This window comes from Corynebacterium curieae (genome assembly GCF_027570035.1).
Taxonomy (GTDB): domain Bacteria; phylum Actinomycetota; class Actinomycetes; order Mycobacteriales; family Mycobacteriaceae; genus Corynebacterium; species Corynebacterium curieae.
Map to the genome: position 1 here is coordinate 1 of NZ_JAKMUU010000007.1, position 85,592 is coordinate 85,592.

An 85,592-nucleotide genomic window follows, 5' to 3' on the forward strand; every position below is an offset into this window, starting at 1 on the left:
GGGTGGCGGATAAAGTTCGCTCACCGCACCTTTAAATGGGACTCTGAGGCACCAGGTAAAGCATCTGTGCACTGTGTCATTGTTGGGTTCACTCGTGATCGCGGCGCGAAACAGCGCCTGTGGGACTATCCTGATGTAAAAGGGGAGGCTGTAGAGCAGCAGATTGAGCAGGGTATTAACGCTTACCTAATTGATGGACCTCATCTTCTCGTTAGACGGAGAAGCACCCCAATCTCTCCGGAGTTGCCGACTGCACACTTCGGTACGATGTCGTTAGGAAAATTCTTGCTCGTCGAGGTCGACGAGTATGACGAGGTTGCCGCTGATCCGATCGCCGCAAAGTATCTGCGCCCTTTTCGTATGGGCAAAGAGTTGGTTCGTGGTCTTGATCGCTGGTGTCTTTGGATGGCAGACGAAGATTTTGATGTAACAGATATTGCTAAGTCACCGGTGCTGAAGCAACGCATTATGGCTTGCAAAGAATTTCGTGAGAACTCATCAATGGGCGGTGACGCATACAAGTACCGGGATACTCCTCATTTGATGAGACCGAATTCGCATCGTCCTCTGGTGCCATATGTAGGTATTCCTCGTGTCGTTTCTGAAAACAGGAAGTACTATACGGTTGCACATTTAGATCCGAAAGTAATTGCTGGTGACAAAGTTTATACAGCTGTCGACCCAGATGGATTATTGTTCGCTCTTATTTCTTCTTCAATGTTCATTACATGGCAACGCGCCGTCGGCGGAAGGCTTAAATCTGATCTTAATTTCGCTAACACCTTGACGTGGAATACTTTCCCCGTCCCAGAATTGGATGAAAAGACGCGGCAGCGAATTATTAAGGCGGGCAAGAAGGTGCTCGACGCCCGTGCACTCCACCCAGAGCGCTCACTAGCCGAGCACTACAATCCGCTTGCCATGGCACCTGAACTCATCAAGGCCCACGACGCACTAGACCGAGAAGTCGACAAAGCGTTTGGCGCGCCTCGCAAGCTCACTACGGAGCGTCAGCGCCAAGAGCTGTTGTTTGCCAACTACGAAAAGCTCATCTCACACCAGCCCTAAACCACCGGATATGGCTTGCCATATGGAAAGCCATATATTTCGCCCTGTGCTCTAACATAGGGCCGCCTGCTTGGACTAACGAGTTAGTGTTTGTGCTGGTGGGTATCTATCTTCTCTAACAGAACAAAACCTGGGCCCTTCAGTTCAGCTTCTTTGGCGTCCATAAACTTAATTACTGAAGGCAGCGGTCGAGTGCTTTTAAGTACGCACTAGTCTTAATGGCCGAAGCCCGAATACATCTTCACAATCCCAAGGAGAACTCATGACGCACCGCGCGGAGGAAGGCCTCGAAACGGCTACGGCATCGGCATCGTCGGGTGCTGCTCCCGTGCCGCAGGCGGGCAACCAGGAGGCCCGTCGTGCGGACCTGAGGCGGTGGAAGGCGATTGCGCTGTCGTTCCTGATTGGTGCGGCGGTGATCTTTTTGGGGTGTTCGTGGTGGCAGGCGTCGGAAAGCGGGGCTCCCGTCTGGGTGGGCTACGTGCGTGCAGCGGCGGAGGCCGGCATGGTGGGTGGCTTGGCGGACTGGTTTGCGGTGACCGCGCTATTTCGTCGGCCGATGGGGCTGCCCATCCCGCATACGGCGCTGATTCCGAATAATAAGGACCGCGTGGGCGATGCCTTAAGTGACTTCGTGGAGGAGAACTTCCTGACCGCGGATGCGCTTAGCGCCAAGGTGCGGGAGGCGGAACTTCCGCTGTGGCTGGCGCGCCAGGGCGTGGAGCCCGGCAAGGCGGAGGAGGTCTCCGCGTGGATTGGCGAGCGTGCCGCCAGCGTGGTGTCGGATTTGGACCCCGAAGAAGCAGAGCAATTCATCCGCACCCAAGTCATGGACCGCCTGGCCGAGCCAGAATGGGGCCCGCCGCTGGGCAGGCTCTTGGAGGGCTATATTGCAGACGGCAAGGCTCGTCCGCTGGAAGACGACCTCATCGAGTGGGCACACGGCAAGATTCTGAGCATGGAGTCCACCGTGGTCACCGCCATCGACGAGCGCATGCCGGGGTGGGCGCCGCGCTTTGCCCGCGAGATGGTGGGGGAGAAGGTCTATACCGAGCTCGTGGAATTTGCTGATGAGGTGCGCCGCAATGGCAACCATGAGGCTCGCCTGGCCATTCGCCGCAACCTGTCCAAGCTGGCTTCGGACCTGCAGTGGGACGAGGATATGCGCGGGCGCATCGAGGGCATTAAGCAAGAGATGCTCGCCTCCGATCAAGCGCAGCAGGCGCCGGCAGCCATGTGGCGTACGGTGTCCACCACGCTCATTGACCAGCTCAATGATCCGGAGTCCTTCCTGCGCCAGAAGATTACGGCCAAGGTAAAGGAGCTGGCGCACCGCCTGCTCGAGGACTCCGAATTCCTGGCCCAAGCCAATGCGCTGGTGGACAAGGCCGCGCGCTACGCGGTGGAGAAATTCGCCCCAGAAATCATCGCTATTATCCCGGAGACCATCAAGCGCTGGGATGCGGAGGAAGCCTCCCAAAATATCGAGCTCATGGTGGGCAAGGACCTGCAGTTTATTCGTCTGAACGGCACCGTCGTCGGTTCCCTGGCAGGATTGGTGATATTCGCGATCAATCACCTGATCTTTGGTGCTTAGGCAAAAGGAGTAATGAGCAATGAGTGATAATAAGAAGATTTTTGATTCTTTGAAGGACGCCGGCAGCGCTGCTTTCGACGTAGCCAAGGACTTTGGCGGCCGCCTGCAAGAAGAGCGTGCCCAGCACGCTCATGGCGCGCAGGCAGAAAGCCCCTATGGAGGCACTGGCAAGGACGGCCTAGTAGATAAGGCCACCAACACCGCAAAGGAGATTGGCGCTTCCTTGAAGAAGGCCGCGGACGGCACCCGCGAGTCCGCATCTTTCGCTGACGCCAAGGGCAAGTTCTCCACCGCCTATAACGAGACCCGCGAGGGCGTGATGGACGCCTACAATTCCGCCCAGGCCCGCCGTGCGGAAAAGAAGAACGCGCCGCGTCCTAGCCAGGATTCGGCTCCTTCACAGGGCGATAATATTATCGATGGCGAAGTTATCGAGACCGACGACCCGAAGAATTAAACTACATGAATTTTCTTTATTTTCTTGCTTTGAATTTAGACAGGTACGTCTTCCAGATCCTCACCCTGACAGCCATCGTCGGTGCGGTGCTTGCCGCCGCCACGCGCGAGGATGCCTTCCGCGCCGGCGACCGCCAAGGTAAGTGGGTGTGGGTAGGCCTGCTGGCTGGTTCGGCAGTAGCGATGGCCACCGGCATGCAGTTTCTTTCCTGGATCGGCGCGGTCATTACCGGCGTGTACTGGTTTGATGTGCGCCCGCAGCTCAAGGCCATCATCAACGGTGATTACAGCTACTAATGCTTAATCTGCTTGCTGCTTCGGCCGCGACGGTCAAGGACCGCGCCGCCGATAACACGGTCTTGGTCTCCCCGCACCATGCTTCCCTCGCCGCGGAGGCCGGCGCGGCCGAGGTCATTTCCGTCGCCGGTTATCCGACCGGCCGCCACCACACGCTCATCAAGGCCTCTGAGGCGCGCTTGGCCATCCAATCGGGCGCCAGCGAGGTGTGGGTCAGCCTCGATGAGACCGTAGCGGATGCCAATGCCGTGCTCTCCGAGCTCATTGCCATCCGCGAGGCTTGCCCCGATCCGGCTCGCTTGGGCCTCATCGTGCCGGGGGCTGTGGGCGCAGATGTGGCCGATGATGCCGATACCGCCGATGCTGCGGTTACAGCTGCACAGCAGGCCGGTTATCAGCGCCTCATTGTGCGCAGCTCTGCGGCCGTGGACAACGAAGAATCCGGTGCCGGGGAAGAGGACATGAAAAAAGGACCGGCGTTGGCCGCTGCCAAGCTTCCGGTCCTTAAGTTTCCCGCCGCTGCTGTTTAGGCTGCTTTCTTCTGCGCGTCCTGTTGCGGCGCGCCATTATTAGTGCCGCCGCCGTTGTTGTCGTTGGCGCCACCGCCGCCAGCCAGCTTGTCCATATCGTTCATCGGGACGTCGGTGCCGGTGATGGTGAGCTTGAGTTCGCCATCGAGCACCTCCACGGAATCGACGTTCATGTCAGAGCCCACGAACTGATCCGACATGCCGTTTTGCAGGGCGGAGGAGATGGCTTCGGTGGCCTGGTCCGGCAGCTCGAGGCCGAAAATAGAGGCCTCGGTGGCGCGGATATCGAGCTTTCCATCGTGGGCGGTGGGCTCCAGCGAAAGGTTGGCTAGGCCGCCGGCGAACTTCACGTCTAGCACGTGGTCCTGCTCGTTGGCGGTGATCTCCGTGACCACCATATTGCCCACTTTGTCGCTGCCGGCCTGCTCGGAAATGCCCTTCTGGAAGGACGCCAGCAGGTAGTCATCCGGCACTGTGGTAGAAGCGCGCAGCTTGCCGGCCACCGGATTCTCCTGGTCGGTGCTCATGTCTTCCACGTGGATCTCGGAGGCGGGCTGGCCCTTGATCTCGGTGCCATCGATTTGCAGGGTGGACGGCGTGGTCATGTCCATTTGAGAAATGGAGCCGCTAAATAGGCCCAACAGCAGTGGGCTGCCGCCGAAGCTGACGGAGGGGTCTTCTTTGACCTGGATACCTTCTTCTTCGGCGGCCTGGTTAAATTGCGAGGTCATCTGGTGACCAATGAACCAGCGCAGGCCGAACTCGGCCAACAGGATGAGCACGAGCAGTGCTACGAGGATGCCAATGATGATTTTCCAGGCGAGTGAACCCGCCGATTTCTTCGAAGCCATGCGTACCAGTGTGGCGCATGAGACGGCGTGGGGCAAAGTCTGCGGGAGTTCTCAGCCACATTGCTAGACACTTCACAGCTGCGCCGCGCCGTTGGGGCGGTTTGGCTGATTTAGCTCCGCGGCGCGATGGACTCCCAGTCCACGGTCAGTACATTATCGCGCAGGCGCCGGCGGGCGGGGTGGATGTCAAAGGGGGCGTCGGCAAGCAAGGCCCTTGCCATGCGCCAGCGCACGCGCGGGCCGTAGGGCGCCCACCCGGCGGCGTGATCCCAGGCCTCGTCGGCAGCCTTGAGGAGCTCGTGGATGGGTTCGCCGGGCACGTTGCGGTGAATGAGGATTTTGGGCAGGCGCTCGGCAATATCAGAGGGGCGCGCCACATCGAAGGGATCCCACGCCAGGGTTAGCGTCCGCGGACCGTGGGCATCCAGGAGCAACCAGGCCGCGCGCCGGCCGAGCTCATCGCAAGTGCCCTCCACAAAGAAGCCGCCCGGGGCAAGCCGGGAGCACACCGTTCGCCAGGCTTCTTCCACTTGGTCCACATCGTATTGGCGCAGCACATTAAACGCGCGCACCAGCTGCGGCCGGTAGCCGGCCAGCTCAAAGCCGCCGAGCTCGAAGTGCACGCCATCGCGCGGCGGCAGCACCCGGTCCGGGTGGATTTCCAGGCCGCGCACGTCTACCTGCGGATTCGCTCGGCGCAGCCACCCCGCCCACTCCACGGTGGTAGCGTGCGAAGCCCCGTAGCCCACGTCAAGCGCCAGCGGCTTGTCCACGTGCCGCAGCAGCGCGGAAATCTCTGGGTGCGCGAGCATCCACCTATCGCAGCGGCGCAGCCGGTTATGGTTGGTGGTGCCGCGGGTAATAACGCCAAAAGGCCGACCCGCAGCTGCGCTGGCGCGCAGATTATGTGCGTGGTCGGCCATAGATTTGGGTTCTGTAGAACTTAGGCGTTCTCAGAAATCCACTGCTCGGTGAGCTTGCCTTCGTTATCGAAGAGCTCAGCCAGAGACTCGCCCACCTTCGGCTCGATGGCGGCGCCCATCATCGGGATATTGACGGAAATCTCGTTGACGTAGGACAGCTTGGTCATCTCGCCCTCGCCAGCCAGGGAGATATCGCCCTTGAAGTCCACCGGGGTGCCCTTAACATCCGCGGTGTAGTTAACATCAGCGGCTTCGCCGTTGAGCTCACCAACGGTGACCACGCGCTTGACCTTCAGGTCCTGGGAAACCATGGCGCGCACTGCCTCCGGCAGCAGGGTGGTAGGAAGAACCTCGAAGAGGGTAGCTACGTTATCGCTGAAGTCGTGCACCTGGCCCGGCTCGGGGGAGAGGTTGGCCACGATGAACTCCCAGTATTCCTTGGTGAGCAGCGCCTGGTGGACCTTTTCGATGGGCTGATTAATCGTTACGGTGTTTTCACTACGGGTTGACATGCCTAACAGACTACCTTGGTAGGCGTGCTTGATAAATCATTGATGCAACAGCTCACAGCGATCGACGGCGTGGAACTGGACCCCGCCGCCACCTTTGCGGATCTGACTACGCTGCGTGTGGGCGGAAAACCGCAAGCCGCGCTGCGCTGCTCGCAGCCCGAAGCCGCCGTGGACGTCATCCGTGCACTAGATCGGGCCGGGGTGAAGTTCATAGTCGTCGGCGGCGGCTCCAACCTCTTGGTGGCCGATGGTGCCGTGGACCTCGTCGCTGTCATCCTTGACTTTGATGAGGTCTCCATGGATACCGAAACCGGCGTGGTGCGCGCGCAGGCCGGCGCTGTGTGGGATGACGTGGTGGCTCGCTCTGTGCAGCTTGGTCTAGGGGGCATCGAGTGCCTGTCCGGCATCCCCGGCACCGTGGGTGCGGTCCCCGTGCAGAATGTGGGCGCCTATGGCGCGGAAATCTCCGAGGTCCTCATCCGCGTGCGCCTTTACAACCGCCGCACCGATAGCGATGAGTGGGTCCCCGCCTCCGATCTGGAGCTGGCGTATCGCTATTCCAACCTGAAGTTCACCGGCCGCGCCGTGGTCCTTGAGGTGGAGCTCCAGCTCGATACCGAGGGCCTTTCCCGCCCGCTGCGCTTTGGCCAGCTCACCCAGAATCCGGGCGAGCGCCGCCCCGTGGCCGAGGTCCGCGAGCAGGTCCTCAGCCTGCGCCGCGGCAAGGGCATGGTGCTCGACCCCACCGATCATGACACCTGGTCCGCCGGTTCCTTCTTTACCAACCCGGTGGTGGACTCCGCACTTGCCGACGCCGTCCAAGCCAAAGTCCGTGCCTCGCTTGGCGACGCCACCGCGGACTCCATGCCCCGCCACCCCGCCTCCCCATCCGATACCGATCGGGAGAAGCTCTCCGCCGCCTGGCTCATTGACCGCGCCGGGTTTGCCAAGGGCTACCCGGGCTCCGGCCGGGCCACGCTCTCGACGAAGCACACGCTGGCGCTGACCAACCGCGGCGAGGCCACGGCCGCCGATATCGTGGACCTTGCCCGCACCATCCGCGACGGCGTTCGTGAGGCCTTCGGCGTCGAGCTCGTGCCCGAGCCCGTGTGGATCGGCCTCGCCCTCGACGAGTAGCGCGCGACCGCGCCTTCGCCTAGGCCTAAAACCCACAAAGCAGCCACGATAACGCCCCAAACCGCATGGTTTTCGGGGCTATCGTGGCTGCTTTTCAGTTCGGTGCCTCTCGCGCCGGCGACTGCGTTCGCTTAGGCCGCCATGACCTGGAGCCACTCATCCTTAGCGCCGAGGAACTCGCGGGCCGCTTCCTGCGCGCCCTCCAAGCTGTGGTGCGCACCCCAGCCGCACTGTTCTTCGTTGGCCGCAGGTACCTCGGTAGCGGTGAGAATATCGTTGAGCGCGCCTTCCACCGCGCGCAGCAGCTCGTCTTGCTCCATGCCGTTAGTAATGGCATAGAAGCCGGTGCGGCAGCCCATCGGGGCGAAACCGATGAGCTTATCGGTGTAATTGCGCATGAAGTTTGCCATCATGTGCTCCACCGAGTGCAGCGCCTTGGTATCCAGGTGATCCTGGTTGGGCTGGCAGAAGCGCAGATCGTATTTAATGATTTCGACGCCGCCGCCCAAGTCCGTGCGGTCGGCCACGCGGATATACGGGGCGCTAACTAGGCGGTGGTCGAGTTCAAAGGACTTAACGTTGAGCTTCTTTTCATTCTGGTCAGTCATGCCTCTCCAGTGTAATCACAGCTGAGTGTCACTTCCTGAAATAGATTCTTTACCGCATACGCTGGGATAATATGAGCACACTGGACGATTCCGCCGAGGTTTCTGGCGCCGCGAACACCGCGGACGCCGCGGGCGCCGAGCTTGCCGGCGTCCAGCCTGCGGGCAATCTACCTTCCGGCCAGCAGCCAACCGGCGAGCAGCCCAGCGGTAAGCAGCCGAGCGCCGCGGCGACTCCGGTGGGAGCGTTCGTCTATGAGGGCGCGGATAAAATCGTGCCGAGCTCTGCGCCCACCGTGGTCAGGATTGAAGGCCACACCGATAATGTGGATCCCCTGGCCCGCGGCAATCGACTGCGCAAGGAAAGTTGGGGGCTGGTTATCCGCCGCGTGTGGGCGGACTTCTTCCACGATGCCCTGTTGGATCGCGCCGCCACGATGACGTATTTCACGCTCATGGCCTTTGCCCCAACGGTGCTCGCGGCCTATTCGATTGCTACGCTCATCTTCTCCTCCCGGCAGGCCGAGGTACATAAGCTAACCTCGCAGTTTATTGCAGATTATGTGCCGGGCTCCATGACGGAGCAGGCCGAAAAATTGGTCGGCTCCATTATCGGTTCCACGGCCCAAGGCACCTTTGCGCTGGTGGTATCCGTGCTGGTTTCGCTCTTTGCGGCCTCGGCCTACGTGCGGGCCTTCTCGCGCACCGCTAATATCGTTTACGGGCGAGTAGAAGGTCGCGGGATTATCCGTACCTGGGCGCTGATGTGGGGGCTGACCATCGTCTTAGTTATCGGCGCGGTCATTGTGCTTTTTGCCAACTTGCTGCGCGATACCATCGTGAGCGGCGTCGTCGAACCGCTGGCCGGCAAGCTGGAGATGCAAGGTACCGCGGACTTTTTGGGTGGAATCTTCATGCCGGTGTGGAATTGGCTGCGCTTCCCGCTCACGGTGGTGGTAGTGCTGACGTTGATCGCCGTCTTGTACCACTTTTCGCCGAATGTGCGGCCGGCGCGCTTTCGGTGGATAACCCTAGGCTCCGTGGTGGCGCTCGGCACCAACGTCGTGGTGTGGGGAGCATTCGCGTTGTATACCCAGCGCTTTGCCGGTGCCAGCGTGTACGGCGCCTTCAGCCTCATCATGGCCGTATTCATGGCCGTGTGGCTATCTAATACGATGCTCATTTTAGGCATCAAGCTCGATGCGGAAATCCTGCGCGCCAAAGAGCTGCAACTAGGCCTGCACGCCGCGCGGCATATCCAGGCCCCGCCGCGTTCCGACGCCGCCGCCAAAGCCCAAGCCCGTGCCCAGCGCGATTTAGAGGAGCGCTCCGAGCGCATCTATGAAATGGCGGTGCGCCGGCAAGAGCGCGCTGAGGGCTAGTCCTGGCCGAGCAGGGCGAGGAGATCGCGCTGGACATCGCGGCGGCGCAGCTTGCCTAGTTGATCACCGGCGAGCTCATCCATAGCAAAGAAGCGCTGCGGGACCTTATAGCGCGCCAGCAGGCCGCGGCAGTGTGCGCGCAAGGCGGGCTCGTCGAGCTGCGCACCAGGTGCAAGGACCATGCAAGCAGCGACGTCCTCAGAACCATCGGAGCGAGGAACGCCCACGACCGCGGCCTGGGCGATATCGGGATGGGAGGTTAAAGCCTCCTCAACCTCGCCGGGATAGACATTGAAGCCGCCGGTGATGATGATTTCCTTGATGCGGCCCACCAGCCGGATATGGCCATCGGGCTCGCGCACGCCCATGTCCCCGGTGCGGAACCAGCCGTCGTGGAAGGCGGCGGCGTTGGCGGGGGCGTCGGCAAGATAGCCGCTAAAGACCTGCGGTCCGCGGGCGAGGATCTCGCCGGCCTCGCCATCCGGCTGGGTGCGGCCGAGGTCCTGAGGATTGCCGATGCGCAGCTGCGTATCCGGCAACGGCAGGCCGATGGTGCCGGCGCGCCGGGTGTCATCGAGGGGATTGATGGTCAGCACGGGAGAGGTTTCCGTAAGTCCATAGCCTTCCACCAGCATGCCGCCGGTGCGCGCTTCCCAGGGATCGATGATGCGCGAGGGCAGCGACGCCGCGCCCGAGATGGAATAGCGCACCCCGCCAAGATCCGTGGGGGCGGATGAGCCAGCGGCGGCGGGCGCGGCCGCCATGGCCCGCTCGTAGATGGTCGGCACGCCCGGCATCCAGGTGGGGCGGCGCGCGACAAGGGCCGCGGTCACCGTGTCGGTATGTGGGGCGGCAAGCAGGATGATCTCGGCCGCGCAGCGCACCGCGAGCAGTACGCTCATCGTCAGGCCATAGGAATGGAACATAGGCAGCGCGGCCAGGAAGCGCTCGTGGCCGGCGCGCAGCGGGGCTTGGGTTTCTAGCTGCAGGCAGTTCGCCGCGAGGTTGCCGTGGGTTAGGACCACGCCCTTGGGGCGGGCGGTGGTGCCGGAGGTGTAGAGGATAAGGGCGGCGTCGGCAAGCGCGGCGGGGTGCGCCTCCACCGGGGTGCTGTTAAGGGGAAGCGGTGCGCTAAGGGAGACGGAGATGGTGGTCTCTACGTGCGCGGAGATGGTGGGGGCAATGTCCTCCCAGGCAATCGCCACGCGGGCGCCATGGTGGGCGAGCAGCGGGGTGAGCTCGTGCGCGGTATAGCGCGGATTGTGCTCCACCACCACCGCGCCCAGGCGCAGGATGGCAAAGAACGCCACCACATGCTGCGGGCAATTAGGCAGCAGAATCGCCACGCGGTCGCCGGGGCGCACGCCCATCTCGCGCAGGGCCCCAGCCGCGGCCGCCACTTGGGCATCGAGCTCGCCATAGGTCAGCGTCTGGCCGGCGAAGTAGGTGGCGGGGCGCTGCGGAAACCTCGCGACGGCGGCCGTGAGGAAATCCGTCAAGGTAGCGTCGTAGTGAATATCTGCCATAGCCGCTAAGTTTAGGCCTTTGCCTCCAGCAGCTCGAGCAGGTCCTTGCGCACCTGGTGGCGGCGGATCTTGCCCAGGTGATCGCGCGCCAGATCCTCAAAGTGGTAGAAGGTGCGCGGAACCTTATAGCGGGTGAGGCGCTCGCGGCAGAATTCCTTCAAGCCCTCGGGATCGAGCACGGCACCATCGCGCAGGGTGACGCAGCCGACGACGTCTTCCGAGCCGTCCTGGCGCAGGCGGCCCACGGCGGCGACGTCCACCACGTCGGGGTGCTGGGCAATCGCCTCTTCCACCTCGGCGGGGTAGACGTTGAAGCCGCCGGTGATGATGATTTCTTTGATGCGGCTGACTAGGCGGACCCAGCCGTCTTCTTCCATGACTGCCATGTCTCCGGTGCGGAACCAGCCGTTATGGAAGGACTCCTCTGTTGCTTCTTGGTTGCCAAAATAGCCCTGGAAAATTTGCGGACCGCGCGCGAGCATCTCGCCCGGTTCGCCGTCAGGCTGGGTTTCATCCAGATTCTTCGGGTTGGCAATGCGTACCTCGGCATCTGGGAATGGGAGCCCCACATAGCCAGGGCGATTCTTTCCGTTCATGGGGTTGCCAATTAACACGGGGGAGCACTCGGTCATACCAAAGCCTTCTACGAGTCGTCCGCCGGTCATGGACTCCCACCGTTCCACGATTTCTACGGGCAGTGTAGCGGCACCGGAAAAAGCGTTGCGGATGCCGCTTAAGTCGACGTCCTTGTCTTCGGCTGCGTCCATGATCTTCTGATAGAGGGTGGGAACGCCCGGTAGCCACGTAGGCGTGTGCTTTTTTACGATGTCCAGGATGAGCGGCATTTGTGGGGAAGGAAGCAAGATAAGCTCGGCGCCCATGTACACGCTAAAAATGCACAGTGTGGTCATGCCGTAGGCGTGAAACATCGGTAATGCGGCGAGGAAGCGCTCTTTGTGCTTCCCCATTTCTGGAACCCAAGCTTGGCCTTGGATGCAATTAGCAATGAGATTGCCGTGCGAGAGCATTCCGCCTTTGGGTTTTCCGGTGGTGCCGGAGGTGTAAAGGATGAGCGCGACGTCATCCTGGCTGATGCGTGGCATTTCTAGGGCGTTGCCGTCGCCGCCAATAGCTGAGCCGATCAGGGTAGACCACGCTACTGTGTTTGGTGCATGCTCGGTGAGCTGCTCTCGTTTAGCAGCCAGCGGTGGGATAGGCAGGCGGAGCGCGAGGCGCTTGAGTGGTGGCATGGCATCGACCATGTTGACGGATACGATGGTTTCTAGCGGGGTGGTCGAGCGCAGCTTTTCCAGCGTGGACGCGGTTTTATCCCAAGAGATTGCTACGCGGGCACCATGATCTCGGAAAAGGCCTTCCAATTCGTGGGCGGTATAAAGCGGGTTGTGCTCGACCACGGTGGCACCAAGTAGCTGCACCGCATAGAAGGCCGCGACGTGTTGGGGGCAGTTGGGCAGGACGATGGCCACCTTGTCGCCCGGGCGAATACCAAAAGCCTTGAGCCCGGCCGCGGCGGCGCGCACTTGGGCGTCGAGCTCCGTGTAGGTCTGCGTGCGGCCGAAGAAATAGGTGGCGGGTTTATTGGCGTTGACCCGCAGGTTATCGCGGTAGTAGTCGACGATGGTTTTATTACCGTAGTCCAGCGTGTGTGGGGTCCATTCGCTGTAGTGATCGAGCCAAGCTCGGGAGGTAGAAGCGGACACGGAGAAACCTTTCGTTTGGGTAAATAATTAGTTTTAAAAAATCAGTATAGAGAAAACGTGAAGAAGCCCTCTAGTTTTCTTCCAGTGTCAGCAAAAAACGTTTGGCAGCTAGCCCACCCGCGTAGCCGCCGAGCCCGCCATCGCTGCGCAGCACACGATGGCACGGTCGCACGATAAGCAGGGGATTGGCGCCGCACGCACTGCCTACGGCCCGCGTCGCGCCGGGCCGGCCGAGCTTCTTGGCGACGTCGCGGTAGGTGATGGTCTCCCCATAGCCAATCTCCGCTAGCTGTGCGTGCACCGCGGCGCGGAATGCCGTCGTCTCAGGTGGGTCTAGGGGTAGCTCAAAGGCGCGGCGCCGGCCGGCGAAATACTCCGCGAGCTGCGCCTGGGCGGCATCGAGCACGTCCGCGCTGTGCTTTCCGGCGTCCCCTTCTTCCACACTGCTCACCGCCTCCTCCGGGATCCCAGCTGCAGCGATTTCGATGCGGGAAAGCCCCCGCGGGCTCGCCTGCAGGCGCAGGGGTCCGAGGGGGCTATCTATCAGGCGGAACATGCTAGTTCTTTTCGGCCTCGAGGCGACGGATGAGGTCTGCCTGGACCTCGCGGCGGCGGATCTTGCCCATCTGATCCTTGGCCAGCTCCTCAAAGTGATAGAAGGTGCGCGGGACCTTGTAGCGGGTTAGGCGCTCGCGGCAGTAGTCCTTGAGGCCCTCCGGGTCGAGGGCTGCGCCATCGGCGAGGTCCAAGCACGCTACGACGTCCTCGGAACCATCCTCGCGCGGGCGGCCCACCACGGCGACGTCATCGATGCTTGGGTGCTCGCGCAGGATTTCTTCCACCTCGCCCGGGTACACGTTGAAGCCGCCGGTAATGATGATCTCCTTGATGCGGCTGACCAGGCGGATGAAGCCATCTTCTTCCATGATGCCCATATCGCCGGTGCGGAACCATTCGCCGTGGAAGGCGGCCTCGGTGGCCTCCTCGTTGTTGAGGTAGCCCTTGAAGATCTGCGGGCCGCGGGCCAGCACCTCGCCCTCGGTGCCGTCCGGCTGGGTCTCATCCAGGTTATCCGGGTTGGCGATGCGCACCTGGGTGTCCGGGAAGGGAATGCCCACGTAGCCGGGGCGGCGGTCGGTGCTCATGGGGTTGCCCACGATAATCGGCGAGCACTCGGTGAGGCCGTAGCCTTCCACCAAGAGGCCGCCGGTGTAATTTTCCCACTTCTGCACGGTGTCCGAAGGCAGGGTGGAAGCACCGGAGAATGCCGCGCGCACGCCCTTGATGGGGATTTGCTGCTCGTCGGCGGCTTTGACGATGCGCTCGTAGAGCGTCGGCACGCCCGGAACCCAGGTCGGGGTGTGCTTCTTCATCAACTGCATGATGAGCGATATTTCCGGCTTCGGCAGGATAACCAGCTCGCCGCCGATGAACTGCGCCAAGGTCACATTCATGGTCAGGCCATAAGCGTGGAAGAAGGGGAGGGCTGCCAGCATGCGCTCCGGCTTATCGCCTAGGCCAGGAACCCACGCCTTGCCCTGCATCAGGTTGGAAAAGAGGTTGCCGTGCGAGAGCATGGCGCCCTTTGGCGCGCCGGTGGTGCCAGAGGTGTACATGATAAGCGCGATGGTGTCCTTGTCCACGTCCTCTGGCGTGGTGATATCGCTGCCATCGCCGCCGATGGCGTTGCCCACCAGGGTCTCCCACGGCACGGTATTAGGCGCCGGAGCAGAAAGCTGCTCGCGCTTGGACTTCAGCGGCGGGATGGGCAGGCGAAGGGCCGCGCGCTGCAGGGTCGGCATGGCGTTGATCATGTTGATGGACACGACCGTTTCCAGGTTGGTGGTCGCGCGCAGCTTCTCCAGGGTAGGCGCGGCCTTGTCCCAGGCGATGGCGATGCGCGCGCCGTGGTCCTGGAAAAGACCTTCCAGCTCGTGGGCGGTATACAGCGGGTTGTGCAGTACCACCTGGGCGCCCAGCTTCAAGATGGCATAAAACGCCGCGATGTACTGCGGCGAGTTGGGCGCGACGATGGCTACGCGGTCACCCGGGCGCACACCGAAGGCTTTCAGGCCGGCGGCCGCAGCGCGAACCTGCCGGTCCAGTTCCGCATACGTTTGGGTGCGTCCGAAAAAGTAGGTGGCCGGCTTATCGCCGTTGACCTCAAGATTATTGTCGTAAATGTCCAGCAGCGTGGTCTCGCCATACTCGAGGTGGTGCGGTGTCCATTCCGGGTAATACTGGAGCCAAGCCTGTGATTCGTATGCGGACAAAACTATACCTTTCGGTAGCGTAGGTTTCTGGCAGGGGCCAGTATAGCGCCGCTAGAATAGCGCCGCTAGAATAGAGCGCCATGCGCATCGCCATGATCTCTATGCATACGTCCCCTATCGAGCAGCCTGGCTCGGGGGATGCGGGCGGAATGAACGTCTACGTCCTCAATATCGCCCGCCAACTGGCCCGCCGGGGAATCGAGGTAGACGTCTATACGCGCGCCACCCGGCCGAGCCAGGGCGAAATCATTGCGGTTGAGCCCGGCCTGCGCGTTATCAACATCGTTGCTGGACCTTACGAGGGCCTGGACAAGGAGGACCTGCCCACCCAGCTGGCCGCCTTCGCCGGCGGCATGGTGCAATTTGCCAAATGGCAGGGGAAAAAATATGACCTCATCCACTCCCATTACTGGCTCTCCGGACAGGTGGGATGGCTACTGCGGGATCTCTGGGGCATCCCGCTCATCCACACGGCCCATACCCTGGCCGCGGTGAAAAACGCCTCTCGGACGGCGGATGACACCCTGGAGTCCGAGGCCCGCCGCATCTGCGAACAGCAGCTGGTAGATAATGCGGACCTGTTCGTGGTCAATACCGAGCAAGAAGCCCGCGACTTAGCCGAGCACTACGACGCCGAGTGTGACAACATTCGCGTGGTCTCGCCCGGCGCCGACGTCGAGCTTTTTACCCCCGGCACAGACCGCAATACCGAGCGTTCCCGCCGCGAGCTGGGCATTCCACTGCACACCAAGGTCGTGGCCTTTGTGGGGCGCCTGCAAAAATTCAAGGGGCCAGAGGTCCTCATCCGCGCTACGGCCGAGCTCTTCCGCCGCGAACCGGCCCGCAACCTGCGCGTGGTCATCTGCGGTGGCCCGTCGGGGGCCAATACGGCGCCGGAGGCCTATAGGGAGTTGGCGCGCGAGTTGGGCGTCGATAAGCGCGTGCGCTTTTTGGGTGCCCGCCCGCCAGAGGAACTGGTAGGGGTCTACCGCGCGGCCGATATCGTGGCGGTGCCCAGCTATAACGAGTCCTTCGGCCTAGTGTCGCTAGAGGCCCAAGCCTCTGGCACGCCGGTGGTAGCCGCGGCCGTCGGCGGGCTGCCCATCGCCGTGGCCGACGGGAAGACCGGCCTGCTGGTGCACTCGCACGACCCGGCCGATTGGGCCGATGCCTTGGCCCGCCTGCTTGACGACGACCCCATGCGCATCGCCATGGGCGAAGCCGCCGTGGCCCACGCCGCCCGCTTTAGCTGGGCCAGCTCCGCCGCCGCGCTCGCAGAAATCTATGACGAAGCCAGCAGCATTGAGGTCCCGGACTGCCACCAACGGCGGGCGATTGGGGATTAAACCCTTACGTCCGTGGCCATTTCGTGGCATGCTGGAGGCATGACTAACGGAAAATTGATTCTCCTTCGCCATGGCCAATCAAAGTGGAACGAGTCCAACCAGTTCACTGGCTGGGTCGATGTAGATCTGACCGAAAAGGGTGAGGCAGAAGCCAAGCGCGGCGGTGAGCTGCTCGCGCAGGAAGGCGTTCTGCCAGACGTCCTGTATACCTCTCTTTTGCGTCGCGCTATCCGCACCGCAAATATCGCTCTCAACGCCGCCGACCGCCACTGGATCCCAGTGGTACGCAACTGGCGCCTCAACGAGCGCCACTACGGCGCCCTGCAGGGCCTGAACAAGGCCGAAACCAAGGAAGAATACGGTGAGGAAAAGTTCATGGCATGGCGCCGCTCCTATGACACGCGCCCGCCAGAGCTGGCCGATGACTCCGAGTACTCCCAGGCCAATGACCCGCGCTACGCGGACCTGGACAAGGTTCCGCAGACCGAGTGCCTGAAGGACGTTGTCGCTCGCTTCGTGCCTTACTTCGAGGAGGAAATCCTCCCGCGCGCCAAGAAGGGCGAGACCGTGCTCATCGCCGCTCACGGCAACTCCCTGCGCGCACTGGTCAAGCACCTGGACAATATCTCCGATGATGATATTGCTGGCCTGAATATCCCGACCGGTATCCCGCTGGTATACGAGATCACGGAGGATGGCTCCGTGGTCAATCCGGGCGGCACCTACCTGGATCCGGAAGCCGCTGCGGCCGGTGCTGCCGCCGTTGCTGCGCAGGGCGGCAAGTAACTTTCTGCGCCACAGTCCCCGGGGAGTATTCCCTGGGGACTTTGTGATGGATAGGGTAGACACGTGGAATTGATTCTTTCCTTTGCCGCCGGCGTGGTGGCCTGCGGGCTGGCGCTGCCGGCCATCTCTTGGCTGCGGGGCCGCATTGCCAGCTACCGCCAATCCACCGATGCCGAGGCCAACCAGGTCACGACGGTCAGCCAGGTGCTGCACTTGGCCGTGCAAGGCTCGCCGACGGCCCTGACGGTGCTAGACCGCAACCAAGAAATCGTCATGTCTAACCCGGCCGCGCACGAGATGTCCTTGGTGCATGACCGCGCCGTTAACCCGGAGGTATGGGAGACCGCGCAGCATGTCTTTGACGACAAGGAGACGCGCACCGTCGATATTGCTATCCCTAAGCGCCGCACGGGCCACCGCGTCACGCAGGTCAAGGCGGTAATTAAGCCGCTGACGCTTAATGACGGCCGCTTTGTCATCATTTACGGCACCGATGAGAGCGAAAACGTCCGCATGGAGTCCGCCCGCCGTGACTTTGTGGCCAACGTCTCCCATGAGCTCAAGACCCCCGTAGGCGGCATCGCTTTGCTGGCCGAGGCCCTGCTGCAAGACGCCGGTGACCAAGAAACCGTGGAGTACTTTGGCAATAAGGTCTACAAGGAAGCCAATCGCTTGGCCGATATGGTCAGCGAGCTAATCTCCCTGTCCAAATTGCAGGGTGCCGAGGCCCTGCCGGAAATGGAACCGCTGGCCGTAGACGATCTCGTCGATGAAGCCCTCTCGCGCAACCACCTTGCCGCCGAGGCCCGTTCCATCGAGCTTAACCGCGGCGCCTCCGTCGGCGTGCAGGTCAAAGGCGATAGGTCTCTGCTCGTTACCGCCCTGTCCAACCTGGTATCCAATGCGATTAACTACTCGCCGGAGAAAATGCCGGTATCGGTCTCCCAAAAGGTGGTAGACGGCGGGGTCGTGCTCATCCGCGTCACGGACCGCGGCATCGGCATCGCGCCGGATGACCAGAAGCGCGTTTTTGAACGCTTCTTCCGCGTAGACCAAGCCCGGTCGCGGCAGACCGGAGGCACTGGCCTAGGATTAGCAATTGTTAAACACGTGGTGGCCAACCATGGCGGCAACATCAAACTGTGGTCCCGGCCGGGCACGGGTTCTACATTCACCATTGAGTTGCCCATCTACAGGGAAGAAAAGCCGGCGCAGGAAGCTGGCATGAAGGATAATGAGAATCAGGAAGCCGTCGATGCGGCGGCGCCTGGGCTCCCGCGTGCGGTGGCACGCGTTGCAGCACGTCGAAAGGATAAAGCACAATGACCACCATCCTCATCGTTGAAGATGAAGAGTCGCTGGCAGATCCGCTGGCATTCCTCCTCCGCAAGGAGGGCTTCGAGCCGATTATTGCGCACGATGGCCCTACCGCGTTGGAAAAGTTTGCTGCAAACGACATCGATATTGTCCTTCTTGACCTCATGCTTCCCGGCATGTCCGGCACCGAGGTGTGCAAGCAGCTGCGCTCCACTTCTTCCGTGCCCGTGATCATGGTCACCGCGCGCGATTCCGAGATTGATAAGGTCGTCGGCCTCGAGCTAGGCGCCGATGATTACGTGACCAAGCCTTATTCCTCCCGCGAGCTCATTGCCCGCATCCGTGCGGTGCTACGCCGCGGCCACGATTCCGGCGCCGGGGCCGATGCCGATGCGTCCGAGGAGGTGGCCGAGCAGATTCTGGAGGGCGGCCGCGTCAAGATGGATGTGGAGCGCCATACCGTAACCGTTGCGGATGAGCCGGTATCCATGCCGCTCAAAGAGTTCGACCTCTTGGAGTATCTGCTGCGCAACGCCGGGCGCGTGCTCACCCGCGGCCAGCTCATTGACCGCATTTGGGGCGCCGATTATGTTGGCGATACCAAGACGCTCGACGTCCACGTCAAGCGCCTGCGCTCCAAGATTGAGGAGCAGCCTTCCCGCCCGAAGCACCTCGTTACGGTGCGCGGGCTGGGCTATAAATTCGAGCTTTAGCTTTCCGCCTGCTGGGTTTCTGCCCGCAGGCTGCCGGCCTTTACGCTGGCTGGGTGGCGCGTGAGCTGGACGCCATGTTCGGCCGCCGCCGCGCGGGCCCTGCAGTGCGCGGCCAAAATCTCATAGGACTCGCGGCCCATGAGCGCAACCAGCTCATCTTCATGCGATTGCCACATCGGTAGCGGGTTGGCATGGCAGGCAGAATCGGCCGAGCAATACCAATCAAAATCCTCGCCGCCATTTCCCCAACCGCGGCGGTCATACTCGCCGATCTGGGTGCGCAAAATCTCCTGCCCATCCGGGCGTTCCTCATAATCTTCGTACCGGCGCAGCGGCAGCTGCCAGCACACCTCCGGCTTGACCACCGTGAGCTCCTCGCCGGCGTCAACCGCCCACTGGTGCAACGCGCAGCCCGTGCCCGTAGCCCAGCCGGCGCGGTTGGCAAAAATGCACGCGCCATCCACGATCGGCGTTTTCAACGCCGGTTCCGGTTCGCCGTCCTCGCCATCGAGTTCGTCCCACTCCAGCCAGGGCTCCAACTCGTCCGTAGCGTCCTGCGCGAGGAACTCATCTACCCCCGCTGGGCGCAGCTGCCAATATTTGGCGGGCATGCGCGAGACGGCGTCGTAAAGCTGGTCGCGGTCTTCCTCATCGGCTATATAGGCGCCATGCACGCAGCAACCCACCTCGGGCTGGCGCTTATCGATGCCCCGGCACGCCGACGTCCCAAATTGGCAGCTGTAGTGCGATTCCACCCAAGTCAGGTCGATGGAGAAGACGTGGTGCGGATCGTTTGGGTTGGTAAATTCAAACCACTCCCGCGGGAAATCAGGGGCTTCTTCGCAGCCCGCTCTTATCGACGCCGCCGCGGGCGAGCTCGCGGGAAAACCTAGATATACCGTGTCAGATTCTGGGCGATTCACACCTAACCACGGTAGACCTACTACGCTATTAGTGTGCGATTAGGTGTATTAGACGTCGGAAGCAATACCGTCCACCTCGTTGCGGTCGATGCCGCGACGGGCGGGCGGCCCACTCCGATGAGCGATTGGAAGACCCCGCTCCGGCTGGTTGAGCAGCTGGATAAGAGGGGGAACATCCATGAAAAGGGTGTAAAGAAGCTGGTCAGCGCCGTAAAGGAAGCTAGCGAGCTGGGGGAGAAGCTCGGCTGCGCGGAATTTATCGCCTTCGCTACCTCGGCGGTGCGCTCTGCTCCCAATTCGGAAGCCGTGCTCGATGAAGTAGAAAAGAAAACCGGCGTACGCCTGCAAATCCTTTCCGGTGTGGAAGAAGCCCGGTTGACCTTCCTCTCCGCCCGCCGCTGGTATGGCTGGTCCGCCGGCCGCATCACCAACCTAGACATCGGCGGCGGCTCGCTGGAGCTATCCACCGGTACCGACGAGCACCCTGATCTCGCTTTCTCCCTCGACCTAGGCGCCGGGCGGTTGACTCATAATTGGTTCGACACCGACCCGCCAGAGAAAAAGAAGGTCAGCGCGCTGCGCGATTATATCGATGCGGAGCTAGAAGACGTTGCCCAACAGATGAAGGCGATGGGCCCGGCTGGCCTTGCCGTGGGTACCTCCAAAACCTTCCGCACACTGGCGCGTCTGACGGGTGCCGCACCCTCGTCTGCCGGCCCATATGTCAAGCGCACGCTGACCGCGCCGGGTCTGCGGCAGTTAATTTCATTCATCTCTCGCATGACTGCAGCAGACAGAGCGGACCTAGAGGGTGTAAGTTCTAACCGATCGCACCAAATCGTTGCCGGCGCTCTGGTGGCCGAGGCTTCCATGCGAGCCTTGGAAATCGAGAAGCTGGAAATCTGCCCGTGGGCGCTGCGTGAGGGCGTCATTTTGCGCCGGACCGACAAGGGATTGGAATAGGAAGAGATCATGGCTGACAAAAACCAGTTGACCGTGGCGGAGCTGCTGGCTCGCAATAAGAAGGCCCGCGGCGAAAAGGACGGCAAGGACGAGAAGCGTTCGCGCCGCCATCGCCGCAGTCTGGAGGAGGGCGGTATCTCCGTTGCGGAGCTGACCGGCAACCTCAAGAAGGTCAAGGCGGCTCCTGTAGAGGCCAAGCACACCTCCGTCTCCATCGACGAGGATGCCCCCGTCATCCGCGCTCCCAAGCCCGAGGAGAAGGCCGACTCCGCCTCGGCGAAGAAACCCGCTGCCAAGCCAGCCGAGAAGGCCGCAGGAAAGGCGGCAGAAAAGCCAGCGGCAAAACCTGCCGACAGACCAGCGCAACCGGCTGCGGCCAAGGCTGCAGAAAAGCCCGCAGCTAAGGCGGCACAGCCAGCTGCGAAGGACGTTGCGAAGAAGAACCAGCCTTCCGCCGATGACACCGCGGTAATCCAGCGTGTGGATAAGAAAAAGGCGGACGACGCCAAGGCCACCGCCTCGCGACCAGCCACCGCCAAGGCCGCGGCTGACAAGTCCGCGACCGACAAGCCAGCGGCCGAAAAGCCAGTGACCGAAAAACCTGCCGCTGACAAGGCTGCGGCTGAGAAGCCCGCTGCGGAAAAGGAGCGCGCCGAGAAGGGTACCAAGGCCAAGGGTGCGGCGGCGGCAGGCGCTGGAGCCGCCGCGGCAGGTGGAGTTGCGGCGGTGCCGGCGTCGAAGAAGGCGGGCGTCGCTAAGAATGCCGAGGAAACCGGCAACCTGCCCAAGGTGGAAGACGACGAAGACTGGGTCGAAGAAGAGCACGAGAAGCTCAACCCGGTATCCATCCTACTGATGATTGTTGCGGGCATCCTGCTGGCGATTGTCATCTTCAAGGGCTTTGAGATTCTGTGGGATAGTTTCCCACGCCTCGTCGTTGCCGTCCTGGCGGTGTGCGTGACCGCGATTATGGTCGGCGTGACCCACGCGCTGCGCACCGCTCGCGACGGGTTCTCCATGTTCCTGGCCGGCTTTACCGGCCTCATCCTGACTTTTGGTCCGCTGCTTTTGGTCATGCTTTAAGCCCCGCTTGCCGATGCCCCGGTTACCCCATGTGGTAGCCGGGGTTACGCATTTTTGGCATGGTGGAGGCTATGACAAAGATTGCAATTTTAGGCGGCGGACAGATCGGTGAGGCTTTGACCTCGGGACTTGTGGCATCGGGCTTTGCGGGCTCGGATATCACGGTCACCAATCGCACCGAATCGCGCAGCCAGGAACTCAAAGAAACTTATGGCGTCAACGTCACCAGCGATAATGCGGCGGCGGTGGACGGCGCGGACTATATCTTCGCCTGCGTGAAGCCCTATGCCATCCTCGACCTGCTCGAGGGCCTTAAACCGGCGAAGGACGCCGTGGTAGTTTCCATGGCCGCAGGCCTGACGCTGGAGCAGCTGGAGGGCGCTGCGGGCGAAGGCGTGCCGGTGGTGCGCGTTATGCCTAATACCCCCATGTTGGTGCGCCGCGGCATGTGCACCTGCGCGGCCGGCGAGCATGTGAGCGATGCCCAGATGGACGGCGTGCGCGAGCTGCTCGAGGCCGTAGGCGAGGTCGCGGTCATTCCGGAGAAGAATATCGACGCCGCCACCGCGCTGGCGGGTTCCTCCCCGGCTTATTTCTTCCTTGTGGCAGAGGCGCTTGTCGACGCCGGCGTACAGCTCGGCCTTCCCCGCGACGTCGCCGAGAAGCTCGCCGCCCAGGCGGCGGCCGGCTCCGGTGAGATGCTGGCTAGCTCCGGGCGTTCGGCCACCCAGCTGCGCGCCGGGGTGACCTCGCCGGGTGGTACCACTGCTGCCGCCGTCCGCGAGCTGGAGGAGTCCGGCCTGCGCGGTGCGTTCTACCGTGCCGCAGAAGCGTGCGCTGACAAGGCCAAGGAGCTCGGCTAGCGGCGTTGGTTGTGACCTCCCCGCGGTGGGGGTGTACCCACCCGGGAGCGCTGGGGCGGGTGTTAAGCCGCGCTTTTAGAGGTAACCCTAATGAATGCTGTGAAAAAATTTGGCACTTGGGTCGCATTAGTCACATGTTTCACGATAGGCTAGGGCAAGCACGTGCGTGAAGTCCTGTGGGAGGGGAAGCCTACAGCGCGTAACGAGCTGAAGGGTTAGATATATATGGCAAATGAAGAAAAGGGAACCTTTCTGACGATCGCGGAGGTCGCCGAGATTATGCGCGTCTCCAAGATGACCGTCTACCGTTTGGTTCACGCAGGCGAAATGCCGGCTGTTCGCGTCGGACGCTCCTTCCGCGTTCACGAGTCCGCCGTCAACGAGTACCTGGAGGCATCCGTCTACGGAGCCTAGGCAACTCGCGCCGCATAGACAGCGCCCACCTCTGTTGGCCCTCGTGGTCAGCGGTGGTGGGCGCTGTCGTTTCTTAGAGGCGCTTTTTGGTCACGGGCTGGGTGCTGGGTAAGATGGTGTGCATTCGTGTCGGCTCGCTGATGTGGCCCGCGGTCCGTGAGGCCACGGCGGCAAGAGTGCACCTTCGCCGTTTTAGCGCTGACAAGTTTGACAGTACGTACTAAACGAAAGTGAGGACTCCATGGGTTCCGTCATTAAGAAGCGCCGCAAGCGCATGTCCAAGAAGAAGCACCGCAAGATGCTGCGCCGCACCCGCGTGCAGCGTCGTAAGCTGGGCAAGTAAATCCAGCCCGCTTCTTGCCCTCCGCCTTAGCGCGGAGGGTTTTTGCATGCTTGGCGGCGGTGCCCCACGCGCCCGCTACTTCCGGTAGTAGCGCCAGCCGCCATAGGAAAAGGCGGCGGTGGCCAGCGCCGGCAGGCCATAGGTGCGGATGGCGCGGCGCACGGAGCGGTAGTCACGCACCAGCCAGCCGCGGTCGCCGGCGATATCGCGCAGCTTGCGGTCCGGGTTGATGGCCACGGCGGTGCCGACCATGGACAGCATGGGCACGTCATTGGCGGAATCCGAATACGCGGTGCAGCGCGAAAGATCCAAGCCCTCGATGGTCGCGAGCGCGGCCACGGCGTGCTTTTTGCCGGGGCCGTGCAGGATATCGCCGACCAGCCGGCCGGTGAACTTGCCGTCTTTAACTTCCGCGACGGTGCCGAGCGCGCCCGTGAACCCGAAGCGCTGCGCGAGCACCTGCGCTAGCTGGACCGGGGTGGCCGTTACCAACCACACCTGCTGGCCGGCGGCCAGGTGCATCTCCGCCAGCTGTGTAGTGCCGGGGTAGGCGCGGCGGGCGAGCGAGGCATCCACGATCTCCTCGCATAGCTCCACCAGCTCGTCGACGCTGCGGCCCTTGACAAACTCCAGCGCCTGCGCACGGCCGGCGGCCACGTCCTTGGCGTTCTCGCTGCCAGAGACGCGGAATTTGAGCTGTTTCCACGCAATCGGCAGGATTTCGGAAAGGCGGAAGTAGCGCTTGCGCGCTAACCCGAAGGCGAACTCCACGAGGGAAGAACCTTGGATGAGTGTGTTGTCGACGTCGAAAAACGCCGCCGCGCCCACATCGACCGGCACGTCCGGATCCTGGGCCGTGATGCGCTGCGCGCCGGCCGCGTCATAGGAGCCGGTTACCGAATCCACGCCAGAGGCAAAATCCTCCAGCTCCAGCCCGAATTCCTCCAACGCCGCGGCGGCCGCGGCTTCGCCCGCGGTGCGCTGGGATTCCTCATCCAGCGGGGCGAGCGCCTGGTTTTCTAAAAAATTACGCAGATTGCCGCGCGAGGCGGTCCAATTGGCCAAAAACTCACGGGGAGATTCGGGGAAGCCTGGGGGAGTGGTAGCGGACACGAGTGAGACAAACAGCTTTCGCAAACGCGGGGTGGACTAACGTGTCCATAGTAATGGTTTCGACCGCCGTCGTCCTTGTGAGGAGAATATGTCTCAGCATCTCGTCGAGCTCATGGTGCGCACCACCTGCGGTTCTTGTGCGCGCGTGAGGGAGCAGATCACCCCCGTCGTCAAGCAGGCAGGCGCGGAGCTTGCCGTGCGCAACGTGGATGAGGATGCGGAGCTAGCCATGGAGTTCGGCGATCGCGTTCCCGTCGTGGTCATCGACGGCGAGGAGTTCGCCTGCTGGGAAGTAGATAACGAGGAGCTGGCGGCCGAACTAGCCGGATGATTCGGGATCCATGACACCGACGGGTAGTCTTTTGGAGGATTAAAATCAATCAAAGGGTTGAGGAGTGTTGTGCATGAGCGTGCTCGTCGTGGGCATGTCCCACCAGTCGGCGCCGGTGGCGCTGCTGGAGAAGCTGAGCATGGATAGTGCGGTCCAGGGTTCCGCCTGCGGGCAATTAGTAGCTGCCGAGTCGCTATCAGAGGCGATGATCATCTCCACCTGCAACCGCATGGAGGTCTACACCGTTACCAACTCCTTCCACACCGGCGTGCAGGAAGTCGTGCGCGTGCTCACCCAGGTATCGGGCGTGAGCGAGCAGGAGCTGCGCAACTACCTCTACGTGCGCTATGCCGACGCCGCGGCCGAGCACCTCATGTCGGTGACCGCCGGCCTGGACTCCATGGTGGTGGGCGAGCAGCAGATCATCGGCCAGGTGCGCAGCGCATACCAGTCCGCCTCCGAGCAGGGCACGGTCGGCCCGCGCATCCACGCGCTGGCCCAGTCGGCGCTGCGGGCGGGCAAGCGCGTGCACTCCGAGACCGACATCGATGAGGCCGGCGCCTCCATGGTGTCCTTCGCCTTCGACCAGGCCTTGCAGCGCCTCGACGCCGAGGACCTGACCGGCAAGACCGCGCTGGTCCTTGGCGCGGGCGCCATGGCGTCACTCGCCGCTACCCACGCCGGCCGGCTGGGCGTCAAGGAGCTAGTGCTGGCCAACCGCACCCGCGAGCGCGCCGAGCGCCTGGCCAGCCACGCCGAGGAGGCGGGCGTTGCCACCCGCGTCGTGGACTTTTCCGAGCGCGCCGCCGCGCTTTCCGACGTCGACCTTGCCATCTCTGCCACCGGTGCCGATAACTTCACCATCGCGGCCGCCGATATCCCCGCCGGCCGCGAACTCATGCTCATCGATCTCTCCCTGCCGCGGGATATCGACGATGCCGCCGCCGCGGCCGAAGGCGTGGATCTGGTCAATATCGAGCGCCTGAGCAAGTCGCTCTCGGCCGCCGATACCGATATCGCGGCCGGCACCAGCCCGCACGCGCAGGCCCGCCGCATCGTCGACGAAGAGCTGGCGGCCTATACCTCGGCCCAGCGCGTGCGCGACGTCGCCCCGGCCGTAAGCGCCCTGCACCGCCGCGCGGCCGACCTCGTCGACTGCGAGGCCGCGCGCCTGCAACACAAGCACCCCGAGCTCGCGGGCAAGCAGCTCGAGGACGTCCAGCGCGCGCTCAAGCGCGTAGCCGATAAGCTGCTGCATGAGCCGACGGTGCGGGCGAAGAAGCTGGCGGCGTCGGAAAGCAGTGTCAGCAGCGAGAACGCCCTGCAGGAACTCTTTGGCCTGCAGCTGGAAGGCTCCGGTGTGTCCGTGGCCGTCAATGAACTGCCCACCATGACTAAGGAGGCCTAAATGTTTCAGATTGGTACCCGCGGCTCCAAGCTCGCCACCACCCAGGCGGGCCATGTGCGCGATTGGCTTATCGACGCCGGCTTTGACTCCCAACTCCACATCGTCACCACCGCCGGCGACGTCAACATGGCGCCGGTCGAGCGCATCGGCATCGGCGTATTTACCCAGGCGCTGCGCGAGGCGCTCTATGCCGGCGAGTGCGATATTGCCGTGCACTCCTTCAAGGACCTGCCCACCGCACCCGATGAACGCTTCCGCCTCGTGGTGCCGCAGCGCCAGGATTCCCGCGAAGCGCTCGTCGCCCGCGATGGTTTGAGCCTAGAGCAGCTGCCGCAGGGCGCGCGCGTGGGCACCTCCGCCCCGCGCCGCATCTCCCAGCTGGCCGCCCTCCGCCCGGACCTGGAGATTCGCCCGCTGCGCGGCAATATCGATACCCGGATGTCCAAGGTCACCGACGGCGAGCTCGACGCCGTCCTGCTCGCCTACGCCGGCCTGCTGCGCGGCGGCTACGCGGACCGCGCCACCGAAATCTTTGAGCCTACCGTCTTCATGCCGGCGCCGGCCCAAGGCGCACTCGCCATCGAGGCCGTCGCCGGAACCGAGGCTGCTGCGGCCCTCGATGCCATCGTGGACGAGCGCGCCTCGGCCGCCGCTGCCGGTGAGCGCGCCGTACTGGCCCGCCTCGAGGCCGGCTGCACCGCGCCGGTCGCCGCGACCTCGCGCTGGGACGGCGACCAGCTCACCGTGCGCGGCGGCGTCTTTGCGCTCGACGGATCCCGCCAGCTCACCGCCACCGCTTCCGGCCCTGCGGCCGAGGCTGCCGAGCTCGGCGTGCGCATTTCGGACGAGCTTTTCGCCGGTGGCGCGGCCGAGCTGCTGGGGAAGTAATTTCGCCTTTAGGCGCTAATAATTTAAGGTGTAGATACCACAGATCATTGTCCCGCAATGATCCGGCCCCCTTTAAGGGAATCCCAGGACGCAAGGCCTGGGATTTTGGCCGTTATGACCGTGTCATCCACCGCCGGCGCGGGGACCCACACCGCATGCGATCATGTCCGTGCGCGGTGCCGCGCGCCCGATTTTAGAAAAGAACTTTATGAGCAATGCCGCGCCAGACACCCAATTGGGCAAGATCGTCTTTGTGGGCGCTGGTCCAGGTAATCCCGACCTGCTGACCGTCCGCGCCCGCGAGGTTCTGGCAAATAGTGCCATCGCCGTGACCGATCCGCAGGTCATGCAAGGCGTGCGCGATGCCGTCGCCGCCGCGCTGCCCGTTCCGCAAGAGCTTCTCGACGCCGCCGAGGCCGAATACGCCCAAATGTGCGCCGATGCCAAGGCCAAGGGCGCGCGCCGCAAGCCGCCTCGCCCCGCGCCGCCGACGGCCGCGGTGCTGTATGAGCCGGGGGAGGACATCGTCGGCCAGCTGCGCGAGTGCATGGTTGAGGCCGATGGTGAGGATGTCATTCGCCTCGTCACCGGCAACCCGCTGCACCGCGAGTCCATCAAGGCCGAAATCAACGCCGTGGCGTCTGCCGGCCTGGAGTTCCAGGTGGTGCCGGGCATGTCCCTGCCGTCTACCGTGCCGTCCTTTGCCGGCATTGCGCTCGGCTCGACCTATACCGAGGCCGACGTCACCGATGGCGCCGATTGGGACGCGCTGGCCAATGCCACCCAGCCCATCGTCTTGCAGGCCACGAAGGAAGACCTGCCGGTCATTTCTGACGAGCTGCAAAAGCGCGGCATGCCGGCCGAGACCGAAGCATTCGTCACCGTGCACGGCACCACCCGCCTGCAGCGCACCTACGAGACCACGCTGGGTACCATGGGCAAGCTCGACGCGGACCTTGCCGGCCCGCTCGTCGTTACCCTCGGCCGCAGCATCGACGACCGAACCAAGTATTCCTGGTGGGAAAACCGCCCGCTCTACGGCTGGCGCGTGCTTGTCCCGCGCACCAAGGAACAGGCAGGCCCGATGTCCGCACGCCTGGCCGGCTACGGCGCCATCCCGCAAAACGTGCCCACCATCTCCATCGAGCCGCCGCGCAATCCGGCGCAGATGGACCGTGCCATCAAGGGCATCGTCGAGGGCCGCTATAAGTGGATCGTCTTCACCTCCGTCAACGCCGTGACCGCAGTGTGGGATAAGATCGCCCAGCTCGGCCTCGACGCCCGCGATTTCGCCGGCGTCCACCTCGCGGCCGTGGGCGCGAAGACTGCGGCCGCGATCCGCGCCAAGGGCATGGTCCCGGAGCTCTTGCCGCACAAGAAAAAGCAGAACGCCGAGGGCCTGCTCGATGTCTTCCCCAACTTCGTGGAAGATATCGACGCCGTCGGCCGTGTCCTGCTCCCGCGCGCCGATATCGCGGCCGATACCCTGGTTGACGGCCTTAAGGCCTTGGACTGGGAGGTCGACGACGTCGTGGCCTACCGCACCGTTCGCGCCGCCCCGCCCTCGGCCGAGATCCGCGACATGATCAAGACCGGCGGCTTCGACGCCGTCGCCTTCACCTCTGGGTCCACCGTGCGCAATCTGGTGGGCATTGCGGGCAAACCGCACCAGCGGACGATCATTGCGTGTATCGGGCCGTCGGCAAGAGCGGCCGCGGAAGAGATGGGCCTGCGCGTCGATGTCGTGCCCGAGGTCGCAGACGTGCCCTCGCTTGTCGACGCCCTCGCAGACCACGTCGCCGCCCTCCGCGCCGCTGGAAACCTGCCCGCGCCGCGCAAGAAACGCCGCTCGCGCAAGAAGGCTACTAAGGTCGACAAGGCATAAGTTTTAGTCTCGCTCTAAGGAGTACCCAATGAGCACCTTCCCAGCCCGCCGCCCACGCCGCCTGCGCACCACCCCGCAGATGCGCAACCTCGTGGCCGAGACCCAGGTTCGCCCCTCGGACCTGATTTTGCCCATGTTCATCGTGGACGGGCTCGACGCCCCGCGCGAGATTCCTTCCATGCCGGGCGTTTACCAGCACACCTTCGACTCGCTGCGCCGCGCGGCCGAGGAGGCGCTGGAGGCCGGCGTGACCTGCGTCGACCTCTTCGGCGTGCCGTTGGAGGAAGAAAAGGATGACACCGGCTCCGTCGCCTGGGACCCGCAAGGCATTTTGAACCGCGGCATTTCCTGCCTGCGCGAGGAATTCGGCGATGACCTCCTCATTATGGCCGATACCTGCCTCGACGAGTTCACCTCCCACGGCCACTGCGGCGTGCTGGATGACAAGGGCCGCGTGCTTAACGACGAAACCGTCAAGCTCTACCAAGACATGGCCCGCTCCCAAGCCCGCGCTGGCGCCCACATCGTTTCTCCGTCCGGCATGATGGACGGCCAGGTCGCCGCTATCCGCGCCGACCTCGACGAGGCCGGCCACGAGGATGTGGCCATCATGGCTTATTCCGCCAAGTACGCCTCCGCCTTCTTCGGCCCGTTCCGCGATGCCGTCGGCTCCTCCCTCGAGGGCGACCGCCGTACCTACCAGCAGGATCCGCGCAACTTCCGCGAATCCCTGCTCGAGGCCGAGCTCGACATCGAAGAGGGCGCAGACTTCGTCATGGTCAAGCCCGGCCTGCCCTACTTGGATGTGCTTTCGGCCGTAGCGGAGACTTCCCCCGTGCCAGTTGCGGTCTACCAGGTCTCCGGCGAGTACGCGATGGTCAAGGCCGCGGCCGCCAACGGGTGGATCGACGGCGAAGCCATCATGCTCGAGTCGCTTACCGCGTTCAAGCGTGCCGGCGCCGATCAGATTCTCACCTACTTCGCTACCGAAGCCGCTCGCCTGCTCAAGTAAAGGATCCCTGTGACTGCTACGCCCCCGTCGCCCGCCCCTGCCCCTCGCACGCAACGCCCGCCGCGGCAGCAGCAGCGGCCGGAGTCCGTGACGTATATGCTGTGGCTGTGGCTCGGCGCGCTGTGCGGCGAGGCCGTGCACCAGGTGCTCAACGTGGTGCTGACGCTGCTCAACCACGACGTACTCATGTCGCAGGCCAAGGAGATGGCCAAGTCCGCTCCGGCCGGCGTCGATGAAGCCCAGCTTTCCGACGCCTTCCTCCGCACCGCCGCCTACGGCTCCGTCGCCCTTTCGGCGGCCATTTCCCTGGCGATTATCGTGCTGCTGGCCTACCTGCTGCGGTCCCTGGCTGGCCGGAGCAAGCGGGCTGGCACCTCGCGGCGCGTGTGGTTCGCCTTCTCGCTCTACTTCGGATTCCGCATACTGCTGACCTTTATGGTCACCCCAGCCGGCGCAGACGTGCCCGATTGGCTCTTTGCCGCCGATGGCATGGTGCAAATTCTCGTTGGCGTCGCGGCGGTGCTCGGCCTGATTTTCTCCGTGCGGGCCGATACCCTGGATTACACCGGCGAGCTCGAGCAGATGCGCGAGCTGGAAAAAGAACTCGAGCAAGCGCAGCGCGAGAAGAAGCGCGCCGAGGAAGAGCGCAAGCGTTCCAAGGGCGACCAGCGCAGCAAGAGCGGCAGCAGCAAGAGCGATCGCACCAACCGCACTGACCGCGCTGACCGGACCGACCGCGAGGATGAGCGATGAGCAATACCGATCGGCCCGGGCCCCGGGACTATAACCGGGCGGCCCGAAACTCCTCCGCCAACCAGAACCTCGACGCATGGCCGCGGCCCCTGCGTTGGGCATATTGGGTACTCGTCGTCAGCGCCGTGCTCATGCTGGTCAGCGGCATGGTTGGCATCTTCGGCTCGGGCGGGCCGCAGGTGGAGCCCACGAACGCGCAAGTCGCGGAGTATCTCCACTCCAATCGCCTATTCGTCGCGGTGACCAATATCATCGGCGCCATCCTGCTTGCGCTTTTTGCCGCGCAACTGGCCGGCGGGTCCAAGTGGGCACGCCGCATCATCACCGCCGTCATCGCGTTCGCGCTTTTTACCAATATTGCCGCTCTCGCGCTCGGCATCGGCGGGCTCGGCCTGCTGATTATCCCCATCGCCTTGATCATCGCCCTCGCGCTGCTTTTCCAGCCGCAGTCCAACCGCTTCATCAAGGACCGCAGCTTGCGTGGCTAATTAGCCCCTACTCCAACTTTTGATTCATAATTGGGGCATGTCTCGAACACATCGTGCCCCGCTTATCGACGCCGCCCTCGGCCGCACCCCCTCCCGACCCCCAGTCTGGTTCATGCGCCAGGCGGGCCGCTCGCTGCCGGAGTACCGCGCCGCCCGCGAGGGGATTAGCATGCTCGATTCTTGCTTCATGCCGGAGCTGCTGGCCGAGATAACACTGCAGCCGGTGCGCCGCCACGACGTCGACGCCGCCATTTTATTCTCCGATATCGTCGTCCCGCTTAAGTCCGCGGGTGTCAAGGTCGATATCGTGCCGGGCCGCGGGCCGGTGATGGAGCAGGCGGTGAGGAGCAGGGGGGACGTCGGCAAGCTGCCGGTGCTAGAGACCGACGTCCCCGAGGTCACCGAAGGCATCGCCCGCATCCTGGCCGAGCTCACCGATACCCAAGCGCTCATCGGTTTTGTCGGCGCGCCGTTCACGCTGGCTAGCTACCTCATTGAAGGCGGGCCGTCCAAGAATCACGAGCGCACCAAGGCGCTCATGCACGCCGAGCCAGAGACCTGGCACATGCTCATGCGCCGCCTAGTGCCCACCATCACCCACTTCCTGCAGGTGCAGGTCGACGCCGGCATCGATGCCATGCAGCTCTTTGATTCCTGGGCCGGCTACCTCAACGAGCGCGACTATCGCGAGTTCGTACTGCCGTACTCGCGGCAAATCCTGGCCGGCGTGGAGATTCCACGCATCCACTTCGGCGTCGGCACCGGCGAGCTGCTGCCGGCCATGTCGGAGGCGGGGTCGGAAGTAATGGGCGTCGATTATCGCGTGCCTATGGACGCCGCGGCCGAGCGCGTGAGTGCCCGCGTGCTGCAGGGCAACCTCGACCCGGCCATGCTTTTTGCCGGCGACGATGCTGTGCGCCAGGCCGTGCGCACCATCCGCGGCGAGGTCGATAGGGCCCGCGAGCGCGGCGATATCGACGGCCATATCTGGAACCTCGGCCACGGGGTTCTGCCAACTACCGACGCGGAGGCCATCACCCGCGCCGTATCCATCATCCACGAGGAGGGCTAAATGCGTATTGCCATTATTGGCGCCGGCCTGGCGGGCTTGACGGCCGCCTACGAGCTGCGCGATCACGACGTAGAGGTTTTCGAGGCCGCCGGCCGCATCGGCGGCAAGCTGTACTCCGTGCCGTTTAACGACGGCCCGACCGACATGGGGGCCGAGGCCTTCCTCGCCCGCCGCCGCGACGCCGTCGAATTTATCGAATCCCTCGGCCTAGGCGGCAGCTTGGTCGAGCCCTCCGGCCTGCATTCGCTGGTGTACTCCGGCGAGCTTAAGCCGCTGCCGCGCGGCGGAATGATGGGCATTCCTTCGCACTCGGAGCCTGTCGCTCATTTGGTTTCGGCCGAAACCGCTCGCCGCATCGATAACGAGGAACCCTTTGAGTGGACGGCCGGCAGCGACGTCTCCGTGGGTCGCCTGGTGCGCCGGCAGTTTGGCGACGACCTCGTAGACCACGTCATCTCCGCCCTCCTCGGCGGCGTGTACTCTTGCTCGGCCGATGACCTGGGTTTGCGCGCGACCATCCCGGCGCTGGCCGAGACCCTCGACGCATTATCCGAGCGCGGCCCAGTCACCCTCTCGGCCGCGGTTCGCTCGTTGGAAGAGGCCCGCGCGGCCAAGCCGAGCAGCGGCGGACCCGTCTTCCAGACCTTCCGCGGTGGATACGCGGAGCTCTACGAGGCACTGGCCGAGCAATCCCGCGCCAAAATCTACCTCGATACCTTCATCTCCGGCATCACTCGCGAGGGCGAAAAATTCCGCCTAGCCGGCGCACCCGGCGACACCGCTCCCTTTGACCGCGTACTGGTGGCCACCCCGGCACCGACCGCAGCGCGGTTGCTACCCAAGGTCGCCCCGCAGGCGGCGGAGCGGCTGAAAGGGGTGAAGCTGGCGGCGTCGGCAGTTGTGGGCCTGAAATTCGAGTCTGACACGGACCCGACCGGCAACGCGTTGCCGCAGAACTCCGGCATCCTCGTCGCCACCGACCAAGACGACGTTCACGCCAAGGCCTTCACCTTGTCCTCGCGAAAGTGGCCGCACTTGGCAGAGCGCGGCGGGGCTCTTGTGCGCGCCTCCTTCGGCCGCTTTGGCGATGACGCCATCGTCCGCGCCGAGGAAGATGACCTCGTCGACTACGCTCTCGATGACCTCCAGCGACTCACCGGCTTCGACGGCCGTGCCGCGGGCGTCGCCGAGATTTTTACCCAACGTTGGTTCGGCGGTTTGCCGCGCTACGACGCCGGTCACCTCGAAACCGTGGCCGGCGCGCGTGGCGCGCTCGCAGCGACGCCGGGTATCGATGCCACCGGTGCCTGGGCCGGCGGGGTTGGCGTCCCTAACGTCATTGCGGACGCCCGCGCGGCCGCCGCGCGTATCGTCCGCTAGCCGTGCCTGCTAGCCGTATCCACTAGCAATCGCAGCCCGGTCGTCACGGCATCGTACGCCGCGCGCCGTCCGATTCGCGCTGCGGCTTGGTGCGGGCACGCCAAAGGGGCAGCAGGGCTTCCTGCTGCCTTGCGGCGAGGCTGGGGATTAGAGCTGTGGAGCCGCCGGGGCCGGCGGGACGGGCGCGTCCGGGCTGGGAGCTGGTGCGGGATCGGCCCATGGTGGCTGCCACACCACGCGGCCTCGGCGTCGCACGAGGCGCCCGCGGATCGGTGGGGCATTTGGATCGTCGTCGTTGACGCCGTTGTGGTACGGGCAGCAGGTGGCGAGGTTTGCCATATTGGTATCGCCGCCGTGCCGCCACGCCTGCAAGTGGTGCACTTGGCATTTATCCGCTGGGTAATTGCACTCCAGCCACGGGCACACCGGATTTTCGGCAGCAGCCATGAGCCGCTGCTTTTCGCTGGCCATGCGCTCCGTGCGATAGAGGTTGACCGCGCCCTCGAAGGGGTGAACGAGGGTGATAAGGCCGCGCTCTGCCAGCGTGCGCGAGACGAGTTCCGTGCCGGTGATGCGGGCGCCGTTGGTGAGCTGGATGGTGATTTCCTCGCCGTCGCCGTCGATGATGCGGTCGAGCTCGTCGAGCGTGATGATCGCATTCGTCGTAATGGTCGGACGGGCGGCTGGGGCGGCGTCGGAAGGGGAAAAGAGCTCCGCAACGGAATCGAGAGGCGCGTCCTCGTCCAGGCTGGATTCCAAGTCAGCGATGAGCGAGGAAGGCCCGGTAATCGCGAGGGTCCACGGCGCGTCCTTGCGGCGGCGGATGCGCACGCCGGGGCGCGGCGGGGCTGGGGGATTGAGCTCGCGCAGCTTCTTGCGCGCCAGCTTTTCCATCTCATCGGTATCGGCGGCGGTGCGGCACAGCTCCACGCGCAGGCGCCAGGCATCGCGCTTGGTCTTGGCGCGGGAAGCGTAGCGCTCGATAACCTCCAGCGTGGGCAGTGGGTGGGCGCGGTCGCGGGCGGCGGTAACCGCCTGGCGTTGGAGGCGGGTAAAGGAGGTGGGGGCAAAGAGGGCGTCGGCAAGCGTGAGCAAGGTGCGGGCCGTCTTATTGGGCGCCCCGGCGGCGCGCAGTTGGTCTTCAGACATGCCGGCGCACCCGGCAACGATGTCGATGCCGGGCGCCAAGGCCGTGAGATAAGTCTGAAGAGCTGTCATGCCCCGCAGCCTAAGCCACGGCGCGCAACCCACGCGAGGGCGAGCGCGCAAACCTGTGGATAACTAGGGCCGAAAGGGCGAAAATCGGCCCGCACGCCCGGCGGGCCTGTGGATAACTAGCCCTTATTGCGGAAGACGAAGATGGAGGAGAAGTCCTGATTGCCGTGGCCCATGGCTTGCATCTCCTCGAAACGGCCGATGGCGGCGGTAAGGGCGGGCAGCGGCTTGGTGGAGGTCATCTCCATGAGCTTGGCGTCCTTGGCCAGGGCGTCGACGGTGAAATCGCCCGGGTCGGTATTGCGCTCGCCGGTGATAAACGGCGCCTTCATATTGGCGATGAAGGACAGGCCGGTGATATCGAGCATCTGCAGCACGACCTCGGAGTCTAGGCCCTCGGACTCGCCGAGCTGCAGGGCTTCGAGCAGGCCCTCGGCGGTGACGGCGAGCGCGAGGTTCGCCAGCAGCTTTCCGATGGCCGCCGTGGCCGCCGCCTCCACTCCGATGAGCTTGTCTTCGCCCGCCCAGGACTCGGCGAGGGACATGGCTTGCTCACGGCGGGCGTCGTCAGGCGTGCCGACATAGACGCCGAGCTTGCCCTCGCGGGCCGGGCCAAGCGTGCCGACGACAGGGGCGTGGACGTAGGTCTCCACGGCGGCGGCGAACTCGCGGGCATCGTTGGGCGAGACGGTGGTGGTATCGATCCACGTCACGCCCGCGGGGATGAGTTGCGGCTCGATGACGACCTCGCGGACATCGTCGGGCCCGAAGAGCGAGGTGATGATGACCTCGGCGTTCGCTACGGCGTCGGTGGGCGTTGCGGCGAGCTCGGCGCCTTCCTCCACGAGCGGCTGGGCGCGCTCGGCGGTGCGGTTCCAGACGGTCATCTCGATGCCGTCCTGCTCATTGAGCAGGCGGCGGGCTAGTTCGGTTCCCATGCGGCCAGTTCCAAGAAATGCAATCCTCATGCTTTCCCAGTGTGCCATCATTGGGTGCAGGCTCGCCGCCTTTCGCGTGGGCCCCGGACGAGGGAGCCGTACCCGGCGACGCGAAAAGACGGCCAGGAAGCAGCTATGGCGTGGTTCATCTTGATTTTCTCCGGCACATTCGAGGCCGTGTGGGCGGCGGCGCTGGATAAGTCCGCAGGTTTTACTCGCCTGTGGCCCTCGCTCATTTTCCTCGTGGCTTGCGCGATTTCCATGGGCGGGCTGGCGTGGGCGATGCGCAGCATCCCGGTGGGCACGGCCTATGCGGTGTGGGCGGGAGTTGGCGCATCGGTGGCGGTTATTTATTCCTTCGCCGCCGGTCACGAGGCCGCCACGGCGTGGAAGGTGTTATTCCTCGCCATGATCATCGGCGGCATTGTGGGGCTGAAAGCGGTGAGCTAGAGGCTCGGAATGCGCGGCGCGGGCGGCAGCGGCAACTCCGGCGGGGCGGGCGCAGGCACGGCCGGCACATCAGGCACCGCGTCCTCGATGCGACCGCGCACCTCGTGCGGCGGGATATTTAGGTTTGGCAGGCCGCTTTTATCCCGCGCGGGCGGGCGCGGAGCCGGCGCCGCAGGTTGCGGGCGAGGTGCAGGTGCGGGTCGCTGCTGGGGTGCGGGCGTCGGGCCAGGACGCGAACTAGGCGCAGGAGCAGGCGCCCCGTCCGCTGGCGAAGGCTCCGCGGCCGACGGCGGAGGAGGGGTCGGGTCCTCACTCGACAGGTCGCGCGGGGTGAGCGGGCGGGGAGGAGGCTGCCAGGAGGGGGCGTCGGCAAGCGGGGTAGCACCCACCGAGGTAGGCAGCGGCCGCTCGGGCTCGGGCTGGGCGCAGCCGGCGAGGCAGAAAGCGGCCAGGATGGCGAAAATGAGAGTGCGCTGCATTGAAAATCCCCCCGAATTGAAAAGTGCAACGCCCCGAAGTTTAGCGGCTCACTGTGAATCGCGCAGTCCAACTTTTGTATAGCGCGCGAATCGCTAGAATGTCAGACATGCCTAATACTTCCCAGTCGCAACAGTGGTTTGAGCGTTCTTCCAAGGTGATTCCGGGCGGGGTGAACTCGCCGGTGCGCGCGTTTGGCTCCGTGGGCGGCCAGGCTCGCGTGATTGAGCGCGGCGCGGGCTCGCGCCTGTGGGACGTCGACGGCAATGAGTACGTTGACCTGGTCAGTTCCTATGGCCCGATGATTCACGGCAACGCCCACCCGGAGATTGTGGAGGCCGTGCAAAAGGCGGCTGCGGACGGTTTGAGCTTCGGCTCGCCCACGGAGGGTGAGGCCTTGCTTGCGGAGGCCATCGTGTCGCGCACCGCGGCCGATAAGGTGCGCATGGTCAACTCCGGCACCGAGGCCACCATGTCTGCGGTGCGCCTGGCCCGCGGCTACACCGGCCGCGCCAAGGTGCTGAAGTTCGAGGGTTGCTACCACGGCCATGTGGATGCGCTTTTGGCCTCGGCCGGCTCCGGTGTGGCGACTTTTGCGCTGCCGGATTCTCCGGGCGTGACGGGTGCGACGGCGGCCGATACCATCGTTGTTCCTTATAACGATATCGATGCCGTGCGCGAGGCATTTGCGCAGCACCCGGGCGAGATTGCCTGCATTATTGCGGAGGCCTCGGCCGGCAACATGGGCACCGTGGCACCGGAGGGGGGCTTCAATGCCGCGCTTGCCGACGTCGCCCATAGCGACGGCGCCCTCCTCATCCTCGACGAGGTCATGACCGGCTTCCGCACCTCTTATAAGGGCTGGTACGGCGTCGACGGTGTGGCGGCGGACCTGGTGACCTTTGGCAAGGTCGTCTCCGGTGGCCTGCCGGCCGCTGCCTTCGGTGGCCGCGCCGAAGTCATGGACTACCTCGCGCCGGAAGGGCCGGTCTACCAGGCAGGTACGCTATCCGGAAACCCAGTGGCCATGGCCTCCGGCCTGAAGTCTTTGGAGCTGGCCGATGAATCGCTCTACGAGCGCCTGCAGGCCAACGCGGATCGCTTGACCGGCATGATTTCCTCCGCGCTGTCGGCCGAGGGTGTAGCGCACCATATTCAGCGCGCGTCCTCGATGTTCTCCATCCGCTTTGCCGAGGGCGAGGGCCGCAACTTTGCCGATATGCAGGCGGCCGAGACCTTCCGCTTCACCCCGTTCTTCCACGCCCTGCTGGATAACGGCATCTACGTCGCGCCAAGCCCATTCGAGACCTGGTTTGTCTCGGATGCGCTTAACGACGCCGACTTTGAACTCATCGAAGCCGCCCTCAAGCCCGCCGCCCAGGCCGCGGCCGCCGCGCGTCCCGCACACTAAGGAGAGACATGACACGCACCATCGTTCACCTCGTGCGCCACGGCGAGGTCCACAACCCAGAGAAGATCCTCTACGGGCGCATCCCGGGCTATCACCTGTCCTCGCGCGGGCATTCCATGGCGGCGCGCACCGCGGAGTCCTTCCGCGATCATGACGTGACCTACCTGGCGGCCTCGCCGCTGCAGCGCGCCCAAGAAACCGCGCGGCCGATTGCGAAGGTAACGGGGCTGGACGTGGACGTCGATAAGACGCTCATCGAGTCCGGCAACCGCTTCGAGGGCCTGCGCACCAAGGGCCTGCGCTCCGCGCTGTGGAACCCGCGCCGCTGGCCGCTGCTGGTCAACCCGCTGGAGCCATCGTGGGGTGAGCCCTATGAGCAGATTGCCGAGCGCATGCTCGGCTCCATAGAGCGCGCCCGCACCGCCGCGGCCGGCCACGAGGCGATCTTGGTGAGCCACCAGCTGCCCATCGTGATGGTGCAGCGCACCGTGCTGGGCCAGCGCCTGCCGCACGCGCCGTGGAACCGCGAATGCGATCTGGCCTCGGTCACCTCGCTGCTTTTCGAGGACAACCAGGTCACCGATATCTTCTACTCCTCGCCGGCGCAGGAGATTTAATGGCACTACAACGCAGACGCGCAGTCGGCGCAGTGCTAGCAGCAGCGGCCGTCGCCCTGCCGCTAGCTGGTTGCTCCCAGGATTCCGATAACGCGCAAAACGCGGTGGCTACCGGCGGAAACTTCGAGTTCATTACGCCCGGCGGCGAAAAGGTCATCAACTACGAGGAATCCGAGCGCAAGCCGCTGCGCACGTTCTCCGGCGAGGATGTGCGCGATACGGATAAGACCATCTCCTTGGAGGACTATGACGGGGAAATCGTCGTGCTCAACTCCTGGGGCCAGTGGTGCGCGCCCTGCCGTTCCGAGGCCGATGATCTCCAAGAGATTCACTCCGAGCTACAAAAGCGGAAGATCGGCACCGTCTTGGGCATCAATGTGCGCGACTATAACCCGCAGGTTTCCAATGACTTCCTCGAAGACAACGGGTTGGAGTATCCCTCCATCTATGATCCACCGTTTAAGACCGCTGCCGCCCTGGGTGGTGTGCCCACCTCTGTGGTTCCGACCACCATCGTCTTGGATAAACAGCACCGCCCGGCTACGGTCTTTTTGCGGTCCATCACCGCTAAAGATGTGATGGACGTAGTGGACAAGTTAGAAAAGGAATAAATGGACAACGCAGCGAGCGTCGGCAACTCCTTTGCCGAGGCCGCGACCTCCGGCCCACTTATTTTGGGCTTGCTCGCGGCCGCCGTGGCGGGGCTGGTGAGCTTCGCCAGCCCGTGTGTGATCCCGCTGGTGCCCGGCTATATTTCCTACCTGGCCGGCGTGGTGGGCGGCGAGGTTACGTTTGATGGTGAGTTGGGGGTGGGCGTCGGCAAGCGCAGGCAATGGGCCGTGGTGGTGGCCGCCGCCTTGTTCATCCTGGGCTTTACCGTGGTTTTCCTGCTGGCGACGGTCTCGGTATTCGGCGCGATTTCCGCGCTCCGGCTCAATGAGGAAATGCTCATGCGCATCGGCGGCGGCGTGACCATCCTGATGGGCGTGGTCTTCCTGGGCGCGATTCCGGCGCTGCAGAAGGATACCCGCATGGCACCGAAGCGCTGGACCACCTGGCTGGGCGCGCCGCTGCTCGGCGGGATATTCGCGCTGGGCTGGACGCCGTGCCTGGGGCCAACGCTGGCCGCCATTATTTCTGTATCGGCCGGCACCGAGGGCATGACGGCCGCGCGCGGCGTGCTGCTCATCATCTTTTATTGCCTGGGCTTGGGCCTGCCGTTCCTTCTGGTGGCGCTGGGTTCTGCGCGGGCAATGCGCACGATTTCGTGGGCCCGCAAGCACTCGCATACCATCCAGATAATCGGCGGCGTGGCCATGATCCTCGTCGGCCTGGCCCTGGTAACCGGCCTGTGGGGCGAGTTCATTAGCCTCATCCGCCAGTGGACAGGCAACTTTGGCGCAACCCTGATTTAGGAGAGACGTGAAATACTTCCGCAAAGCCTGGCATTGGTTGACCAGCATGCGCACGGCGCTGGCGCTGCTTTTCTTGCTGGCGCTGGCCGCGATTCCCGGTTCCTTGCTGCCGCAGCGCGACCTCAACGAGCAGAACGTGCAGGACTTCATCGAGTCCAACGGCAACGTAGCGAAGATCTACGACAAGCTGCAGCTTTTCGACGTCTTTTCGTCCGTCTGGTTCCAGGCCATCTTCGTCCTCTTGGCCATTTCCCTGGTGGGCTGCATCCTGCCGCGCTCGTGGGATCACTACAAGGCGTGGAAGACCCCGCCGACGCGCGCGCCGAAGTACCTCCACAAGCTGCCGCTGGCGGCCGAGGGGCACTCGGAAAAGAGTGAGGAGGAGCTGTCCGCGGAAATCCAGAAGCGCCTGAAGAAGTGGCGCGTGGCCGAGTACTCCCCGGAGAAGGACCGCGCCGGTGTGCACACCTTCTCTGCGGAGCGCGGCTATGGCCGCGAGCTGGCTAACCTCATCTTCCACGTGGCGCTGGTGGCCATTTTGGTTACCGTCGCGGCCGGCAAGCTAGTCAACTACGAGGGCCAGGTCATCGTGGTTACCGAGTCCGGCTCCCAGGGCGGTGGCCAGACCCTGGACCAGTCCACGGAGTTCTGCAATACTTCCACGTCAAACTTTGACTCCTTCCGCGCCGGCCCGCTTTTCGACGGCACCGGGCTCCACCCCTTCTGCCTCATCGCCCACGACTTCGCGGCCGAGTACCTGCCAAACGGCCAGGCGGAGATGTTTACCTCCAACGTCTCCTACGCGGAGGGCGAGGATATCTACAAGGATGACTCCGAGTGGAAGGATTATGAGCTCAAGGTCAACCACCCGCTGCGCTTGGCGCAAAACCGCGTCTATTTGCAGGGCCACGGTTATGCGCCGACGGTCACGGTGGAATGGCCCAATGGCGAAAAACGCACCCAGACCATTCAGTTCCAGCCGAATGACACGACCTTCTTCCTGTCGTCCGGCGCGATGCGCTTTGACCCGCCGGCCGGCATGCACCCGGATCTCTATGACCGCCGCCAGAACCAGATCGCCATCCAGGGCCTCTTCGCGCCCACGGCCGAGTGGTCCGGCGAGAACGGCAAGCTGCTGCAGTCCTCGTATCCAGGCCTGAATGATCCGGCAATGGCCATCGATATCTACCGCGGCGATGCCGGCCTGGATACGGGCACCCCGCAGTCCTTCTTCTCCCTAGATCCGAACCTGGTGCAGTCTGGCCAGTTGCAAAAGATTGACCGCGTGAACCTCAACCAGGGCGAGGACGTCACCCTAGACGATGGCACGAAGATCACCTTCGACGGTGCCAGCGAGTTCGCCAACTACCAGGTCTCTTATGATCCCTTCCAGAAGTGGGTTCTGGTCTCCGCGCTGGTCATGCTCCTTTCCTTGGTAGGTTCGCTGGTGATTAAGCGCCGTCGCGTCTACATCCGCCTGCGGCCGAACGCGGCCGGCGGCACCGACGTGGAGATGGGCGGTCTCGCCCGTACGGACCGCGCCGGCTGGTCCGAGGAGTTCCACGAGCTGCACTGCGCGCTGTTGGAGCTGCCGGACCCAGACGAGGTCGAAGAAGATGAACTTTATACCGATGATTAGTGCGTGAGCTTGATCCAACAAAAGTTGGATTGGGCCGTTCCGCTGAGTAAGGTAATCAGCACTTACCCCGCACGTGTGAAGGCTAGGAGCATGCATGCAGATCGATCAGAATCTGTCTAATTTCTCGGATATCGCGGTGCAGACCGCCTTTGTGGTGTACTGCGTCGCGCTCTTTATGTCCCTGTTTTATTACGGACGCATGCAGGGCATTATCGAGGGCCGCCGCGCCGTGAAGTCCCAAGCCGCGAAGGTCTTGGTGGGTGCGGGCGCTGGGGGCGTCGATAAGCAAAGCTATGAGGGCGAGGTTGCCCAGTCCTCTTCCGGAATCACGGCCGATGAGCTGAAGGAAAAGGAGCGCAAGGCCGATAAGCTCGGCGGCATGACCAGCGCGCTGATGTGGGTAGGCATCGCGCTGCACGCCGCGGCGATTGTGCTGCGCGGCCTGGCTACCGGCCGCTTCCCCTTTGGCAACCTGTACGAGTACGTGTTGATGGTGAGCTTCGGTGTGCTGCTGGTAGGCAATATAGCTATGCAGCGCAAGGAGTGGCGCACCGTGTGGCCATGGCTGCTTACCCCGGTGCTGGCGCTGATGTTTTATGGATCCACCAAGCTCTATGCCGAGTCTGCCCCGGTGGTGCCGGCGCTGCAGTCGCACTGGCTGCCCATCCACGTCACCGTGGTTTCCCTGGGCGCGTCCATAGGTATTATCTCCGGCATTGTCTCGCTGCTGACTCTTTTCCGTATGGCGCAACCGAAGCATGCTGAGCATGGCTTCTTCGGTGCGGTGGCCCGCCCGCTTCCTTCGGCCGCGAAGATCGATCAGTTGGCCTACCGCCTAGCCGTTATCACCCTGCCGACCTTGGGCTTGGGCATCATCCTGGGTGCTATCTGGGCCGAGTCCGCTTGGGGCCGCTTCTGGGGCTGGGACCCAAAGGAGACCGTGTCCTTCGCTACCTGGATCCTTTATGCCGCCTACCTGCACGCGCGTGCAACGCCGGCCTTCCGCAAGGCGGCACCGTGGATCAACGTCATGGCGATGGCGCTGATGGTATTCAACCTCTTCTTCATCAATATGGTCGTCTCCGGCCTGCACTCCTATGCGGGGCTGAACTAGATGGCGGAGCATAATAGCCCACGCCATAAGCTAGGCAAGCCGGCCGGCGATAATGCCGTGATTTTGGGATTGGGCGCTCAATTTGCCGAGCGCCGCCGCGAGCTGGGTATTTTGCAGCAGCAGCTTGCCGACGCTGCCGGTATCTCCCGCTCCACCCTCCACACCATCGAGCATGGTGGCGCGGGTGTGCGGTGGGAAAAGATTACCGCCGTGGCCGAGGCCTTAGGCCTGGAGATGCGCTTCGTGCCGAAGGATTCCTAGTCCTTGTCGCCGTCGGTGCCGCGATTGCGGCGCTGGCGGCGTTTTTCTTCCTCTGCCTCCTGCGCGCGGCGCTGCTTGAAGCGCTCCTTTTCCAGTTTCCAGAGGAATTCCTCGTCATCATCGGGGCCCTTGATGGCGCGGGGTTGTTCCACCTCGCGCTTTTTCCATGTGGAGGGCCCGAAGGCCTTCCACACCAAGTAGGCGGCGAGGACAAAGAGTAAGAGGAGGATGATTCGGCCCATGCGTGCGATCCTACCTGCACCGCGTACAATCAACCCCCATGACGCATAACCCTGAGCCACCCAAGCCGGATCCGGAACTGCGCCGTCGTTCGCGCGCGGCGCTGTGGAAATACGGGCTCGCCCGCGTAGTGCTTTTTATCGCTTTGACCGCGGTGATCGAGCTATTGGCCATCGCCATCGGCTTTCCCATCCCAGTGCTCGTCGCGGCGCTGTTGGCGCTTTTTGTGGCGCTGCCGCTATCGATGCTGATCTTTAAAAAATGGCGCATCGAGGCCACCCAAACGCTGGCGGAGTACTCTGCCCAGCGCAAGGCCCACAAGCGCTGGGTCCAGGCGGAGCTGGAAGGCCGCGCCGCGCAGGATTAGACGATGATAAGCGCTGCGGCCTCGATAACGGCCCACAGGAGCATCGCGCGGCCGGTCAGGCCGAGCACGGGGATGAGCTCGGGTCCTTGGGCGCCGCGGTTGACGGTGCGGATGGCGCGCAGCGCGAAGGGGAAGTAGACCAATCCGGCGAGCGCGAGCCAGCTGCTAAAGGCGATGCCGATGGTCAGCAAGAAGGGCAGCAGCAGTAGCGCCGTGAAGAGCAGGCGAGCCTTGTCGTTGCCAAGCCGCACGGCGAGGGTAATCTTGCCGGTCTCGGCGTCGGAAGGAATATCGCGGATATTATTGACCAAGTTGACGCCGGAGCTCATCGCGCCGATGCCCACGGCCAGCGCGAGGCCCGACCAGGACAGGCGCCCGGCCTGGGTGAATTCGGTGCCGAGCACGGCGACGAGCCCGAAGAAGATAAAGACGGCGACCTCGCCGAGCCCGCGGTAGCCATACGGATTCTTGCCGCCGGTATAAAACCACGCGCCGGCGATGCACAGCGCGCCGACGAGGATGAGCCACCACGCGTGCGCCGCAAAGGAGAGCGCGATGCCGGCGATTCCGGCCACGGCGAAGGCGGCAAAGGCCGCGAGCTTTACGTGCTGCGGGCGGGCCAGGCCGCCGCCGGTTAGGCGCTGTGGGCCGGTGCGGTCGTCGTCGGTGCCGCGGATGCCGTCGGAGTAGTCATTGGCATAGTTCACGCCGATGATAAGCGCCCATGCCACGATGAGGGCGAGGAGCGCGCGGCCCACGTGGCCGCCGCCGATGCCGAAGGCCGCGCCGGTGCCCGCAACGACGGGCGCAAAAGCATTGGCCCAGGTATGCGGGCGTGCGCCCTCGAGCCAATCCTTTGCGGTGGCGGGGTAATGACCGGCGGAACGGGCCCCAGAATTCGGGGCGGACTTCGAGGCAGACATAGCCACCATTGTGCCACTGGCGTGGTGGCGGGCGGCAATCAGCGTAGGTAGGCGCGGCGGTGCACCCGATACGCGGCCAGCGCCGCGAAAAAGAGCGCGGCATTGGTGACCGTCATAGCGGCCGAGGTGGCCGCATTCAGGTAGTACGCCAGCCAGAATCCTGCTACTGCGCTTAGCGCAGCGATGCCGCAGGCGGCCAGCACTAGGGCGGGCACGCGGCGGGTGATAAGCCGCGCGGTCATGGTGGGAAAGACCATCAAGGCGATAACCAGCATGGCGCCGGCGGCGTGGAAGGCGGCGGTAGCGGTGCAGGCGACGACCGCCATAAACGTTGTCTGTACGGCGCGGGAGCGGACCCCGCGCACGGTGCAGAACGGGGCGTCAAAAGACGTGGCGGCAAGCCGCGGCAAGGTAAGGGCGAGGAAGATCGCATTAGCGGCAAGCACGGCGGCCATGACATAGCAATAGTGGGGATTGGAAAAGGCGGCGAGGTTAACATCGCCGACCAAGACGGCGTGGACGTCGATATGCACGTGGCTCATCCGGGTGGAGATGAGGATGACGCCGGCGGCAAAGAGGGCGGGAAAGATGAGGCCCAGGGCGGCGTCGGCAGTAACCAGCGCGCTGCGCTGCAGCCACCGTGTGCCAAGCGCAACAGCCAGGGCGCCGGCCGCGGCGGTAAGGAGCAGCAGCGGGGACTTGATGTCGGAGGTTATCAGGTAGCCCACGGCGATGCCGGGAAGGATGGCGTGGCCGATGCCGTCGATAAGCATGGCCTGGCCCTGGAGAACCACGAAGGTGCCGGGCAGCGCGCACGCCACGGCGGTAAGAACGGCGAGGAGGCAAGCGGTAGCGGCAAGGGTCATGGGCGGAGCTTTCTGGTGACAAGGCTGAGGGCTACGGCGGCGGCTTGCGCCAGCACGATGATGGGGCCGGTAGGCAGCGGGCCGAAGGCGATGGAAAGGTAGCAGCCCGCGGCGGCAGTGAGCGCGCCCAGGCAGCCGGCCAGGGCGATGAAGGGCCGCAGGCGGTGGACCCAGGGGCGGGCGGCTGCGGCCGGGCTGATGACCACAGCCACCATGAGGACCACGCCGACTACCTTGACTCCGATAACCGTGATGGCGGTTAAGGCGAGGAAGCTGAGGGCGTTTAGGGCCGTGGTACGGATGCCGGCTACGCGGGCAAAGGGGGCGTCAAAGGCGACGGCGGCTTGCCGAGTGTGTACCGAAGAAAGAATTAGCAAGACGCCGCCGCCAATGACGAGCGCAGAACTCACATCGGCGCGCGTGAGCGTGGACGCGTTTCCCAGGAGATAGACCTGGATGCCGGCCTTGCCGGGCAAGGGCTGGCGGGAAATATACTGCATGAGCAGCATGCCGACGGAGAAGAATGTGGTAAGCGTAGCGGCCATGGCGGTGGTCGATCCCAGCGGGGCCAGCCGCGGAATCAGGTGAATGCAGCCGACGGCCAGTGCGCCAGTGAGGATGGCGCCGGCAGAAAGCAGCCAGATATTGCGGCCGTCCCACCCTAGGGCCGTGGCCGCGATAAAGGCGGCCAACAGGCCGGGCAGGGAGGAATGCGAGATGGCATCGGCCAGCAAGCTGGTGCGGCGCACATAGACTAACGGTCCGAGCGCACCGGCACAGGCTCCGATGAGTACCGTCCCCAAAAGCGCCTGCGTATAGGTGAAATCCTGGAAAAGTGCGAGTGGGTTCATGACGGCAGGCAAAACATTTCGGCGATGGCGGATTCGGTGAGTACCTGCTTAGTAGGCCCGGCCGCGATGAGGCGGCCTTGGCCCACCATGAGGACCTCATCACAGAAATCGGCGACTTCTGCCAGATTGTGGTGGACCAGCAGGATGGTGGCGCCATCGGCGCGCAGCTTGTGCAGCACATCCATAATCGCGCGCTGGCTGGCGGCGTCGACCCCGGCAAAGGGCTCATCCAAGATAATGAGCTCGGGATCGCTCACGAGCGTGCGAGCGAGTAAGACGCGCTGGCGCTGGCCGCCGGATAAGGCCGAAATGGGCAGGTGTAAGTGCTCTTGCATTCCGGTGCGGGCGAGCGCGTCGCGGGCGGCGCGCTTATCGGTGCGGCTCGGCCACTGCCACCAGCGCAGGCCGGCGGTGCGCCCCATAAGCGCGACATCGAAGGCCGTGGCCGGAAATTCCCAGTCGATATCCGCGTGCTGCGGCATATAGCCGAGCCGGTGGCGGAAGTGAGCAAGATCCGTGCCATCAAAGCTCAGCGATTCGCAGGAAAGCGGTGGAAGCAGGCCCACCAAGGTGCGCACGAGGGTGGACTTGCCGGAGCCGTTGGCGCCCACGAGGCCGGTGATGGTGTCGGGGGTGAGGGCAAAGGTGGCGTCGGTAAGCAAAGGCGTGCGCGGATACCCCGCGGTCAGGTGTGTGGCGCGCAGCATTAGCTTAGGGCCTCTGCCACGGCGTGGGCGTTGTGCTCGAAGGCCCCGAGGTAGGTATTGGTGGGCGCATCGGGACCGAGGGTATCGGCGAAGAGCTCCTCGTCCGAGACGGTGACCTTCCAGCCGCGGGATTCCACGGCCTGCTTCAGCGAGGTGATGGCCTGCGGGTTGGCCTGGTTATCTTTAAAGATGACGGGGACCTTTTTATCGGCGATAGTATCGGCCAGCTCGGAGATCTCGGTGGCGGATTTTGTTGCTTCGGTGGTGACGAAATCGGTGGCGTGAATTTCAAAGCCGAAGGTTGTGCCGAAGTAATTGAAGGCATCGTGGCCGGTAACCAACACGCGGGGCTTGGCGGCGGCGAGTTCCTTTTCGGCCTTGTCATGGGCGGCGGCGATCTGGCTTTCATAGTTATCGGCGGCCGTGGAGTAGTCCGCGGCGTGCTCGGAGTCGATATCGCCAAGCTTCTCGCCGATGCTCTCGACGGCTTGGCTCCACAGCTTGGGGCTATTCCAGATATGCGGATCGAAGAGCTGCTCGCCGCCCTTTCCTTGATCTGGCCAGGGTAAGAGGTCCTGCTCAGCGAGCTGGTCGCCCACCGCGAGCTGTTTTTCTCCCAGCGACTCAAGCTGGTCCACCATCTGTGCCTCGAGGTGAAGGCCGTTCCAGAGCACAAGGTCGGCGTTTTTCATGGCCTCGATGTCGTGCGTGGTGGGTTGGTAGGTGTGTGGGTCGCCGCCGGGGCCGACCATGGTGGTGATATCGGCATCGGGGGCGAGGTTGGCGGCGGCGTCGGCCAAGTAGCCGGTGGTGGCGAAGAGCTTCAAGCCATTTTCATGGTTGTCATCGCCGCTGGAGCACGCCGTTAGCACGGTGGCGGCGAGCAGCACGGCGAGGGGAAGTGCGGTGGATTTCTGCAACGAAAGGTCCTTAAATTAGAAATGAATACCAAAGTTCAATAGTGTGAACTTTTAAAAACATACATACTGAACCTTATGAAAGCAATAGGATGAACTACGATGGGGGAATGCACGTAAGCGACCTGCCCGAACGCACCCAGGACTACCTCAAGATTTTGTGGAACCACGAGGAAAAGGCGGGTTCCGATACCGCCATGCCGCTCGGCGATCTGGCCAAGGCTGCCGGCCAAAAGCTGCCCACCACCTCTGAGGCCGTCAAGCGCCTCGCGGCCAAGGGCCTAGTGGAACACGAGCGTTACTTTGGCGTCCGGCTTGTGGAGGAAGGCCGCGAGTTGGCCGTGGCTATGGTGCGCCGCCACCGGCTGCTCGAGACCTTCTTGGTGCGCACCCTGGGCTATACCTGGGACGAGGTGCACGAGGAAGCGGAGATTTTGGAGCATGCGACCACCGATAGGTTTGTCGAGCGCATCGATGCTTTCCTCGGCGCCCCCGTGCGCGATCCCCATGGCGATCCCATTCCGGCGGCCGATGGTACGGCCGAGCCGCTCTCGCGCATTACGCTTGCCGACGTCCCACCCAACTCCCCCGTCACCATGGAACAGGTCAATGACGCCGATGGCGAATTCCTGCGCTACTTGGACAAACACGGGGTTCGTCCCGGCGTGCGGCTGACCGTCGTTGCCCCGCCGGTAGCCGGCCTCCTAGAGGTCGCCGTGGATGATGGGGCCAGCTTTTCGCTCGGGGAATCCGCGGCGCGCGAGATTGCGGTGCGCGACGTGGAAGGTGGCTAAGCGCCGAAGATGCGCGCCACCGCCCGGCGGTCTATCTTGCCCGGCCCGGCCGTGGGAAATTCCGCGAGGCGCTTGATGTCTTTCGGTATCTGCCAGCGGGGAAGTTCGGCGTCCTCGAGGGCTTCGAGGATATCGCCGATATCGGCCCAGCCGGTATACGCCGCCATGATGGCCTGGCCGAGCCGCGGGTGCGGCACGCCGACGACGCAGGCATGGTCCACGCCCTTGACCTTGAGGATTTCGGTTTCCAGCGCCTCTGGGTGCAGCTTGAGGCCGCCGGAGTCGATGACATTATCCAGTCGGCCGGTGACGGTGAGGGTGCCGGCGTCGATGAAGCCGCCGTCGGACGTGGCGAACCAGCCTGGCTCGCGGAAGGCCTTGTGCTCGGGCGCGTTGCGGTAGCCATGGGCGATGGTGGGCCCGCCCAAGAGAATGCGCCCGTCCTGGACGCGGACCTGCGCGCCGGGGATCGGCCGGCCATCGTAGACGCAGCCGCCCGCGGTTTCGGACGACCCGTACGTCGCCACCACCGCAATGCCCAGATCTGCAGCCGCCGCGCGCAGGCGCGGGTTGATGGCCGCACCGCCGACCAAGATGGCATCGAAAGTGCGCAGCGCGTCGATCCCTTCGACCGAATCCATGGCCTTGGCTAGCTGCAGCGGGGTGAGCGCGGTATAGGTGCGGTCCCCGGTGTGGTCGAGCTCTGCGGCCGCGCGGGCGAAGGTGGGGATATCGAAGCCCTCGCTGAGATCTATGCACAGCGGGTCCACACCCGCCACCAGCGAGCGCACCAGCACTTGGATGCCGGCGATGTGGTGGGCCGGCATGGCCAGCAGCCACTGGCCGGTGCCGCCGAGCACCTTGTGGGTGGCATCCGCGCTGGCCACCAGGTTTGCCGGGGTGAGCTGCGCGCCCTTCGGGGTGCCGGTGGAACCAGAAGTGGACATCACGAGCGCGATATCGGGGTCGATGGGCTCGCCGGCGCGTTGGGTATTGCGCAGGAGGGTGGCGCGGGTGGCGTCGGCAAGCGGGAGTGGTAAAAAGCAGGCCTGCCCGGCAATGGCTGCCTCCAGGTCCGGGAGGATAGCGGCCGGGGCATGGGGGTCAACCGGGAGCGGGGAGAGGATAGTCACGGTGGCGATTTTAAGAGGAAAACGCAGAAATCCCCGGCTGGTGCCGGGGTGAGTCGATGGTTGTTTAGGATTTCTTGGCAAAGAGCAACCGGTCCAGGGAAATGGCGCCTGCACCAACGCTGGTGAGCAGGAGGGCCGCCGCGGCGATGACGCCGACGAGCTCCCAGCCGCCTTCGTTAACAAAGATGCCGGTGGTGAAGTGATCGGCAAAAATGCCCGCGCCGATCATGTTAAGCGCTACTAGCGCGCCCACCATGCGGGTGAATAGGCTGGCGATGAGGAGGATGCCACCGCCGAATTCGATGACGGCGGCGACGACGGCAGCCAGGCTGGCGGCCGGAACGCCCATGGCCGCAAAGCTATCGGCGGTGCCGCTGATGCCCCACTCGTGGATTTTTTGCCAACCGTGGGCGATTAGGACTGCGCCGAGGACAATGCGCGCGACAAGGATGGTGAAGGAAGAACTCAATTTCATGAGCGTTTACTTTACGCATAAAGTAAATCTGCGTGCAACACCCGCCGCTTGGGTGCGGGATAAGGCGCTGGAAATGCCAGGCAGGAAGCCTAATCGAAGGGTCGCTCTTCCTTCTTCTGGGCGTCTTTAATCTTGCGCAGTAGCCACACCCTAGCGCCTATGACCCCGCCGAGGGCCGCGCCGGCGAGGATGATGCAAAAAGCGATAAGCATTAGTAGTAGTACGGGAAGCTATCCCAGTTGGGCTCGCGCTTTTCTAAGAAGGACTCCTTGCCCTCGACGGCCTCGTCGGTCATATACGCCAAGCGAGTGGCCTCGCCGGCGAAGACCTGCTGGCCCATAAGCCCGTCATCGGTGAGGTTGAAGGCGAACTTCAGCATGCGCTGGGCGGTGGGGGACTTCATGTTGATCTCCTGGCCCATACGGATGGCGGCGTCTTCGAGCTCGCCGTGGTCCGCGACCTCATTGACCGCGCCCATCTCGTACATCCGCTGGGCATCGTAGGTGCGGCCCAAGAAGAAGATCTCGCGGGCGAATTTCTGGCCCACCATCTTGGCCAGATACGCCGAGCCATAGCCGGCATCGAAGGATCCCACGTCCGCATCCGTCTGCTTGAAGCGCGCCTCTTGACGGGAGGCGACCGTCATATCGCAGACCACGTGTAGCGAGTGCCCGCCGCCGGCCGCCCAACCATTGACCACGGCGATGACCACCTTCGGCATGGTGCGGATAAGGCGCTGGACCTCGAGGATGTGTAGGCGGCCGCCCTCCACCTTTTCGCGGGCGGTGTCCACGGCGGATTCATCTGCGGTGGCGTCATCGTGGGCGTGCTCGGTGGCGTAGCGGTAACCGGAGCGGCCGCGAATGCGCTGGTCGCCGCCGGAACAAAACGCCCAGCCGCCGTCCTTTTTGGACGGGCCATTGCCGGTGAGCAAAATCGTGCCCACATCCGGCGTGCGCCGGGCGTGATCCATGGCGCGGTAGAGCTCGTCTACGGTATGCGGGCGAAAGGCATTGCGCACCTCAGGGCGGTCGAAGGCGATGCGCACGATGCCGTTCTTGCGGCCCTCGCCGTTGAGCCGGTGATAGGTGATATCCGTCAGGTCCTCAAAACCTTCTACGGAATGCCATAATTCCGGCCGGAACGGATTATCGGTGCTGTATTTTCTCTGCTCGCTCATGACGGCCAGCTTAGTGGCAAAAGAAGAATAGTCCCCATTCCCAACCCTCACCCACACACACTGCCCAGCAGGCCGGTAATAATCAATGTGCGATACTGCGAGGTTGTTGCCCCGCACAATACCCGTGTACGCCATACCAGCGCGGTACTCCATGCCATGGGGAGAGTCGAACTCCCCGCCCCTTTGAAAAGCGCTAAAGGGGGCCTGTGTCCCAGGATTTTCCCCTCCAGGGTGGGGGCCTGCTCGCTGCAGGGTGTGTGGGCTACCATCGCGCGCCTTTAGGTAGCGCGCGATATGACTATCCGTTTTTCAGTTCGGTATTCCAGTTCAGCTGCTGGATGCGGGTATCCAGCTCGCGGTACTGCTTGGAGAGATCGTCTACGCGCTTGCGCAGCTCCGCCACCGGGATGGTGGAGACAAACTTAATCTCGTTGCGGGAATAGCGATCCGAGCGCGTGCCCGCCCGCTGCGCCAGGTCGTGGTAAATGCGGCGTTTGCGCAAGAGACCGTCGCGAAGCGCGAGGGCCTCCATCAAGTTCATCTTTTCATCAAAGGCGGTGGCGATATTCGTCGCGTTAATGGCCTGCACCAGCTCATCGATGCGCCCTGCCACGCCGTCGAGCTCGCGCAGCAGCTCCTGCGGATCCTCATCCGGGGTATCGCCCTCCTGCACGCGGACCACGGTGAGCAGCCGCTCGTGCAGGCTATTGAGGCGCTCCTGCGCCTGCGCGCGCTCCGCCAATGCCTCAGCTAGCAGCATAATTCCTCCTTTATTGGTATGGGTTCCCAAAATAGCGCAGAGCGGGGGAGGGGTCAATGAAAACTAGCTGATAAACATAAACGCAAAAAGCGTGTTAAGTACTGTCGCTACTATCATTGGTACGGCGGTACGCTTTACCAGACGAATCGGATTGACATCGATAGCTCCAGCTACGATAAGGATGGCGGCATTGACCGGCGAGACTTGTCGCATGAGGTTGGACGTGCCCCAGATAGCGGTGAGCATCTGCGGTGCATGGATGGAGGTCTGGGAAGCCAGATTAGGAACGACCTCTGAAAGGCGAAATAGGGAGCGGTGCCGGAGCCGGTGAGCGCAGCCATGGCGGCGGTAGCGGCAACGAAGATGAGAACAATAAACACGGCCGCGCCAGAGGAGTTTTCGGCGGTCGATATGAGCATATCGATTACACCCATTTGAGTGATGCCTTCTACTAGGACCGCGGCGGCAACAAGGAGTGCAACCACACCGGCGGCGCCTTCGCCCATACCCTTGAAGAAGCCAGCGGCGGAGTCGATGGCACCGGTGATGGTGCGATGACGGATAGATTCGATGCTCATCGCGATAAAGAGAGAGACTACCGTGACAGGCAGAATTCCAGCCTCGAAAGAGAGTACGCCGACTCGCTCGAGGACAGCAGAGACCACGATTAGGAGCAATGGCAACAATGGCAATACGGCGTAGTAGCCAGGAAGGGTGGCGGCGCGGGCAATGGATTGTTCCGTGGCGGCATCGGTCAGCCCAGCATCCGTGGAGCCGGATGATTCCTCCTGTTTGTCACAATGGCGCTGCCACCACATGTGTACGAAAGCCGTGACGAGGAGGGTAGGAACGGTAGCATAGGCAACTGAACCGTAAACAAATTCGGTTACGGTCATATCTGTTAGATCCGCGCCTTGGATGAGCCCAGCTTCCAGCGGGGTGGGCATGATGGTGGATGAAGTGACCACGATGGCAGCCACAGTCAGGGGTGTGAGGCCTGCAGCGATAAGTGCGGGCAGGAGGGTAGCTACTAAAAGTAGTGATAACGCAGCGGCTGAGGGGATCACGAGTGAGAGCAAACTGCCCAAAATGAAGCCGACTGGTACCAACCAGTACGAGCCTTTAAATCGTTTGAGTGGTGACGATAAGACAACGACGGTCTTTGCGTCTGCACCGATGTGGCGCATGTACGAGACAAATCCAAATAGCACCATGATGGCCATGCCGATGCCTGAGAAACGCTCTTTAAACAGGGCATCAATGACAAGGAGTTGATCATAGAAGGAATTACCGGTCGCTTCGATTTCCGTGGTGCGAAACTCCGCACGACCGGTGAGTGCTGCGAGCATTAGAAGTATTACGCCTGCGGCGAAGATGGCAGTGGCCGCGTGAACTTTTTTATAGATGAGATAAACCACCGCAGCTATCGCTAACAGGGAAATTAGGAGGTAGAGCATAGTAGGAACGTAGCACCACCAAGACCTTTCTTCTAGATGAAAGCTACCATGAAGGCCATGCATATCGATGACGTCCTCGACCGCGCCCACGTAGTTTCCCTCCCCCTCGCCGTGCGTTTCCGCGGCATCACCACCAGGGAGGCCCTGCTCATCGATGGCCCAGCCGGCTGGGGCGAATTCGCGCCCTTCCTGGAGTACGGACCGGCCGAGTCCGCTGCTTGGCTGCGCGCCGGGCTCGAGGCCGCATACGAGGGTTTTCCGGAGCCGGTGCGCGATTCTATCGAGGTCAACGCCACCATTCCGGCCGTGCCCGCCAGCGAGGTTCCGGCCGTGGTGGAGCGCTACCCCGGCTGCCGCACCTTCAAAATCAAGGTGGCGGAAAAGGGCCACACGCTTGCCGACGACGCCGCTCGCGTCCGCGCCGTCCGCGACGCCGTCACCCAACGCGGCGAAATCCCTATCCTGCGCGTGGACGCCAACGGCGGCTGGAGCGTCGATGAGGCGGTCGAGGCCGCGCAGATGATGATGCCGCTGGATTATATGGAACAGCCGTGCGCCACCACTGAGGAGCTCGCCCAAGTCCGTGGCCGCCTTATGCGCGCCGGCCTCTTTGTACGCGTTGCCGCTGATGAATCCATTCGCAAGGTTGCCGACCCTTATCGCGTCGCCGAGTTGCAGGCAGCGGACGTCGCCGTGGTCAAGCCCGCCCCGCTCGGCGGCGTGCGCCGCGTCCTCGAGGTGGCCCAACACCTGCGCCAGCGCCACATGGATATCACGGTGGCCTCCGCGCTCGATACCTCCATTGGCATCAATATGGGCCTTGCGGCCGTCGCCGCTCTCCCGCGCATCTACGACGACGAGGACATCGACGTCACCCCGGCCGCCGCCGGTCTCGCCACCGGTTCCCTTTTCGAAGAAGACGTCACCGCCCCGCGCCCGCTTGTCGATGGCTACCTTCCCGCCGATATCCTCGCCCCCGACCCAGACCGCCTTGCTGCGCTCGCCGCCCCCGCCGACCGCCGCGACTGGTGGTTCGATCGCCTCCGCGACTGCTGGCAGCACCTTGCTAAATAGGGTTTAGAGCAAGCTTTGGTGAAACCTCCATGCTGGGGTCACCAGCGCCCGCCGCACCTTCTGCGGCTTAGTCTTTAACCCGCGCACGCTACGTCGATGCGTCACTGTTTTCTGCACCGTTTCCAGCACCAGCTTGAGGTGGTAGTCGGTGCACTCATCCGTAAACTTCAGCGGTGCCCACCCGTGTTGCACCGCATGATTGGTCTTCCACGTCCCGATGAGGAATTCCCGGTGATTATTCTCCGGCGCGTGATAAAACAGCGAGTCCAAGTCCACCACCGTCGTTCCCGCCCTGAAACCTAGATCCCAGGTGTACGGTCCCAGCCGGAAATTCGGCACAGGCTTAAGGCCCACCCGCCGCATCTCGTGGTATATCCGCTGCTCCCACTTCGACGCCGTACCTACCGGCGCCTCCTCCGCCAGTGTGCGAAGTGCATCCTTTTCCTTGCTGGTCACCATCTCTAAATCGGCCGCAAACCTACCCCTCCCGTTGAGCCCGCGATACGCCTGCGCCAGCGCTTCCTTCAGCAGCCACTCGCCGCAGCGCTCAAAGCTGAGGGCATCTGCCACCGCTTGCGCCGGCAATGCCATCCGCACGCCTTTTACCCGATTTGCTGGCACCGGCCGCGACCTCACCGTGCGCACTAGCTCATTGGCATGTGTCCGGCGACTATTGTCTATCCGAATCGTCGCCGGCAGCCGCACTTCGCATAAGCCGTATGCTGCGAGCGCCGCCGTTCCCGTAAACACCGCATCTGGATAAAGCTGCGCCACTGCGGCTACCTTATCCTTCGCGCTCGCCTGCGCTGGGACGTAACAGTTGCGCCTAAGCCGAAGGAGCCTGCCCTCTGCCACCTCCTTTTCAATTCGATATTGAGTCAATCCTTCTTCGAATAGGTCTTTTCGTGTGTACATAGCCTTTTAGACTGCTGCGCTGAGGATTCGGTTCCGCGGAAATGCCGGGATCACGACTTTCGTCCATACAAACCACCCAAACCGTCGACGAAATCCCTGATTTAGATGGACAAAGATCGCGATCGGCGGCGGAAAGCCAGGACCGAGCTCGCTGCCCAGCCCGCCACCTGTGCGTACGCTAGAGGACATGTCTACTATCAAGGTCCGCGATGCCCACCTGCACAACCTGCGCAACGTCGACGTCGATATGCCCCGTGGCAAGCTCGTCGCGGTCACGGGAGTGTCTGGTTCGGGCAAGTCTTCGCTGGCATTCGGCACGATTCACGGCGAAGGCCAGCGTCGCTACCTCGAATCAGTAGCACCCTTCGCCCGCCGCCTCATTAGCTCGGCCGTCGACCCACAGGTCAGCCAGGTAGAGGGCCTGCCGCCGACGGTCGCGCTGCAGCAATCGACCTCCGGCGGCGGTGCGCGCTCCACGGTCGGCACGGTCTCCGCGCTTTCGAATAGCGTGCGCCTGCTCTATTCGCGCGCCGGTGATAACCCGGAGGGCCTGTACTCGGATTCCTTTTCGCCCAATACCCCGGAGGGCATGTGCCCGCAGTGCCACGGCACGGGCGTGGTTCATGAGCCCACCGAGGAGTCCATGGTCCCGGATCCCACCCTCTCCATCGAGGAAGGCGCCATCCAAGCATGGCCCGGTGCTTGGGCCGGCAAGAATTTCCACGACATCTTGATGAACTTAGGCTATGACCTGGACTCGCCGTGGCAGGACCTGCCGCAAGAGGACCGCGACTGGATTCTCTTTACCGAAGAGCGCCCCGTCGTCACGGTCAAGCCCCTGCGCGGCAAGGACCAGATTCAGCGCAATTACGAGGGCACGTGGCGCTCGGTGGCCAGCTACCTGAATAAGACGCTGGCGGAGACCCAATCGGATACGCTGCGCAAGCGGACCCTTTCTTATATGGAATCGCGTGAGTGTGAAACCTGTGGCGGCCGCCGCCTCAACCCGGCCGCGCTGCAGGTGACTTATGCGGGCATGCCCATCGATGAGCTGGGCGCGCTGCCGCTGGATAGGGTGCATGCGGTGCTCAGCAAGCAGAATCCGGAAGAGAACTCGGCCGAGGATTTGCTGCTTAAACAGATTCTTCCCGCGTTGACCTCGGCGCTTGAGCTCGGCTTGGCCCACCTGAGTTTGGATCGGCCGACGCAGAGCCTGTCCGGCGGCGAGATGCAGCGCATCCGTTTGGCCGCGCAGCTGCGCTCCGGCCTCTTTGGCGTGGCGTATGTGCTCGACGAGCCCTCGGCCGGCCTGCACCCAGATGAGCGCGATGCGGTCATGGAGATGTGCCGCCGCTTCATCGCGGCCGGCAACTCCGTGCTTTTGGTGGAGCATGACATGGATTTGGTCGCGCAGGCGGATTGGCTCGTGGACGTCGGACCGCTGGCCGGCGAGCGCGGCGGCAACGTGGTTTATTCGGGCCCGGTCGCAGACTACGACGCGGATACCCCCACCGCCCGCGCCTTGGCCAACCGCACGCTCGCGCTTGCCGAGGACTCCCGTACCCCCTCCTCCCACCTCACCCTCCGCGGCATTAATGCGCGCAGCATCGACAATCTGGATGTGGACTTTGGTTTAGGCCAATTCACGGCAGTTGCCGGTGTCTCCGGCTCGGGCAAGTCCACTCTGGTCAGTACAGTGCTCGCCGGCCTACTGCGCCAATCCGCCACGGCCGTTTCCGACGAGGAGGAAGCCGAAGAACAAGGCTGGTCCGTCAAGCGTGCGGAGGGCTTTGACCAGGTCAAGCGCGTCGTGCAGATTACCCAAAAGCCCATCGGCCGCACCCCACGCTCCACGCTGGCGACCTATACCGGGCTCTTCGATAACGTTCGCAAGCTCTTCGCCTCCACCGATGAGGCCAAGCAGCGCAAGTGGACGGTCTCGCGCTTTTCTTACAACGTAAAGCAAGGCCAGTGCCCCATCTGCGGTGGCGCGGGCAAGATCGAGGTGGAGCTGGTCTTCCTACCGGGCTCGTACACCACCTGCCCAGAGTGCGGCGGCGCCCGCTTCAACGACGAGACCCTCGAGGTGACCTGGCAGGGCCGCACCATTGCGGACATCTTGGAGCTTACCGTAGACGAGGCCGCAGAGGTCTTCGCCGAGGAAGAAAAGATTTACCGCGCTATCGCCACGCTGCAGGCCGTCGGCCTGGGCTATCTCCGCCTCGGCCAAGGTGCGCCTGAGCTCTCCGGCGGCGAGGCCCAGCGCATTAAGCTGGCTACGGAGCTGCAGCGCTCCCGAAACTCCCGCCGCGGCCATACGGTTTACCTGTTAGACGAGCCCACCACGGGCCTGCATCCGGCCGATATCGACTTACTCAATACCGAGCTGCACAAGCTGGCGGATGCTGGGCATACGGTGGTCGTCGTCGAGCATGATCTTTCGGTGATGGCGAATGCGGACCGCATCATTGAGATGGGCCCAGGCGCCGGTGAAGACGGTGGCCAGATCATCGCGGATGCCACCCCAGCGCAGGTAGCCAAGGAGGATACCGCCACCGGCCGCGCCTTGCGCGCGCGGCAGGAGAACTAAGCGGCCAGCATTATCTGCCCGTAAGCTATCGGAGAACTCTCTGGGATCTCACAGCCAAATGGGGTAGAGGTAGAAAGTATGACTACTAAAGGCCCTCAAGGCGGAAACCATGGCGATAATAATGAAACCCGCAGCTGGTCCAGCCCGGCGGATGATGCCACGCGCCAGATAGGCCGCGTACCCGATAATGCCGCTGGTCCCAACCGTGACCAGCAGCGCCGCGAGCACCCCAAGCAGTACTTTCCGGGCGAGCAGCAGCCACAGAATGAGACTCGTCAATTCGATGCGGCCGGTGGCTACCAGCAAGGCTACGGCCAGAGCTACCAGCCGCAGGGTGGTCAGGGGCAAGGGCAGGCCTACGGTCAGCAATATAACCAGCAGTACGCGCAGCAGCCGGAATACGAGCCGGTTCCGTCGGACTATGACCCGGACCAGCCGGAAAAGCGCAAGAAGAAGGGCGGCGGCGCCATTGCTGGCGTCTTCGCGGCCATCGCTGTGCTAGCCGTACTGGCTGCAGCCGTGCTGTTTTTCCTGTGGCGCAACGCCGCGGGCGAGGCGGATAAGCCGGATCCAGAGCCGGTGACGGAGACGCTGACCACGCAAGTTCCCACCACCGTGACGCAGACCGATGAGCCGGATACGCAGGATGAGAATTCCAATAAGCTGCCAAAGCTGCCGGACTTCCAGAATGACCTGCCTTCTGATATCCCGACCGAGCTGCCGCCAGAGGTGCAAGACCAGCTGGATAACGGCAGCGACGTGAACATAGAGGACCTCCTCAACGATCTCTTGGGCGGCGGCGAGCAGCCGGCCGACCAGCAGGGCGCTTAGAACTGGGCGCCCAGCACCTGCCCGGTAAGGGAAATGGTGCGCGGGCAGGTAAAATCGGGCGGCATGAATGAATCGATGCAGTTGGCTGAGAAGGTAGCCGCCCAGCTGGCCCGGCACCTTACGGATGTGGTCCTGTGCCCTGGCTCGCGCAATGCGCCGCTTTCGCTGGCCCTGTTGGCCCGCGATGATATCCGCGTACACACCCGCTTGGATGAGCGCGGGGGAGCGTTTACCGCCTTGGGCATGGCGCGGGTGCAGCGCCGCCACGTTGGCGTGGTGATGACCTCGGGAACTGCGGTAGCCAATACCTTGCCTGCCGTCGTGGAGGCGCATTATTCGCATACGCCGCTGGCCATTATCAGCGCGGATCGGCCGGAGCGCTTGGTGGGCACGGGGGCTTCGCAGACCATCGAGCAGCAAGGCATCTTTGGCGTCTATGCGCAGACCACTCAGGTCACCGGAGCGGACGATATTGCCGCGATGGCGCAGCGCTTCCGCGAGGACCTGCAGGTACACGTTAACGTGGCTTTTGACGCCCCGCTTGTCGACGCCACCCTGCCGGACCACACCTCCGGTGACGGCGCGCGCGAGTCAGCACCGATATTTGTCGACCACGGCGAGGTGGCCGTGGACTTGAGTAAGAACACACTGGTCATCGCTGGCGATGAGGCCTGGGAGGTAGAGGGTCTGCAGGATGTGCCGACCATCGCGGAGCCGAGCGCGCCGGGCCCGTATCATCCGGTGCACCCAGCGGCGGCGCATATCTTCCGCAAGGCGCAGGTCTCCGCGAATGACTATGTGGTCAATACCAAGGTCGAGCAGGTCATCGTTGTGGGGCACCCAACACTGCACCGCAGCGTGCTGGCGCTGATGAATGACCCGGATATCGAGCTGGTGGTGCTTTCGCGCACCAAGGACTTCACCAATCAGCGCGGCGAAGACGCCCGGCTCGGCACCACCGTCAAGGTCACCGGCGAGCCGAGCCGCGAGTGGATGAAGATCTGCGAAGGCGCAACCGATATGGCCGGGCAAGCTGTGCGCGAGACCCTCGAGGATGAGGAACTGGGCTTTACCGGGCTGCACGTCGCGGCCGCGGTGGGAGATACGCTCTCCGTCAACGACACCCTGGTGCTGGGCGCCTCGAATCCAGTGCGCGATGCAGCCTTGGTAGGCCTGCCTTTCGACGGCGTCGATACGTATTCGCCGCGCGGGGCAGCCGGCATCGACGGAACCATCGCGCAGACCATCGGCATCTCCCTGGCCACGCAATCGCTGGATCCCACCAACTGGCGCGCCCCACGAGTTATGGCGCTCATGGGAGATGTCACCTTCTTGCATGACGCTAATAGCCTGCTCCTCCCGGAAGACCAACCGCGGCCGGAAAACCTCACCATCGTGGTGGCCAATGACAACGGCGGCGGTATCTTCGAGACCCTTGAGCAGGGTGCTGATGCGCTGCGCGAGTCCTTTGAGCCGGCGTTTGGAACGCCGCATGGGGTGGACGTCGGCAAGCTGGCAGAAGCCTATGAGGCAGATTACCGTGAGGTCACCACCCCGCAGGAGCTGCTGGATACGCTGGCGGAGCTCAAGGAATACTCCACCGGTATCACCGTCGTGGAGGCAAAAACCACCCGTGCCACCCGCCGGGCGCTCAATGAGAAGCTCACCGCAAAGGTGGGCCAGTAAGTGACCCCGCCGCAGCATAAGCCGCACGCCGCGGTGGTGCCGCGCTATACGCCCGCGGTCTATCGCCGGCGCCTGCACCAGCTCACGCTGGCGCTGTACCTGGCCGCGCTGGTGGGCGTGGTGGGCATGGTCATCGGGCCGGCGCTCAATGACCACGCCATTGCCAGCCACCCCGCGCGCGCTTTGGCCACGGTCAAGGACGTGGGAATGCTGCGCACCACGGTGGATTTCCAGGACGGCGAAGGCATTTACCACACCCCGCAACATGGGCTGCTCTATCCCAGTGGTCTGGGTGAGGGGCAGCAAGTGTGGGTGCAATACGCCCTAGACAACCCCGACCTAGTAAAAGTGGAGGGCCGCGAATGGACGCTGGCCATCATCCCAGCGATCTCCGTGGGAGTAGTTGCCACGCTCATTGCGGCCGTGATGTGGAAGCTAATCAGCTTCTTTACCCGCCGCGCGGAGAAATAGTTAACCAAGATTTTCCGCTGGCTTCACCATAAACTTAAGAAAATAGGCCATTATGGTGGCATGCGTGTTGCGATCGTGGCTGAATCCTTCCTCCCCAATGTCAATGGTGTGACCAACTCTGTACTGCGCGTTTTAGAGCACCTGCACGAGACCGGCCAGGAGGCCATCGTCATCGCGCCGGGTGCCCGTGAGGGGCAGGAGGAAATCCCGGATTACCTCGGTTTCCCCATCTACCGCGTGCCTACCGTGCGCGTGCCGCTGGTGGATTCGCTGCCGGTGGGCGTTCCCACCACGGCGGTGGATGAGGCGCTGCGCGATTTCAAGCCGGATATCATCCACCTGGCCAGCCCCTTCGTACTCGGCGCGGCAGGCGCCTTCTCCGCCCGCCAGCAGCGCGTGCCGGCCGTGGCGCTGTACCAGACCGACGTCGCCGGATTTGCCACCAAGTACCATGCTTCCGCGCTGGCCTATGGCGTGTGGGAGTGGTTGCGCACGATCCACAACTCTTGCCAGATGACGTTGGCGCCGTCCTCGCTGACCATCCGAGATCTAGAAAAGCACCACATTAAGAATGTGCGCCATTGGGGCCGCGGCGTGAATGCAGAGCTTTTCCATCCGTCCAAGCGCTCTGCTGAGCTGCGCCGTAGCTGGGATCCGAGCGGCACCAAGAATGTGGTTGGATTCGTCGGCCGCCTCGCCGCGGAAAAGGGCGTGCACCGGCTATCGGCGCTCAACGGCCGCGAGGATATCCAGTTGGTCATCGTGGGTGATGGGCCGGAGCGGCCGCTACTGGAGGCCCAGCTTCCCAGCGCCGTCTTTACCGGTGCGCTTTCCGGCGAGGAACTCGCAGCGGCCTATGCCTCTTTGGATGTCTTCGTCCACGCCGGTGAGTTCGAGACCTTCTGCCAGTCCATTCAAGAGGCGCAGGCCTCCGGCGTGCCAACTATTGGGCCGCGTGCCGGTGGCCCAGTAGACCTCATCGAGGAAGGCTACAACGGGCTGCTTTTGGACGTGAAGACCTTCGTGGAAGACCTCCCCAACGCGGTGGATGCTCTGCTTAATCCGGAAATTCACCAAGAGATGCGGGACAATGCCCGCGAGTCCATCTCCTCCAAGACATGGAAGGCGCTGTGTGAGCAGCTCGTGGGCTACTACGAAGAGGTGCTGGAGGATACTCGCCGGGTGCCGCTGACCATTCTGGGCCAGCGCCCCGAGCTGCCGCGGTGGGCGGCTCGTGCCCTTGGCGCCCGCGTGGCCTAGACTGATCATTTGTGTCTAAGGCAGATCTGGATAAAAAGCCCTTCGATGTGGCGCGCATGTTTGACGCCGTGGGCGAGAAGTACGACATCACTAATACCGTGCTGTCCTTTGGGCAGGATGCGCATTGGCGCAAGCGCACCCGCGAGCGGCTAAACCTACAGCCGGGGGAGAAGGTTCTCGACCTCGCTGCTGGTACCGCCGTGTCCACGGTGGAGCTTTCCAAGTCCGGTGCGTGGTGCGTGGCGTGTGATTTCTCACGTGGCATGCTGGCTGCCGGCAGTGAGCGCGATGTGCCGAAGGTGGCCGGCGATGGCATGAAGCTGCCTTTTGCGGATAATACTTTTGATGCGGTAACCATCTCTTATGGCCTGCGCAATATCCACGATTATGAGCTCGGCCTGCGCGAGATGGCGCGCGTGACCAAGCCGGGTGGGCGCCTTGCGGTAGCGGAATTTTCCACCCCGGTGGTACCCATTTTTGGCACCGTGTACAAGGAATACTTGATGCGCCTGCTCCCGCCGGTAGCGCGCGTGGTCTCGTCTAATCCAGATGCTTATATCTACCTCGCGGAGTCCATCCGCGCGTGGCCGGGCCAGGAAGAGCTCGCGGCGGTGATCAATCGCAATGGCTGGGCCGAGGCCGGCTGGCAGAACCTCACCTTTGGCATTGTGGCGCTGCATTCAGCGGTGAAACCGGCCTAAGCTGCGGTCGAATCCCAGAGAGGCGTATCGCGGCGGAGGGACGAGACCGTGCGGCCGGCGGCGCGCCAGGTGCGCGCGATGAGGTCGCGGTCATCATCAGTAATGAGGTTGCCCATCAGCCGCGCGGCGGCGGGCATTAGCATGCGGCCGATGGGCCCGCGCAGGGCGAGCGGGCCGGCCAGCGGTAGGAACTGGGGGTAGGTCAAAAGGCGTGCGGCCGTGCGGGCCAGGAGGAAGGATTCGCCGTAGTGCTCGCGCAGGACGGCCGGCCAGGCTAGGGTGAAATCCTTCGGGCCGAGCAGATCTACGGCCAGTGCGGCCGTTTCCAAGCCATAATCGATGCCCTCGCCGTTGAGGGGGTTGATGCAGGCGGCGGCATCGCCAATGATCATCCAATTGGCACCGGCCACGTTGGACACCGCGCCACCCATAGGCAGCAGGGCAGAGGTAACGTGCTCGATGTCCCCGAGGCCCCACTCGGGGCGCTGTTGGGCGGCGTAGAACTCGAGCAGCTTCTTGGTATTGATCTTGGCGGGGCGTTGCGCGGTCGAAAGCGCACCGAGGCCGATGTTGACCTGGCCTAGCTCGGGTCCGAGTGGGAAGATCCAACCGTAGCCGGGCTGCACCTCGCCTTCTTCGTCCTTGAGCTCAACGTGGGAGTGCATCCAGGGCTCATCGGCGTGCGTGGAGGAAGCATAGGAGCGTGCGGCGATGCCATAGACCTCCTCGCGGTGCCAGGTGCGGCCGAGTTTCTTGCCGAAGGTAGAGCGCACACCATCGGCCACGATGATCCACTTGGCGCGCACGGTGGTCTCGCCGACGCGGAAAGACGTTACGCAGTTTCCCTCCATCACCGGATCGGTGGCGGGGGTGCCGGTGAGGAGGGTGGCGCCGGCGGTGCGGGCGGCGTCGGCAAGCAGGGCGTCGAAGCGAAAGCGCGGGAGGGCAGTGCCGACCTGGGAAGGATAGGTCTCCGGCCAGGGCGCGGTAACAGAGCCGCCGTAGCCGTGCAGCTTTAAGCCGCGATTGCGGTAGGAGGCGTTGACCGCAAGGCCCAGCTCATCGAGCTGGTGCATCGCGCGCGGGGTGAGCCCGTCGCCGCAGGTTTTATCGCGGGGAAACGTCGCGGAATCAATAAGGAGGGTGTTATAACCGGCGCGTGCGGCATGAATCGCGGCGGCGGCTCCGGCCGGCCCAGCGCCAATGATGGCGACCTCGACATAGGTTTGGGAATCGATCTGCTCCGACATGAGGACTATCATTGCACGAGTTCGACCCCTCGAGTGTGTTTAGGGGCGCAGTTTGGACTACGGTAGGTAATCGATTATCTCTGGCTTTTAGTTGCAAGGAACACTATTTAATGACTCACGGTCAATCGCATGCCACGCACGTGGATCTTGGTGATCCGCAGCTCAATGAGCGCATTGGTGCGGGCATGAAAGCAGTAGAAGACAAGCTGCGCAGTGAAATCGACCGCGGCCAGGACTTCTTAAAGGATAAGGTCAGCCACCTGTCTAAGGCCGGTGGCAAGCGCTTTCGCCCGATGATGGCACTGCTGGCCTCCGAGTATGGTCCGCGGCCGGGCTGCGAAGAGGTTATTAAGGCCGCCACCGTTGTAGAAATGGTGCACGTGGCCACCCTTTATCATGACGATGTCATGGATGAGGCAGACCGCCGCCGCGGCGTGGAGTCTGCCAATTCTCGGTGGAATAACTCCGTGGCCATCCTCGCCGGCGATGCGCTCTTGGCGCACGCGTCCCGCCTGATGAGCGAGCTGGATACCCACACTGTGGGCCACTTTGCCGATACCTTTGAAGAGCTCGTCACCGGCCAGATGCGCGAGACCATTGGTGCCGGTGAAGCCAATGCGGTGGAGCATTACACGGCAGTCATCCGTGAAAAGACCGCCGTGCTCATCGCTTCTGCAGGCTACCTGGGCGCCTACCACTCCGGTGCCTCGGCCGAACACGCCGCGGCCATGTACCGCATCGGTGGCGCCATCGGCATGATTTTCCAGATCGTTGATGATGTCATTGACATCTTCTCCGACCCGAAGGACTCCGGCAAGACCCCAGGCACGGACCTGCGCGAAGGCGTATTTACCCTCCCCGTGCTCTACGCCTTGGAGGAAGAGGGTGAAGTGGGCGATAAGCTGCGTGAGCTCCTTACCGGTCCGCTGCATTCTGACGCCGAAGTGGAGCGTGCCATCGAGCTTCTGCGCCAGTCTGGCGGCCGCGACAAGGCGTTGAAAGACATCAATGCCTACCTGCGCACGGTAGAAGAACAGCTTGCTGTGCTCCCAGAGAATTCGGCCAGCCAGGCTTTGCGCCAACTGGCGGATTACACGGTGCGCCGCGTGGGCTAGCTGCTTGGCGACGCCCCCTCCTTTCCCGCCCATTCTTCCCCATGCGCTGGCGATTTGTAGGTGGGAGGGTGGTTCGTAGTAAAGTATTTACTCGCACCACACAGTGCATGCCAGGTTGCCCGAGCGGCCAAAGGGAGCGGACTGTAAATCCGCCGGCATTGCCTTCAGAAGTTCGAATCTTCTACCTGGCACAGAATGAACCCCCGCAAGCAAAAGCTTGCGGGGGTTCAAGCGTACCTGCAGCTGTGAGGCGGGATCTACTGGCTGGGTTCCTGGGTGCGGGAGCTTTTAGCCTTGTGCCACACCGCAAAGACACTTGCGAGGAAAACAACTAAGAAAACCCCAGCGATCTTGAAGTAGAAAAAGCCATTTCCTAGCCTGCGAGAAATATCTGGCAATGAGGTGGAATCCGATTCAGCTAGGGCCTTGGCAACGTACATCGCATTCAAACTGCCGATGAAGTAGCCGAGGCAGAGCAATAATGAAATAACGGCCGTAATCCTTAGCAAAACTGCTAAGGATGAATGGCGGGACATTGTTCTCATCTAACTCCTCTCACCGCGGCCTAAAGGACCAGCAAAGTACACCTTTCTAAGGCGCTTTGTACTAACAGGTTGCTCTGCAGTCTTATCATCCCTCATGGGCTGCCACCAGAGGTCTTCACAAAGGCTGCCTGGGCGGCTGTGGCGGCTTACTAGCGAGGATATTGGGGTCGCCGGAAAGAGCGGCGGGCTCGATGATGATCTTGACACCTTACCGGGGGTAGCGTCGCGTGGGCTGGGAAACGCACGCGGGGTAGAGGTCTTTGGTGGAACGCTCTGTATGTGAGGGGCCGTCCTTTGTGCTGCACGATCTCTGCGCCTTTGGGGGTCGCCGCCGCAGGTGGGAGGAGCCGGCGCTGCCAAGATCCGCCAGGGTGGAACCTAGGAGCGGGGTGGCGGTCACGCGAGCGTCGGCAAGCGCAAAGCACTTACGCAGCTGGCTTATCCCTTTATCGGACTGCTCGCGCGGATCAGTAATGCTGATGGTGGCGAAGCCGGAGTTGTAATACAGCTTTGTAGCATCGCTGGATTGGCGATTCTCGTCATCCAACACGCCCTTCATTCAAGCACGTTTACATCGCGTAAAAAGAAGCTACTTGAGCTGTATATTTATGGGCTCTGACGTGGCGATTTGTGTAATACGTTTAAAGCAGGTTAGATTATTGGAGTCCGCAACGGAGAGCACAACGAAATAGCGATGTGTTCAACGCTAGGATGTGCCCCCTTAGCTCAGTCGGCAGAGCGTTTCCATGGTAAGGAAAAGGTCGACAGTTCGATTCTGTCAGGGGGCTCCATTCATGTTTGGAGGAAAATATTCCCCAAGGTGAATATGGCGGTGTAGCTCAGTGGTAGAGCAAGCGACTCATAATCGCTGTGTCGCGAGTTCAATTCTCGCCATCGCTACCGGGAAAGAAAGGCGCCCGCAGGGCGCTTTTTTATTACCGCGCTGAGGGCTTTGCTTGCCCCGCCTAGTTTCGGTTTGGAACTACGGCTCTGGTAAGGTCTTCAACGCTTGATGCTTAAGCATCGAGGAATAAAAGAATAGGGGCGTGGCGCAATTGGTAGCGCAACGGTCTCCAAAACCGTAGGTTGCAGGTTCGAGTCCTGTCGCCCCTGCATAGTGGACCCCGTCACTTGAGCTTTCAGGTGGCGGGGTTTCTGTATGTCATAAATTTCTTTGGATGAAGCGCGCCTGAGTGTAGCCAAAGCCACGCTACGCAAATGCCGTGGTCAGCTTTTCATGCTGTGCAAGCTTTGCTAGGGTTGACAAAGTTATGGAGGTGCGCGTTAAGCGCCCTATTAGTTTTAGTTCCCAAGGAGGGTTAGCTGTGAGCGATGAGCAGCAGCCGAAGAATTCGGGTGCACCGCGCCCGACCGGTAAGCGTCAGCTCTCTGGTGCGGCTACCACGTCCTCCGCTGACTACGCCGATAAGCACGTCGTCCGCGTAGAGGATAAGAACCACAATGACTCCCCAGGCGGCGGCGTAGCTGCCTTCCCTGGCGAGGTTGCAACCGAGATGAAGAAGGTGGTCTGGCCTACCGCTAAAGAGATGGTGCAGTACACCCTCATCACCTTCGCGTTCCTCATCGTCTTGACCGCTTTGGTCTGGGGCGTGGACACGCTGGCTGGCCTCGGAGTTGAGCAGGTTCTCTCTGATAAGTAAGATAGCTGCATAACCTTTTATCCCGCTGTTTCCGCTTCAAGGAACGGCGGGATACTTTTTGCCCATACGCGGGCGGGTAGGCTGGTCCTACACAACGCGCCGATGAATTTTTTGGAGTAAGAATCATGAGCGACGAGAACAACGTCGAAACCGTAGGCACCTCCCTCGAAGAGGCTATGCAGTCCAATGTGCAGGAGCAGGCGGCAGAGCACGCAAACTCCGTAGAGGAAGCGCAGCAGGAGGACGCTGCCCCGGCCGCTCCAGCAGCAGAGGAAGAAGCCGCAGGCTCCACCAACGCTGACGCTGAGTCTGAGTCCGCAGATGCGGCCGAGGCTCCGGCGGCGGGCGATGCAGCTGAAACCGAGAGCGCAGTCGCAGAGGCCGGCGAGGAAGAGGAGTCTGAAGACGCCGCTTACCGCAAGCGCCTGCGCGCCTTTACCCGCGAGCTGAAGAAGCAGCCGGGCCAGTGGTACATCATCCAGTGCTACTCCGGCTACGAGAACAAGGTGAAGACCAACCTAGACATGCGCGCCCAGACCCTCGAGGTGGAGGATTCCATCTTCGAGGTCGTGGTTCCCATCGAGCAGGTGCTGGAGAATAAGGACGGCAAGAAGAAGATTGTAAAGCGCAAGCTGCTGCCGGGCTACGTCCTAGTCCGTGCCGAGCTTAACGACGCCGCATGGTCCGTCATCCGCGAGACCCCTGGTGTGACCTCCTTCGTGGGCAATGAGGGCAACGCCACTCCGGTCAAGACCCGCGACGTGGCCAAGTTCCTGATGCCGAACGAGGCGCCATCCACCAAGGGCGATGCCGCCCCGAACCAGGCAGAAGGCGAGCAGGTTGTGGATATGCCGGAGAAGGAGGTGGCCAAGAAGTACGCGCACGACTTCGAGGTGGGCGAGGCCGTAACCATCCTTTCTGGTCCGCTGGCCGCCGTATCCGCCACCATTTCCGAGATCGACCCGGAGACCGGCAAGATGCAGGGCTTGGTATCCATCTTCGGCCGCGAGACCCCAGTGGAGCTGTCGCCGACCGAGATCGAGCGCATCTCCTAAAAGTGATTTTGTGCAGGGCGCACGGTGTTCTAAACTGGAACGCCGTGCGCCTTTGGCGTGCGTAAAAGAAAACGTTTCATCCTCCGGTGGCCCACTGAAGGTGAGCATCCGGACGGGAACCCGTTATTCATCGTGGCGGATATCCCGGTAACACAGGAAAGAGGTAATTCGATGGCTCCTAAGAAGAAGGTAACCGGCTTCATCAAGCTGCAGATCGAGGCAGGCGCCGCTAACCCGGCACCGCCAGTTGGCCCGGCACTGGGTGCCCATGGCGTCAACATCATGGAGTTCTGCAAGGCTTATAACGCCGCTACCGAGAACCAGCGTGGCAACGTGGTTCCGGTTGAGATCACCGTCTACGAGGACCGTTCCTTCGACTTCAAGCTGAAGACCCCGCCGGCAGCTAAGCTGCTGCTCAAGGCCGCTGGCATCAACAAGGGCTCCGGCGTCCCACACACCGACAAGGTCGGCTCTGTGTCCTGGGATCAGTGCAAGGAAATCGCAGAAACCAAGTTTGCGGACCTGAACGCACGTGACATCGAGAACGGCGCCCGCATCATCGCCGGTACCGCCCGCTCCATGGGCATCACCGTTGATGGCGCACCGGAGAAGTAAAAACTTTATGTGGTAGGGCCAGCTACGGCCCGCCAAACACCACACCAATCCAGAAAAGGAATTGTTAAATGAGCACCAAGTCTAAGGCTTATAAGGCCGCTGCGGAACTGGTAGATAAGTCCCACCTGTACCGTCCGATCGAGGCCACCAAGCTGGCCAAGGAGACCTCCTCCAAGAACTTCGACGCCACCGTTGACGTTGTCTTCCGCTTGGGCGTTGACCCGCGCAAGGCTGATCAGCTGGTTCGCGGCACCGTTTCCCTGCCTAATGGCACCGGTAAGGACGTCCGCGTTGCTGTCTTCGCTGAGGGCGAGAAGGCTACCGCCGCTCAGGAAGCTGGCGCTGACATCGTTGGCACCGCTGAGCTGATCGAGCAGATCAACGAGGGCAACATCGACTTCGACGTTGCTATCGCTACCCCGGATCAGATGGCCAAGGTTGGCCGCGTTGCCCGCGTCTTGGGCCCGCGTGGTCTGATGCCGAACCCGAAGACCGGCACCGTTACCGCAGACGTTGCTAAGGCAATCTCTGAGGTTAAGGGCGGCAAGATCTCCTTCCGCGTTGATAAGGCTGCTAACCTGCACGCCATCATCGGTAAGGCTTCCTTCGATGCGGAGAAGCTGGCTGAGAACTACGGCGCACTCATGGATGAGATCCAGCGCCTGAAGCCATCTTCTGCAAAGGGCATCTACATCAAGCGCGCTACCATCTCCACCACCTCCGGCCCGGGCATCCCGGTTGACGGATCCGTGATCAAGGATTACACCGCGTAAGCAGTTCTAACGCACTGCGTGCAAAGTTAAAGGGCTCCGAGGATTGCCTCGAAGCCCTTTTTCTATGCCATGGGTCGCCTGCAGCTACGCGGCGTCAATATCATCTGCTACCCATTTAGAGCCATCAAAGTAGACGTTTCGCGCCAAAGGGATCTGATGGGAGGCAGACTCTAGGATGTGCATAAAGTATCCCGCCGTATTGGGAATGGCCAGGGTATCTCCCACGGCGATGCCGGCTGGGAAGTCCAGTTCGCGGCGCAAAATGACCTCATCTTCAATGCAGTAGGCACCGACCACAAAGCCGGTGCGTGGCACCCGCTCTATTTCCCCTTCTGGTCCCGCCGTGCAGACAAGGAGGGGATCCAGAAGGATGTCATCGGCGGCCGTGCGGCACTGGGTACGGTTTATCGCGGCACCAATAAGTGGCAGGCCATCGGAGCGCTCCTTCAAGAAGCTCACCTCGCTAAGGATGACACCGCAGCCATCGAGGAGGCTGCGGCCAGGTTCCAGATGCAGGGCGATATCGCGCTCGCGCAAGGCGTGGCCGGCTTGCCCGTAGCCGGTTACCTCGCCTGAGAGCAGCAGGTCTAGCCACTTGCCGCGGGTAGGCTCCTGCCAGAAGGGATAGGTATTGGAAAGCGGATCCGATTTCCACGTAAACGGTTCGCCGGTACCAGCGCGTTGCGAGGCGATGCGCTCGAGGTAGTTTTCCCACTGTTCGCGGGATTCGAGGTAGCTCATCGGCACCCCGCCGCCGATATCAATGAATCCCGCGGGCTGGCCTACTGCACGCAGGTGCTCGACTAACGCGATTGCCTCTGCAAGGGCGGTGCGGCGGTCCGCCTCGCTATAGCCGTGTAGGTGAACGTGGACGCCGGTAACAAGGAGGCATTCCGGCCACTCGACCTGCCGCCACGCACTGAGCTTTTCCCCGAAGCGCGTGGGCGGCAGGTGAGCTGGATCGGGGGCAAGGCGAGGTGCTACCCGGCCGGTGGTTCCTAAATCCTGCGCAATGGCGGCGATGCGGGCGGACTCTGCGCGCGAATCACAAGAAATAGTCACGCCCTGCGAGACGGCCAGGCGGAGCAGGCTTTCGGTTTTGATAGCCGCGCTGAGGATAATGCGTTCCGGCACTACCTCGCGGCTAAGGACCTGGCGCAGCTCGTTTTCACTGGCTACATCCACGCCGAGCCCGGCTTCGCGGGCGGCATCGACAAAGCACAGCGCCTTATTGGCTTTGCGTGCGAAAAATACTTGGGTCTTCACGCCGTGGGAAGCACCGGCATCCAGTAGCTCTTGGGCATTGTGGCGCAGCGGTGCGGGATTGAGCGCATTGACCGGTGAGCCGTAGCGCGAGGTTAGCGCTGTGACCTGGTGCGGGCTCTCTATCAACTCGCGCATCCAGGCTTCCCACCGCGCGCGCAGTGGGACGGTGCCATGGACAGGCAGGGCAGGGGTGGAACGGGCGGTCATGGGTTTCCTACTTTCTCGGCCCAGCGGGGAATGTCATCGTGCACGGAACGGTTTAAAGAGTCATGGCCGGGTAAGGAAAGCTCGTTCATCCGGCCAATTTCTACCACGCCAGGAACATCGTGGAAGGGGGAAGGGATGGCTTGGGGAGCCACGGTGGCATCGATAAGCACGTCCACTCCGCCTTCTTCCCGCCAGGTGTCAATCTGCTCAGGCGCGCGCAAAAACTGTGTATTTACCACGCCGGCGTGGATGAGCTCGAGCAGGCGCCGAGCGGTGACCGGCGGCGGACCAAAAGCCACGCGCTCAAGGGTGCGGGAGAGCTCGCGGAATCCGGGCATGGGACCATGCGCCTTGTGCCAATCGACGCATTCTTGGAAGACCCCACGAAAAGCCGCCCCCACGGCCGCGGCCGGGGTAAGCGGGCCGGTACCTTCGGCCGCGCGCAGGGAAGCCTCGAGCTCAGCGACGGCATCGCAAGTGAAATCCTGGCCGTCGATAACGGCGGCTAAGTCCGCAGTGGGAAACTCGCCGAATTCGCCCGCGGCCGCGATGAGGATCTCGCGCAGATCTGCGGCGGTGGAAACACGGGCACAAGCCTGCCGCCAGCGTTCCGGAACTTCCGGCAGCGGTGTATCTGGGGCGGGCTTTACCTCCAAAAAGCGGCCACTGCGGCTAACCGGATAAATGGTCTCTGCGGTATCGCCATACAGCAGGCAGACATCGATAAAGCTCAAGGCCGCACCGCGCACGCCAATGCGCCGAGGCGCGCTAGGGAGATCGGCGCCGAAATAGAGCCCGGTGACTGGAACGCGCGAGGGTTTGTGGATCAACGCTCCAGAGTGGAGGTGGTCGTGGCCGGTGCAGACGAGGACCTCGTCGAAGGGGGCGCTGTCGACCATAAACCCGTCTCCGTCCGCCCTGACCTCGCTCACGCGGTGCGGCAGATGCCGGACGCGTACGCTCGCTGGGGCGCGGTTCAGGGCAGCGGACCAGGTATCGGCAAGAAACTGGCCCACCTGGGCGCGCGGGGGGAAGGCATCGGCGGTGTCTTCCCCGCGGCGGGCGCGCCATGAGTTGAAGTTATCGTGCGCGGTGGTGACGATGGCGCAGTTGACGTTGAGGCGCCACTGCGGCGGTTGCTGCGGACGATAGACCGCCCCCGCACCGGCGGGGTAGGGGTCAAAGACAGTGACATCGAGCGGAATGCGAGCGCGCTCAATGAGCTCTTCTACGGCCCATAGCCCGCGCGGGCCACCGCCGATAATCGCTACGCGGCGGGGATGCCTAAGGGAGGTCACTGCGGTGCCCCTTCGATGCGCGCGGCAAATTCCGCAAGAGAAATATCAAAGTTCTCGCATACCCAGGAATCGTTGTAGATGGTGTCGAGGTAGGGCTGGCCGGCGTCGTGCAGCACGGCAACCACCTCGGCCCCCTCCGGTAGGGAGGGCGCGAGGCGTTGGAAGGCCGCGATGACGGCGCCGCCGGAAGCGCCAGGAAGCAAGCCCTCGGTCTGGGCGAGCTTACGGGCGGCAACGATGGCATCGAGATCGGGCACGCGCTCGACGGAAGAGGGCGAAAACTTGGTGGAGAGGTCCGTTACGATGCCGGCACCATAGCCGGGCAGCATGCGGGTGCCGCGTTCGCCTCCAAAGAGGACGGAGCCTTCCGCATCCACACCAATGGTTTGGGTATCGGCGCCCAATTCGGTGAGCTTGCGCACACAGCCGCCAAGCGTTCCGGTAGTGCTCATGGCCACCAGGAGATGGGTAGGTGCGTGGCCGAGCTGATCCAGGATCTCGGCCATGGTGCCCTCCGCGTGGGCGTGGAAGGCCGCCTCGTTGGAGTATTGATTGAGGTTAAAAGAATCGGGGATCTCTTCCAAAAGCTCGGCTACGCGGGTGCGGCGCGCGGTGAGCCAATCGCCGGTTTCTGGATCGGGGTGGTCGAGCAATTCCACGTGCGCGCCGTAGGCCCGCATGGTTGCCACGGTGGAGGAATTAACGCGAGGGTCTACTACGCAATGAAACTTCATGCCTTGCAGCGGGGCCTGGCGGGCCAACGCCATGCCGAGGTTGCCGGAGGAGGATTCCACCAGCGTTGAGCCGGGGCGGATATCGCCAGCGGCAAGTGCGGACTGGATGAGGGCGCGGGCGGTGCGATCCTTGGCGGAGCCGCCCAGATTGAATTGCTCCAGCTTGAGGTAGAGGTGGGTATCCGGGCGGGGGTTTATGGCCTCCACGTGCATCAGCGGGGTATTGCCAATGGGCGGGTGTTGCTGAGAATGAATCCGTGGGCTCATCATTGGCCCCATGGTAGACCTTAACTTCCGCCTTCGTCCTTGTACTCCCAGCTAGAGATGTGGCCCACGCCAGTGCGGTGGGCCGGGACTAGGTGCACGCAATGCTTTCCGACGCCCCCTCCCGTTACCTCCACCGGCTCACCACCTGCCATTTGAGAGGCCGAGACCGCACAAGAAAGGACCTGGTTTTGGTGCAGGCGCAGGTCATGGCGGCTAAACTGCGCGGCAAAAAACAATGATTTGGAAAAATTGTGGGCAGGAAGGTAGTGTTTTCCACGAAGTTTGAACGGCCAGTTGTGGCCGAGTCAAAGTTCACCGAAGACCGTTGGTCATCCATTTGGATCGAAGGTTCTCCATCCTAGGAGGCGGCCCACGCAGGAGACACTTTGCGATTATTCGCGGCATTCTCTTATGTCGCGCGCCCTGTGCTCTTGCACGGGGCTTTTGTTGTTTCGGGAGACTGGGACAAGGAAGGCCCCGGCGGAATAATAAAAGAGATGTTTTGGAAGGAGGCGAGAGACAATGGCAAACCCAAAGAACACTGCAGACCTAGCAGAGCTGAAGGAGAAGCTGGCTGACGCTAACTCTGTCGTGCTGACCGAGTACCGCGGCCTGACCGTTTCCCAGCTGCAGGAACTGCGTAACGATCTGGGCTTTGACGTTGACTACTCCGTCGCCAAGAACACCCTTTTCAAGATCGCTGCCAAGGAAGCTGGCATCGAAGGTCTTGATGATTTGCTGACTGGCCCGACCGCGATTGCGTTCATCAAGGGCGAGGCAGTGGATGCTGCGAAGGTCATCACCAAGTTTGCTGATGACAACAAGGCACTCGTCATCAAGGGTGGCTACATGGACGGCAACGCACTGTCTGCCGACCAGGTTGAGGCCATCGCCAAGCTGGACAACCGCGAGACCACCCTCGCAAAGCTGGCTGGCGCTATGAAGGGTTCTATGGCGAAGGCAGCCGCTCTCTTCAACGCTCCTGCAACCAAGGCTGTACGCACCGTCGCAGCCCTGCAGGACAAGAAGGAAGCAGAAGCTTAAGTCGTCACAAAAGACGCACAATTACAACACCGTGTGCGCTGCATAACTTACGCGCAGCGCACACACAACACAGAAAGGACTTGCCACCATGGCTAAGCTCACCAAGGACGAGCTCATTGAAGCTTTCAAGGAAATGACCCTCATCGAACTGTCCGAGTTCGTTAAGGAATTTGAAGAGGTATTCGACGTTGAGGCTGCTGCTCCGGTTGCTGCTGTTGCAGCTGGCGCTCCGGCTGAGGGCGGCGCTGCTGCCGCTGAGGAGAAGACCGAGTTCGACGTCGTTCTGACCGACGCTGGCGCTAAGAAGATTGGCGTTATTAAGGCTGTCCGCGAGATCGTCTCCGGCCTGGGCCTGAAGGAAGCTAAGGAAATGGTCGAGGGTGCTCCTAAGGCTATCCTCGAGGGCGCTTCCAAGGACGACGCTGAGGCTGCCAAGACCAAGCTGGAAGAGGCTGGCGCTTCCGTCGAGCTCAAGTAATTTCACTGAGCTTTACGCTTTCAAACCCCCACTTCTATCGCTCTACGCGGTGGAAGCTGGGGGTTTCCTCGTTTTGTGTTTGCGAGCGCAGTGGAGAGTAGTCTTTCGATGGACAGGGAAAGGAGCTGTGGACGTTGACTTCATCGATTATCACAAATGAGGGAGAGGAAGCCTCGGATATCATATCCGTTCCACACCCTGGGGAGGTCCTGCGCGAGGAGTTTCTGGAGCCGCTCGGACTTACTCAATACCGCTTAGCCAGGGATATTTTTAGCTCCAAATCCCAAATTTCAAAGCTGGTCCGTGGGCGCATTGGGATTAGTGCGGAAATGGCGCTTCGTCTTTCTGCCTATTTTGGCAATTCGGCAGAGTTCTGGCTGGGACTGCAGGAAGAGTTTGATCTTTGGCGCGCGCGCCAAACCACGGACACTAGCAGCATCGTCGCTTGGAATAAGCACACAGCTTAGAAATCAATCCGGCGTGGCGGGGGCCTGTAGAAACAAGGAATTTCTACCAAGGGCTGTAGAATTAGCCCCCATGCTGCCCAAGTCCCGCATTTTTTCCGTCCTGCTTTTAGGCCTCGGCGTCGCGCTTATCGCCGCAGGCATTGTGGCGCCGGCGTTTTTGGATTTTTCCCCGCGGCTTCCGCTCAACCTGAACAACAGCACGTGGACGCTGCACGATGACTCCGCGGATTCGCAGCAGCTGTCCAAGGACGGCACCCAGCCGTATTCGGGCCCCATGACCTACCAGATCAACATGGATATCCAAGAGCCCTCGGACGAGGAGAAGGCCACCCTGCGCATCGGCGAGACCCGCATGCGTGGCGACGGCGAGGGCCTCAATGACCTAAGCCAGGCCCAGGTCTGGAGCTACCCGGTGGACCGCTTGAGCGGTGAGGCGCTGGGAGAGGCGTCGCTTAGCCATACGCTTGCTACGCCTTCGGATAAAGTCACGGTGGATGGCTACTGGCTTAAGTTCCCCGCTGATGCGGAAAAGACCAACTATCCGGTCTTTGACCCGACGCTGCGCAAGGCCGTCGATGCCGTCTTTGAAGAAGAGACGACGATGGATGGGCGCACGGTCTACCGCTATCACCAGGAAATCGAACCGACCAACGTAGCGCAGCTCTATGCGGCCGATGGCAATACCACGAGCCTGCCCAAGGAAGGCGGCGGGGAAGAGCAGGGATACCTGACCCACTCCGGCAGCCGCGACTTCTACGTGGATCAGGAGACTGGCCTGGTGGTGGGCATGGATATGGACATCGATGACTACTACGCGGACCGCGAGGGCGTGGGCCGCGAGCGTGCCTTCGTCTTTAATGGTTCCACCTCCGAAGAAGATCAACAGGAACTGCTGAAGGAAGCCAAGGAATTCCCGCGCGACCGCGTGGTGGAAATCATCCGCTGGGTAGTCATCGGTGTGGGCGCACTTCTGACGTTGCTGGGAATCATCGGTGCGCTGGGGCTATTGAGCGGGAAGAATAAGCACGTCCGCTCACGCCAGAACCACGGGCGCATCGGTGGAAGCGCGGTGCCGGCGAGCCGGTAAAAGACCAGCTGAAAAACAAAATCGCCGCCAGGGTTGCGGTGTATTGAGATTTTAGTGGTAGGGTGCTCGGTGGTTGCCGCGCACGATGCTGCGGCATGATTGCGTTAGCGCCGCGGCGAGCACGAGCTTGCCCCCTAGCGTGGTAGCGACACTCCCCAGTAGTGGTATGTCTTTACATGGCAGGTCTTTTCCTATAAGCTATTTCGTTGCGCTGGAATCTGGATCTTCGGTGCACATTTAGCCTTTCAGGCCGGTGATGGCAAAACCGACTTGACAAGGTGATTTTGTGCATTCTGAACCCAGACACTCCACAGCAGACCGAATGCTAGAATTACCAGCGGTTTTGCGGCTCGTCGGCCAGGGCGAGCAGGCAATCCGCGTGAGGTGCTGGAAGGACCCATCTTGGCAGTCTCCCGCCAGACCAAGTCAGTGGCCAATATCCCCGGAGCCCCGAAGCGATACTCGTTTGCAAAAATTAGCGAGCCTATCGCCCTGCCGGGTCTCCTTGACGTACAACTTGATTCCTTTGATTGGCTCGTCGGCGCGCCGGAGTGGCGCGAGCGCGAGCAGGCTGAGCGCGGCGATGACGCCCGCGTGACGAGCGGCCTCGAGGATATCCTTGAAGAGCTCTCGCCGATTGAGGACTACTCGGGCAATATGTCCCTGTCCCTGTCGGAGCCGCGCTTTGAGCCGGTGAAAAACACCGTTGATGAGTGCAAGGAAAAGGACATCAACTACTCCGCGCCGCTGTACGTGACCGCAGAGTTTATTAATAACGACACCCAGGAGATTAAGTCGCAGACCGTCTTCATCGGTGATTTCCCGATTATGACGGATATGGGTACGTTCATCGTGAACGGTACCGAGCGCGTCGTCGTCTCCCAGCTGGTGCGCTCGCCGGGCGTGTACTTCGATCGTTCGATCGATAAGTCCACCGAGCGCCCGCTGCACTCCGTGAAGGTTATCCCTTCCCGCGGTGCTTGGTTGGAGTTCGACGTGGACAAGCGCGATACCGTGGGCGTGCGCATTGACCGCAAGCGCCGCCAGCCGGTGACCGTGCTGCTGAAGGCCCTGGGCTGGAGCGAAGAGCAGATCAAGGATCGCTTTGGCTTCTCTGAGCTCATGATGTCCACCCTGGAGTCTGACGGTGTGTCTAACACCGATGAGGCACTGCTGGAGATCTACCGCAAGCAGCGCCCAGGCGAGCAGCCTACCCGCGAGCTGGCACAGTCCCTGCTGGATAACTCCTTCTTCCGTGCAAAGCGTTACGACCTAGCAAAGGTCGGCCGCTACAAGGTCAACCGCAAGCTGGGTCTCGGCGGCGACCACGATGGTCTGATGACCCTGACCGAGGAAGACATTGCCGTCACCCTCGAGTACCTGGTCCGCCTTCACGTAGGCGAGCGCGAGATGAAGGCACCAAATGGTGAGATGATCGCCCTGCACACGGATGACATCGACCACTTTGGTAACCGCCGCCTGCGCACCGTGGGTGAGCTCATCCAAAATCAGGTCCGTGTGGGCCTGTCCCGCATGGAGCGCGTTGTGCGCGAGCGCATGACCACTCAGGATGCGGAGTCCATCACTCCGACCTCCCTGATTAACGTGCGCCCGGTCTCTGCTGCTATCCGCGAGTTCTTCGGTACCTCGCAGCTGTCCCAGTTCATGGACCACAACAACTCGCTGTCCGGCCTGACCCACAAGCGCCGCCTGTCCGCGCTGGGCCCGGGCGGCCTGTCCCGTGAGCGCGCTGGCATTGAGGTGCGAGACGTTCACGCTTCTCACTACGGCCGCATGTGCCCGATTGAGACTCCCGAGGGCCCGAACATTGGCCTGATTGGTGCGCTGGCGTCCTACGCCCGCGTAAACGCCTTCGGCTTCATTGAAACCCCATACCGCAAGGTTGTGGACGGCAAGATCACGGACCAGGTTGAGTACCTCACCGCCGATGAAGAGGACCGCTTCGCTATTGCTCAGGCCGAGGTCGAGCAGGACGCAGAGGGCAACCTCACCGGCGAGCGCATTGAGGTCCGCCTGAAGGACGGCGATATCGGGCTTACCGATGCCTCCGGTGTCGACTACGTTGACGTCTCCCCGCGCCAGATGGTTTCCGTGGGTACCGCCATGATTCCGTTCTTGGAGCACGACGATGCTAACCGTGCCCTCATGGGTGCGAACATGCAGAAGCAGGCTGTGCCGCTGGTTCGCTCCGAGGCCCCACTGGTGGGTACCGGTATGGAGCAGCGCGCTGCGTACGACGCTGGCGACGTTGTCATCACCCCGAAGGCCGGTGTGGTAGAAAACGTCACCGCTGATGTCATCACCATCATGGATGATGAGGGCCAGCGCGACACGTACATCCTGCGCAAGTTCGAGCGCACCAACCAGGGCACCAACTACAACCAGACCCCGCTGGTGTCTATGGGCGAGCGCGTTGAGGCCGGCCAGGTTCTGGCCGATGGCCCTGGTACCCACAATGGCGAGATGTCCCTCGGCCGCAACCTGTTGGTTGCCTTCATGCCGTGGGAAGGCCACAACTACGAGGACGCCATCATCCTCAACCAGCGCATCGTGGAAGAGGACATCCTGACCTCCGTCCACATCGAGGAGCACGAGATCGATGCTCGCGATACCAAGCTGGGCGCTGAGGAAATCACCCGCGAGATCCCGAACGTCTCTGAGGACGTCTTGAGCGACCTGGACGAGCGCGGCATCATCCGCATCGGTGCGGACGTTCGTGCCGGTGACATCCTGGTGGGTAAGGTCACCCCGAAGGGCGAGACCGAGCTGACCCCAGAGGAGCGCCTGCTGCGCGCCATCTTCGGCGAGAAGGCCCGCGAGGTTCGCGATACCTCCATGAAGGTGCCGCACGGCGAGGTGGGCAAGGTCATTGGCGTTGCCCGCTTCTCTCGCGACGATGATGACGATTTGGCCCCTGGCGTCAACGAGATGATTCGCGTCTACGTGGCCCAGAAGCGCAAGATCCAGGACGGCGATAAGATGGCCGGTCGCCACGGCAACAAGGGTGTTGTGGGCAAGATCCTGCCGCCAGAGGATATGCCGTTCATGGAAGACGGCACCCCGGTGGACATTCTGCTTAACACCCACGGTGTGCCGCGTCGTATGAACATCGGCCAGGTCCTCGAGGTTCACCTGGGCTGGCTGGCACACGCCGGCTGGAAGGTTGACACCGAGGATCCGAAGAACGCCGAGCTGCTCAAGACCCTGCCGGAAGAGCTGTACGACGTCCCTGCGAATTCCTTGACCGCCACCCCGGTCTTCGATGGTGCTACCAACCACGAGATCGAGCGCCTGCTGGCTTCCTCTCGTCCTAACCGCGACGGCGATGTGCTGGTGGATGAGCATGGTAAGGCCACGCTTTTCGACGGCCGCTCGGGCGAACCGTACAAGTACCCGATTTCGGTCGGCTACATGTACATGCTCAAGCTGCACCACTTGGTCGATGAGAAGATTCACGCCCGTTCCACCGGTCCTTACTCCATGATTACCCAGCAGCCGCTGGGTGGTAAGGCCCAGTTCGGTGGCCAGCGCTTCGGCGAGATGGAGGTGTGGGCAATGCAGGCGTACGGCGCTGCCTACACCCTGCAGGAGCTGCTGACCATCAAGTCCGATGACGTCGTTGGCCGCGTGAAGGTCTACGAGGCCATTGTTAAGGGCGACAATATTCCAGATCCGGGCATCCCTGAGTCCTTCAAGGTGTTGCTCAAGGAGCTGCAGTCCCTGTGCTTGAACGTGGAGGTTCTCTCCACCGATGGCACGCCGATGGAGCTGTCTGGCTCTGATGACGATGACATGGATAGCCCATCGCTTGGCATTAACCTGTCGCGCGATGAGGGTTCCTCCGCTGACATCGCCTAATTAGTTTCTTGGTCCACCGTAGGAAAATCCCCGCGGCTGGGCATAAACGTTTAATTCATAGAAAGCCATCAATTCCTCGACAACGAGGATGAAAGGGAGACATTACGTGTTTGACGTAAATCTCTTCGACGAGCTCCGCATCGGTCTGGCCACCGCAGACGATATTCGTCGCTGGTCCAAGGGCGAGGTCAAAAAGCCTGAGACCATTAACTACCGCACCCTGAAGCCGGAGAAGGACGGCCTCTTCTGCGAGCGCATCTTCGGCCCCACCCGTGACTGGGAGTGCGCTTGTGGCAAGTACAAGCGCGTCCGTTACAAGGGCATCATCTGTGAGCGCTGCGGCGTTGAGGTGACCAAGTCCAAGGTTCGCCGTGAGCGCATGGGCCACATCGAGCTGGCCGCTCCGGTAACCCACATCTGGTACTTCAAGGGCGTTCCTTCCCGCTTGGGCTACCTGCTGGACCTCGCGCCGAAGGATCTCGAGCGCATCATTTACTTCGCAGCCAATATCATCACCTCTGTGGATGAAGAGGCTCGCCACAACGATCAGTCCACCCTGGAAGCAGAGATGCTTCTAGAGAAGAAGGACGTTGAGGACGATACCGAGTCCGAGATCGCAGAGCGCGCGTCCAAGCTGGAGTCTGATCTGGCCGAGCTGGAAGCAGCCGGTGCCAAGGCAGATGCCCGCAAGAAGGTCCAGAACGCTGCCGATAAGGAAATTCAGCACATCCGCGAGCGCGGCGAGCGCGAAATCGCCCGCCTGGATGAAATCTGGAATACCTTCATCAAGCTGGCTCCAAAGCAGATGATCATTGATGAGACCATCTACGAAGAGCTGGTTGACCGCTATGAGGATTACTTCACCGGCGGCATGGGTGCGGAAGCCATCCAGACCCTGGTCCGCAACTTTGACCTCGAGGCCGAGGCCGAGGAGCTGCGCGAGATCATCAATAACGGCAAGGGCCAGAAGAAGATGCGTGCCCTGAAGCGTTTGAAGGTCGTTGCTGCCTTCCTGCGCTCCGGCAACGATCCGGCCGGCATGGTGCTGGACGCCATCCCGGTTATCCCGCCAGAGCTGCGCCCGATGGTGCAGTTGGACGGTGGCCGTTTCGCTACCTCCGACCTGAACGACCTCTACCGCCGCGTGATCAACCGCAATAACCGTTTGAAGCGCATGATCGACCTGGGCGCTCCAGAGATCATCGTGAATAACGAGAAGCGCATGCTGCAGGAGTCTGTGGACGCGCTCTTCGATAACGGTCGCCGCGGCCGTCCGGTCACGGGTCCGGGCAACCGTCCGCTCAAGTCCCTGTCTGACTTGCTCAAGGGCAAGCAGGGCCGCTTCCGCCAGAACCTGCTGGGCAAGCGCGTGGACTACTCCGGCCGTTCCGTTATTATCGTTGGCCCGCAGCTGAAGCTGCACGAGTGTGGTCTGCCGAAGCTCATGGCGCTCGAGCTCTTCAAGCCGTTCGTCATGAAGCGCCTGGTGGAAAATGACTATGCCCAGAACATCAAGTCTGCCAAGCGCATGGTTGAGCGCCAGCGCCCAGAGGTGTGGGACGTTCTGGAGCAGGCCATTTCTGAGCACCCAGTGATGCTTAACCGTGCGCCTACTCTGCACCGCCTGGGTATTCAGGCCTTCGAGCCGAAGCTGGTTGAGGGTAAGGCCATTCAGCTGCACCCGCTGGCTTGTGAGGCGTTCAACGCTGACTTCGACGGTGACCAGATGGCAGTCCACCTGCCGCTGTCCGCTGAGGCTCAGGCTGAGGCCCGCGTCCTGATGCTGGCTTCCAATAACATTCTGTCCCCGGCATCTGGTAAGCCGCTGGCCATGCCGCGCCTGGATATGGTTACCGGCCTGTACTACCTGACCATGGACAAGGCCGAGGACGAGATCGGCGGCAACGGCCGCTACCGCGAGGCGGAAGAAAACAAGCCGGCAACCGGCATCTTCTCCTCCTACGCTGAGGCCCTCATGGCCTATGACCGCGGCACCGTTGGCCTGCAGGCGCCGATCAAGGTGCGCATCGATCACCTTCGCCCGCCGAAGGAGATCGAGGAAGAGCAGTTCCCAGATGGCTGGTCCAAGGGCCAGGCATGGATGGGCTACACCACCATCGGCCGCGTCATGTTCAACGAGCTGCTGCCGTGGAACTACCCGTACCTCGAGGGCATCATGGTCCGTAAGGGCGGCGGCTCCGGCAATAAGGTCCTCATCGGTGACGTGGTCAATGACTTGGCCAATAAGTACCCGATGATCACCGTGGCTCAGGTGCTGGACAACATGAAGGATGCCGGCTTCTACTGGGCAACCCGTTCCGGCGTGACTATCACCATGTCTGACGTTCTGGTTCTGCCGAATAAGACCGAGATCCTCGAGTCCTATGAGAAGGAAGCAGAGCACATCGAGCGCAAGTACTGGGAGCAGGGCGCCCTGACCGAGCGCGAGCGCTACGACCGCCTGGTTGAGCTGTGGAAGGACGCTACCGACACCGTCGGTGAGGCAGTCGAGAACATGTACCCGGATCACAACCCAATTCCGATGATTGTGAAGTCCGGTGCTGCCGGTAATATGCGTCAGATCTGGACGCTGGCCGGTATGAAGGGCATGGTTGTGAACTCGCATGGTGATTACATCACCCGTCCGATTAAGACCTCCTTCCGCGAAGGCCTGTCCGTGCTGGAGTACTTCAATAACTCCCACGGTTCTCGTAAGGGTCTGGCCGATACCGCACTGCGTACCGCTGACTCCGGCTACCTCACCCGCCGTCTGGTGGACGTGGCCCAGGACGTCATCGTCCGCGAAGAGGACTGTGGCACCCGCCTCGGCGTCCAGGTGCCAATCGGCGAGGAGTCCGGCGACAAGGTTGTTCTCTCCGAGCTGTGGGAGACCTCCGCGTCCGGCCGCGTGCTGGCTACCGATGTCAAGGGCGAGGACGGCGAGGTTGTGGCCGAGGCCGGCTCCGACCTCACCGAGGAGCTCACCCAGAAGCTGCTTGACGCCAAGGTCACCGAGGTCAAGGTTCGCTCCGTGCTGACCTGCCAGACCCCGGCTGGCGTGTGTGCCAAGTGCTACGGCAAGTCCATGGCTTCCGGCCAGCTTGTCGATATCGGCGAGGCTGTCGGCATCGTGGCTGCACAGTCCATTGGTGAGCCGGGTACCCAGCTGACCATGCGTACGTTCCACCAGGGCGGTGTCGGTGGCGATATTACCGGCGGTCTGCCGCGTGTTCAGGAGCTCTTCGAGGCTCGTAACCCGAAGAACCGCGCTCCAATCGCCTCCGTTGACGGCACCGTTTCCCTGTCCGATGAGGGCAACTTCTGGACCTTGACCATCACGCCGGATGACGGCTCTGATGACGTGGTCTACGAGAAGCTCTCCAAGCGTCAGGGCTTGGCTCAGGTTCGCCGCCCGATGGAGTCCAACCCGGATGCCATGATTGAGCGTTCCCTCAAGGACGGCGACCACGTTGAGACCGGTGACCGCCTCATGCGTGGTGCGGCTGACCCGCACGACGTGCTCGAGGTCCTCGGCCGCCGTGGCGTGGAGCAGCACCTCATCAATGAGGTTCAGGCTGTGTACCGTACCCAGGGTGTGGCTATCCACGATAAGCACATCGAGATCATCATCCGCCAGATGCTGCGCCGTGGCACCGTCATCGATGCTGGTACCACGGACTTGCTGCCGGGTAATCTCATCGACCTCTCTGAGGCCAAGCAGCTCAACGCTGCCCAGGTTGCAGAGGGCGGCGAGCCGGCTCAACTGCGCTCGGAGATCATGGGTATTACCAAGGCTTCCTTGGCTACCGAGTCCTGGCTGTCCGCGGCATCGTTCCAGGAGACCACTCGCGTGCTTACCGACGCCGCCATTAACAAGCGCTCCGATAAGCTCATCGGCCTCAAGGAGAACGTCATCATCGGTAAGCTCATCCCGGCCGGTACCGGTATCTCTCGTTACCGCAATATCACTGTCAAGCCGACTGAGGCTGCACGCAACGCTGCATACTCGATCCCGACTTACGGCGATTCAATCTACGGCGACGATGGCTTCGGTGAATTCACCGGCGCTTCCGTCCCACTAGATGAGGACTTCACCTTCTAACGTGCAGTTCAACTTGCGTTAACGCGGGAAATAAATGGCCCCGCCTTCCTGAACG

The 85,592-nt window shown here is 62.6% G+C and carries 83 protein-coding genes, 4 tRNA genes, 1 pseudogene and 1 riboswitch; of the genes and pseudogenes, 57 read left to right on the forward strand and 31 right to left on the reverse strand.

Annotated features, from left to right (window positions below):
* The 5 genes from L8V01_RS10050 to L8V01_RS10070 all read left to right on the forward strand — a co-directional run.
* Nucleotides 1–1,068 (forward strand): type IIL restriction-modification enzyme MmeI (locus L8V01_RS10050; RefSeq protein ID WP_338081045.1); only part of this gene is annotated, 1,068 nt, incomplete at its 5' end.
* Between the two features lie 262 nt (nucleotides 1,069–1,330).
* Nucleotides 1,331–2,665, forward strand: a complete 1,335-nt coding sequence (locus L8V01_RS10055) for a DUF445 domain-containing protein (RefSeq protein ID WP_269946920.1) — start codon at nucleotides 1,331–1,333, stop codon at nucleotides 2,663–2,665.
* A gap of 19 nt (nucleotides 2,666–2,684) precedes the next feature.
* On the forward strand, nucleotides 2,685–3,122 hold the full coding sequence (locus L8V01_RS10060; RefSeq protein WP_269946921.1) for a CGLAU_01105 family protein: 438 nt from the start codon (nucleotides 2,685–2,687) through the stop codon (nucleotides 3,120–3,122).
* 5 nt (nucleotides 3,123–3,127) lie between these two features.
* Nucleotides 3,128–3,418 (forward strand): DUF2516 family protein, encoded by a 291-nt coding sequence (locus L8V01_RS10065; protein WP_269946922.1) that lies wholly within the window; start codon nucleotides 3,128–3,130, stop codon nucleotides 3,416–3,418.
* Nucleotides 3,418–3,948: a beta/alpha barrel domain-containing protein gene (locus L8V01_RS10070; RefSeq protein WP_269946923.1), complete on the forward strand. Its 531-nt coding sequence runs from the start codon at nucleotides 3,418–3,420 to the stop codon at nucleotides 3,946–3,948. Before L8V01_RS10065 ends, L8V01_RS10070 begins: the two co-directional genes overlap by 1 nt.
* On the opposite strand, the gene L8V01_RS10075 is transcribed toward L8V01_RS10070, so the two are convergent.
* The 3 genes from L8V01_RS10075 to L8V01_RS10085 form a co-directional block, all read right to left on the reverse strand.
* Complete coding sequence (locus L8V01_RS10075) at nucleotides 3,945–4,799, reverse strand: LmeA family phospholipid-binding protein (RefSeq protein WP_269946924.1); 855 nt, start codon at nucleotides 4,797–4,799, stop codon at nucleotides 3,945–3,947. The genes L8V01_RS10070 and L8V01_RS10075 overlap by 4 nt on opposite strands.
* A gap of 110 nt (nucleotides 4,800–4,909) precedes the next feature.
* Nucleotides 4,910–5,722, reverse strand: a complete 813-nt coding sequence (locus L8V01_RS10080) for a class I SAM-dependent methyltransferase (protein ID WP_269946925.1) — start codon at nucleotides 5,720–5,722, stop codon at nucleotides 4,910–4,912.
* Between the two features lie 20 nt (nucleotides 5,723–5,742).
* The gene (locus tag L8V01_RS10085) at nucleotides 5,743–6,234 is read right to left on the reverse strand and encodes a DUF2505 domain-containing protein (RefSeq protein ID WP_269946926.1); all 492 of its coding nucleotides are present in this window, start codon (nucleotides 6,232–6,234) and stop codon (nucleotides 5,743–5,745) included.
* A gap of 24 nt (nucleotides 6,235–6,258) precedes the next feature.
* Here L8V01_RS10085 and L8V01_RS10090 point away from each other — a divergent pair, with 24 nt between their 5' ends.
* Nucleotides 6,259–7,371, forward strand: a complete 1,113-nt coding sequence (locus L8V01_RS10090; protein ID WP_269946927.1) for a UDP-N-acetylmuramate dehydrogenase — start codon at nucleotides 6,259–6,261, stop codon at nucleotides 7,369–7,371.
* Nucleotides 7,372–7,502: 131 nt separating this feature from the next.
* Here L8V01_RS10090 and L8V01_RS10095 read toward each other — a convergent pair whose 3' ends face one another.
* Nucleotides 7,503–7,979 carry an S-ribosylhomocysteine lyase gene (locus L8V01_RS10095; RefSeq protein ID WP_269946928.1) on the reverse strand — a complete coding sequence of 159 codons (477 nt, stop codon included), beginning with the start codon at nucleotides 7,977–7,979 and terminating at the stop codon, nucleotides 7,503–7,505.
* Between the two features lie 71 nt (nucleotides 7,980–8,050).
* Here L8V01_RS10095 and L8V01_RS10100 point away from each other — a divergent pair, with 71 nt between their 5' ends.
* A complete protein-coding gene (locus L8V01_RS10100; protein WP_269946929.1) occupies nucleotides 8,051–9,358 on the forward strand; it encodes a YihY/virulence factor BrkB family protein in 1,308 nt (435 codons plus the stop codon).
* Here L8V01_RS10100 and L8V01_RS10105 read toward each other — a convergent pair.
* The 4 genes from L8V01_RS10105 to L8V01_RS10120 all read right to left on the reverse strand — a co-directional run bounded on the left by L8V01_RS10105 (nucleotide 9,355) and on the right by L8V01_RS10120 (nucleotide 14,878).
* Nucleotides 9,355–10,884 carry an AMP-binding protein gene (locus L8V01_RS10105; RefSeq protein WP_269946930.1) on the reverse strand — a complete coding sequence of 510 codons (1,530 nt, stop codon included), beginning with the start codon at nucleotides 10,882–10,884 and terminating at the stop codon, nucleotides 9,355–9,357. The genes L8V01_RS10100 and L8V01_RS10105 overlap by 4 nt on opposite strands.
* An 11-nt stretch (nucleotides 10,885–10,895) precedes the next feature.
* A complete protein-coding gene (locus L8V01_RS10110) occupies nucleotides 10,896–12,605 on the reverse strand; it encodes a long-chain-fatty-acid--CoA ligase (protein ID WP_269946931.1) in 1,710 nt (569 codons plus the stop codon).
* Between the two features lie 70 nt (nucleotides 12,606–12,675).
* Complete coding sequence (locus L8V01_RS10115) at nucleotides 12,676–13,161, reverse strand: methylated-DNA--[protein]-cysteine S-methyltransferase (RefSeq protein ID WP_269946932.1); 486 nt, start codon at nucleotides 13,159–13,161, stop codon at nucleotides 12,676–12,678.
* A gap of 1 nt (nucleotide 13,162) precedes the next feature.
* Nucleotides 13,163–14,878 (reverse strand): long-chain-fatty-acid--CoA ligase, encoded by a 1,716-nt coding sequence (locus L8V01_RS10120; RefSeq protein ID WP_269946933.1) that lies wholly within the window; start codon nucleotides 14,876–14,878, stop codon nucleotides 13,163–13,165.
* Between the two features lie 80 nt (nucleotides 14,879–14,958).
* Here L8V01_RS10120 and mshA point away from each other — a divergent pair, with 80 nt between their 5' ends.
* From mshA to L8V01_RS10140, 4 genes are all read left to right on the forward strand, one after another.
* Entirely contained in the window at nucleotides 14,959–16,224 is a 1,266-nt protein-coding gene (gene mshA, locus L8V01_RS10125; RefSeq protein WP_269946934.1) for a D-inositol-3-phosphate glycosyltransferase, read from the forward strand.
* A gap of 39 nt (nucleotides 16,225–16,263) precedes the next feature.
* Nucleotides 16,264–17,010, forward strand: coding sequence for a phosphoglyceromutase (locus L8V01_RS10130; protein ID WP_269946935.1), 747 nt, complete (start codon nucleotides 16,264–16,266; stop codon nucleotides 17,008–17,010).
* A 63-nt stretch (nucleotides 17,011–17,073) separates the two neighbouring features.
* Nucleotides 17,074–18,336, forward strand: a complete 1,263-nt coding sequence (locus L8V01_RS10135) for a sensor histidine kinase (RefSeq protein ID WP_269946936.1) — start codon at nucleotides 17,074–17,076, stop codon at nucleotides 18,334–18,336.
* A complete protein-coding gene (locus L8V01_RS10140; RefSeq protein WP_269946937.1) occupies nucleotides 18,333–19,040 on the forward strand; it encodes a response regulator transcription factor in 708 nt (235 codons plus the stop codon). Before L8V01_RS10135 ends, L8V01_RS10140 begins: the two co-directional genes overlap by 4 nt.
* Here the strand turns inward: L8V01_RS10140 and L8V01_RS10145 are convergent.
* Nucleotides 19,037–19,963, reverse strand: a complete 927-nt coding sequence (locus L8V01_RS10145; RefSeq protein ID WP_269946938.1) for a DUF3109 family protein — start codon at nucleotides 19,961–19,963, stop codon at nucleotides 19,037–19,039. The two genes, L8V01_RS10140 and L8V01_RS10145, sit on opposite strands and share 4 nt — an antisense overlap.
* A 33-nt stretch (nucleotides 19,964–19,996) precedes the next feature.
* Here L8V01_RS10145 and L8V01_RS10150 point away from each other — a divergent pair, with 33 nt between their 5' ends.
* The 5 genes from L8V01_RS10150 to L8V01_RS10170 all read left to right on the forward strand — a co-directional run bounded on the left by L8V01_RS10150 (nucleotide 19,997) and on the right by L8V01_RS10170 (nucleotide 23,629).
* Nucleotides 19,997–20,926, forward strand: coding sequence for a Ppx/GppA family phosphatase (locus L8V01_RS10150; RefSeq protein ID WP_269946939.1), 930 nt, complete (start codon nucleotides 19,997–19,999; stop codon nucleotides 20,924–20,926).
* Nucleotides 20,927–20,935: 9 nt separating this feature from the next.
* Nucleotides 20,936–22,009, forward strand: a complete 1,074-nt coding sequence (locus L8V01_RS10155) for a tripartite tricarboxylate transporter TctB family protein (RefSeq protein ID WP_269946940.1) — start codon at nucleotides 20,936–20,938, stop codon at nucleotides 22,007–22,009.
* Nucleotides 22,010–22,080: 71 nt separating this feature from the next.
* Complete coding sequence (proC, locus tag L8V01_RS10160) at nucleotides 22,081–22,872, forward strand: pyrroline-5-carboxylate reductase (protein ID WP_259887273.1); 792 nt, start codon at nucleotides 22,081–22,083, stop codon at nucleotides 22,870–22,872.
* A 225-nt stretch (nucleotides 22,873–23,097) separates the two neighbouring features.
* On the forward strand, nucleotides 23,098–23,286 hold the full coding sequence (locus L8V01_RS10165; RefSeq protein WP_005276651.1) for a helix-turn-helix domain-containing protein: 189 nt from the start codon (nucleotides 23,098–23,100) through the stop codon (nucleotides 23,284–23,286).
* 241 nt (nucleotides 23,287–23,527) lie between these two features.
* Nucleotides 23,528–23,629: a 30S ribosomal protein bS22 gene (locus L8V01_RS10170; protein WP_003855542.1), complete on the forward strand. Its 102-nt coding sequence runs from the start codon at nucleotides 23,528–23,530 to the stop codon at nucleotides 23,627–23,629.
* A 75-nt stretch (nucleotides 23,630–23,704) separates the two neighbouring features.
* Here the strand turns inward: L8V01_RS10170 and L8V01_RS10175 are convergent, their stop codons facing one another.
* Entirely contained in the window at nucleotides 23,705–24,742 is a 1,038-nt protein-coding gene (locus L8V01_RS10175) for an HAD family hydrolase (RefSeq protein WP_269946941.1), read from the reverse strand.
* An 88-nt stretch (nucleotides 24,743–24,830) separates the two neighbouring features.
* Between L8V01_RS10175 and L8V01_RS10180 the strand changes: the two genes are divergently transcribed.
* The 9 genes from L8V01_RS10180 (at nucleotide 24,831) to L8V01_RS10220 (ending at nucleotide 33,959) form a co-directional block, all read left to right on the forward strand.
* Nucleotides 24,831–25,073: a glutaredoxin family protein gene (locus L8V01_RS10180; RefSeq protein WP_150851354.1), complete on the forward strand. Its 243-nt coding sequence runs from the start codon at nucleotides 24,831–24,833 to the stop codon at nucleotides 25,071–25,073.
* A gap of 73 nt (nucleotides 25,074–25,146) precedes the next feature.
* Entirely contained in the window at nucleotides 25,147–26,481 is a 1,335-nt protein-coding gene (locus L8V01_RS10185; protein ID WP_269946942.1) for a glutamyl-tRNA reductase, read from the forward strand.
* A complete protein-coding gene (gene hemC, locus L8V01_RS10190) occupies nucleotides 26,482–27,369 on the forward strand; it encodes a hydroxymethylbilane synthase (protein ID WP_269946943.1) in 888 nt (295 codons plus the stop codon).
* Nucleotides 27,370–27,532: 163 nt separating this feature from the next.
* Entirely contained in the window at nucleotides 27,533–29,254 is a 1,722-nt protein-coding gene (locus L8V01_RS10195; RefSeq protein WP_394371660.1) for a bifunctional uroporphyrinogen-III C-methyltransferase/uroporphyrinogen-III synthase, read from the forward strand.
* A gap of 28 nt (nucleotides 29,255–29,282) precedes the next feature.
* The gene (gene hemB / locus L8V01_RS10200; protein WP_269946945.1) at nucleotides 29,283–30,266 is read left to right on the forward strand and encodes a porphobilinogen synthase; all 984 of its coding nucleotides are present in this window, start codon (nucleotides 29,283–29,285) and stop codon (nucleotides 30,264–30,266) included.
* A 9-nt stretch (nucleotides 30,267–30,275) separates the two neighbouring features.
* Nucleotides 30,276–31,019 carry an EMC3/TMCO1 family protein gene (locus L8V01_RS10205; protein ID WP_269946946.1) on the forward strand — a complete coding sequence of 248 codons (744 nt, stop codon included), beginning with the start codon at nucleotides 30,276–30,278 and terminating at the stop codon, nucleotides 31,017–31,019.
* Entirely contained in the window at nucleotides 31,016–31,507 is a 492-nt protein-coding gene (locus tag L8V01_RS10210; RefSeq protein WP_269946947.1) for a tellurium resistance protein TerC, read from the forward strand. Before L8V01_RS10205 ends, L8V01_RS10210 begins: the two co-directional genes overlap by 4 nt.
* Nucleotides 31,508–31,544: 37 nt before the next feature.
* Nucleotides 31,545–32,579 (forward strand): uroporphyrinogen decarboxylase, encoded by a 1,035-nt coding sequence (gene hemE / locus L8V01_RS10215; RefSeq protein WP_269946948.1) that lies wholly within the window; start codon nucleotides 31,545–31,547, stop codon nucleotides 32,577–32,579.
* Nucleotides 32,580–33,959, forward strand: a complete 1,380-nt coding sequence (locus L8V01_RS10220) for a protoporphyrinogen oxidase (protein ID WP_269946949.1) — start codon at nucleotides 32,580–32,582, stop codon at nucleotides 33,957–33,959.
* A 147-nt stretch (nucleotides 33,960–34,106) separates the two neighbouring features.
* Here L8V01_RS10220 and L8V01_RS10225 read toward each other — a convergent pair whose 3' ends face one another.
* Both L8V01_RS10225 and L8V01_RS10230 read right to left on the reverse strand, forming a co-directional pair.
* Nucleotides 34,107–35,177, reverse strand: coding sequence for an HNH endonuclease signature motif containing protein (locus L8V01_RS10225; RefSeq protein WP_269946950.1), 1,071 nt, complete (start codon nucleotides 35,175–35,177; stop codon nucleotides 34,107–34,109).
* Nucleotides 35,178–35,293: 116 nt separating this feature from the next.
* Nucleotides 35,294–36,142, reverse strand: a complete 849-nt coding sequence (locus L8V01_RS10230; RefSeq protein WP_269946951.1) for an NAD(P)-dependent oxidoreductase — start codon at nucleotides 36,140–36,142, stop codon at nucleotides 35,294–35,296.
* Nucleotides 36,143–36,174: 32 nt separating this feature from the next.
* A riboswitch (guanidine-III (ykkC-III) riboswitch) is annotated at nucleotides 36,175–36,239 on the forward strand.
* Nucleotides 36,240–36,247: 8 nt separating this feature from the next.
* Between L8V01_RS10230 and L8V01_RS10235 the strand changes: the two genes are divergently transcribed.
* The 8 genes from L8V01_RS10235 to L8V01_RS10270 all read left to right on the forward strand — a co-directional run bounded on the left by L8V01_RS10235 (nucleotide 36,248) and on the right by L8V01_RS10270 (nucleotide 43,496).
* On the forward strand, nucleotides 36,248–36,562 hold the full coding sequence (locus L8V01_RS10235; protein ID WP_269946952.1) for a DMT family transporter: 315 nt from the start codon (nucleotides 36,248–36,250) through the stop codon (nucleotides 36,560–36,562).
* A gap of 577 nt (nucleotides 36,563–37,139) precedes the next feature.
* A complete protein-coding gene (gene hemL / locus L8V01_RS10240; protein ID WP_269946953.1) occupies nucleotides 37,140–38,450 on the forward strand; it encodes a glutamate-1-semialdehyde 2,1-aminomutase in 1,311 nt (436 codons plus the stop codon).
* 8 nt (nucleotides 38,451–38,458) lie between these two features.
* Nucleotides 38,459–39,067: a histidine phosphatase family protein gene (locus L8V01_RS10245; protein ID WP_269946954.1), complete on the forward strand. Its 609-nt coding sequence runs from the start codon at nucleotides 38,459–38,461 to the stop codon at nucleotides 39,065–39,067.
* Entirely contained in the window at nucleotides 39,067–39,678 is a 612-nt protein-coding gene (locus L8V01_RS10250) for a TlpA disulfide reductase family protein (protein WP_269946955.1), read from the forward strand. Before L8V01_RS10245 ends, L8V01_RS10250 begins: the two co-directional genes overlap by 1 nt.
* Entirely contained in the window at nucleotides 39,679–40,482 is an 804-nt protein-coding gene (locus L8V01_RS10255; protein ID WP_269946956.1) for a cytochrome c biogenesis CcdA family protein, read from the forward strand.
* A 7-nt stretch (nucleotides 40,483–40,489) separates the two neighbouring features.
* Nucleotides 40,490–42,121, forward strand: a complete 1,632-nt coding sequence (locus L8V01_RS10260; protein WP_269946957.1) for a cytochrome c biogenesis protein ResB — start codon at nucleotides 40,490–40,492, stop codon at nucleotides 42,119–42,121.
* A gap of 94 nt (nucleotides 42,122–42,215) precedes the next feature.
* On the forward strand, nucleotides 42,216–43,235 hold the full coding sequence (gene ccsB / locus L8V01_RS10265; RefSeq protein WP_269946958.1) for a c-type cytochrome biogenesis protein CcsB: 1,020 nt from the start codon (nucleotides 42,216–42,218) through the stop codon (nucleotides 43,233–43,235).
* Nucleotides 43,236–43,496, forward strand: a complete 261-nt coding sequence (locus tag L8V01_RS10270) for a helix-turn-helix domain-containing protein (RefSeq protein ID WP_269946959.1) — start codon at nucleotides 43,236–43,238, stop codon at nucleotides 43,494–43,496.
* On the opposite strand, the gene L8V01_RS10275 is transcribed toward L8V01_RS10270, so the two are convergent.
* A complete protein-coding gene (locus L8V01_RS10275; protein WP_269946960.1) occupies nucleotides 43,493–43,738 on the reverse strand; it encodes a hypothetical protein in 246 nt (81 codons plus the stop codon). The two genes, L8V01_RS10270 and L8V01_RS10275, sit on opposite strands and share 4 nt — an antisense overlap.
* A 38-nt stretch (nucleotides 43,739–43,776) precedes the next feature.
* Here L8V01_RS10275 and L8V01_RS10280 point away from each other — a divergent pair, with 38 nt between their 5' ends.
* Nucleotides 43,777–44,103 carry a DUF4229 domain-containing protein gene (locus tag L8V01_RS10280; protein ID WP_269946961.1) on the forward strand — a complete coding sequence of 109 codons (327 nt, stop codon included), beginning with the start codon at nucleotides 43,777–43,779 and terminating at the stop codon, nucleotides 44,101–44,103.
* On the opposite strand, the gene L8V01_RS10285 is transcribed toward L8V01_RS10280, so the two are convergent.
* Genes L8V01_RS10285 through L8V01_RS10305 form a run of 5 tightly spaced genes read right to left on the reverse strand, consistent with a single transcriptional unit; the run spans nucleotide 44,100 to nucleotide 48,370 of the window.
* Entirely contained in the window at nucleotides 44,100–45,026 is a 927-nt protein-coding gene (locus L8V01_RS10285; protein WP_269946962.1) for a 1,4-dihydroxy-2-naphthoate polyprenyltransferase, read from the reverse strand. The two genes, L8V01_RS10280 and L8V01_RS10285, sit on opposite strands and share 4 nt — an antisense overlap.
* 38 nt (nucleotides 45,027–45,064) lie before the next feature.
* The gene (locus L8V01_RS10290; RefSeq protein WP_269946963.1) at nucleotides 45,065–45,892 is read right to left on the reverse strand and encodes a metal ABC transporter permease; all 828 of its coding nucleotides are present in this window, start codon (nucleotides 45,890–45,892) and stop codon (nucleotides 45,065–45,067) included.
* Nucleotides 45,889–46,743, reverse strand: coding sequence for a metal ABC transporter permease (locus tag L8V01_RS10295; protein WP_269946964.1), 855 nt, complete (start codon nucleotides 46,741–46,743; stop codon nucleotides 45,889–45,891). Before L8V01_RS10295 ends, L8V01_RS10290 begins: the two co-directional genes overlap by 4 nt.
* A complete protein-coding gene (locus tag L8V01_RS10300) occupies nucleotides 46,740–47,450 on the reverse strand; it encodes a metal ABC transporter ATP-binding protein (protein WP_269946965.1) in 711 nt (236 codons plus the stop codon). Before L8V01_RS10300 ends, L8V01_RS10295 begins: the two co-directional genes overlap by 4 nt.
* Nucleotides 47,450–48,370, reverse strand: coding sequence for a metal ABC transporter substrate-binding protein (locus L8V01_RS10305; RefSeq protein ID WP_269946966.1), 921 nt, complete (start codon nucleotides 48,368–48,370; stop codon nucleotides 47,450–47,452). The genes L8V01_RS10300 and L8V01_RS10305 overlap by 1 nt, the downstream gene beginning before the upstream one ends.
* A 107-nt stretch (nucleotides 48,371–48,477) precedes the next feature.
* Between L8V01_RS10305 and L8V01_RS10310 the strand changes: the two genes are divergently transcribed.
* Nucleotides 48,478–49,161, forward strand: coding sequence for a metal-dependent transcriptional regulator (locus tag L8V01_RS10310; RefSeq protein WP_269946967.1), 684 nt, complete (start codon nucleotides 48,478–48,480; stop codon nucleotides 49,159–49,161).
* Here the strand turns inward: L8V01_RS10310 and menE are convergent.
* The 6 genes and pseudogenes from menE to dcuC form a co-directional block, all read right to left on the reverse strand.
* Nucleotides 49,158–50,294 carry an o-succinylbenzoate--CoA ligase gene (gene menE, locus L8V01_RS10315; protein WP_269946968.1) on the reverse strand — a complete coding sequence of 379 codons (1,137 nt, stop codon included), beginning with the start codon at nucleotides 50,292–50,294 and terminating at the stop codon, nucleotides 49,158–49,160. The genes L8V01_RS10310 and menE overlap by 4 nt on opposite strands.
* A gap of 64 nt (nucleotides 50,295–50,358) precedes the next feature.
* On the reverse strand, nucleotides 50,359–50,769 hold the full coding sequence (locus L8V01_RS10320) for a DoxX family protein (RefSeq protein ID WP_269946969.1): 411 nt from the start codon (nucleotides 50,767–50,769) through the stop codon (nucleotides 50,359–50,361).
* 89 nt (nucleotides 50,770–50,858) lie between these two features.
* On the reverse strand, nucleotides 50,859–50,981 hold the full coding sequence (locus L8V01_RS10325; RefSeq protein ID WP_269946970.1) for a hypothetical protein: 123 nt from the start codon (nucleotides 50,979–50,981) through the stop codon (nucleotides 50,859–50,861).
* Nucleotides 50,981–51,949: a 1,4-dihydroxy-2-naphthoyl-CoA synthase gene (locus L8V01_RS10330; RefSeq protein WP_269946971.1), complete on the reverse strand. Its 969-nt coding sequence runs from the start codon at nucleotides 51,947–51,949 to the stop codon at nucleotides 50,981–50,983. Before L8V01_RS10330 ends, L8V01_RS10325 begins: the two co-directional genes overlap by 1 nt.
* 298 nt (nucleotides 51,950–52,247) lie before the next feature.
* Complete coding sequence (locus L8V01_RS10335) at nucleotides 52,248–52,709, reverse strand: DIP1984 family protein (RefSeq protein ID WP_269946972.1); 462 nt, start codon at nucleotides 52,707–52,709, stop codon at nucleotides 52,248–52,250.
* Between the two features lie 63 nt (nucleotides 52,710–52,772).
* Nucleotides 52,773–54,166 (reverse strand): annotated as a pseudogene (gene dcuC, locus L8V01_RS10340) (C4-dicarboxylate transporter DcuC).
* A gap of 48 nt (nucleotides 54,167–54,214) precedes the next feature.
* On the opposite strand from dcuC, the gene L8V01_RS10345 reads away from it, so the two are divergent.
* Nucleotides 54,215–55,240 carry an o-succinylbenzoate synthase gene (locus L8V01_RS10345; protein WP_394371662.1) on the forward strand — a complete coding sequence of 342 codons (1,026 nt, stop codon included), beginning with the start codon at nucleotides 54,215–54,217 and terminating at the stop codon, nucleotides 55,238–55,240.
* A 3-nt stretch (nucleotides 55,241–55,243) separates the two neighbouring features.
* On the opposite strand, the gene L8V01_RS10350 is transcribed toward L8V01_RS10345, so the two are convergent.
* Nucleotides 55,244–56,014 (reverse strand): hypothetical protein, encoded by a 771-nt coding sequence (locus L8V01_RS10350; RefSeq protein ID WP_269946974.1) that lies wholly within the window; start codon nucleotides 56,012–56,014, stop codon nucleotides 55,244–55,246.
* Nucleotides 56,015–56,342: 328 nt separating this feature from the next.
* Here L8V01_RS10350 and L8V01_RS10355 point away from each other — a divergent pair, with 328 nt between their 5' ends.
* From L8V01_RS10355 to L8V01_RS10380, 6 genes are all read left to right on the forward strand, one after another.
* On the forward strand, nucleotides 56,343–58,745 hold the full coding sequence (locus tag L8V01_RS10355; RefSeq protein ID WP_269946975.1) for an excinuclease ABC subunit UvrA: 2,403 nt from the start codon (nucleotides 56,343–56,345) through the stop codon (nucleotides 58,743–58,745).
* A gap of 78 nt (nucleotides 58,746–58,823) precedes the next feature.
* Nucleotides 58,824–59,576 carry a hypothetical protein gene (locus tag L8V01_RS10360; protein ID WP_269946976.1) on the forward strand — a complete coding sequence of 251 codons (753 nt, stop codon included), beginning with the start codon at nucleotides 58,824–58,826 and terminating at the stop codon, nucleotides 59,574–59,576.
* 63 nt (nucleotides 59,577–59,639) lie between these two features.
* Nucleotides 59,640–61,262: a 2-succinyl-5-enolpyruvyl-6-hydroxy-3-cyclohexene-1-carboxylic-acid synthase gene (gene menD, locus L8V01_RS10365; protein WP_269946977.1), complete on the forward strand. Its 1,623-nt coding sequence runs from the start codon at nucleotides 59,640–59,642 to the stop codon at nucleotides 61,260–61,262.
* A complete protein-coding gene (locus L8V01_RS10370; RefSeq protein WP_269946978.1) occupies nucleotides 61,263–61,733 on the forward strand; it encodes a DUF3592 domain-containing protein in 471 nt (156 codons plus the stop codon).
* A 60-nt stretch (nucleotides 61,734–61,793) separates the two neighbouring features.
* A complete protein-coding gene (locus L8V01_RS10375; RefSeq protein ID WP_269946979.1) occupies nucleotides 61,794–62,993 on the forward strand; it encodes a glycosyltransferase family 4 protein in 1,200 nt (399 codons plus the stop codon).
* An 11-nt stretch (nucleotides 62,994–63,004) separates the two neighbouring features.
* Nucleotides 63,005–63,694 carry a demethylmenaquinone methyltransferase gene (locus L8V01_RS10380; protein WP_269946980.1) on the forward strand — a complete coding sequence of 230 codons (690 nt, stop codon included), beginning with the start codon at nucleotides 63,005–63,007 and terminating at the stop codon, nucleotides 63,692–63,694.
* On the opposite strand, the gene L8V01_RS10385 is transcribed toward L8V01_RS10380, so the two are convergent.
* Nucleotides 63,691–64,956: a geranylgeranyl reductase family protein gene (locus L8V01_RS10385; protein WP_269946981.1), complete on the reverse strand. Its 1,266-nt coding sequence runs from the start codon at nucleotides 64,954–64,956 to the stop codon at nucleotides 63,691–63,693. The two genes, L8V01_RS10380 and L8V01_RS10385, sit on opposite strands and share 4 nt — an antisense overlap.
* Before the next feature lie 98 nt (nucleotides 64,957–65,054).
* On the opposite strand from L8V01_RS10385, the gene L8V01_RS10390 reads away from it, so the two are divergent.
* Nucleotides 65,055–66,059 carry a polyprenyl synthetase family protein gene (locus L8V01_RS10390; RefSeq protein WP_269946982.1) on the forward strand — a complete coding sequence of 335 codons (1,005 nt, stop codon included), beginning with the start codon at nucleotides 65,055–65,057 and terminating at the stop codon, nucleotides 66,057–66,059.
* Nucleotides 66,060–66,168: 109 nt separating this feature from the next.
* Nucleotides 66,169–66,250: transfer RNA gene (locus L8V01_RS10395), tRNA-Tyr, on the forward strand.
* A gap of 66 nt (nucleotides 66,251–66,316) precedes the next feature.
* On the opposite strand, the gene L8V01_RS10400 is transcribed toward L8V01_RS10395, so the two are convergent.
* Both L8V01_RS10400 and L8V01_RS10405 read right to left on the reverse strand, forming a co-directional pair.
* A complete protein-coding gene (locus L8V01_RS10400) occupies nucleotides 66,317–66,595 on the reverse strand; it encodes a hypothetical protein (RefSeq protein WP_269946983.1) in 279 nt (92 codons plus the stop codon).
* A 217-nt stretch (nucleotides 66,596–66,812) separates the two neighbouring features.
* Nucleotides 66,813–67,163 (reverse strand): hypothetical protein, encoded by a 351-nt coding sequence (locus L8V01_RS10405; protein ID WP_269946984.1) that lies wholly within the window; start codon nucleotides 67,161–67,163, stop codon nucleotides 66,813–66,815.
* A gap of 156 nt (nucleotides 67,164–67,319) precedes the next feature.
* Here L8V01_RS10405 and L8V01_RS10410 point away from each other — a divergent pair.
* The 7 genes from L8V01_RS10410 to rplA all read left to right on the forward strand — a co-directional run bounded on the left by L8V01_RS10410 (nucleotide 67,320) and on the right by rplA (nucleotide 70,708).
* Nucleotides 67,320–67,395, forward strand: a tRNA-Thr gene (locus tag L8V01_RS10410).
* A 37-nt stretch (nucleotides 67,396–67,432) separates the two neighbouring features.
* A tRNA-Met gene (locus tag L8V01_RS10415) sits at nucleotides 67,433–67,504 on the forward strand.
* Between the two features lie 140 nt (nucleotides 67,505–67,644).
* Nucleotides 67,645–67,717: transfer RNA gene (locus L8V01_RS10420), tRNA-Trp, on the forward strand.
* Between the two features lie 212 nt (nucleotides 67,718–67,929).
* Complete coding sequence (secE, locus tag L8V01_RS10425; RefSeq protein WP_259887850.1) at nucleotides 67,930–68,265, forward strand: preprotein translocase subunit SecE; 336 nt, start codon at nucleotides 67,930–67,932, stop codon at nucleotides 68,263–68,265.
* A gap of 125 nt (nucleotides 68,266–68,390) precedes the next feature.
* Nucleotides 68,391–69,320, forward strand: coding sequence for a transcription termination/antitermination protein NusG (nusG, locus tag L8V01_RS10430; RefSeq protein ID WP_269946985.1), 930 nt, complete (start codon nucleotides 68,391–68,393; stop codon nucleotides 69,318–69,320).
* A 171-nt stretch (nucleotides 69,321–69,491) separates the two neighbouring features.
* On the forward strand, nucleotides 69,492–69,935 hold the full coding sequence (gene rplK / locus L8V01_RS10435; RefSeq protein ID WP_269946986.1) for a 50S ribosomal protein L11: 444 nt from the start codon (nucleotides 69,492–69,494) through the stop codon (nucleotides 69,933–69,935).
* Between the two features lie 68 nt (nucleotides 69,936–70,003).
* A complete protein-coding gene (gene rplA / locus L8V01_RS10440) occupies nucleotides 70,004–70,708 on the forward strand; it encodes a 50S ribosomal protein L1 (protein WP_269946987.1) in 705 nt (234 codons plus the stop codon).
* A gap of 84 nt (nucleotides 70,709–70,792) precedes the next feature.
* On the opposite strand, the gene L8V01_RS10445 is transcribed toward rplA, so the two are convergent.
* The 3 genes from L8V01_RS10445 to L8V01_RS10455 are packed head-to-tail and all read right to left on the reverse strand — an operon-like array spanning nucleotide 70,793 to nucleotide 74,492.
* A complete protein-coding gene (locus L8V01_RS10445) occupies nucleotides 70,793–72,181 on the reverse strand; it encodes a type III PLP-dependent enzyme domain-containing protein (RefSeq protein WP_269946988.1) in 1,389 nt (462 codons plus the stop codon).
* Nucleotides 72,178–73,479: an FAD/NAD(P)-binding protein gene (locus tag L8V01_RS10450; RefSeq protein ID WP_269946989.1), complete on the reverse strand. Its 1,302-nt coding sequence runs from the start codon at nucleotides 73,477–73,479 to the stop codon at nucleotides 72,178–72,180. The genes L8V01_RS10445 and L8V01_RS10450 overlap by 4 nt, the downstream gene beginning before the upstream one ends.
* The gene (locus L8V01_RS10455; protein ID WP_269946990.1) at nucleotides 73,476–74,492 is read right to left on the reverse strand and encodes a pyridoxal-phosphate dependent enzyme; all 1,017 of its coding nucleotides are present in this window, start codon (nucleotides 74,490–74,492) and stop codon (nucleotides 73,476–73,478) included. The genes L8V01_RS10450 and L8V01_RS10455 overlap by 4 nt, the downstream gene beginning before the upstream one ends.
* 510 nt (nucleotides 74,493–75,002) lie before the next feature.
* Here L8V01_RS10455 and rplJ point away from each other — a divergent pair.
* From rplJ to L8V01_RS10485, 6 genes are all read left to right on the forward strand, one after another.
* The gene (gene rplJ / locus L8V01_RS10460; RefSeq protein WP_269946991.1) at nucleotides 75,003–75,524 is read left to right on the forward strand and encodes a 50S ribosomal protein L10; all 522 of its coding nucleotides are present in this window, start codon (nucleotides 75,003–75,005) and stop codon (nucleotides 75,522–75,524) included.
* 88 nt (nucleotides 75,525–75,612) lie between these two features.
* Nucleotides 75,613–76,002, forward strand: a complete 390-nt coding sequence (rplL, locus tag L8V01_RS10465) for a 50S ribosomal protein L7/L12 (RefSeq protein ID WP_023020528.1) — start codon at nucleotides 75,613–75,615, stop codon at nucleotides 76,000–76,002.
* A 134-nt stretch (nucleotides 76,003–76,136) separates the two neighbouring features.
* On the forward strand, nucleotides 76,137–76,469 hold the full coding sequence (locus tag L8V01_RS10470) for a HigA family addiction module antitoxin (protein ID WP_200288283.1): 333 nt from the start codon (nucleotides 76,137–76,139) through the stop codon (nucleotides 76,467–76,469).
* A 70-nt stretch (nucleotides 76,470–76,539) separates the two neighbouring features.
* The gene (pgfA, locus tag L8V01_RS10475) at nucleotides 76,540–77,556 is read left to right on the forward strand and encodes a cell envelope lipid trafficking protein PgfA (RefSeq protein ID WP_269946992.1); all 1,017 of its coding nucleotides are present in this window, start codon (nucleotides 76,540–76,542) and stop codon (nucleotides 77,554–77,556) included.
* Nucleotides 77,557–77,940: 384 nt separating this feature from the next.
* Nucleotides 77,941–81,435 (forward strand): DNA-directed RNA polymerase subunit beta, encoded by a 3,495-nt coding sequence (gene rpoB, locus L8V01_RS10480; protein WP_269946993.1) that lies wholly within the window; start codon nucleotides 77,941–77,943, stop codon nucleotides 81,433–81,435.
* A gap of 106 nt (nucleotides 81,436–81,541) precedes the next feature.
* Entirely contained in the window at nucleotides 81,542–85,537 is a 3,996-nt protein-coding gene (locus tag L8V01_RS10485) for a DNA-directed RNA polymerase subunit beta' (protein ID WP_269946994.1), read from the forward strand.
* The last annotated feature ends 55 nt before the right edge of the window (nucleotides 85,538–85,592 follow it).

Excerpts from the sequence above, each read along its gene's own strand:
- L8V01_RS10055 (WP_269946920.1), top strand. The coding sequence starts at position 1,331 with ATGACGCACCGCGCGGAGGAAGGCCTCGAAACGGCTACGGCATCGGCA.
- L8V01_RS10060 (WP_269946921.1), top strand. The coding sequence starts at position 2,685 with ATGAGTGATAATAAGAAGATTTTTGATTCTTTGAAGGACGCCGGCAGC.
- L8V01_RS10065 (WP_269946922.1), top strand. The coding sequence starts at position 3,128 with ATGAATTTTCTTTATTTTCTTGCTTTGAATTTAGACAGGTACGTCTTC.
- L8V01_RS10070 (WP_269946923.1), top strand. The coding sequence starts at position 3,418 with ATGCTTAATCTGCTTGCTGCTTCGGCCGCGACGGTCAAGGACCGCGCC.
- L8V01_RS10075 (WP_269946924.1), bottom strand. The coding sequence starts at position 4,799 with ATGGCTTCGAAGAAATCGGCGGGTTCACTCGCCTGGAAAATCATCATT.
- L8V01_RS10080 (WP_269946925.1), bottom strand. The coding sequence starts at position 5,722 with ATGGCCGACCACGCACATAATCTGCGCGCCAGCGCAGCTGCGGGTCGG.
- L8V01_RS10085 (WP_269946926.1), bottom strand. The coding sequence starts at position 6,234 with ATGTCAACCCGTAGTGAAAACACCGTAACGATTAATCAGCCCATCGAA.
- L8V01_RS10095 (WP_269946928.1), bottom strand. The coding sequence starts at position 7,979 with ATGACTGACCAGAATGAAAAGAAGCTCAACGTTAAGTCCTTTGAACTC.
- L8V01_RS10100 (WP_269946929.1), top strand. The coding sequence starts at position 8,051 with ATGAGCACACTGGACGATTCCGCCGAGGTTTCTGGCGCCGCGAACACC.
- L8V01_RS10105 (WP_269946930.1), bottom strand. The coding sequence starts at position 10,884 with ATGGCAGATATTCACTACGACGCTACCTTGACGGATTTCCTCACGGCC.
- L8V01_RS10115 (WP_269946932.1), bottom strand. The coding sequence starts at position 13,161 with ATGTTCCGCCTGATAGATAGCCCCCTCGGACCCCTGCGCCTGCAGGCG.
- mshA (WP_269946934.1), top strand. The coding sequence starts at position 14,959 with ATGCGCATCGCCATGATCTCTATGCATACGTCCCCTATCGAGCAGCCT.
- L8V01_RS10130 (WP_269946935.1), top strand. The coding sequence starts at position 16,264 with ATGACTAACGGAAAATTGATTCTCCTTCGCCATGGCCAATCAAAGTGG.
- L8V01_RS10140 (WP_269946937.1), top strand. The coding sequence starts at position 18,333 with ATGACCACCATCCTCATCGTTGAAGATGAAGAGTCGCTGGCAGATCCG.
- L8V01_RS10155 (WP_269946940.1), top strand. The coding sequence starts at position 20,936 with ATGGCTGACAAAAACCAGTTGACCGTGGCGGAGCTGCTGGCTCGCAAT.
- proC (WP_259887273.1), top strand. The coding sequence starts at position 22,081 with ATGACAAAGATTGCAATTTTAGGCGGCGGACAGATCGGTGAGGCTTTG.
- L8V01_RS10165 (WP_005276651.1), top strand. The coding sequence starts at position 23,098 with ATGGCAAATGAAGAAAAGGGAACCTTTCTGACGATCGCGGAGGTCGCC.
- L8V01_RS10170 (WP_003855542.1), top strand. The coding sequence starts at position 23,528 with ATGGGTTCCGTCATTAAGAAGCGCCGCAAGCGCATGTCCAAGAAGAAG.
- L8V01_RS10180 (WP_150851354.1), top strand. The coding sequence starts at position 24,831 with ATGTCTCAGCATCTCGTCGAGCTCATGGTGCGCACCACCTGCGGTTCT.
- L8V01_RS10185 (WP_269946942.1), top strand. The coding sequence starts at position 25,147 with ATGAGCGTGCTCGTCGTGGGCATGTCCCACCAGTCGGCGCCGGTGGCG.
- hemC (WP_269946943.1), top strand. The coding sequence starts at position 26,482 with ATGTTTCAGATTGGTACCCGCGGCTCCAAGCTCGCCACCACCCAGGCG.
- L8V01_RS10195 (WP_394371660.1), top strand. The coding sequence starts at position 27,533 with ATGTCCGTGCGCGGTGCCGCGCGCCCGATTTTAGAAAAGAACTTTATG.
- hemB (WP_269946945.1), top strand. The coding sequence starts at position 29,283 with ATGAGCACCTTCCCAGCCCGCCGCCCACGCCGCCTGCGCACCACCCCG.
- L8V01_RS10210 (WP_269946947.1), top strand. The coding sequence starts at position 31,016 with ATGAGCAATACCGATCGGCCCGGGCCCCGGGACTATAACCGGGCGGCC.
- hemE (WP_269946948.1), top strand. The coding sequence starts at position 31,545 with ATGTCTCGAACACATCGTGCCCCGCTTATCGACGCCGCCCTCGGCCGC.
- L8V01_RS10220 (WP_269946949.1), top strand. The coding sequence starts at position 32,580 with ATGCGTATTGCCATTATTGGCGCCGGCCTGGCGGGCTTGACGGCCGCC.
- L8V01_RS10225 (WP_269946950.1), bottom strand. The coding sequence starts at position 35,177 with ATGACAGCTCTTCAGACTTATCTCACGGCCTTGGCGCCCGGCATCGAC.
- L8V01_RS10230 (WP_269946951.1), bottom strand. The coding sequence starts at position 36,142 with ATGAGGATTGCATTTCTTGGAACTGGCCGCATGGGAACCGAACTAGCC.
- L8V01_RS10235 (WP_269946952.1), top strand. The coding sequence starts at position 36,248 with ATGGCGTGGTTCATCTTGATTTTCTCCGGCACATTCGAGGCCGTGTGG.
- hemL (WP_269946953.1), top strand. The coding sequence starts at position 37,140 with ATGTCAGACATGCCTAATACTTCCCAGTCGCAACAGTGGTTTGAGCGT.
- L8V01_RS10245 (WP_269946954.1), top strand. The coding sequence starts at position 38,459 with ATGACACGCACCATCGTTCACCTCGTGCGCCACGGCGAGGTCCACAAC.
- L8V01_RS10250 (WP_269946955.1), top strand. The coding sequence starts at position 39,067 with ATGGCACTACAACGCAGACGCGCAGTCGGCGCAGTGCTAGCAGCAGCG.
- L8V01_RS10255 (WP_269946956.1), top strand. The coding sequence starts at position 39,679 with ATGGACAACGCAGCGAGCGTCGGCAACTCCTTTGCCGAGGCCGCGACC.
- ccsB (WP_269946958.1), top strand. The coding sequence starts at position 42,216 with ATGCAGATCGATCAGAATCTGTCTAATTTCTCGGATATCGCGGTGCAG.
- L8V01_RS10270 (WP_269946959.1), top strand. The coding sequence starts at position 43,236 with ATGGCGGAGCATAATAGCCCACGCCATAAGCTAGGCAAGCCGGCCGGC.
- L8V01_RS10275 (WP_269946960.1), bottom strand. The coding sequence starts at position 43,738 with ATGGGCCGAATCATCCTCCTCTTACTCTTTGTCCTCGCCGCCTACTTG.
- L8V01_RS10280 (WP_269946961.1), top strand. The coding sequence starts at position 43,777 with ATGACGCATAACCCTGAGCCACCCAAGCCGGATCCGGAACTGCGCCGT.
- L8V01_RS10285 (WP_269946962.1), bottom strand. The coding sequence starts at position 45,026 with ATGTCTGCCTCGAAGTCCGCCCCGAATTCTGGGGCCCGTTCCGCCGGT.
- L8V01_RS10290 (WP_269946963.1), bottom strand. The coding sequence starts at position 45,892 with ATGACCCTTGCCGCTACCGCTTGCCTCCTCGCCGTTCTTACCGCCGTG.
- L8V01_RS10295 (WP_269946964.1), bottom strand. The coding sequence starts at position 46,743 with ATGAACCCACTCGCACTTTTCCAGGATTTCACCTATACGCAGGCGCTT.
- L8V01_RS10300 (WP_269946965.1), bottom strand. The coding sequence starts at position 47,450 with ATGCTGCGCGCCACACACCTGACCGCGGGGTATCCGCGCACGCCTTTG.
- L8V01_RS10310 (WP_269946967.1), top strand. The coding sequence starts at position 48,478 with ATGCACGTAAGCGACCTGCCCGAACGCACCCAGGACTACCTCAAGATT.
- L8V01_RS10320 (WP_269946969.1), bottom strand. The coding sequence starts at position 50,769 with ATGAAATTGAGTTCTTCCTTCACCATCCTTGTCGCGCGCATTGTCCTC.
- L8V01_RS10325 (WP_269946970.1), bottom strand. The coding sequence starts at position 50,981 with ATGCTTATCGCTTTTTGCATCATCCTCGCCGGCGCGGCCCTCGGCGGG.
- L8V01_RS10330 (WP_269946971.1), bottom strand. The coding sequence starts at position 51,949 with ATGAGCGAGCAGAGAAAATACAGCACCGATAATCCGTTCCGGCCGGAA.
- L8V01_RS10335 (WP_269946972.1), bottom strand. The coding sequence starts at position 52,709 with ATGCTGCTAGCTGAGGCATTGGCGGAGCGCGCGCAGGCGCAGGAGCGC.
- L8V01_RS10345 (WP_394371662.1), top strand. The coding sequence starts at position 54,215 with ATGAAGGCCATGCATATCGATGACGTCCTCGACCGCGCCCACGTAGTT.
- L8V01_RS10355 (WP_269946975.1), top strand. The coding sequence starts at position 56,343 with ATGTCTACTATCAAGGTCCGCGATGCCCACCTGCACAACCTGCGCAAC.
- L8V01_RS10360 (WP_269946976.1), top strand. The coding sequence starts at position 58,824 with ATGACTACTAAAGGCCCTCAAGGCGGAAACCATGGCGATAATAATGAA.
- menD (WP_269946977.1), top strand. The coding sequence starts at position 59,640 with ATGAATGAATCGATGCAGTTGGCTGAGAAGGTAGCCGCCCAGCTGGCC.
- L8V01_RS10375 (WP_269946979.1), top strand. The coding sequence starts at position 61,794 with ATGCGTGTTGCGATCGTGGCTGAATCCTTCCTCCCCAATGTCAATGGT.
- L8V01_RS10385 (WP_269946981.1), bottom strand. The coding sequence starts at position 64,956 with ATGATAGTCCTCATGTCGGAGCAGATCGATTCCCAAACCTATGTCGAG.
- L8V01_RS10390 (WP_269946982.1), top strand. The coding sequence starts at position 65,055 with ATGACTCACGGTCAATCGCATGCCACGCACGTGGATCTTGGTGATCCG.
- L8V01_RS10400 (WP_269946983.1), bottom strand. The coding sequence starts at position 66,595 with ATGTCCCGCCATTCATCCTTAGCAGTTTTGCTAAGGATTACGGCCGTT.
- L8V01_RS10405 (WP_269946984.1), bottom strand. The coding sequence starts at position 67,163 with ATGAAGGGCGTGTTGGATGACGAGAATCGCCAATCCAGCGATGCTACA.
- nusG (WP_269946985.1), top strand. The coding sequence starts at position 68,391 with ATGAGCGACGAGAACAACGTCGAAACCGTAGGCACCTCCCTCGAAGAG.
- rplK (WP_269946986.1), top strand. The coding sequence starts at position 69,492 with ATGGCTCCTAAGAAGAAGGTAACCGGCTTCATCAAGCTGCAGATCGAG.
- rplA (WP_269946987.1), top strand. The coding sequence starts at position 70,004 with ATGAGCACCAAGTCTAAGGCTTATAAGGCCGCTGCGGAACTGGTAGAT.
- L8V01_RS10445 (WP_269946988.1), bottom strand. The coding sequence starts at position 72,181 with ATGACCGCCCGTTCCACCCCTGCCCTGCCTGTCCATGGCACCGTCCCA.
- L8V01_RS10455 (WP_269946990.1), bottom strand. The coding sequence starts at position 74,492 with ATGGGGCCAATGATGAGCCCACGGATTCATTCTCAGCAACACCCGCCC.
- rplJ (WP_269946991.1), top strand. The coding sequence starts at position 75,003 with ATGGCAAACCCAAAGAACACTGCAGACCTAGCAGAGCTGAAGGAGAAG.
- rplL (WP_023020528.1), top strand. The coding sequence starts at position 75,613 with ATGGCTAAGCTCACCAAGGACGAGCTCATTGAAGCTTTCAAGGAAATG.
- pgfA (WP_269946992.1), top strand. The coding sequence starts at position 76,540 with ATGCTGCCCAAGTCCCGCATTTTTTCCGTCCTGCTTTTAGGCCTCGGC.